The organism is Halorarum halophilum (assembly GCF_013401515.1).
Lineage (GTDB): Archaea > Halobacteriota > Halobacteria > Halobacteriales > Haloferacaceae > Halorarum > Halorarum halophilum.
The window spans coordinates 3,410,579-3,522,099 of record NZ_CP058529.1 but is presented as its reverse complement, the minus strand read 5'-3'; the positions used below and the strand labels follow the sequence as shown (position 1 = coordinate 3,522,099).

117 protein-coding genes, 3 tRNA genes and 1 pseudogene (2 of these 121 running past the window's edge) are annotated in these 111,521 nt (G+C 67.8%); 82 read left to right on the top strand and 39 right to left on the bottom strand.

From position 1 onward, the window contains the following. Positions 1-279 carry the start of an MmgE/PrpD family protein gene (locus tag HUG10_RS17540; RefSeq protein ID WP_179170795.1) on the bottom strand. It extends 1,074 nt beyond the left edge of the window, so the window shows 279 of its 1,353 coding nt (coding positions 1-279); it begins with the start codon at positions 277-279; its stop codon lies beyond the left edge, outside the window. A 118-nt stretch (positions 280-397) separates the two neighbouring features. Here HUG10_RS17540 and HUG10_RS17535 point away from each other — a divergent pair, with 118 nt between their 5' ends. From HUG10_RS17535 to HUG10_RS17525, 3 genes are all read left to right on the top strand, one after another. After that, on the top strand, positions 398-1,048 hold the full coding sequence (locus HUG10_RS17535; protein WP_179170794.1) for an HVO_0476 family zinc finger protein: 651 nt from the start codon (positions 398-400) through the stop codon (positions 1,046-1,048). Positions 1,049-1,170: 122 nt separating this feature from the next. After that, a complete protein-coding gene (locus HUG10_RS17530; RefSeq protein WP_179170793.1) occupies positions 1,171-1,800 on the top strand; it encodes a protein-L-isoaspartate(D-aspartate) O-methyltransferase in 630 nt (209 codons plus the stop codon). A 99-nt stretch (positions 1,801-1,899) separates the two neighbouring features. Beyond that, positions 1,900-3,204: an amidase gene (locus tag HUG10_RS17525; protein ID WP_179170792.1), complete on the top strand. Its 1,305-nt coding sequence runs from the start codon at positions 1,900-1,902 to the stop codon at positions 3,202-3,204. A gap of 193 nt (positions 3,205-3,397) precedes the next feature. Here HUG10_RS17525 and HUG10_RS17520 read toward each other — a convergent pair whose 3' ends face one another. After that, positions 3,398-3,574: a hypothetical protein gene (locus HUG10_RS17520; protein ID WP_179170791.1), complete on the bottom strand. Its 177-nt coding sequence runs from the start codon at positions 3,572-3,574 to the stop codon at positions 3,398-3,400. 185 nt (positions 3,575-3,759) lie between these two features. Here HUG10_RS17520 and HUG10_RS17515 point away from each other — a divergent pair, with 185 nt between their 5' ends. The 3 genes from HUG10_RS17515 (at position 3,760) to HUG10_RS17505 (ending at position 6,091) form a co-directional block, all read left to right on the top strand. Next, a complete protein-coding gene (locus HUG10_RS17515; protein ID WP_179170790.1) occupies positions 3,760-4,707 on the top strand; it encodes a class I SAM-dependent methyltransferase in 948 nt (315 codons plus the stop codon). A gap of 21 nt (positions 4,708-4,728) precedes the next feature. Continuing rightward, positions 4,729-5,502, top strand: coding sequence for a protein-L-isoaspartate O-methyltransferase family protein (locus tag HUG10_RS17510; RefSeq protein WP_246310183.1), 774 nt, complete (start codon positions 4,729-4,731; stop codon positions 5,500-5,502). 136 nt (positions 5,503-5,638) lie between these two features. Continuing rightward, a complete protein-coding gene (locus HUG10_RS17505; protein WP_179170789.1) occupies positions 5,639-6,091 on the top strand; it encodes a helix-turn-helix domain-containing protein in 453 nt (150 codons plus the stop codon). 899 nt (positions 6,092-6,990) lie between these two features. Here the strand turns inward: HUG10_RS17505 and HUG10_RS17500 are convergent. After that, entirely contained in the window at positions 6,991-8,334 is a 1,344-nt protein-coding gene (locus HUG10_RS17500; RefSeq protein ID WP_179170788.1) for a glycosyltransferase family 2 protein, read from the bottom strand. A gap of 619 nt (positions 8,335-8,953) precedes the next feature. Between HUG10_RS17500 and HUG10_RS17495 the strand changes: the two genes are divergently transcribed. Further along, on the top strand, positions 8,954-11,185 hold the full coding sequence (locus HUG10_RS17495; protein ID WP_179170787.1) for a DUF2206 domain-containing protein: 2,232 nt from the start codon (positions 8,954-8,956) through the stop codon (positions 11,183-11,185). Here the strand turns inward: HUG10_RS17495 and HUG10_RS17490 are convergent. Next, a complete protein-coding gene (locus HUG10_RS17490) occupies positions 11,084-12,499 on the bottom strand; it encodes a lipopolysaccharide biosynthesis protein (RefSeq protein WP_179170786.1) in 1,416 nt (471 codons plus the stop codon). The genes HUG10_RS17495 and HUG10_RS17490 overlap by 102 nt on opposite strands. Before the next feature lie 229 nt (positions 12,500-12,728). Between HUG10_RS17490 and HUG10_RS17485 the strand changes: the two genes are divergently transcribed. Together HUG10_RS17485 and HUG10_RS17480 are read left to right on the top strand one after the other, a co-directional pair. Continuing rightward, a complete protein-coding gene (locus HUG10_RS17485) occupies positions 12,729-13,868 on the top strand; it encodes a right-handed parallel beta-helix repeat-containing protein (RefSeq protein WP_179170785.1) in 1,140 nt (379 codons plus the stop codon). A gap of 303 nt (positions 13,869-14,171) precedes the next feature. After that, a complete protein-coding gene (locus HUG10_RS17480) occupies positions 14,172-14,453 on the top strand; it encodes a hypothetical protein (protein WP_179170784.1) in 282 nt (93 codons plus the stop codon). 192 nt (positions 14,454-14,645) lie between these two features. Here the strand turns inward: HUG10_RS17480 and HUG10_RS17475 are convergent, their stop codons facing one another. Together HUG10_RS17475 and HUG10_RS17470 are read right to left on the bottom strand one after the other, a co-directional pair. Continuing rightward, the gene (locus HUG10_RS17475; protein ID WP_179170783.1) at positions 14,646-15,842 is read right to left on the bottom strand and encodes a carboxylate--amine ligase; all 1,197 of its coding nucleotides are present in this window, start codon (positions 15,840-15,842) and stop codon (positions 14,646-14,648) included. Between the two features lie 165 nt (positions 15,843-16,007). Continuing rightward, positions 16,008-16,850, bottom strand: coding sequence for an FkbM family methyltransferase (locus tag HUG10_RS17470; RefSeq protein ID WP_246310182.1), 843 nt, complete (start codon positions 16,848-16,850; stop codon positions 16,008-16,010). 436 nt (positions 16,851-17,286) lie between these two features. Between HUG10_RS17470 and HUG10_RS17465 the strand changes: the two genes are divergently transcribed. Continuing rightward, positions 17,287-18,528 carry a sulfatase-like hydrolase/transferase gene (locus tag HUG10_RS17465; protein ID WP_179170782.1) on the top strand — a complete coding sequence of 414 codons (1,242 nt, stop codon included), beginning with the start codon at positions 17,287-17,289 and terminating at the stop codon, positions 18,526-18,528. Between the two features lie 135 nt (positions 18,529-18,663). Continuing rightward, the gene (locus HUG10_RS17460; RefSeq protein ID WP_179170781.1) at positions 18,664-19,224 is read left to right on the top strand and encodes a metal-dependent hydrolase; all 561 of its coding nucleotides are present in this window, start codon (positions 18,664-18,666) and stop codon (positions 19,222-19,224) included. A gap of 74 nt (positions 19,225-19,298) precedes the next feature. Here the strand turns inward: HUG10_RS17460 and HUG10_RS17455 are convergent, their stop codons facing one another. The 7 genes from HUG10_RS17455 to HUG10_RS17425 form a co-directional block, all read right to left on the bottom strand. Beyond that, on the bottom strand, positions 19,299-20,462 hold the full coding sequence (locus tag HUG10_RS17455) for a glycosyltransferase family 4 protein (RefSeq protein ID WP_179170780.1): 1,164 nt from the start codon (positions 20,460-20,462) through the stop codon (positions 19,299-19,301). A gap of 6 nt (positions 20,463-20,468) precedes the next feature. After that, positions 20,469-21,539 carry a GNAT family N-acetyltransferase gene (locus HUG10_RS17450; RefSeq protein ID WP_179170779.1) on the bottom strand — a complete coding sequence of 357 codons (1,071 nt, stop codon included), beginning with the start codon at positions 21,537-21,539 and terminating at the stop codon, positions 20,469-20,471. Further along, complete coding sequence (locus tag HUG10_RS17445; protein ID WP_246310181.1) at positions 21,536-22,474, bottom strand: polysaccharide deacetylase family protein; 939 nt, start codon at positions 22,472-22,474, stop codon at positions 21,536-21,538. Before HUG10_RS17445 ends, HUG10_RS17450 begins: the two co-directional genes overlap by 4 nt. Positions 22,475-22,841: 367 nt before the next feature. Continuing rightward, entirely contained in the window at positions 22,842-23,411 is a 570-nt protein-coding gene (locus HUG10_RS17440; protein ID WP_179170777.1) for a metal-dependent hydrolase, read from the bottom strand. Between the two features lie 1,068 nt (positions 23,412-24,479). Beyond that, on the bottom strand, positions 24,480-25,736 hold the full coding sequence (locus HUG10_RS17435; RefSeq protein WP_179170776.1) for an ABC transporter permease: 1,257 nt from the start codon (positions 25,734-25,736) through the stop codon (positions 24,480-24,482). Then, positions 25,733-26,488 carry an ABC transporter ATP-binding protein gene (locus HUG10_RS17430; RefSeq protein ID WP_179170775.1) on the bottom strand — a complete coding sequence of 252 codons (756 nt, stop codon included), beginning with the start codon at positions 26,486-26,488 and terminating at the stop codon, positions 25,733-25,735. The genes HUG10_RS17435 and HUG10_RS17430 overlap by 4 nt, the downstream gene beginning before the upstream one ends. Positions 26,489-26,702: 214 nt before the next feature. After that, entirely contained in the window at positions 26,703-27,155 is a 453-nt protein-coding gene (locus tag HUG10_RS17425; RefSeq protein WP_179170774.1) for a DUF7382 domain-containing protein, read from the bottom strand. Positions 27,156-27,230: 75 nt separating this feature from the next. Between HUG10_RS17425 and HUG10_RS17420 the strand changes: the two genes are divergently transcribed. From HUG10_RS17420 to HUG10_RS17400, 5 genes are all read left to right on the top strand, one after another. Beyond that, on the top strand, positions 27,231-28,316 hold the full coding sequence (locus HUG10_RS17420; RefSeq protein WP_179170773.1) for an ATP-binding protein: 1,086 nt from the start codon (positions 27,231-27,233) through the stop codon (positions 28,314-28,316). Between the two features lie 21 nt (positions 28,317-28,337). Then, positions 28,338-28,679: a fluoride efflux transporter FluC gene (locus HUG10_RS17415; RefSeq protein WP_179170772.1), complete on the top strand. Its 342-nt coding sequence runs from the start codon at positions 28,338-28,340 to the stop codon at positions 28,677-28,679. Then, complete coding sequence (locus tag HUG10_RS17410) at positions 28,676-29,041, top strand: fluoride efflux transporter FluC (RefSeq protein WP_246310180.1); 366 nt, start codon at positions 28,676-28,678, stop codon at positions 29,039-29,041. The genes HUG10_RS17415 and HUG10_RS17410 overlap by 4 nt, the downstream gene beginning before the upstream one ends. Before the next feature lie 115 nt (positions 29,042-29,156). Continuing rightward, positions 29,157-29,297, top strand: coding sequence for a hypothetical protein (locus HUG10_RS17405; RefSeq protein WP_179170771.1), 141 nt, complete (start codon positions 29,157-29,159; stop codon positions 29,295-29,297). A 98-nt stretch (positions 29,298-29,395) separates the two neighbouring features. Then, positions 29,396-29,662: a hypothetical protein gene (locus HUG10_RS17400; RefSeq protein WP_179170770.1), complete on the top strand. Its 267-nt coding sequence runs from the start codon at positions 29,396-29,398 to the stop codon at positions 29,660-29,662. A 38-nt stretch (positions 29,663-29,700) separates the two neighbouring features. Here the strand turns inward: HUG10_RS17400 and HUG10_RS17395 are convergent, their stop codons facing one another. After that, complete coding sequence (locus HUG10_RS17395; protein ID WP_179170769.1) at positions 29,701-31,194, bottom strand: RAD55 family ATPase; 1,494 nt, start codon at positions 31,192-31,194, stop codon at positions 29,701-29,703. 335 nt (positions 31,195-31,529) lie between these two features. On the opposite strand from HUG10_RS17395, the gene HUG10_RS17390 reads away from it, so the two are divergent. The 3 genes from HUG10_RS17390 to HUG10_RS17380 all read left to right on the top strand — a co-directional run bounded on the left by HUG10_RS17390 (position 31,530) and on the right by HUG10_RS17380 (position 33,028). Further along, complete coding sequence (locus HUG10_RS17390; protein WP_179170768.1) at positions 31,530-31,715, top strand: hypothetical protein; 186 nt, start codon at positions 31,530-31,532, stop codon at positions 31,713-31,715. A 545-nt stretch (positions 31,716-32,260) separates the two neighbouring features. Then, positions 32,261-32,482 (top strand): hypothetical protein, encoded by a 222-nt coding sequence (locus HUG10_RS17385; RefSeq protein ID WP_179170767.1) that lies wholly within the window; start codon positions 32,261-32,263, stop codon positions 32,480-32,482. A 189-nt stretch (positions 32,483-32,671) separates the two neighbouring features. Beyond that, complete coding sequence (locus HUG10_RS17380; protein WP_179170766.1) at positions 32,672-33,028, top strand: DUF7344 domain-containing protein; 357 nt, start codon at positions 32,672-32,674, stop codon at positions 33,026-33,028. A gap of 240 nt (positions 33,029-33,268) precedes the next feature. Here HUG10_RS17380 and HUG10_RS17375 read toward each other — a convergent pair. Continuing rightward, positions 33,269-33,341 (bottom strand) — tRNA-Asp (locus HUG10_RS17375). A gap of 261 nt (positions 33,342-33,602) precedes the next feature. Between HUG10_RS17375 and HUG10_RS17370 the strand changes: the two genes are divergently transcribed. The 8 genes from HUG10_RS17370 to HUG10_RS17335 all read left to right on the top strand — a co-directional run bounded on the left by HUG10_RS17370 (position 33,603) and on the right by HUG10_RS17335 (position 43,190). Next, a complete protein-coding gene (locus HUG10_RS17370) occupies positions 33,603-33,833 on the top strand; it encodes a DNA-directed RNA polymerase subunit H (protein ID WP_179170765.1) in 231 nt (76 codons plus the stop codon). Further along, entirely contained in the window at positions 33,830-35,395 is a 1,566-nt protein-coding gene (locus HUG10_RS17365; protein WP_179170764.1) for a DNA-directed RNA polymerase subunit B'', read from the top strand. The genes HUG10_RS17370 and HUG10_RS17365 overlap by 4 nt, the downstream gene beginning before the upstream one ends. 4 nt (positions 35,396-35,399) lie before the next feature. Beyond that, on the top strand, positions 35,400-37,226 hold the full coding sequence (rpoB, locus tag HUG10_RS17360; protein ID WP_179170763.1) for a DNA-directed RNA polymerase subunit B: 1,827 nt from the start codon (positions 35,400-35,402) through the stop codon (positions 37,224-37,226). Positions 37,227-37,228: 2 nt separating this feature from the next. Further along, on the top strand, positions 37,229-40,165 hold the full coding sequence (locus HUG10_RS17355; RefSeq protein ID WP_179170762.1) for a DNA-directed RNA polymerase subunit A': 2,937 nt from the start codon (positions 37,229-37,231) through the stop codon (positions 40,163-40,165). Further along, entirely contained in the window at positions 40,158-41,396 is a 1,239-nt protein-coding gene (rpoA2, locus tag HUG10_RS17350; protein ID WP_179170761.1) for a DNA-directed RNA polymerase subunit A'', read from the top strand. The genes HUG10_RS17355 and rpoA2 overlap by 8 nt, the downstream gene beginning before the upstream one ends. After that, a complete protein-coding gene (locus tag HUG10_RS17345) occupies positions 41,397-41,822 on the top strand; it encodes a NusA-like transcription termination signal-binding factor (protein ID WP_179170760.1) in 426 nt (141 codons plus the stop codon). It begins immediately after the preceding gene. Between the two features lie 102 nt (positions 41,823-41,924). Next, on the top strand, positions 41,925-42,803 hold the full coding sequence (locus HUG10_RS17340; RefSeq protein WP_179170759.1) for a mechanosensitive ion channel family protein: 879 nt from the start codon (positions 41,925-41,927) through the stop codon (positions 42,801-42,803). A gap of 123 nt (positions 42,804-42,926) precedes the next feature. Further along, entirely contained in the window at positions 42,927-43,190 is a 264-nt protein-coding gene (locus HUG10_RS17335; protein WP_179170758.1) for a hypothetical protein, read from the top strand. A 9-nt stretch (positions 43,191-43,199) separates the two neighbouring features. On the opposite strand, the gene HUG10_RS17330 is transcribed toward HUG10_RS17335, so the two are convergent. After that, positions 43,200-43,343: a hypothetical protein gene (locus tag HUG10_RS17330; RefSeq protein ID WP_179170757.1), complete on the bottom strand. Its 144-nt coding sequence runs from the start codon at positions 43,341-43,343 to the stop codon at positions 43,200-43,202. 251 nt (positions 43,344-43,594) lie between these two features. Here HUG10_RS17330 and HUG10_RS17325 point away from each other — a divergent pair, with 251 nt between their 5' ends. The 4 genes from HUG10_RS17325 (at position 43,595) to HUG10_RS21865 (ending at position 46,132) form a co-directional block, all read left to right on the top strand. Next, entirely contained in the window at positions 43,595-43,732 is a 138-nt protein-coding gene (locus tag HUG10_RS17325; RefSeq protein ID WP_179170756.1) for a hypothetical protein, read from the top strand. Positions 43,733-43,999: 267 nt separating this feature from the next. After that, positions 44,000-44,428 (top strand): 30S ribosomal protein S12, encoded by a 429-nt coding sequence (locus tag HUG10_RS17320; RefSeq protein ID WP_179170755.1) that lies wholly within the window; start codon positions 44,000-44,002, stop codon positions 44,426-44,428. 2 nt (positions 44,429-44,430) lie between these two features. After that, complete coding sequence (locus HUG10_RS17315; protein ID WP_179170754.1) at positions 44,431-45,042, top strand: 30S ribosomal protein S7; 612 nt, start codon at positions 44,431-44,433, stop codon at positions 45,040-45,042. Positions 45,043-45,232: 190 nt separating this feature from the next. Next, entirely contained in the window at positions 45,233-46,132 is a 900-nt protein-coding gene (locus HUG10_RS21865; protein WP_179170753.1) for a hypothetical protein, read from the top strand. A 19-nt stretch (positions 46,133-46,151) separates the two neighbouring features. Here the strand turns inward: HUG10_RS21865 and HUG10_RS17305 are convergent, their stop codons facing one another. The 4 genes from HUG10_RS17305 to HUG10_RS17290 form a co-directional block, all read right to left on the bottom strand. Next, a complete protein-coding gene (locus HUG10_RS17305) occupies positions 46,152-46,787 on the bottom strand; it encodes a class II aldolase/adducin family protein (RefSeq protein ID WP_179170752.1) in 636 nt (211 codons plus the stop codon). Beyond that, a complete protein-coding gene (locus HUG10_RS17300) occupies positions 46,784-47,488 on the bottom strand; it encodes an HAD family hydrolase (protein ID WP_179170751.1) in 705 nt (234 codons plus the stop codon). The genes HUG10_RS17305 and HUG10_RS17300 overlap by 4 nt, the downstream gene beginning before the upstream one ends. Before the next feature lie 53 nt (positions 47,489-47,541). Further along, positions 47,542-48,060 (bottom strand): hypothetical protein, encoded by a 519-nt coding sequence (locus HUG10_RS17295; protein ID WP_246310179.1) that lies wholly within the window; start codon positions 48,058-48,060, stop codon positions 47,542-47,544. A 72-nt stretch (positions 48,061-48,132) separates the two neighbouring features. After that, a complete protein-coding gene (locus HUG10_RS17290) occupies positions 48,133-48,906 on the bottom strand; it encodes a DUF5781 family protein (protein WP_179170750.1) in 774 nt (257 codons plus the stop codon). A gap of 123 nt (positions 48,907-49,029) precedes the next feature. Between HUG10_RS17290 and HUG10_RS17285 the strand changes: the two genes are divergently transcribed. The 17 genes from HUG10_RS17285 (at position 49,030) to HUG10_RS17205 (ending at position 61,513) form a co-directional block, all read left to right on the top strand. Continuing rightward, positions 49,030-49,506: an Lrp/AsnC family transcriptional regulator gene (locus HUG10_RS17285; RefSeq protein ID WP_179170749.1), complete on the top strand. Its 477-nt coding sequence runs from the start codon at positions 49,030-49,032 to the stop codon at positions 49,504-49,506. Positions 49,507-49,639: 133 nt separating this feature from the next. Next, positions 49,640-49,921: a HalOD1 output domain-containing protein gene (locus HUG10_RS17280; protein ID WP_246310178.1), complete on the top strand. Its 282-nt coding sequence runs from the start codon at positions 49,640-49,642 to the stop codon at positions 49,919-49,921. Between the two features lie 126 nt (positions 49,922-50,047). Then, entirely contained in the window at positions 50,048-52,240 is a 2,193-nt protein-coding gene (locus HUG10_RS17275) for an elongation factor EF-2 (protein ID WP_179170747.1), read from the top strand. Between the two features lie 237 nt (positions 52,241-52,477). After that, positions 52,478-52,852: an ArsR/SmtB family transcription factor gene (locus HUG10_RS17270; RefSeq protein ID WP_179170746.1), complete on the top strand. Its 375-nt coding sequence runs from the start codon at positions 52,478-52,480 to the stop codon at positions 52,850-52,852. Then, positions 52,845-53,678 (top strand): arsenite methyltransferase, encoded by an 834-nt coding sequence (locus HUG10_RS17265; RefSeq protein ID WP_179170745.1) that lies wholly within the window; start codon positions 52,845-52,847, stop codon positions 53,676-53,678. The genes HUG10_RS17270 and HUG10_RS17265 overlap by 8 nt, the downstream gene beginning before the upstream one ends. Before the next feature lie 188 nt (positions 53,679-53,866). After that, a complete protein-coding gene (locus HUG10_RS17260) occupies positions 53,867-54,088 on the top strand; it encodes a hypothetical protein (RefSeq protein ID WP_179170744.1) in 222 nt (73 codons plus the stop codon). A gap of 84 nt (positions 54,089-54,172) precedes the next feature. Further along, positions 54,173-54,619: an arsenic resistance N-acetyltransferase ArsN2 gene (gene arsN2 / locus HUG10_RS17255; RefSeq protein WP_179170743.1), complete on the top strand. Its 447-nt coding sequence runs from the start codon at positions 54,173-54,175 to the stop codon at positions 54,617-54,619. A 347-nt stretch (positions 54,620-54,966) separates the two neighbouring features. Then, complete coding sequence (locus HUG10_RS17250; RefSeq protein ID WP_179170742.1) at positions 54,967-55,617, top strand: amino acid-binding protein; 651 nt, start codon at positions 54,967-54,969, stop codon at positions 55,615-55,617. After that, positions 55,614-56,591 (top strand): homoserine dehydrogenase, encoded by a 978-nt coding sequence (locus tag HUG10_RS17245; protein ID WP_179170741.1) that lies wholly within the window; start codon positions 55,614-55,616, stop codon positions 56,589-56,591. Before HUG10_RS17250 ends, HUG10_RS17245 begins: the two co-directional genes overlap by 4 nt. A 301-nt stretch (positions 56,592-56,892) precedes the next feature. Continuing rightward, positions 56,893-58,161, top strand: a complete 1,269-nt coding sequence (gene tuf, locus HUG10_RS17240; protein ID WP_179170740.1) for a translation elongation factor EF-1 subunit alpha — start codon at positions 56,893-56,895, stop codon at positions 58,159-58,161. Beyond that, positions 58,162-58,476: a 30S ribosomal protein S10 gene (gene rpsJ / locus HUG10_RS17235; protein ID WP_179170739.1), complete on the top strand. Its 315-nt coding sequence runs from the start codon at positions 58,162-58,164 to the stop codon at positions 58,474-58,476. A 147-nt stretch (positions 58,477-58,623) separates the two neighbouring features. Further along, entirely contained in the window at positions 58,624-59,247 is a 624-nt protein-coding gene (locus HUG10_RS17230; protein WP_246310177.1) for a rhomboid family intramembrane serine protease, read from the top strand. A 64-nt stretch (positions 59,248-59,311) separates the two neighbouring features. Beyond that, positions 59,312-59,383 (top strand) — tRNA-Ala (locus HUG10_RS17225). 111 nt (positions 59,384-59,494) lie between these two features. After that, the gene (locus HUG10_RS17220; protein ID WP_179170738.1) at positions 59,495-60,166 is read left to right on the top strand and encodes a bacterio-opsin activator domain-containing protein; all 672 of its coding nucleotides are present in this window, start codon (positions 59,495-59,497) and stop codon (positions 60,164-60,166) included. Between the two features lie 75 nt (positions 60,167-60,241). Then, entirely contained in the window at positions 60,242-60,580 is a 339-nt protein-coding gene (locus tag HUG10_RS17215) for a HalOD1 output domain-containing protein (RefSeq protein WP_179170737.1), read from the top strand. A gap of 149 nt (positions 60,581-60,729) precedes the next feature. Beyond that, the gene (locus tag HUG10_RS17210) at positions 60,730-61,011 is read left to right on the top strand and encodes a HalOD1 output domain-containing protein (RefSeq protein WP_179170736.1); all 282 of its coding nucleotides are present in this window, start codon (positions 60,730-60,732) and stop codon (positions 61,009-61,011) included. Positions 61,012-61,333: 322 nt separating this feature from the next. Continuing rightward, on the top strand, positions 61,334-61,513 hold the full coding sequence (locus HUG10_RS17205) for a hypothetical protein (RefSeq protein WP_179170735.1): 180 nt from the start codon (positions 61,334-61,336) through the stop codon (positions 61,511-61,513). Positions 61,514-61,624: 111 nt separating this feature from the next. Here the strand turns inward: HUG10_RS17205 and HUG10_RS17200 are convergent, their stop codons facing one another. From HUG10_RS17200 to HUG10_RS17190, 3 genes are all read right to left on the bottom strand, one after another. Then, positions 61,625-62,101, bottom strand: a complete 477-nt coding sequence (locus HUG10_RS17200) for a hypothetical protein (RefSeq protein WP_179170734.1) — start codon at positions 62,099-62,101, stop codon at positions 61,625-61,627. A 71-nt stretch (positions 62,102-62,172) separates the two neighbouring features. After that, positions 62,173-63,507: a ribonuclease catalytic domain-containing protein gene (locus HUG10_RS17195; protein WP_179170733.1), complete on the bottom strand. Its 1,335-nt coding sequence runs from the start codon at positions 63,505-63,507 to the stop codon at positions 62,173-62,175. 192 nt (positions 63,508-63,699) lie between these two features. Next, positions 63,700-64,035, bottom strand: coding sequence for a DUF7562 family protein (locus HUG10_RS17190; protein WP_179170732.1), 336 nt, complete (start codon positions 64,033-64,035; stop codon positions 63,700-63,702). 145 nt (positions 64,036-64,180) lie between these two features. On the opposite strand from HUG10_RS17190, the gene HUG10_RS17185 reads away from it, so the two are divergent. Continuing rightward, on the top strand, positions 64,181-64,660 hold the full coding sequence (locus HUG10_RS17185; protein WP_179170731.1) for an RNA-binding protein: 480 nt from the start codon (positions 64,181-64,183) through the stop codon (positions 64,658-64,660). Between the two features lie 236 nt (positions 64,661-64,896). On the opposite strand, the gene HUG10_RS17180 is transcribed toward HUG10_RS17185, so the two are convergent. Continuing rightward, a complete protein-coding gene (locus tag HUG10_RS17180) occupies positions 64,897-65,598 on the bottom strand; it encodes a DUF1028 domain-containing protein (protein WP_179170730.1) in 702 nt (233 codons plus the stop codon). Between the two features lie 216 nt (positions 65,599-65,814). Here HUG10_RS17180 and HUG10_RS17175 point away from each other — a divergent pair, with 216 nt between their 5' ends. Further along, a complete protein-coding gene (locus tag HUG10_RS17175; RefSeq protein ID WP_179170729.1) occupies positions 65,815-66,171 on the top strand; it encodes a cell division protein SepF in 357 nt (118 codons plus the stop codon). A gap of 51 nt (positions 66,172-66,222) precedes the next feature. Here HUG10_RS17175 and HUG10_RS17170 read toward each other — a convergent pair whose 3' ends face one another. Next, the gene (locus HUG10_RS17170) at positions 66,223-67,257 is read right to left on the bottom strand and encodes a PrsW family intramembrane metalloprotease (protein WP_179170728.1); all 1,035 of its coding nucleotides are present in this window, start codon (positions 67,255-67,257) and stop codon (positions 66,223-66,225) included. A gap of 88 nt (positions 67,258-67,345) precedes the next feature. On the opposite strand from HUG10_RS17170, the gene HUG10_RS17165 reads away from it, so the two are divergent. Next, complete coding sequence (locus HUG10_RS17165) at positions 67,346-67,723, top strand: DUF7532 family protein (protein ID WP_179170727.1); 378 nt, start codon at positions 67,346-67,348, stop codon at positions 67,721-67,723. Continuing rightward, positions 67,720-69,135, top strand: a complete 1,416-nt coding sequence (locus tag HUG10_RS17160) for a DUF402 domain-containing protein (RefSeq protein ID WP_179170726.1) — start codon at positions 67,720-67,722, stop codon at positions 69,133-69,135. Before HUG10_RS17165 ends, HUG10_RS17160 begins: the two co-directional genes overlap by 4 nt. A gap of 247 nt (positions 69,136-69,382) precedes the next feature. Here HUG10_RS17160 and HUG10_RS17155 read toward each other — a convergent pair whose 3' ends face one another. After that, positions 69,383-69,661: an ArsR family transcriptional regulator gene (locus tag HUG10_RS17155; RefSeq protein WP_179170725.1), complete on the bottom strand. Its 279-nt coding sequence runs from the start codon at positions 69,659-69,661 to the stop codon at positions 69,383-69,385. Positions 69,662-69,873: 212 nt separating this feature from the next. On the opposite strand from HUG10_RS17155, the gene HUG10_RS17150 reads away from it, so the two are divergent. Next, entirely contained in the window at positions 69,874-70,194 is a 321-nt protein-coding gene (locus tag HUG10_RS17150) for an EMC6-like membrane protein (RefSeq protein ID WP_179170724.1), read from the top strand. 1 nt (position 70,195) lies between these two features. Further along, positions 70,196-72,025 carry a ribosome biogenesis/translation initiation ATPase RLI gene (locus HUG10_RS17145; RefSeq protein WP_179170723.1) on the top strand — a complete coding sequence of 610 codons (1,830 nt, stop codon included), beginning with the start codon at positions 70,196-70,198 and terminating at the stop codon, positions 72,023-72,025. A gap of 31 nt (positions 72,026-72,056) precedes the next feature. On the opposite strand, the gene HUG10_RS17140 is transcribed toward HUG10_RS17145, so the two are convergent. From HUG10_RS17140 to HUG10_RS17125, 4 genes are all read right to left on the bottom strand, one after another. After that, a complete protein-coding gene (locus tag HUG10_RS17140; protein ID WP_179170722.1) occupies positions 72,057-72,260 on the bottom strand; it encodes a dodecin family protein in 204 nt (67 codons plus the stop codon). A 269-nt stretch (positions 72,261-72,529) separates the two neighbouring features. Next, a complete protein-coding gene (locus HUG10_RS17135; protein ID WP_179170721.1) occupies positions 72,530-72,985 on the bottom strand; it encodes a ferritin-like domain-containing protein in 456 nt (151 codons plus the stop codon). Between the two features lie 69 nt (positions 72,986-73,054). Continuing rightward, positions 73,055-74,260 (bottom strand): GAF domain-containing sensor histidine kinase, encoded by a 1,206-nt coding sequence (locus tag HUG10_RS17130; protein ID WP_179170720.1) that lies wholly within the window; start codon positions 74,258-74,260, stop codon positions 73,055-73,057. 76 nt (positions 74,261-74,336) lie between these two features. Beyond that, positions 74,337-74,858, bottom strand: coding sequence for an archaemetzincin family Zn-dependent metalloprotease (locus HUG10_RS17125; protein WP_179170719.1), 522 nt, complete (start codon positions 74,856-74,858; stop codon positions 74,337-74,339). Between the two features lie 40 nt (positions 74,859-74,898). Here HUG10_RS17125 and HUG10_RS17120 point away from each other — a divergent pair, with 40 nt between their 5' ends. The 4 genes from HUG10_RS17120 to npdG all read left to right on the top strand — a co-directional run bounded on the left by HUG10_RS17120 (position 74,899) and on the right by npdG (position 77,275). After that, positions 74,899-75,459 carry a UPF0146 family protein gene (locus HUG10_RS17120; protein WP_218780618.1) on the top strand — a complete coding sequence of 187 codons (561 nt, stop codon included), beginning with the start codon at positions 74,899-74,901 and terminating at the stop codon, positions 75,457-75,459. A 23-nt stretch (positions 75,460-75,482) separates the two neighbouring features. Next, the gene (locus tag HUG10_RS17115; RefSeq protein ID WP_179170718.1) at positions 75,483-76,349 is read left to right on the top strand and encodes a TIGR01548 family HAD-type hydrolase; all 867 of its coding nucleotides are present in this window, start codon (positions 75,483-75,485) and stop codon (positions 76,347-76,349) included. Between the two features lie 2 nt (positions 76,350-76,351). Continuing rightward, positions 76,352-76,543: a DUF7534 family protein gene (locus tag HUG10_RS17110; RefSeq protein ID WP_179170717.1), complete on the top strand. Its 192-nt coding sequence runs from the start codon at positions 76,352-76,354 to the stop codon at positions 76,541-76,543. A gap of 63 nt (positions 76,544-76,606) precedes the next feature. Further along, on the top strand, positions 76,607-77,275 hold the full coding sequence (gene npdG / locus HUG10_RS17105; RefSeq protein WP_179170716.1) for an NADPH-dependent F420 reductase: 669 nt from the start codon (positions 76,607-76,609) through the stop codon (positions 77,273-77,275). A 541-nt stretch (positions 77,276-77,816) separates the two neighbouring features. Here npdG and HUG10_RS17100 read toward each other — a convergent pair. After that, positions 77,817-78,827, bottom strand: a complete 1,011-nt coding sequence (locus HUG10_RS17100; protein ID WP_179170715.1) for an NADP-dependent oxidoreductase — start codon at positions 78,825-78,827, stop codon at positions 77,817-77,819. Positions 78,828-79,017: 190 nt separating this feature from the next. Between HUG10_RS17100 and ubaA the strand changes: the two genes are divergently transcribed. The 7 genes from ubaA to ilvA all read left to right on the top strand — a co-directional run bounded on the left by ubaA (position 79,018) and on the right by ilvA (position 86,140). Continuing rightward, a complete protein-coding gene (gene ubaA / locus HUG10_RS17095) occupies positions 79,018-79,863 on the top strand; it encodes an SAMP-activating enzyme E1 (protein WP_179170714.1) in 846 nt (281 codons plus the stop codon). A 94-nt stretch (positions 79,864-79,957) separates the two neighbouring features. Next, a complete protein-coding gene (locus HUG10_RS17090) occupies positions 79,958-80,392 on the top strand; it encodes a PaaI family thioesterase (RefSeq protein ID WP_246310176.1) in 435 nt (144 codons plus the stop codon). 317 nt (positions 80,393-80,709) lie between these two features. Then, positions 80,710-81,720 carry a transcription initiation factor IIB gene (locus tag HUG10_RS17085; protein WP_179170713.1) on the top strand — a complete coding sequence of 337 codons (1,011 nt, stop codon included), beginning with the start codon at positions 80,710-80,712 and terminating at the stop codon, positions 81,718-81,720. A gap of 99 nt (positions 81,721-81,819) precedes the next feature. Continuing rightward, positions 81,820-82,956 carry a citrate synthase gene (gene citZ / locus HUG10_RS17080; protein WP_179170712.1) on the top strand — a complete coding sequence of 379 codons (1,137 nt, stop codon included), beginning with the start codon at positions 81,820-81,822 and terminating at the stop codon, positions 82,954-82,956. A 286-nt stretch (positions 82,957-83,242) separates the two neighbouring features. Next, entirely contained in the window at positions 83,243-83,476 is a 234-nt protein-coding gene (locus tag HUG10_RS17075; protein WP_179170711.1) for a hypothetical protein, read from the top strand. A 706-nt stretch (positions 83,477-84,182) separates the two neighbouring features. Next, positions 84,183-84,734 carry a gamma-glutamylcyclotransferase family protein gene (locus HUG10_RS17070; protein WP_179170710.1) on the top strand — a complete coding sequence of 184 codons (552 nt, stop codon included), beginning with the start codon at positions 84,183-84,185 and terminating at the stop codon, positions 84,732-84,734. 194 nt (positions 84,735-84,928) lie between these two features. Then, positions 84,929-86,140 (top strand): threonine ammonia-lyase, encoded by a 1,212-nt coding sequence (gene ilvA / locus HUG10_RS17065; RefSeq protein WP_179170709.1) that lies wholly within the window; start codon positions 84,929-84,931, stop codon positions 86,138-86,140. Between the two features lie 38 nt (positions 86,141-86,178). Here the strand turns inward: ilvA and HUG10_RS17060 are convergent, their stop codons facing one another. Then, the gene (locus HUG10_RS17060; RefSeq protein WP_179170708.1) at positions 86,179-87,117 is read right to left on the bottom strand and encodes a hypothetical protein; all 939 of its coding nucleotides are present in this window, start codon (positions 87,115-87,117) and stop codon (positions 86,179-86,181) included. A 52-nt stretch (positions 87,118-87,169) separates the two neighbouring features. Between HUG10_RS17060 and HUG10_RS17055 the strand changes: the two genes are divergently transcribed. The 4 genes from HUG10_RS17055 to HUG10_RS17040 all read left to right on the top strand — a co-directional run bounded on the left by HUG10_RS17055 (position 87,170) and on the right by HUG10_RS17040 (position 89,177). Further along, positions 87,170-87,550 carry a Rid family detoxifying hydrolase gene (locus HUG10_RS17055; protein ID WP_179170707.1) on the top strand — a complete coding sequence of 127 codons (381 nt, stop codon included), beginning with the start codon at positions 87,170-87,172 and terminating at the stop codon, positions 87,548-87,550. A 107-nt stretch (positions 87,551-87,657) separates the two neighbouring features. Next, positions 87,658-87,864, top strand: a complete 207-nt coding sequence (locus HUG10_RS17050) for a hypothetical protein (RefSeq protein WP_179170706.1) — start codon at positions 87,658-87,660, stop codon at positions 87,862-87,864. A 27-nt stretch (positions 87,865-87,891) separates the two neighbouring features. Next, positions 87,892-87,972, top strand: a tRNA-Ser gene (locus HUG10_RS17045). Between the two features lie 290 nt (positions 87,973-88,262). Then, the gene (locus HUG10_RS17040) at positions 88,263-89,177 is read left to right on the top strand and encodes a DMT family transporter (protein WP_179170705.1); all 915 of its coding nucleotides are present in this window, start codon (positions 88,263-88,265) and stop codon (positions 89,175-89,177) included. A 78-nt stretch (positions 89,178-89,255) separates the two neighbouring features. Here HUG10_RS17040 and HUG10_RS17035 read toward each other — a convergent pair whose 3' ends face one another. After that, positions 89,256-89,906, bottom strand: a complete 651-nt coding sequence (locus HUG10_RS17035; protein ID WP_179170704.1) for a riboflavin synthase — start codon at positions 89,904-89,906, stop codon at positions 89,256-89,258. Between the two features lie 86 nt (positions 89,907-89,992). Between HUG10_RS17035 and HUG10_RS17030 the strand changes: the two genes are divergently transcribed. Together HUG10_RS17030 and HUG10_RS22120 are read left to right on the top strand one after the other, a co-directional pair. Next, complete coding sequence (locus HUG10_RS17030) at positions 89,993-90,631, top strand: DUF502 domain-containing protein (RefSeq protein WP_179170703.1); 639 nt, start codon at positions 89,993-89,995, stop codon at positions 90,629-90,631. 147 nt (positions 90,632-90,778) lie between these two features. Next, entirely contained in the window at positions 90,779-91,177 is a 399-nt protein-coding gene (locus HUG10_RS22120) for a DUF7533 family protein (protein ID WP_321169540.1), read from the top strand. On the opposite strand, the gene HUG10_RS17020 is transcribed toward HUG10_RS22120, so the two are convergent. From HUG10_RS17020 to HUG10_RS17005, 4 genes are all read right to left on the bottom strand, one after another. Then, the gene (locus HUG10_RS17020) at positions 91,174-92,376 is read right to left on the bottom strand and encodes a M24 family metallopeptidase (RefSeq protein WP_179170702.1); all 1,203 of its coding nucleotides are present in this window, start codon (positions 92,374-92,376) and stop codon (positions 91,174-91,176) included. The genes HUG10_RS22120 and HUG10_RS17020 overlap by 4 nt on opposite strands. A 3-nt stretch (positions 92,377-92,379) precedes the next feature. Next, complete coding sequence (locus tag HUG10_RS17015; protein WP_179170701.1) at positions 92,380-94,236, bottom strand: UvrD-helicase domain-containing protein; 1,857 nt, start codon at positions 94,234-94,236, stop codon at positions 92,380-92,382. A gap of 88 nt (positions 94,237-94,324) precedes the next feature. Then, the gene (locus HUG10_RS17010) at positions 94,325-94,513 is read right to left on the bottom strand and encodes an HVO_0416 family zinc finger protein (RefSeq protein WP_179170700.1); all 189 of its coding nucleotides are present in this window, start codon (positions 94,511-94,513) and stop codon (positions 94,325-94,327) included. A gap of 231 nt (positions 94,514-94,744) precedes the next feature. Then, positions 94,745-96,277: a carboxypeptidase M32 gene (locus HUG10_RS17005; protein ID WP_179170699.1), complete on the bottom strand. Its 1,533-nt coding sequence runs from the start codon at positions 96,275-96,277 to the stop codon at positions 94,745-94,747. A 153-nt stretch (positions 96,278-96,430) separates the two neighbouring features. Here HUG10_RS17005 and HUG10_RS17000 point away from each other — a divergent pair, with 153 nt between their 5' ends. Beyond that, complete coding sequence (locus HUG10_RS17000; RefSeq protein WP_179170698.1) at positions 96,431-97,702, top strand: sensor histidine kinase; 1,272 nt, start codon at positions 96,431-96,433, stop codon at positions 97,700-97,702. A gap of 12 nt (positions 97,703-97,714) precedes the next feature. Here the strand turns inward: HUG10_RS17000 and HUG10_RS16995 are convergent, their stop codons facing one another. Together HUG10_RS16995 and HUG10_RS16990 are read right to left on the bottom strand one after the other, a co-directional pair. Next, positions 97,715-98,551, bottom strand: a complete 837-nt coding sequence (locus tag HUG10_RS16995) for a deoxyribonuclease IV (protein WP_179170697.1) — start codon at positions 98,549-98,551, stop codon at positions 97,715-97,717. An 88-nt stretch (positions 98,552-98,639) separates the two neighbouring features. Continuing rightward, on the bottom strand, positions 98,640-99,476 hold the full coding sequence (locus HUG10_RS16990) for a lipoate--protein ligase family protein (RefSeq protein WP_179170696.1): 837 nt from the start codon (positions 99,474-99,476) through the stop codon (positions 98,640-98,642). Between the two features lie 464 nt (positions 99,477-99,940). Here HUG10_RS16990 and HUG10_RS16985 point away from each other — a divergent pair, with 464 nt between their 5' ends. From HUG10_RS16985 to HUG10_RS16935, 10 genes and pseudogenes are all read left to right on the top strand, one after another. Then, positions 99,941-100,858 carry a serine/threonine-protein kinase RIO2 gene (locus HUG10_RS16985; RefSeq protein ID WP_179170695.1) on the top strand — a complete coding sequence of 306 codons (918 nt, stop codon included), beginning with the start codon at positions 99,941-99,943 and terminating at the stop codon, positions 100,856-100,858. Positions 100,859-101,080: 222 nt separating this feature from the next. Beyond that, complete coding sequence (locus HUG10_RS16980) at positions 101,081-103,078, top strand: glycoside hydrolase family 15 protein (RefSeq protein ID WP_179170694.1); 1,998 nt, start codon at positions 101,081-101,083, stop codon at positions 103,076-103,078. 52 nt (positions 103,079-103,130) lie between these two features. Continuing rightward, positions 103,131-104,984, top strand: a complete 1,854-nt coding sequence (locus tag HUG10_RS16975) for an ABC transporter substrate-binding protein (RefSeq protein WP_179170693.1) — start codon at positions 103,131-103,133, stop codon at positions 104,982-104,984. Positions 104,985-104,987: 3 nt separating this feature from the next. Continuing rightward, positions 104,988-105,992 carry an ABC transporter permease gene (locus tag HUG10_RS16970; RefSeq protein ID WP_179170692.1) on the top strand — a complete coding sequence of 335 codons (1,005 nt, stop codon included), beginning with the start codon at positions 104,988-104,990 and terminating at the stop codon, positions 105,990-105,992. Further along, complete coding sequence (locus tag HUG10_RS16965; protein WP_246310175.1) at positions 105,979-107,100, top strand: ABC transporter permease; 1,122 nt, start codon at positions 105,979-105,981, stop codon at positions 107,098-107,100. The genes HUG10_RS16970 and HUG10_RS16965 overlap by 14 nt, the downstream gene beginning before the upstream one ends. Beyond that, positions 107,097-109,123, top strand: a pseudogene (locus tag HUG10_RS22295) (dipeptide ABC transporter ATP-binding protein); the annotation flags it as partial. The gene HUG10_RS16965 and the pseudogene HUG10_RS22295, both read left to right, overlap by 4 nt. Before the next feature lie 409 nt (positions 109,124-109,532). Continuing rightward, positions 109,533-110,603, top strand: a complete 1,071-nt coding sequence (locus HUG10_RS16950) for a TrmB family transcriptional regulator (protein WP_179170688.1) — start codon at positions 109,533-109,535, stop codon at positions 110,601-110,603. A gap of 4 nt (positions 110,604-110,607) precedes the next feature. Then, positions 110,608-110,799: a hypothetical protein gene (locus tag HUG10_RS16945; protein WP_179170687.1), complete on the top strand. Its 192-nt coding sequence runs from the start codon at positions 110,608-110,610 to the stop codon at positions 110,797-110,799. Positions 110,800-110,840: 41 nt separating this feature from the next. Next, positions 110,841-111,155, top strand: a complete 315-nt coding sequence (locus HUG10_RS16940) for a hypothetical protein (RefSeq protein ID WP_179170686.1) — start codon at positions 110,841-110,843, stop codon at positions 111,153-111,155. A 163-nt stretch (positions 111,156-111,318) separates the two neighbouring features. Then, positions 111,319-111,521: the 5' end (the start) of a 50S ribosomal protein L15e gene (locus HUG10_RS16935; RefSeq protein ID WP_179170685.1), read on the top strand. It continues 388 nt past the right edge of the window; 203 of the gene's 591 nt are visible here — the first part of the coding sequence; its start codon is at positions 111,319-111,321; the stop codon falls past the right edge of the window.

Here is a 111,521-nt window from a genome sequence, read left to right as displayed (position 1 = left end):
CGAGTCCATGAAGTCGAGATATCGCGTGAGCGCCGTGTTGTACATCGCCGCGTCGGCCGGCGGGGCGGTCTCCTCGCGCCCCCAGAGGTGGCACGGGCCGTCGCCCCCGAACTCGGTGACGGTGGCCGCGACGGCGTCGACCGGTTCCGCGCCGATCGCCCCGATGCCGATGCCGACCGAATCGAGCACGCGCTTCTTGAGTTCCTCCCGGACGTCCGTCGACAACGACTCGTACGAGACGGAGTCGGCGAACTCGGCGAGTTCCGCTGTCGTCGTCATGCTCTCGTATGGGGCCGGAACGTCGATAGAGGTACTGGTGGGTGGTCCCCCGACTCCGGGCGGTCCACCGCGCGGGCAGAAACGAGACGTTATAGGCCGTGACCCGGTAGGCGACCACATGAGCGATTCCGACGCCGCCGAGCGCGTGCCGGCGGACTGCCCAGGCTGTGGCGCCCGGACGGCACACGAGGTGCTGAAACCGGGCGGTCACGCCACCGTCCGCTGTACGGAGTGCGGCCACACGCACAAGATCGAGATCGAGGCGCCGACCACGGTCGACGTCGACGTCGTCGTCTCCCAGGAGGGGGAGTCGTACCCGACGACGCTCCCGGGGAACCCCGAGGAGACGGTCGAACTCGGCGACGAGTTCGTCGTCGAGACGCCCGAGGCCATCCAGCAGGTCCGCGTCACCGCCGTCGAACTCGACGGCGAGCACCGCGTCGAGGAGGCCCAGCTGGAGGAGGTCGGGACCGTCTGGACCCGCGTCGTCGACAACGTCGGCGTCAACGTCACCGTCCACCCGAAGGACGGACGGCGCGAGGAGACGCGCAGCCTGAAGGTGCACGTCCCGGGTGACTTCGAGTTCACCGTCGGCGACGTCGAGCGTTTCGGCGACGACGAGTTCGAGATCGAGGGCGTGCAGGTCCGGGACGACGCGGAGGGGTACCGGCGCGAGAAGTTCGACCACGAGGGCGACGTAGTGTTCGCGAAGGACGTGAAGCGGGTGTACGCGCGCGACGAGACGACGACCGCCTGGTCCGCCTGGTAGTCACGGTCGTCCGCGGTCACGGCCGCCCGACGGTCACGGCCGCCGGCGATCCGCTCAGCATCGGCGCTGACCGGTCGCCGGCGGGACGGCTGTTTTTCTACCTCCACTCCGTACCCGCGCGCATGGACTTCGAGGTGGCACGGGAGCGGATGGTGGACCGACTCGTCTCCGCCGGGCGGATCCGGCGGGACGCGACGGCCGAGGCGCTCCGTGCGGTCCCGCGCCACGAGTTCGTCCCGCCGGACCGTCGGGGGGCGGCCTACGAGGACCGCCCGCTCCCAATCGGCGGGAACCAGACAGTGAGCGCGCCCCACATGGTCGCGGTCATGTCCGACCTGCTCGCGCCGGCCCCCGACGACGACGTGCTCGAGATCGGGACCGGCTGCGGTTACCACGCCGCCGTCACCGCCGAACTCCTCGATACGGGGAGCGTCTCGTCGGTGGAGTACGAGGGGTCGCTGGCCGCGGACGCGCGGGAGAGGCTCGACCGGCTGGGCTACGACGACGTCGACGTCCGGGTCGGCGACGGCCACGAGGGGTGGCCCGAGCACGCGCCCTACGACGCCGCTTACCTCACTTGCGCGGCCCCCTCGGTCCCCGACGCCGTCTTGGAACAGGTCCGTGAGGGCGGCGTCGTGATCGCCCCGGTCGGCAAGGTCCGCCAGGAGCTCGTCAGGCTGGAGGTGACGCCCGGCGGAGTCGAGCGCGAGGAGCACGGCGGCGTCCGGTTCGTCCCGATGGTCGGTGGATGAGCACGCCGACGCCGGGCGGATCACCACCTCGACCGAACGGACCGGAGCCGATTGGGGGCTAACACTAACACCCGGGGGGCGTCTATCGACGAGGAGAACATGTACGTCGACGAGGCCGAACTCGCGGACGTCGTCGCCTCCTTCCGAACTGGACGGTCGACGCCCGCGTCGTATCTCGACCGATGTCGCGACCGCGTCGAGCGCGTAGACGCGACGGTCCGAGCGTTCCTCCGGGAGGACGATCGCTGGACGCGGGTGACCGACCGTCTGGACGCGCTCGATGGGTCGGGCGAGTCGCTCGCCGAACGGCCGCCGCTGTACGGGGTCCCGGTCGGAGTGAAGGACATCTTCAACGTCGACGGGCTGTCGACGCGGGCGGGCACGGATCTCCCGCCGGAGCTGTTCGACGGCCCGGAGTCCGCCGCGTGGCGGCGGTTGGCGGACGCCGGCGCGGTCCCGCTCGGGAAGACGGTGACGACCGAGTTCGCCTACTTCGAGCCCGGCCCGACGCGGAACCCCCACGACACGACCCGGACCCCCGGCGGGTCGAGTTCCGGCTCTGCGGCGGCTGTCGCCGCCGGGCTCTGTCCCCTGGCGCTCGGTTCCCAGACGATCGGGTCGGTGATCCGACCCGCGGCGTTCTGCGGCGTCGTCGGCTTCAAGCCGACTCACGGCCGCGTCCCGACGGACGGCGTCGTTCCCGTCTCGCCGACGCTCGACCACGTGGGCACCTTCACGCAGGACCTGGAAGGCGCCGAACTCGCCGGCGCCGTGCTCTGTGACGACTGGAGAACCGTCCCGCGGCCGAGGGGGAAACCGACCCTCGGCGTCCCCGACGAGGCGTACCTCGACCAGGCCGAGCCCGTCGGCCGCGAGCGGTTCGAACGCCAGGTGGAGCGACTGGAGTCCGCCGGGTTCGACGTCCGCCGAACGGACGCCCTGCAAGACGTCGAGGAGTTAAACGGGAGCCACGAACGGTTGATGGCGGCGGAGATGGCCCTGGCACATCGCGACCACGGGTGGTACCCCGACCACGCCGACGAGTACGCCTCGGAGACCCGTCGACTCGTCGAGGGCGGGGACGGGACGACCGTGGCCGAACTCGGCGCCGCGAGAACCGTCCGCCGGGACAACCAGCGGCGGTTACGGACGCGCATGGAGGAGGCGGGCATCGACTGCTGGGTGACGCCCGCGGCACCGGGACCGGCACCCAAGGGGATCGACGACACCGGCGATCCCGCGATGAACCTCCCCTGGACGAACGCGGGCTTCCCGGCGGTCACGTTCCCCGTCGAATCGACCGAGGACGGACTCCCGCTCGGGTTGCAGTGCGTCGCCACGACGGGCGCGGACGAGGAACTTCTCAGGTGGGCCCGCCTCGTCGCCGACGAACTCGGTCGGTGATCGATCGCCGGACGTCCCACAGTTTCGAAGCGGGGTATCGGCGGGAGAGCGGGTCGAACAGTTCGTCCCCGTCGGCCCGACTAGGGGACGGATCACTCGCCATCCGCGGCGACGTCGGATCGGAGTCGAGCGCCGGCACCGAGATCCGTGAACCGTGATCGTCCGGATCCAGTTACTCGGTACGTCGGCCGAACTACGCCCGCTTCGCGTCGAGGTAGTTGTTGACGAGCAGCGGGGCGAGGACCCCGACGCTGATCAGGACGGCCCCACCTGCCCACATGGGCGGGTTCGTCACCTCGGCTAGTACGAACAGGAGGAGAACCGCCAACGCGATGAACGCGACGATGACCGTGTTCTCGCGGGAGATCACGTCCGTCGTGTAAGCGGGTTATCTGATAACCCTTCCGACGCGAAAGATAGCTCCGGGATGGGTCCGACGAAACGGCCCACTGCTCCGGAGCCGACGAGTCTGGGTTCGTCGGACTGGCGGATCGGCGGGTGCTCGCAGACCCCCGGACGGGTGGACTTTTCACTCCCGTTCGCTACGTCCGAGCCATGCCGACGCGCGACCGGACCGGACTAGGAACCGCGCCCCTGCTCGCCCTCCGAGCGGCCCGCGAAACCGGCGTCCTCGACGCGCTGATGGACCGCGCCGGGACGCCCGCGGAGGTGATGGCCGAGGCGGGCGTGACCGAGGCGGCAGCCGATCGGATGGTCGACGTGCTGGCGGACCTCGGTTTCCTCGAGGAGGTGGACGGGGAGTACGAGCCGACGAACCGGGCGCTCGGGCTCCTGGCGAAGCGCGACGTCCGCTCCATCGGGGCGGTGCCCCACGCGCTCGACACCGTCGACGCGCTCGTCGACCTCCCGAACACGATGGAGACGGGCGTGCCGCCCGAGGAACCGGACGACGCCACCCTGCACCGACTCGGGTCCCACGCGATGACGGGCGAGGCGGTCGTACGGGCCTGCGTCACGGCCGCGGTTCGCGCCGCCCCGGACGGCGATCGCGTGGTCGACCTCTGCGGCGGTTCGGGCGTCTACGCCGCCGAGTTCGCCGCGCGCGGCCGGGACGTCACCCTCGTCGACTCCGCCGACGCCGTCGTGGCCATCGAACCGATGTACCGCGACGCGACGATTTCCCTCCACGCGGGCACGCCGACGACGCTCGACGGCTCGTTCCACCTCGCGTTCGCCGCGGGGACGGCGAGCAGTATGGACCCTGCCGAGGTTCAGGCGCTTCTCGACGTGACCGCCGGTGTGCTCGACGAGGACGGGACGATCGTGCTCGCGGACGTCTTCTCCGACGGGACGGAGGCCGACGCGAGCGAGGCCGCGGTGACCGCGGACATCGCCGGACTGGCGACGGGCCACGGCGGCGCACACGACGTCGAAGCAGTGCGCGAGTGGCTCCGTGCGGCCGGCTTCGACGACGTCCGGGTCGAGCGGATTCCGGGCACCGACTTGCGGGCCGCGACCGGATGCAAGCGCACGCTTGATTAACGCGGGGGACTCAGTTCGGCCATGGATAGCCCCGACCCGGAACTGCTCCGGGAGGACATGCTGGACGGGCTCGAACACGCGCTCGGCGGGACCCCGAGCGACGCGGTTCGCCAGGCCATGCGCGAGGTTCCCCGCGAGGAGTTCGTCGCCGAGTCGCCCTACGCAAACCGGACGGGGGAGCAGGGCGGGACGGTCGTCCTCGCGCCTGCGACCGTCGCGCGCCTCATCGACACGCTCGACGTGGAGTCGGGCGACGACGTGCTCGTCGTCGGCGCCGGCGTCGGGTACACGCCGGCCGTGCTCGCCGAACTCGTCGGCGCGGACCGGGTCCACGCGATCGACATCGCGCGCGGGATGGTGTACGAGGCCCGGGCGAACCTCTCGGCCGCGGGCTACGACGCCGTCCTCGTCGACCGGGGCGACGGCGCACGCGGGCTCCCGGAGTACGCGCCGTTCGACCGGGTGCTCGTCGAGGCGGCGGCGGTCGAGCCGCCGCGCGCGCTCCTCGACCAGCTCGCGCCGACCGGCCGGCTGGTCATGCCGCTCGGACGCGGCGCCGCACAGACGCTCGCCGTCGTCGAGGCCGACGACGCCCGGGGGTACGAGGTGGTGGACGAGTGCGGCGAGATCTCCCTCCGTCCGCTGCTCGTGGAGGGCGAGCAGGCGGAGGCCCCGGTCCGGAACCGGACCGCGCGGGAGGACGCCGAGTTCGCCCAGCAGGGCTACTTCGCGAAGACCGGCTGGGAGCACGAGTGGATCGACTGGGACGATCGGTTGAGCGGAACGGATCGCTAGGCGTAACGATACCTTATTTGTCGGATCCGAATCGGTACACACTCCACTCAGCCGTCGGCTTCGACGGTCGAGTCGGAACCTTCTTCCGAACTTTCGGACAGAAGGATTCATAACTACGGCGTGCGTTCCCCGAACCATGACGGCAACAGGTGAGAAGCTACCGGACGTCAGCCCGGAGGAGGTCACGGACCTCCTCGCGACGACGCGTGACGGCAAGGCGGTGAAGCGCCTCGTCGTAGCCCGCGAGTATCTCGCGGGACGGTCCCCGGCCGCCATCGAGGCCAGGTGGGGGATCCCCGCACAGACGTGCTACGAATGGCTCGATCGGTTCGAGGAACGGGGACTCGAGGGCGCACTCGAGGACGATACCCCACCGGGGAGAACCCCCGACCTGAGCGAAGACGAGCGGGCGCGGTTCGAGGTGGCCGTCGAGCGCCCGCCGATCGAGTCCGGGTTCGACGCCCCGTTCTGGACGGCGCCACTCGCTCGGGAGTACATCCGCGAGGAGTTCGGCGTCGAGTACTCCCACCGTCACGTCCGGCGGTTGTTGACCGAAACCGACGCGGCGACGGAGTCGGACCGGCGGTGAACACATCGGCGACATTACCCCGGCCCAGGCCTCGTCGGAGACGGCGGACGAGCGAGTCGCCCTTCGGTAGAACGGCCCCAGGAACTATGAATCAATCCGTCCGGTGATGGCCTCGTAGCGGGACTACGGCAACCTCCGCTTCCCCGACAGTAGCAGATTGACTGACGGCCCCGTCCGTCGACGTCGGTCGTCGCTACCGACGCTCGGGGTCGAACTCGGGGGTGCGTTACGGACGTACAAGCGTAATGGAAGCCTCCTTGACGGGATGATGTCGTTCCGGTCGGCTCCGGGCGTCCGTTCCGGGGCAGTCGACCTCCTTCCGCGTCGATACGGGATCTCACACCGCGTTTCGACGTCGGTCTGCTGCGTGACCGTGCGCACGTTCACCTGCTCGGTTAGCGAATGCACCTCCGCTGTAAGTCGGCTCTACCGACCGGCGAGAATCGGTAAGACGGCCTGTCCTGTCCGGAGAGGGCCGTACATCCTCTCTAACCCTCGACCGATGAGGCGACGAAATGGGGGTTCCCTGGCGAGGTGGCTGTCGTTCGCAGGGTCGACCCGACGGACGATTCCGAGGCGTTACTGGACGCGACTCATCACCGACCCCCGGTCCCGGATTCGACATCGTGGTCGCCTTCGGACCACGAACGACTCGAGTACTTTGACCGGAAACCGCAACCGCGCACGTTGGAGGCAAGCCAGACGGAGGGGGACGCCTGCCGGCACGACCTACGGGCCGGGAACTCGACCGAAACGGCACGACCGTGGACTCCCGACCCGATGCTCTCCCGGGAGTATCCGGGAAATCGATACCAGCCAAGTTGGGCGGGGATATCGACTGCAGACGTCGGAGGTCCAGTCCAGCCCACCGCCGTGCGGCGGTACCCTCATCGGGTCAGTCAGATAAAATCGCGCAGTTGGTCGAAGTAGCCGTTCAGGCTGTGGAGGATGACGCCGGTGAAGACCGTGAGAAACCCGGTGAGGATGAAGAACAGGGCGATGAGAGCGATTTCGATCTCGAGGTTGCCGGATTCGACGTAGCTCGCGACGCCCCAGTAGCCGAACCCGAACCCCGTGAGGGTGACGAAAGACCCGGGGAGGGAGAGGACGACCAACGGCCGTTCTCGCTCGATCGTGTTGAGGAGGTTCATGACCAGTACGTACCCGTGCGAGAGCGGGTTGATGGTGCTGGCGTCGTCGACGTCGTAGTCGACGACGACGCCGACCTCCTCGACGTTGAACCCGAGCCGGTGTGCGTGATAGAGGATGTCGGTACTCGCGCTCATGTGGTCGCCGAGCGACTCGGTAGAGGCCAGTTCACGGATGGCCTCGCGGTCGTACGCGCGGAGGCCGCACTGCGTGTCCCTCACCCACGAGTCGGCGCGCAGGACCCCGAAACTGAGGTTCGTCAGCACGTTGACGACGCCGAGCCCGAACTTTCGGTACGGCGGAATCGTGCTCCGTACTCCGTCCGCGAACCGGCTACCGATGACGAGGTTGGCGCCCGTCTCGCGCTGCCTCTCGACGAGACGGCCGACGTCGGAGGGGTCGTGTTGCCCGTCACCGTCGAGCGTCACCAGGTGGTCGACGAGGCGCGTTTCCGCCTCCTCGAAGGCGGTTTGCAACGCAGCTCCATACCCCTTGTTCCCCTCGTGTTCGACGACGATGGCGCCCGCCTCGGCCGCCTCGATCGCCGTGTCGTCCTCGCTGCCATCGTCGATGACGAGCACCGCGTCCGCGTTGGCTCGCGCCGCCACCACCACCGCCCCGATCGTGTCCGCCTCGTTGAACGCCGGGATCGCGACGAGGACCCCGCCGATTTTACCTCTCCCGTCCCCTTCGAGAACCGGCGCGACGGTGAACGTTCCCTCCCGTTCCTCAAAGTGCACCAGCGTCGCGGAGTAGTCGACCCACTCGTCCAGCCGGTCGCAAAAAACGAGTCCCGGGTACCCCAGCGAGGATGCCGCGTCGGCGAGTCGGGCCCTCGAGTTCCCGCCGCCTCCGCCTTCGACCGGGACGATGTCCGCACCGAGCCTGCTCGCGAACCTCACGGCATCGGTCTCCGATTCCGGCCCGCAGGCGATCAGTACCCCGTGACCGAACTGGGTCCCGCGGAGGACGAACCGCACGATCTGATCGGCGTTGTCCGTCGTCGCCACGGCACCGATCGCGGGCTTCTCGAACCGCGTCGACTGTCCCGGCGTGGGCGCATCGACGCTATCGAACCCGTCTTCGCTAGCCATTTGTCCGTCGTAACATCTCTCACCTCCTTTGTTATTGAACCCGTGGATAGAGTAGGACCGAATAATCGAGCGACCGTTTGAAGCTAGTTCGAATATGGCCAAACCTATACAACGGAAGTGCCATTTCAGTGCGTTGTTTCGATATTTAATTCCGAGGAATAGTTCCAGAATCATCCCGTCGAAGTTTCGAAGCTCCCCATCGAATGAAGTGGACGGGACGGTCCCCCCGCATGCAGACCGGCTCGATGGCGTGGGCCGAGGGGAGGTTCACTCGGTCGTCGCGCCGTGACGGCTGCTCGCGGTCAGAAATCGGGAGGGTCGAGCAGGGCTGTTCGCGGCGATGCCCGCCGACCCCTGTCGTGGGGGAACCCCCGATTCCGGCTCGGCGGGAACGAGACTCCCTCGCGAGGCGAGACAGCACCCTACCCATACCTATTTCGGGCCACACGCTGAAACTGAACGATAATGGTCGTAACCCGTGGGGCGATAGTAGCCCCAGTATGTAGCAACGAGTCGGTTTCGCTCCCCATCGCATCCGTCCCTCCCCGCGGGGAACCCTCTTCGAGGGACGTCCCCCGCGGTCGAACGGCCATCCAGCGTCCAGCTCGACCGAGGTAGTATGGGAGGTAGCCTGGAGACCCTGAACACGGTCGAAGTCGACGAACGGATCGCGATCGTACTGGCGCTGGCACTGGCGATCGGCCTTGTCGCGTTCGAGGGAACGACGATAGGGGACGAGTACACTGTCGTCCAGGGGGTGACCGGAACGCTCGCATCGTTGTTCGTTCCGGGCTTCCTGCTGTTGCTCGTCGCTCGAATCAACCGCCCCGCCCCGCAGATGCTCGCATACGCTGTCGGAGTCAGCTGTGCGTTCCTCCTGCTGATCGGCGTCGTGACGAACTTCCTCCTCCCCGGTCTCGGCGTCGAGCGGCCGCTGAGACGGACGCCGCTTGTGCTCGCCCTCTCGCTCGTCGCTCTCTCGGTACTCGCGTACGCCCGCACGAACGTGACGGCAGTGAAACGTCGGACGGTCACCGTCTCGCTCCAGACTCTGCTAGCTGGGACGCTCCTGCTGCTCTTGCCCCTCCTGTCGTTCGCGGCGACCAGGTCGATGAACGTGGGGGGACACGACGCCCCCATGCTCGTCCTCATCGTGCTCCTTGCAAGCGTCCCTCCCCTCCTCATCACGGGGGTGATTCCGCGGAGGTTACGGCCCGTTGCCGTCTGGTCGGTCTCGCTCTCCGTGCTGTTGCAGATGACTCTCGTATCCTCGCACCTCTGGGGGTGGGACATTCACTTCGAGTACGCCACGGCGCGGACGATCTATCAGACGGGAGTGTGGGAGCTCGCCGACAGCTCCCTCCTCACGGTGACGTTCCTGGCCGCCGTCTTCGCGACGGTAACCGGAATCGATCTGGTGTCGGTCTACAAGCTGATTTACCCCGTAATCGCGTCACTGCTCCCCGTCGCCATCTACTATTTCGGCACGCTCGAATTCGACGGAGAGTGGGTCGCCACACTCGCGCCGTTCGGTCTCGTCTTCTACTACGGGTACTTCAAGATCATGCCCGACAAGCAGATCGTCGCACAGCTCTTCCTGGTGCTGGTACTCATCACACTCTTCAGCGAGTCGGCGAACGACGTTCGAAGTCGAACGCTGGCAGTGGCGTTCGGCACGATGCTGATCGTCTCCCACTACATCGTCAGCCTGTTCTTCATCGCGTTCCTCGCGACGACGGTCGTGACCGTCGCCGTCGCCCGTCGGGTCGACGTACTCGACATGGCCGGTTCCGGCTCCATCAGACCCTCGTTCGTCACCTTGCTCGGCGTCGAGTGGGCGGGGTGGTACCTGTTCAGCGCGTCCGGGGGGACCTTCGAACGTGTCGTCCTCAGGGGATACGAGGCGGTGATAGGGATCGGCGGTCCCACCTCGGGTCGCAGCGGCGCGGGCTACGCGACGAAGGCGTTCGGCTCGCCGCTCTGGTCCGTGTACAGGCTGCTGTACATCGCCCTCATCGGGCTCTTCACTCTGGGACTCGTTTGGACACTCTACTCCGCCGTGGTTGGAGAGACCGACGAGACTGACCCGGAGTACGCGGTCTTTTCGGCGTTCGTTCTCGCGTTACTCGTCTCGTCGGTGGTGACCACCTTCGGGATCGGCTTCGACCGGATACTCCTCTTCTCACTCGTCGCTCTCGCACCGTTCGCCCCCGTCGGAGCGGCGGTGGGGTTCTCATTGCTGTCGAGGGTGTCCCGCGGGGTGATCGACCTCTCGCCGAGCGGGAGCGCGAACGTGTTCGCGGCGTTCCTCGCCGTGTTGTTCCTGTTCAGCTCCGGGGGAGCGTTCGCCGTGACCGGTCACCAGGTCCCGACGTACAGTATCAACCTCGACCAGGACGCCGGGTGGCCGGTGTACACTCAGAGCGAAGTTGACGCGACCCGTTGGCTCGCCGACGAGATGGCTCCCGGGTCGAACGTCGCCGTCTACAACGAGTGGAGTACGATCAAGAGTCGGGACGCGATCCTCCTTCGCGAAGTCATTCCCCCTGATCGGATGGTTCTCGTCTCTCCCGCCATGACCGAGTTGGAGGGGGCGACGTACATATACGTCAGCGACAGGCCGATGGCAAGCGTCGGCAACAGGGAGGCGTACATCGACCCCGAACGAACGCGATTCTACGCACGGAACGTCGTCCCGGCGAACCTGGTCTACGCCGGGGATGGCGTCCGGATATACCGGGTTCGACCGTCAGATGAAGGGGGTGACCAGGCTCCGAACTCTCGTTCGAACTCTCCCGATGAACGCCAGTACCAGGATGCCGTACAGTGTGGCGCCCCCGCCGATTGTTAGAACCGTCCAGAGGGTACTCGTGGGGCCTCCTCTCGTAACCCACAGTAGGACTGCCCCCATCATCAGCGCGGCGAGCGTCTCGAGCAGGATCTCCCTGCGCGGAATCGTCAGGTCGATCAGCGACGTCAGATAACGGTACGCCATCAGCGTTCGCACGCTCATCGAGACGGCGGTCGCGACCGCGGCACCTATCCACCCGTACGTGGCGATGGCGACGACGTTCCCGACGACGTTGAGCAGGATGAACATCCCGTTCGCGCGGAACATGAGGTCGGGCCTGTCGAGCGCGTTCACCACCTTCGCGAAGACGTTCTCGTAGCAGTGTGAGAGGCGCGCCAGCAACAGTACGACGAACACGGGGTAGCCGATCGCGTACTCCGAACCGAACGCTGTCAGCAGCGGCCGGGCCATCACGATACCGCCCACTACGCCGGGGATGACCAGAATACCGGTGTAGACGAGTGATTCGCTGACGGCACGGCTGACGGCGTCCGGGCCCTTGCTCTCGAGAAGTTGGTCGACGTTCGCGAAGAGTACGGAGCTAACGGCCATGGAGATGAGGAAGAAGGCGGCCGAGAGGCGCCAACTCAGCTCGTAGACGCCGATGAGCCCAGAGGCGACGAAGAACCCCAGAACGAGCGTGTCGGTCCAGATCCAGGCTCGTTTCTTCATCGAACCCAACCAGCTGTACCGGCTAAACTGGAACAGCCGCTGGAAGTGCCGTCGGTTCGGCACGCGCGGCCGGATCGAGAGGAACTGGACGCCGACGATGACGTGCAGGAGCTTACTGGCCAACAGGCCGACCAGGAGACCGACGAGACCGTAGCCGAGCCAGAGGAGTGCCCCCCAGATCACCACCTTTCCGACGCTGCCGACGAGCGCTGAACTCCGGGAGCGAGCGACCATTTGCTCCCCGTGGAGCCCCGCGGAGACCGTCTCGACGAGCACGACCATTGACACCGTCGCGAGCAGGAACGGCGTCGCGACCGGGTCGCCGATGTAGTCGACGATGGAGTCCTGGAACACCACCAGGAAGAGGAGCACCGGCACGAGGAGCGCCCCCCTGGTCAGGAACGACGCCGCGAGGAACTCCCCACGCGAGTCACCTTCCGCGATGCGTTTGACCGTCGCTTCCCACACCCCCAGGTTGGAGAGCAGGGTGCCGACGTCGTACACCACCACGAACAGCACGTACGTGCCCAGCATCGACGGACCACCGATGGTCGCGACGAGCATGGTGCCGATGAACTCCACGAGCGAGAGTCCGGTCTGCGCGGCGAACGATCCGATGGATGACTTAACGAGCTTCGACATTACAGGAGGGGGATTCGAGTAGTACCAGTCGAACGTACTCCTCGCGCCGACTTAGTCCTGAGGGGCCATCCCCCGGGGAGACGGAATCGGTCGCCCGAGCGGCGACGTCGCACCGAGTCTGAAGGTATCCTGTCGGTTGGTGCCCGTCGTCGATGCGAAGCGGGCAGACGGGACGCGCTACGAGTAACGATTATATGGCTCGTCGTTGGTCTTCCACGGGAGAAGCCAAATGGTGAACCCTCAGCGGAGAACCGTCCTGGGAGCGGTCGCCGGTGCGATCGGGGCCGGTCTGGTGACGGAGGTGACGAACGACCGATCGGCAGTTGACCGCTCGGTTCGGCAGAGCCAGATAGACGGGATCGACGGCGCACACTACGCCGAACCGGTCGAGGGCGTCGCGGGCATCCAGCGCATCATCGACGAGCACGGACCGAACGTCGATATCAAACTCGGCGAGGGGGAGTACGTCGGCGCCGAACTCACGCTCGACCACGGCGTCCAGCTAACCGGTAGGGGACGAAACGCGACCGTCGTCAAACTCGACGACGGCGCAAACACGGATCTGGTCGTGACGCCGAGGCCGGACGAGGACGTGAGGATGCAGTGCCGGTTCCAGGACATCACGTTCGACGGGAACGAGGAGAACAACTCGACGGGTAACATCGTCTACGGTGCGTTCTGGAACGGCCGCTTCGTCGACTGCGACTTCGCCGCGGCGCCGGGCACCGGCTTCTGGCTCGCGGGCTCGACAGAGGGGTCCACGGACGACAACTTCTTCCGCGGCTGCCGGTTCCTCCGGTCCAACGGGGACGGCCTCCGGATGGGGATGAACCGGCAAGCTGGGCCGGCACTCGGCGTGGCCCGGGTCGACACCTGCTGGTTCGGCGGCAATGACGGCCACGCCGTTCGAATGCGCGGCAACGGGAACGTTGTCAGTAGCAGCAAGTTCTACGCCAACGAAGCCGCCGACGTAATAATCAACCGCGGGAAGCGGAACCTGATCCTGAACAACGACATTTCGAAGCAGACCCCCACCGGCCACTGCGTCGTAGTCAGGTCGGCCGACGGCGTGACGTCGTCGGAGAACCGTGTCAGCGGGAACAGTATCTGGGGGGACTTCCAGGACGGTGTGTACTGTCACGCCGATGGGAACGCCGTGGTCGCGCTCCAGGTCCACGACAACACGATTGCCGGGATGACCGACCAGCGCCAGGGGAACCGTAGCGGCATCCGCACTGTGGACGAGCCGTTCTACGCCTGCTCCGCCATGGACAACACGTTCGTCGGGGAGTTCGCCGACTCGGCCATGATACTCCCGTCGTCATGGGAGACGAGCGGAAACGTCAGAGAGAACACATCATCCGACTAGTGTTTTGGTCCTTCCCGTAGAACAAACGCACGAATGCCACCGAACCTCGTACGCGCCTGTCTCGACCCTGTTCGTACGGAGTACGTCAACTGGACGATCACTCGTACGGAGAGAGTCCGAACGAGTCGGTCGAATCAACGGAGTGGCTAGCCGTGTCTGTCGACGTGCCAACGTACCGGTACATCGTTAACAGGATGACCGACACGCTGGACGGTCTCCACCCGACGCAGTCGTGTCGGCTATCCTCGACTGACGGGGACGCCGGGACGAAGTGCCTGCCGGTCGAACCGAGGGATGTCTGAGATGAACCAGAGACGAACCCGCGCGTTCGGTGCCTGGCAGTTGGTCTGGGCAATCTCGTGTGCCGTGATCGCCGGGGTGATGGTGTCGACCCACCAGCGACCGCTCCCCACCCTCGAACGTGCGTTTTTCGTTTGGTTTCTCGGATTCCTCGTCAGCACCGAGTTGTTCTCTCCCCGCCACGCCTCCCCGGGTCTCTGGAGGAGGCTCCGGTGGATCGTGTTCGCCGGGGCCCTCGTGGTCGCGTTCATCACCGCCCAGGCGGTGGCCGAGGTCCTCGCCTGACCGGCAACCAGCGCCGAGTTTGTCCGTATCGGATTAGTCGTCGCGAGGACGGTCCACTCGGGAGGACCACTTCAGTCTTCGGAGCCGTCTCGGATCTCGAGGGAAACGTATTCGACGATCCGATAGCAGTCACGGGATAGTGCCACCACGGTCCCAGCCAGGACGATTAACGCAACTACTACTCGATCATAGTCAGTCGCCGAAGGGAAGGACGTTCAGCACGCCGCGACCGAAGGGGCGTGGGTCGTCCAGCTTGGGATAGTAGAAGTTCGGATGCTCGTAGATCGACGTGAGCGTCTCCCACAGGGCCGTTCTGAACGCCGGACGCGCCGCGTTGGGGTAGTCGTCTCGCACGACGCTGAGGAGGTACTGGAGTTCGCCGAAGAGGAGGTGGGCCGCGAACCCATCCCTGTAGTGCGGCGCGATCCGGTTCCGTTCCCCTCGCGCCAGGAGCCAGTAGAAGTACGGATAGTCGATACCTCCGCGTACGTCGAGAGGGATCGATGTCCAAGTTCTTGGATTGATCTCGGTCAGTTTGAACCCCCCCGTTCGGGCATCCTCGATGAACTGGACCGTTGCGAGCCCGTGCCAGTCGAGATGATCGAGCAACCTCCGACCCATCTCCTCCAGTTCCGGGTCGCGAACCAGCTTGCAGAAGACGCTCGCGCCGCCCGCGTACGTCTTCCCCCGGATCTGCCGTTTCAGGCTCGTCGCCACCGGTTCGCCGTGATCGTACAGTGCCCTGAACGAGTACTCGCGGGCGATCGGAACGTACTCCTGGACGATCGGGGGGTTCCCCCGTAGTTCCGCGGTGAGCGCCTCGCGATCCGGTTCGACGCCCGGTTCGGGGTGGACCGGATCCATCTTCCCCCTGCACTCCGACGGCGAGAGGGAGGGCTCGTACTCGCTCGTCAGGATCGCGTACCGCGGCTTGATGATCAACTCGCGCGACCAGTCGTCGACCTCGTCGAACGACATCGTCTCCGGCACCGGAAGGCCCGCTTCCGTTGCCACCTCGGCGAGGCGCTTCCCGTCGTGGGCCGTTCGGAGAGCCTCGAACGACGGCCAGAGGGGGGCGACGTGCTCGGCAAACTCGTCGTACTTCGAGAACAGGAACGTATTCTCCTCCAGCGAGGGGACGACCGCCTTCACGTCGGGCCGCGATGCGAGGTCCAGGAGCGCGTCCTTGTACGCGATCAAGTCGTCCCAGGGCGACGGGACCAGCACCTGCTCGTCGCAGTACCTGGACGCGAACGCCGGAACCGTCCGTTTCGGGGCTGCGACGACAGTGTGAACTCCACGAGCACCGAGCGATCGAACTGCGGTGAGGCTTTTCGGAGAGAAACCAGCCGGGATCAGGACGGACTCCTCCCCGCTCTGTCGAACCATGGTACTACCGTCCACAGGTGTCGTAATGAAGATACTCCCCAGGTACGTCCCGTCGCACGCATCGCCTCCAGGTGGCTTCGTTCCCGGTGACGGTCTCCACTCCCGACCGAACGCGCCGTTCCGCGAGCGCGCGACGACTCCGACGACTCACGTCTGCCTGGCTGTTCACCTGTACGCCCGGACGAAGTACACGCCCGGTCGTCCGGTCGTGGGCTCTCCGAGGTGTTCGACCGAGTAGCCCGCCTTGCGAAGGTACTCCTCGACCTCCTCGACAGTCGTCCCGTATCTCCCCGACTTCCTCGTGTGCAACTCGGCGTAAATCACGTCGACGCCATCGAGCGCGTCCCCCATCCCGTGTAACGCGTCCAGTTCGGCTCCCTGCACGTCGAGCTTCAACACGTCCGGAGAGGGGTACCCGCGAGACGCGATGCTCTCCCCGCGTCTGGCCTCGACGGGTCGTCCGGCGCCATCGGAGAGGTAGTGGTGGCCGCCGCCGGGCTCGACGAACTCGGACGCCAGCGTCGCCGTCCCATCACGGTCGGAGAGCGCCGCCGGGACGATCTGCCAGCGCTCCGGCGGGGCGTTCGCTCGCAGGTTCACCCGGAGCCGAACCCGGTTCGTCGGCTCCGGTTCGAAGGCGATGACACGACCCTCGGGAAGCTTCTGAGCCGCGAAGCACGCGTACGTCCCGACGCAGGCGCCGACGTCCCAGACGGTTTCGGTCCCGGTGAGGTCCTCAAGGAACGCCTCGAGGACGAACCGTTCCCCGCCGAGCCGCCGGACCCTCCGTCGCTCCGACCTGGTGGAGACGCCGAAGCGGGCAGTCGTGTCGCCGACCTGCACGGTCCCGTCCTCCTTGAGGACCGCGAGGCGCCACCGCCAGTAGGTCCGGTGGGCATCCCCCAGCGCACCGGAACAGTACGTGTTCACCAGCCGGAACGTGGCGCCCACGAGCCCACGACTCGCGGAGCCGCGCAACCTCCCCTCGCCGCGATCGTCGGACGTCACCCGTGACCGTTCGGTGCCGCTCGACATAGTTGTTCGACGGTTACCGGTCGATCGGCTCGGGTAGTCGGTGCGCCACGTCGCCCTCCGAAGGGGGACGCGAATCCGCCGGGTGTACCCCTGCAACGTTCGACAGTTGTGCACTCCGATCCGACGAGCGTACTCACCTCGGACGAGTACGCCATCGTCGGGGAGGAGGATTCCGGGGTTCGTCGACACCTCCGACGACCACGGGAGACGCGTTCGAGACCCGAATCCGGGAGCCATCGAGTTGATCCCCGGAGCCGGATAGCGACCGTGCGTGGACCACCTGCGAGCCGGCGTGTAGCGGTCGAATCGCTACCGGGACCTGCCCGACTCGGTAAGTTCGTTGTACTTCGGATAGGGAGTTTATTCTCTTGTGGCTCTGCATCGCCCCTACAGACGAGTGAGAGCACAGATGGACACGCCACTTTCGGAGTGGACCGACGTGAGCGATGTGGACAACGTCGTGATCTTCGTTTCCGACGCGCTTCGATTTGACTTCCTCCCCGAAGAGGTGCGGAACCTCGGAGTGACGGCCAGGGCCATCGCCCCGAGCACGTTCACGGCGTCGGCGCTGCCGTCGCTACTGACGGGGATGTATCCGGCCACGCACAAGGTGTGGATGTTCGACGACCGGCTGGCGGAGAGCGCCGAACTGCTGAGAGCCGACGGAGTCGACGTCGGGTTCAACGCGGAGAGCGTGTGGATCGGGCTGGAGTCGGACGAGAAACCGCCGTTGCAGATCCACCATCTCGAGACGGAATCGAAGCTCGGAGAGCTGGAACCGCCGTTCGTCCACGTCGTGCACGACGTCGGACCCCACGCACCGTACGGCTTCGGGAACGAGGCGTTCGAGTCGACGGAGGAGTTCTTCCGCGAATACGAGAGCAGGCGGAGCCGGTTGATCGATCTCTACAGGCAGGACTGCCACAACTCCGCCGAGCGGTTCCTCGACGTGTACGACCAGCTCGCCGAACGGGACCTCCTGGACGAGACGCTCGTCGTCTTCACCAGCGACCACGGCCAGTGCCTCGGTGAGCAGCGGAACGGGGGCCGATTCGGCCACGGACACCCGATGTGTCCGGAAACCGTTGAGATCCCGATCGTCTTCCTGGGGGCGGGACTTCCGAAAGACGAGACCTACCCGTCACTCCTCTCGGGCACGGACGTCGCCCCGACCGTTCTCTCGGCCCAACGGGGCGCGGCCCCGGACGGGGTCGACGGGGTCGACGTCTGGCGGGAGGGATCCGACCCGAGCAGGAAGCCCCGGTCCGACGTCTGGCAACACCTCGAAGTCGAGGCGCGAGGCCTGTCGACGGAGTTGTCGGTGTACGCGGCGAGCGGCGTCTGGAACGCGACCGGCGGACACGTTCTCCACCGGAAGTCGAGCGTCCAGCGATTGGGCGCGCTACTGTACGACAACCTGTTCAGAGGGTACTCCCCCGCGTGGCGGGACAACGCCTCCCCTCGAAAGGTGGCCAGCCTCGTCAGGCTCTCCCTGGCTCGCACGCTGACGTTCGGCGACCCCGACTTCACCACGGCGGACGCCAGCGCGCTGGTACCGGACGAGTTCGAGGAGGGAGCACACCAGTTCGCGGACACCACACTCAACGAGGACCAGGAGTCGCTGTTACGCGATCTCGGCTACCTCAAGTAGGCGCGAGATGGTATCCTCGAAACAAGACCGGGCAGGTGGCGGACCGTGGGTTCCGGGCGCATCAGCCGCCGAACCACGGCACCGTCGAACAGGGGTCCACCCCAGCGTCCGACATCCCATCACCCCCGCCCCCCCATGATCCCGTGGGCGCACGCCGCGATCGGCTACCTGCTGTGGTCCGCTTCGACCCACTACTGGAAGAAACGTCCACCAGGTGACCTCGAAGCATGGTGCCTCCTCCTCGGGACTCAGTTCCCCGACCTGGTCGACAAGCCGCTCGCGTGGACGTACAACGTGCTCCCCTCCGGGCGCTCGCTCGGTCACTCGCTCCTCACGGTCCTCGTCATCTTCGCGATCGGATACGCCCTGAGCAGGCGATGGAACCGCACAAATCTCGTCGTAGCGTTCAGTGTGGGCCACCTCAGCCATAGCCTCGCCGACACGTACCGACTGCTCTTGACCGGCCAGTACGAGGACCTCGGCTACCTGCTCTGGCCGCTTCTCCGGGCTCCGACCTCCGACAGTCAGAACACCTTCGGCGAGTACCTCCGGGAGTTGAGCGTGAGCAGCTTCATCGGTCCCAAGTCCCTGATCGGCGTCCTGATGCTCGTCCTCTGGGTGTACGACGGGATGCCCGGCGTCCCGTCGCTCCGGTCCCGGAACGCGTCGACCGAGGACGTGACGGATCGGGAGTGATCGTCGTCACGGACGTCGGGCGATTCCCGGTCTGAGACGCCCCTCAGCGCTCCGATTCGCGGACGCACCCGGTTTCACCGACCTGCGCCGTCGAGGACGCGTTCGTACACGTCCACGTACTGCTCCGCGACGTTGTCCCACGAGAGCCGATCCGCCATCCGACTGCTGCACGCACTCATCTCCCGTTTCGCGTCCTCGTCGGTCAGGAGCCGGATGATCGCCGACGCCAGCCGTTCGGGGTCCTCCGGGGGGACGACCAGTCCGGAGCCCGTGTCCCCGACCAGCGACGTGAACTCCCCCGCCGTCGAGGCGACGACCGGTTTCCCGAACGAGAACGCCGTCGCGAGCGCGCCGCTGTGGCCCTTCGTTCCGCCCTGGTTGCGGTACGGCAACGCCACGACTTCGGCGCGGCCGAAGATGTCCTTGACCTCCTCGTTCGGGACGAAGTAGTTGTGGACCTCGAAGTTCCCCTCGTGGGCCTCCATGATCGCCCGGGATCGTCGTGGGATCTTCCCCTCGCCGGCGATGATGAGCTTCACGTCCGGGATCTCCCGTTTGACCAGGGGGATCGCCTCGACCAGCGTGTCCAGCCCCTTCGGGGTGACGATGTGGCCGAAGAACAGCAGACAGTTCCGCTCGGGGTCGACATCGACGTCGGTATCGCTTCCGAACACCGAGTACGCGCCGTGGGGGATTATCGAGATCCGGTCCGCTGGGACCCCGCGGTTCGTCATCGCCCGTCTCTGCTTCTCGGTGTGGACGACCACCCGGTCGAGGTCGAGGTCGGGGATCGCGTAATCGAGCAGTTCCTCGACGAGCACCGGCGGGCGAGAGAACGACAGACGGCGCTTCGAGACCTCGTGGCGGGTCACGACGAGCGGGAAGCGGGCGTCGATCCCGTGGCGCTTCGCGAACAGTTTCACCTGCGGGAACAGGTCAGTGGTGTCGTGAACGACGTCCGCGTCCACGTCCTCGATCTCGCGTATCGCGTCGTACGAGAGGAACCCCCGGACGAAATCCAACGGATTGACGTCGAAGCTGTACAGCTCCGGCATCGAGACGCCGAGGTGGTCGAACGCCGTGAGCAGTTCGACCTCGTCGTCGAACAGTTCGTCCGCCGTCGTCTCCTTCGGCTTCATCACGGTCACGTCGGCGTGTTCCGCGACTGCGTTGGCGAGCTCAGCGGTGTAGTGTGGGAGACCACCCGTGCTCTGCCCGACGATGTAGAGGACCTTCATTCGCGATCAGAGGCTGATGCCCTTTCGAATCCTCGGACCGACGACGCGAGTGAGCGGGATGGGCAGTCGCTTCCACGCCCGTTTGATGGGGTCGTACGCCTCCCGTTCCGGGTGTGGGAGCTCGGTTTCCCCGCTCGGGAAGTAGTGGCTATCGTCGTACCAGGTCTTCTCGCCCCCGAAACTCTTCTTGAACAGGTACACGCCCGATCCCTCGCGGGTACGTCCCATATCGTACACCTCGCACCCCTCCTCGGCTGCCCGCTCGAGCGACTTCCAGAGGGCGAGGCTTCCGCCGTTCAGGTCCCGGTGCTCGTAGTCGGTGATCACGCCCCACTGGTGGACGCTCGACCCGAGCGAGAGGTCGATGATGCCGTTGATCAGCGCGCCGTCCTTCTCGACCATCCCGAGGTGGAGGTGACCGTCGTCGGCGAAACGGTCCCAGAGGATCCGGAGGAAGTCGAACGAGTGAGGCGGCGTCCCGTGTCCGCGCATCGACTTCAAGTACAGCCTGTAGTACTCCTTCAGGTCGGAGAGCCGCTCGCCGACGCGATACGTCAGCGTCGCGTCCTCGGCCTGTCGAACCTGTCGCTGGCGGCTCTCCTTCACACCCTCCCAGGTGGACTCCGCACCGTCGCTCAGCGGTATCCGGAAGGTCACGAACCGCGAGCTCCCCGTGAATCCATGCCGGTCTCCGATCTCGGCCCCCCGCAGGCTGACGAAATCTACGTCGAGGTCGTCGGCCAGCTCCCGGGTTCGTTCCAGGAGCAGTTCGGCCGCCTCCTCCGACCGTGAACTGCCCAGCACGAGCGACCCGCGTTCGCCGAACGGCGGCGACACCAGTTTCGAACCGAACAGCCTGCTCTCCATGTGGACCAGCGGGAGCACGCCGGCGATAGTCCCCCCGTCGCGGGCGACGAAGTACCATCGGTCGTGGCCGTACGACTCGACGGCGTCGCCCCACCCCCACAGGGCGAAGGGCGGGCCGTCGTTCCGCTCGACGAACGCGTCCCACTCGGCCGCGTCGTCGCACCGTTCGATCTCCAGTCGTGTCGTCTCCTGTGTTTCCCTCGTGTTCATCTGTCGTACTCCGTGTCGGTCGCGTCGTCCGTCCGCAGTTCTCTCCACTTGTCTCGTTTCGGGTTCCGCTCACGCCGGTCGACCATGGCTCGTATCGGCCCGAAGTCGAAGGCGGTGAGCAGTCGGTCGAGTTTCCGCGCCGTCTTCTCGATGCCGACGAAGCTGACGAACCGTTTCGGGACCGACGGCGAGTCGACCCTGACCGCCGGATTGAACTCCCATGGATGGAAGTACAGCGTGGCCGGAATCCCGCGCCGGTTGAGGCGACGAATCCCACGCTCCAGTAGCCAGACCGGCGTGACGCGCCCGTAGAACCCGCCCGCGATCGGCAGGCGGACGCGCGAACCGAGTACCGACAGGGGGACTTCGACGAGCCCGCACCCCGACTGCTCAGCCGAGGAGGCGTGAAACGGGTCGTCAAGCGCCACGTCGTACGGCCGAATCGGTGCCCCGGAGACCCCGTACATCGGAGTCGTGACCGGGAACACGCTCGAATCGTAGCGGTATCCGTTCGATTCGAGGATCGAGAGCGCCCAGTCGGTCCTCCCAGTCACCGAGAAGTTCGGCGCCCGAAAGCCGACCGGCTCGATCCCGCTTGCCCGTTCGATCGCCGTCGTGGACCGGTCGAGCTCCCGCTCGAACGCGTCGGGTGAGAGTTCGAAGAGGGGCGTGTGGGTGTGGCCGTGCGACGCGAGTTCGTGCTCCGCGTCGGCGATCTTCCGGACGACATCGGGGTATTCCGAGGCGACCTCGCCCACGACGAAGAACGTGGCCCGGACGTCGTGCCGGCGGAGCACGTCGAGCACGACGTCGACCGACTCCTCGATCCGGTCCTCCGGATCCTCGACCGCGTCGCTGAGGAGCGTCGCCGAATGCCAGTGCTCGACGTCGAAGCTTATCGCGTTGGTCGTAGACGCCGAATCCTCTGCTGACACGAGTCGTAGAGGGTGGGAGGACGCCATTGTAATACCCCACCAACGGCGAATTTGGTCCGTGTTACTCGACACATCGAACGGTCCCGGGACCGAGCGTCTCCCCTTCCAGTCGCTGGGATCGACACGGTTCCGCGAGCGGCTCCGTCCGCTCGTATCGATACGATCGAGGGCACCGCACAATCTGTTCGGACGGGCGAATACGACTGTCCTATCGATGACAGGTCGGGTGTGCCGGGGGCCCCTTCAGCGTCGACGTCTCCGACAAGCGCCTCCGGGAAGTAGACGTTCGATATCGGGACGCAGGCGGTCGTCCGCGCCGCAAGAAACCGACCGACGGGGAGCTGCGGGAAGGGCCGGCGAGCGGTGACTACCGAACCGCGCAGAGCGAACGGACTCCGTCGTAGGCCCGCACGAGCAGCGCGCCGAACTCCTCGGGCCCCGGCCGGCCGTCGAACACCCACACGAACAGCGAGAGCGCCACGATTCCACCCTCCGGGCCGAGAAGGTCGGACGGTTGCAGACGCGCGAAGTGGGCGAGAAGCCCGGTCTCGACGCCGTAGTCCGTCGAGGCGAGCGGCCACGCGAGGAAGCCGACACCCTCCCCGTCCCCCGCGAGTACCGGCCTGACTGAATCCCCGAGCAGGTGGGACACGTACCCGAGGGCGAACGGACCGACGTACTCACGTGCCGCTCGCCCCTCGAGTACGACGTACGCGATACTGACGACTGCCATCATCGTGAACACCGAGTGGGTGAGCGAGCGTCCGGAGGGGAGCACGCCGAACGTCCACGCGAACGGCTTGTCGACCAGGTCGGGGAACTGCGTCCCGATCGCCAGTGCGAGCGTCTCCAGTCCCGTCGGCGGACGACCTTCACGCCGGTGTTTCCACACTGATTCGAGCAGATACCCGAACGCGAGGTGTCCCCACGGCCACATATCCACTCGACCTCCGGGGAGGGATTAACTGTTGTGGCTCCCCGCGCCGGGGACCGCCGGAGTGGGACGTGGTTTGGCTCGGCGTACCCACCCCTTTTGCTCGAGGTCATCGATAGACTGGCGGGGTCGAACCCGACAACGAGGTGAGTGACTAGGCCGGGGTATCACCGCCTCGATCGCGAGAGCGGCGCGGCCGTCGAACCGGCCGGAACAGTTCCCCCCACCACCGAAGACGACATCCGCCAATCGATCCGGAGACCTATCATATTTGTATATTATTTGTACTTCAGATATTTCTCCCTGTCCACTATCCCAGTTCAACCGTGACCAGCGTCGACGACGGCGCTCCACCATCCGACGTCCGACGGATCGTGCTACCTCATGCCCGACGAGGATGCGTGACGGACCGACGAGCCGTTACGGGGGGACTTGGCAGTCAGTGTCGAAGTGTACCATTCGGTCGGTTCCCCGATCCCGGTTCCGTGGGATAGTCGTTTGGGGGTGCCAGTAGCTCATCCCGCTTCCAGGCGTTAGCGTCGGCGAGACGAGTTCGACACGGAGGCGACCGCGAGAGAACCGTCGTCCCTCCTGGCCAGACCATCGCAGGTGGCGCTGGTAGCCGGGTTCTGTCGAGTTGGAACCCTCGAACTCGTTCCACCGTCGCTCGACTCGAACTGAACGATTTCGGGGGAGCCCCACCGTCGTCGATGTGGCCCTGCGAGGCTCCCGACCCCCGTACGGACGCCGACGAAGGCTCGGCCGAGGTTATCACTGAATTCTTATGAATGCTACTAAAGTACATAAATCTGAGATTCTAAATGCGGTGGGAGAACTTCGGATCGAGGTGGGAACTCACCCTCGGGAGAGTGCCGGTCAAGTATGTCTCATTCGGGGGCGCAGGTGCTCCATCGACGAGTCGGACTGCGGGGATCCGAGGGCCGCGTGAACGTTGCGGACGAACGCCCCTGTCCGGAATCGGAGCGCCCAGGTACACCGGGGGTAGGGACGGCTGAATCCGCTGGGGAAGGGGAAGTAGCCTCCCTACCGTCGGGGCGACTGTCGACCGCACTACTCGTAGCGGAGGGCCTCGATCGGGTCGGTTCGAGCCCCCGTCCAGGCGGGGTAGAGGCCGGCGACGACGCCCACGAGGATGCCGACGACGACCGCGATCCCCGCCCACTCGAGCGGGAACATGAGCGGGAGGTCGAGGACGTCCGTCGCGACGTAGCCGCCGAGGATACCGACGACGATTCCGACGACCGACCCCAGCAGGCCGAGGATGACGGCCTCGACCAGGAACAACTGGAGGATATCGCGGTTCTGGAAGCCGACGGCCTTCATGATCCCGATCTCGCGGGTCCGTTCCGTGACGCTCACGAGCATGATGTTGGCGATACCGATGGCGCCGACGACGAGCGAGATGACCGCGATGCCGGTGATGAAGCCCGTGAATGTGTCCAGGATGTCCTGTATCTGCTCGACGAGTTCCTCGTTCGTCCGCACGGTGACCTCGTAGGACGACGGCAGGAGCGTGCGGGCGTCGGAGTCGGACTCCAGGTACGTCATCACGCGTCGTTCCACCTCGTCGACGTTCTCGTAGTCCTCGGCGACGACGGTCAACAGTGGATAGACGCGCTGGCGTTCGCCCGTCGACGGGCTCTCGAGCCTGCTCTGGTAGAACGGGTCCGTCGGACCGTACACTCGGGGCTGGCTGCCGGCCCCGTCGCCGAACCCGCCGACGTTCGACTCGGCAGCGAGGATGCCGACCACGGTCGCGTTCACCGTCTCGCCGCTGCTGTACGTGACGGTGATGGAGTCGCCCACCGAGACGTTCGTCTCGAAGAGCGTCGCCGCCCGCTCGTTCAGTACGACCTCGCGCGCGCCGAGGCTGAAGTTGCCGCCCGACGTGAAGTTCCCCTGACCGGGCTGGTCGAAGTACGCGGGCGACGTCGCGGTCATCGACGAGAGCGCCACCGACTGGTTTCGGTACGACACGCCCGACAGCGCGACGCTCCCCAGCGGGATCACCGTCACGACCCCGTCGACGGCCTCGATTCGCCGGACGTCGTGTTCCGTGAAGACTGCCCCGCCGCCGCCGAACCCCGGCCCACCTCCCTCGCCCTCCGGCTGGGTGGCCACGGTCATCGCCGGCGACTGGTCGGCGGCGACGTCGCCGATGATGGCGACCTGGAGGCTCGCCCCCAGCGTGACGAACGTGATGACGGCGCCGACGCCGATGACGACGCCGAGGGTCGTCAACGTCGAGCGAAGACGGTGACCCCGGATCGACCGCCAGGCCATCGGGACGCTCTCGAGGGGGTTCACGGCTCGTCGCCGCGGATGGTCGACCTGCGCGGCGAGTTCACGGACTCCTCGCGATCTACCGTCCCATCGAGGAGGTGGACGATCCGATCGCTCTGCTCGGCGATCCGACGCTCGTGGGTGACCATGAGGACCGTGTTGCCGGCCGCGTGGAGTTCCGCGAAGAGTTCCATGATCCGGTCCCCGGTGTCCGTGTCGAGGTTGCCCGTGGGTTCGTCCGCGAGGACGAGCGCCGGATCGTTGGCGAGCGCCCGGGCGACGCTGACGCGCTGTCGCTGTCCCCCCGAGAGTTCGTTGGGACGGTGCTCGGCCCGGTCCCCTAGACCGACCCGTTCGAGGAGCGTCAGCGAAAGCTCGGTCCGTTCGGCACGGGGTGTCCCCTGAGCGACCATCGGCAGGGCGACGTTCTCGACCGCGCTCAGCCGCGGCATCAGGTTGAACGTCTGGAAGACGAAGCCAATCTCCTGACCCCGCAGGCGCGTCCGTTCGCGACCTGACAGCTCCATCACGTTCCGGCCATCGACGACGACCGTTCCCTCCGTCGCGGTGTCGAGACAGCCGACAAGGTTCATCAGCGTACTCTTTCCCGACCCGCTCGGTCCCATCACCGCGGTGTAGGACCCGCGAGATAACTCGAGGGAGACGCCGTCCAGCGCACGAACCGGCTCACCGACGTGGTACGTCTTCCGAACGTCGCGGACCTCGACGGCGGAGTCGCGGTCGGCCGTCCCCGTCCATCGACGACCGTCAGTCATCCGTCCGCCCAATCGTTTTACTCGACAGGTTCGCCTCCACGGGACTGGTTGGTAGTGTGCACACTGTTGGGTGTTCGACCGAGGAGTATGTTCGATCCCGTTGCTCCGGCAAGCCGGGTAAACGAGTGCCACTACCGTAAGCGTACGGCGTAGTATCTCACCGCGACCGTCGTCGATGCCGATCCAGGCCGGGTCGATCGGCACCGTTCCGGTCTCACTCCGCGACCACGAGCACCCTCGTGTTCCCCCGATGGTCCGAGAAGGAACCACCTGCTGGCGGTTTGATGGCGATCTCGAGCGTGCCCTCAACCTGGTTCGGCCCGAGCGACGGCGTCACCGTCACGGTCACCGTTCCGTCGTCCTCCGTCCGTCCGGTCACCACGCCGTCCAGGTCGGCGGTCCCGCCGGACACGACGACCGTCGCGTCCGAGACCGCGTGGCCGTCGGGGTCGACGACCGCGATCGTGAGTTCCTGCTCGCCGGGGGTCGTCACCTCCGGGTCCGGCCGGGCGTCGAGTTCGGCGACGGCCAACCCCTCGATCCCGGACACCATGTTCAGTAACACGCTCAGGCAGGCGACGCCGACGACGAGCGCGATGACGAGTCGGACCGGCAGCCCCTCGATGGCGCGTTCGTCGCGGGCGAGTTCTCGGAGTCCGTCGAGCATACCCCGGGCTGGCCGCGTTCCGATACTTGAACTCTCGGCCGAGGGTTCTTGACCGATGACGGGGCCAGGCCCCCCGTGCACGTCATCGGCCGCACCGACGACCGGGGACCGACCGCCGAACTGGGACGCTACCTCGCCCGCGACGGGAGCACCGGCGACCCCGTCGAACTCGACCTCGATCGTCCGCACGCGGCGCTGGTCGTGGGGAAGCGCGGAACGGGCAAGTCGTACACGCTCGGGGTGCTCGCCGAAGGGGTCGCCACCGCCCCGGGGCTCTCCCCGGTCGTCGTGGACCCGATGGGCGCGTTCGGCGGACTCGTCGAAGCCGGGGGGACGGTGCACCGGCGGCCTCGGGTCCGCGCGGACGCGCTTCCGGCATCGGCGTGGCCGGAGCTGTTCGGGCTCGACCCCGCAAGCGCGGTCGGGGGCCTCGTCTGGCGAGCGTTCGTCGCGGAGGACACGCTCGCGGGCGCACGAACGTGGATCGACGACGCGAGCGCCGACGGGGCGACGAGACGGGCGGCCGGGAACCACCTCGCGCTCGCGGACACCTGGGACGCGTTCAGTCCGGACGGCCTCACTCCGGCCGACCTCGCGACCGCGGAGCCGACCGTGCTCGACTGCGCGGCGCTCCCGGCAGCCGGGTTCGCCGCAGTCTGTCGAGCTGCCGCCTCGGGGCTCTACCGCACTCGAGTCGAGAACGAACTCGATCGGCTCCCCTGGCTGTTCGTTGACGAGGCGCACGTCGCCTTCGACGGTATCGCGGCACCCGCGCTCCGGACGCTGCTCACCCGGGGGCGGGCCCCGGGCGTCTCGCTCGTGTGTGCTACCCAGCGGCCGGGAGCGCTCCCGTCCGTCGCGCGTTCCCAAGCCGACGTCGTCGTGGCCCACCACCTCGCGACGCGGGAGGACGTCGACGCCCTCGCCGAGGCACGCCCGTCATTGCTCGCCGGCGACCTCGCCGGGCGACTCCCGACCGGCGTTGGGGATGCACTCGTCGTCGACGACGCGACCGGGTCCGCACACTCGGTCCGCATCAGGACCAGACGGACCCGTCACGACGGTGACTCGCCGAGAGTCTCGACTTCCGGGGACGAGGAACACGAGCGCGTGGGACCGCCGGTGCGTGAACGACCGGATGGAACCGAAACGGGGGAGTAGCGGGGGGATGAGACGTGGATCATGCACGGACGCATCGCGGCGCTCGTCCTCGTCGCCGGCGGCGGGGCGCTCGGCTCCCTCCTCCGGTACGGTGTCGACCTCGCCGTCGGAGGGCCCGCCGGGACGCTGCTCGTCAACGTCGTCGGGAGCTTCGCGCTCGGCGTCCTCACCGTCGGGCTGCTCCCGGAGCGCGTCCGCCTGTTCGCCGCGACGGGGCTCTGCTCGTCGTTCACGACGTACAGCACGTTCGCAGTAGACGCCATCTCGCTCGACGGGGTTGCCGGCGTCGTCTACGTCGCTGCGACGTACGTGCTCGGCGTCGCCGCCGCCGCTGCCGGCGTCACGGTCGGGAGGAACCGATGATCACGGACGGCCTGCTCGCACCCATGCTGGTGGCGGTCGGCGGGTCTGCTGGCGCGGTCGGTCGTTACCTCGTCGGCCGCCGGATTCCGGGGCGGCGAGCCACTGCCCTCGTGAACGTCGTCGGGAGCGTCCTGCTCGGCGCGGTCGGCGGCGCGGTCTCGGCCGGCTACCCGCTGACGCTCGGGATGCTCGTCGGAACCGGGTTCTGCGGGGCGTTCACGACGTACTCGTCGTTTGCGGTCGAGTTCCATCGACTCCTCGACGAGGGCGAGTGGAGGTCGGTCGCCGTCTTCGGCCTCGGGACGCTGTTCGCGGCGCTCCTCGGTGCCGTCGTCGGTCGGTCGCTCGTGGGAATCACCTGATCGGAGTCGTCGGGGTTTATTCACCGGGGAGCCCTCCATCGATCATGGACGTGGGATTCGTGTTGCACCTCTCGCACCCCTCCCGGTTCGTGCTCAAGAGCGGAGGTGCCCGGCCGTGAGCGCGGACGGGGGCGGCTCCATCCTCGGGCGCCTCGCGGCCGGCGCGGCCGACGAGCCGGTGATGGCCCTGTTCGTCCTCCTGTTACTGGTCATGGCCGCGGGATTTCTCGTCGTCGGCCTCGTGACCTTCCTGTGAACGGGTCGTGCCCGGCCTACCTGACGGCACGCTCACAGTTCGCTCCGTGAGAATCGGTGGCAAACCCTTTTGTCCGGAGTCGTCCCGTCCACGCATCGATGAACGACGACGTCACCCGATGGCCGAACGAGTTGCTCGGCGAGGTGTACACCGAGCTGACCGGGACGACCGTCGTCGTCGACGAGGAGGAGACGACGGGCATCGTGCCGACCATCACCGGCGTCGACGACCGGGGTCGGTACGTGCTCGTGAAGTTCCGCGTCCCGCGATCGACGTCGCGCACCGAGACGAACTCCGCGATGGTGTCGCGCGAGGATCTGCTCGCCGAGACGCGCGACCGGGACCGGATCCGGATCGAGGAATAGCCCGGTCAGGCCCCCGGCGTTTCCGAAGATCGTTCAGGTTACTGCTGTTGGACCCGGAGGAACGGTCGGTCGTCCAGATACTCGACGAGGCGCGTGCTGCCGACGCTTCCGATCGGTGACTTCGCGAGTTCGAGGTACTGTAACCCCGACTCGCTCATCCACGTTCGGAGGACCTGTCCGGCGGCGTCGACGTAGAACGCCGCCAGTTTATCGGCCATCAGGTTGGGGTTGTGGATGTCGAGGTGCATATCCTCGGGGCTGATGTAGTTGGCCTCCAGCCAGTACCGGAACGATCGGGCCTCGTCCTGCCCGATGCCGTGTACTTTCGCTTCCGTGTTGAGCACGTAGAATTGGCCGTCGGTGGCCGAATTGTCGTCGATCGTCTGGAGGATGTACCGGAGCGACGCGTCCTCGCGCTGTACGTCGAACACGTTGTCGTGGTCCGCCTCCCACGCGCCGACCATGTCGATGACGCACAACTCGTCGTCGTCCAGCAGTTCGGGAACCGATTTCGAATAGTCGGACAGCAGTTCCTCGACGCGCTGGCGTTTCATCTCGACGGTCGGCACGAGCGTCAAGCCCAAGTTTTTGTCCAGGGCCTGCAGGAGGAGCCGAGAGAGCAACACGTCGAAGTTCGACTGACCGTCGTGTTCCAGCAGCGTGCCCGTGCCTTTGAGCAACCCGCCGCCGAGCAGTTCGTCCAGGCCCGGAACCCCGGTCTGGGCGTACGCGTGGTCGATGAACTTCGCGGAGTGGGACCGGCGGCGGGGAATGACGTTCGCGCCACCGTCGGCGAATTCGATCTCGTAGCGGCGTGTATCGTGGTCCACCCCGCGCATCTTCAGTACGTCGAGAAATCGGTGGTAGTCGCCCCTGACGAGTTCGCGCCAGAGCCTGATGACCCCGTTGACGTTGAACTGGACCGCGTTCGCCGCGCCGATGCCTTCGACCCCGTCCGCGGTCTGTGGCGTCCCCGTATGCTCGGCGGTGATCACCGTCGTCGCGCCGAACTCGTCGGTGAACAGCCGGATCAGGTCGAGGACGGCCCGACGGTACAGCACGTCGTCGTCGGTCATCATCTTGAGGCCCGATACGCTGTCGAGGACGACCCGGTCGCAGGGGGCGTACTCTTCGAGGTGCTTTTCGATGTGCCCAGCCGTAAACGGGATGCCGAACGTTTCACCCGGAATCTCCTCCCCACCGTCGAGCGCCTGAAGGGTCAGCTCCTGCTCGTCGCTTTCGAGCGTTTCGCCCGGCGTGGCGTGGAGTGTCGTGATCATGAGGTTCCGGTGGTAGAGGTCGAATTCGAAGGGCGCGAACCCCGAGCGCAGTTCGTCGAACGTCTGTTCCGTACTGATGTACAGACACCGTTCGTCGTTCGCCAGGCCCTCCTGGAGGAACTGCATGGCCAGCGTACTCTTTCCGGTGCCGGGTGTCCCGGTAAAGAGCACGCTGCGAGTACGCGGGAACCCACCTCGTAACGCGCGGTCGAGGACCGAGTTACCCGTCGAAACTGTCGGGTGGTGAGTCATAACGCAATCGTTTCTCGGTTCCGCCAATAAAGTTACCCTAGGTCGCTACTGATACATATTCGTTCTAACCCGACTTCTGGGTGTCGAGCTCGATGGGTACTGGGAGTTTTGACAGGGTCTCCGTTCTCGATACAGCCCCATCAAGAACCGAGCCAAGCAGAAAGTAGTCATCGCGATGTGAGATGACAAGAAACACTTGAAAACCTGCGAAATCCGGCCACTGATTCGCGACCCTATAAACGGAACAACCCCCACACGATCACACCGCTGAATAGAGGTGTGCCAAACAAAGAACCAGACCCAGGTTCATGTATCCGCCATATGTTACATCAATCATGGAACTATCCGCCCGTGACCTCGCCTTCCTCGAACATGAGCCGACGAAGATCAAGGAAGAGCGCGACCGAGACGGTAAAGATCGACAGCATGCCACCTCACTGCTTGGGCGCATCGAGGGGGAGATTGAATGGAAGAACGAGTTGAAGCAAAACGGCGAAACGAACGTCAACGCCGGTCCCTGAACGGGGAAAAACCCACCGGTTTCCGGGAAGGGGGAATCGCAACATTCACTGGTACTCTTTCCCCTAACGGAGATGTGGCAACGTGCGAATTTCAGGAGCGGTACGAGAACGACGAGACACTCTCACGCCTGCAAACCGCGCGTGACAACGCCTCGGGAAACGATCGGGTGAACATCCGACGGGCGATTGACAACCGGAAGCAGGAACTCCGGAACGACGTTCGGGAATCCTGAGTTTCGAACACAGGGAGATTACCGGTGCACATGAGGGCGTTCGAAGTGAGTGTCGATCGCTGAGCGAGCACGTTCTTGAAGCAGAATCATCTCTCAACACTTCTGTTCCCCGTATCTCTCGGCGTTGGCTGTGTCGATGATTCGGCACGGTCGGTCTCAACCGGCAGCCTTTCGTCTACCGGTGTAACTCATATTGTTCCTGATATGACGGACGGAAATATGACCGATGTGGGTATATACTCCTGAAGCTTCCGAGGGTCTGGAGACTGAAGAAAGCCAGATGAACTGACCGGTACAGTACTCCACACCACCATGGATTCACAAGATGGCCCGGATGAGGGAACTGACGTTACTACCGAGTTCCAGCATGAGCTGAAGTCCCTCATCCTGGACGCGTTTACAAACGGCGCCGAGCTTGAAGGCACGTGGGAGGTTACGGTTCCAGTTGAGGCCGCGCCCGACTGGACGATTGAGATCTCAAAAACTAGCGCCGCTGAAACCGCGAGTTACGATCCAGACTACATCACCGACTAACGGACGATGTGATCGCAATCTGATTTAGCATCGTATAACCCGGTTGTCATAATTTGCACTACACCAACCCGAGAACCACCCACTCCCGAACAGTTATGCTCCAGGGGCATGATTACTATGCAGCGCTCAACTCAAGGTAGCCACAGGGGAAGGGGTGGTTGCGGGTGGAAGTAGAGTGCGGGGAAGTCCATGAAAACGAAGCCTGACGACTCATCGAGCGGGACCAGTACTGGAGACCTCAACCCGACTACGATTTTCGACCTTCTTGCGCATGACCATCGTCGGTATACGCTCCACTATCTCTCACAGAAGGTTGGTGCCGTCTCGCTTGGCGACCTCGCTGAGCAGATCGCGATCTGGGAAGCAGATCCGACGTACGACTACTATGAACGGGTTCTGACTGGCCTTCACCACACTCACTTGCCGAAGCTGGCTGGCGCAGGTGTGGTGTGCTACGACGTAGAGCGGGAAACGGTCGAAGCGCTGGACGCCGTAGACTGTCTCACCCCGCACCTCACCCTCACAGCGGCTGCCGATCTTCAGTGAGCGAATCCGGCGTTTGATGGTGCCACAGTTTTGCTGTCCATTCTACCCGGTTTGCTGCTTGTAGATGCCGTTGACGCGAAAGCTGTAACAGGTGTAATCCGCGGACTGTTGTCCGGTGGGTATGTTCATTGGACATCACCCGAATGGTCGCTGTACGTTTCGTCACACGACCGAATGCGTAGGTGATCTCTGACCCGTAGTCAATCGTAAAGTACCGTTAGAAGGCGCGAATCGTCGGGACGCCCGGAGCGGGATTTGAACCCGCGTCACGACCGTGACAGGGTCGTATGATGGGCCACTACACCATCCGGGCTTCCTGCAATGCTGAGTATCGGAGGTACGTAATTAAGGCTTGTTATCCTTCGCCGCCGTGTCCCCCGATACCGTGCGTCGCAAGCTTGAAGGCGTCGCTCGTCGTTGTCGATGTTGTATTCATCTGCGGGTCGACTAGCGTCGCGTCCCGAGCGTACTTGGCAAGCCTTAAACCCCGTCGTCGTATAGAGCGCCGTAGTATCCTCGTGACAACTTCTCCCCAGCGGCACAGGCCGACGCCGAACGCGAACACCACCGAGACATGGTAAACGTAAGTGAACACGAACTGGTTCCGGACCACACAGTCCTCGACGACCCCGAGCGCGTCGAGGAGGTCCTCGAGGAGTACAACGTGAAGAAGACCGATCTGCCGAAGATCACGCGGACGGACCCCGCGCTCCCCGACGAGGCCGAGGTCGGGGACGTCATCCGCATCGAGCGTGACTCGCGCACCACCGACCAGGCTGTCGTCTATCGGCTGGTGGTAGAATGAATCGGGAGTCTCGACGCGAGGTCTCCCGGGAGTACTTCTCCCAGGAGCGACTGGCGGCCCACCACTTCCGGTCGTTCAACAACTTCCTCGCACGAGGCATGCAGCGCGTCGTCGACGAGAAGGAGACCATCGACACCGACATCGGCGACAAGGAGGGCCAGGAGCCCGTGTACGTCGAACTCGGCGACGTTCGGATCACGACGCCCCGCGTCCGCGAGGCCGACGGCTCCGAGGAACTGCTCTACCCGCAGGAGGCGCGCCTCCGAAACATCACCTACGCCGCCCCGGTGTTCATGGAGATGAAGGTCATCCGCGGCGGCGAGGAGGAGCCGGAGACGGTCGTCGACCAGACCGAGACGAAGGTCGGTCGGATGCCCATCATGGTCGGCTCCGAGAAGTGCAACATCGCCGGCTTCTCCGACGACGACCTCGTCGAGATCGGCGAGGACCCCGTCGACCCCGGCGGCTACTTCATCGTCAACGGCTCCGAGCGCGTGCTGATGACCTCGGAGGACCTGGCGCCCAACAAGATCCTCGCCGAGCACGACACGAAGTACGGCGACGACATCCAGGTCGCCAAGACGTTCTCCCAGCGCCGCGGCTACCGCGCGCTCGTGCTCTGCGAGCGCAACCGCGAGGGGCTGCTCGAGGTGTCCTTCCCCTCCGTGTCGGGCTCGGTGAACTTCGTCACCCTCGTCCGGGCGCTCGGGCTCGAATCTGACGAGGAGATCGTCCACCGCGTCTCCGACGACCCGGAGATCGTGAAGTACATGCTGGAGAACCTGGAGGAGGCCGAGGTCCAGACGACCGAGGAGGCCATCGAGACCCTCGGCGAGCGCGTCGCCTCCGGCCAGGGGAAGAACTACCAGCTGAAGCGGGCCAACTACGTCATCGACCGCTACCTCCTCCCCCACCTCCACGAGGAGGGCGTCGAGGACGAGGAGACCCGCTCGAACAAGGCGTTCTACCTCTGCCGGATGGCGGAAGCGTGCTTCGAACTCGCGCTCGATCGCCGCGAGGCCGACGACAAGGACCACTACGCCAACAAGCGCCTCAAGGTGTCCGGCGACCTGATGAAGGACCTCTTCCGGACGGCGCTGAACAAGCTCGCGCGCGACGTGAAGTACCAGCTCGAGCGGGCGAACATGCGGAACCGCCAGCTCACCGTCAACACGGTGGTCCGCTCCGACGTGCTCACCGAGCGGCTCGAACACCCCATCGCCACCGGTAACTGGGTCGGCGGTCGCTCGGGCGTCTCGCAGCTGGTCGACCGGACGGACTACATGGGCGTCCTGTCGCACCTGCGCCGCCTGCGCTCGCCGCTGTCGCGCTCGCAGCCGCACTTCGAGGCGCGCGACCTGCACGCGACCCAGTGGGGTCGGATCGGTCCGTCGGAGACCCCCGAGGGCCCGAACTGCGGGCTCGTGAAGAACTTCGCGCAGGCGATGGAACTCTCACAGGACATCGAGGACGAACAGGGACTGAAACGGGAACTCGCGTCCATGGGTGTCGAGGGCATGCCCGGCATCGAGGGCGTGGATCGAGCGTCCGCGGACGACTGATATCATGGCTCAGGCACGAGAAGCGAAAGTATACGTCAACGGAAGCCTGGTCGGGACCCACCCGGACCCGAACCAGCTAGCAGCACAGATCCGCGAGGCCCGCCGGCGCGGCGACGTCTCCGACATGGTGAACGTCTCGGTTCGGGACCGCACCGGCGAGGTCATCGTGAACGCCGACGCCGGGCGCGCTCGGCGACCGCTCATCGTCGTGGAGAACGGCGAGCCGATGCTCGACGACGAGCACATCGAGGCGATGCAGGACGGGGAGATCGAGTTCGAGGACCTCGTCGAGCACGGGCTCGTCGAGTTCATCGACGCCGAGGAGGAGGAGAACATCCTCGTCGCCGTCGACGAGGAGGACATCACCGAGAACACCACCCACCTCGAGATCGACCCGCAGCTCATCTTCGGCATCGGCGCGGGGATGATCCCCTACCCCGAACACAACGCCAGCCCGCGCATCACGATGGGCGCGGGGATGATGAAGCAGTCGCTCGGGCTGCCGTCGGCCAACTACCGCATCCGCCCCGACACGCGACAGCACCTGCTGCACTACCCGCAGCTGTCGATGGTGAAGACCCAGACGACCGAGCAGATCGGCTTCGACGAGCGCCCCGCGGCGCAGAACTTCGTCGTCGCCGTCATGTCCTACGAGGGGTTCAACATCGAGGACGCGCTCGTCATGAACAAGGGGTCCGTCGACCGCGCGCTGTCCCGATCGCACTTCTTCCGGACCTACGAGGGCGAGGAGCGCCGCTACCCCGGCGGCCAGGAGGACCGCTTCGAGATCCCCTCCCAGGACGTTCGGGGCGCCCGCGGCGAGGACGCCTACACCCACCTCGACGAGGACGGCCTCGTCAACCCCGAGACGACGGTCGACGAGAACTCGGTCCTGCTCGGGAAGACGAGCCCCCCGCGGTTCCTCGAGGAGCCGGACGACATGGGCGGGCTCTCCCCGCAGAAGCGCCGCGAGACGTCCGTCACGATGCGCTCTGGCGAGGACGGCGTCGTCGACACGGTGACGCTGATGGAGGGCGAGGACGGCTCGAAGCTCTCGAAGGTGTCCGTCCGCGACGAGCGCATCCCCGAACTCGGGGACAAGTTCGCGTCGCGACACGGCCAGAAGGGCGTCGTCGGCCACCTCGCGCCCCAGGAGGACATGCCGTTCACCGAGGACGGCGTCGTGCCCGACCTGGTGCTCAACCCGCACGCGCTGCCGTCGCGCATGACGGTCGGCCACGTGCTGGAGATGCTCGGCGGCAAGGTCGGCTCGCTCGAGGGACGGCGGGTCGACGGCACCGCCTTCCAGGGCGAGAACGAGGAGAAACTCCGTAGCTCCCTCGAGGAGCACGGCTACAAGTCGTCCGGGAAGGAGGTCATGTACTCGGGCGTCACCGGCGAGAAGATCGAGGCGGAGATCTTCGTCGGCACCATCCTCTACCACAAGCTGTACCACATGGTGTCGAACAAGCTGCACGCCCGCTCGCGCGGTCCCGTGCAGGTGCTCACCCGCCAGCCGACCGAGGGGCGCGCCCGCGAGGGCGGCCTCCGCGTCGGCGAGATGGAGCGCGAGGTGCTCATCGGTCACGGCGCCGCGATGGCGCTGAAGGAGCGCCTCCTCGACGCCTCCGACCGCGAGGAGGTGTACATCTCCGAGGAGACGGGGATGGTCGCCGTCGAAGACCGCGAGCAGCGCCGCATCTACGACCCGGTCACGGGTGACGAGGACAACATCCACAAGATCGAGGTCAGCTACGCCTTCAAACTCCTGCTCGACGAGATGAAGGCGCTCGGCATTCGACCGACGCTGGAACTGGAGGACGCAGTATAACAATGGCTGGTCAGACACCCAAGGAGATCGGGGCCATCAAGTTCGGCCTGATGGACCCGGAGACGTACCGCGACATGTCCGCCACGAAGGTAATCACGGCGGACACGTACGACGACGACGGCTACCCCATCGACATGGGGCTGATGGACCCGCGGCTCGGCGTCATCGACCCCGGGCTCGAGTGCCGCACCTGCGGCCAGCACTCCGGGTCGTGTAACGGCCACTTCGGCCACATCGAACTCGCCGCACCGGTCATCCACGTCGGCTTCACGAAGCTCATCCGCAGGCTGCTCCGGTCGACGTGCCGCGATTGTGGTCGCCTCGCGCTCACCGAGGACGAGAAGGAGGAGTTCAAGGCGAACCTCCAGCGGACGAAGGACCTCGGCGGCGACCCGACCGACGTGCTGAAGGCGGCCGTCCGGCAGGCCCGCAAGGCGTCCACGTGTCCGTACTGCAGCGCCCCGCAGGCCGACATCAAGCACGAGAAGCCGACCACCTACTACGAGGTGCAGGACGTGCTCTCGGGCGACTACTCCGAGCTCATCGCCCAGGCGATGCAGCCCGACGAGGACGACGAGGACGACGAGGGGATGGCGCCGCCGGAGCTCGCAGAGGAGACGGGCATCGACCTCTCGCGGGTGAACGACATCCTCTCGGGCGAGTTCCGCCCGCGCCAGGAGGACCGCAAGGCGCTGGAGAAGGCGCTCGACATCGACCTCACGGTCGAGGACATGAACAAGCTGATGCCCTCGGACATCCGCGACTGGTTCGAGGACATCCCGGACGAGGACCTCGAGGCGCTCGGAATCGACCCCGTCGGGTCGCGGCCGGAGTGGATGATCATGACCGTCCTCCCGGTCCCGCCGGTGACGGCGCGTCCCTCCATCACGCTGGACAACGGCCAGCGCTCGGAGGACGACCTCACGCACAAGCTGGTCGACATCATCCGCATCAACCAGCGGTTCATGGAGAACCGCGAGGCCGGCGCCCCGCAGCTCATCATCGAGGACCTGTGGGAGCTGCTCCAGTACCACGTCACGACGTTCGTGGACAACGAGATCTCGGGCACGCCGCCCGCGCGCCACCGCTCGGGCCGCCCGCTGAAGACGCTCTCCCAGCGCCTGAAGGGCAAGGAGGGTCGCTTCCGCGGCTCGCTGTCCGGGAAGCGCGTCAACTTCTCCGCCCGGACCGTCATTAGCCCGGACCCGACGCTGAGCCTCAACGAGGTCGGCGTCCCCGAGCGCGTCGCCAGCGAGATGACGCAGGTGATGAACGTCTCCGAGCGGAACCTCGACCGGGCGCGACGCTACGTCGCCAACGGACCCGAGGGCCACCCCGGAGCCAACTACGTGAAGCGGCCCGACGGCCGCCGGCTGAAGGTGACCGAGAAGAACTGCGAGGAGCTCGCCGAGAAGGTCGAGGCCGGCTGGGAGGTCAACCGCCACCTCGTCGACGGCGACATCGTGATCTTCAACCGGCAGCCGTCGCTCCACCGGATGTCCATCATGGCCCACGAGGTGGTCGTGATGCCGTACAAGACGTTCCGGCTCAACACCGTCGTCTGCCCGCCGTACAACGCGGACTTCGACGGGGACGAGATGAACATGCACGCGCTGCAGAACGAGGAGGCCCGCGCGGAGGCGCGCGTCCTCATGCGCGTGCAGGAACAGATCCTCAGCCCGCGCTTCGGCGAGAACATCATCGGGGCCATCCAGGACCACATCTCCGGGACGTACCTGCTCACCCACGAGAACCCCGAGTTCACGGAGACGCAGGCGCTCGACCTGCTACGCGCGACGTCGGTCGACGAGCTGCCAGAGGCCGACGGGGAGAACGAGGCGGGCGAACCCGTCTGGACCGGCCAGACAGTGTTCTCGGAGCTGCTGCCCGACGACCTGAACCTCGAGTTCACGTCCTCGGCGGGCGATACGGTGCTCATCGAGAACGGCCAGCTCGTCGAAGGGACCATCGACGAGGACGCCGTCGGCGCGTTCGGCGGCGAGGTCGTCGACACGCTCACGAAGATGTACTCCGAGACCCGCGCCCGCGTGTTCATCAACGAGGTCGCGTCGCTCGCGATGCGCGCCATCATGCACTTCGGCTTCTCGCTCGGCATCGACGACGAGTCCATCCCGCCGCAGGCGAACGAGCAGGTGGACGAGGCCATCGAGAACGCCTACGAGCGCGTCCAGGAGCTCATCGAGACGTACGAGGCCGGCGACCTCGAGTCGCTGCCGGGCCGGACGGTCGACGAGACCCTGGAGATGAAGATCATGCAGACGCTCGGGAAGGCCCGCGACTCGGCCGGCGAGATCGCGGAGGACCACTTCGCGGACGACAACCCGGCGGTCATCATGGCCCGCTCGGGCGCCCGCGGCTCGATGCTGAACCTCACCCAGATGGCCGGCTGTGTCGGCCAGCAGGCGGTTCGCGGCGAGCGAATCAACCGCGGTTACGAGGATCGCACGCTCGCCCACTACGAGCCGAACGACCTCTCGTCGGACGCTCACGGCTTCGTGGAGAACTCCTACCGCGGAGGGCTGACCCCGCGGGAGTTCTTCTTCCACGCGATGGGCGGCCGCGAGGGCCTGGTCGACACGGCGGTCCGGACGTCGAAGTCCGGGTACCTCCAGCGCCGCCTCATCAACGCGCTCTCCGAACTGGAGGCGCAGTACGACGGGACGGTCCGGGACACCTCGGACAACATCGTCCAGTTCGAGTACGGCGAGGACGGCACCTCGCCGGTGAAGGTGTCCTCGACCCAGGAGAACGCGATCGACGTCGAACAGATCACGGACCGCGTCGTCGACGCCGAGTTCGCCTCCGACGACGAGAAGGCACGGTTCCTCGGCCGCGAGGAGCCGCCGACGAACCTCTCGGAGTACGCCGGGCCGGGTCTCGACAAGGCCGGCGGCGTGGGGGTGGAATCCGATGACTGAGAGCGTCGACGCGCACGTGGACGCCCACGAGCACGTCACGGAGGACATCGCGCTCGTCGTCGAGGACACGGAGCTCCCGCGACGCCTGAAGGACCGGGTGTACGAGACGATCAACGCCCGCGACGGCGTGACGACCGAACAGGCGAACGAGATCGCCCAGGCGGTCGAGTCGCGCTACATCGACACCCGCGTCGACCCGCTGGAGCCGGTCGGGACCGTCTCGGCCCAGTCCATCGGGGAGCCGGGCACGCAGATGACGATGAACACGTTCCACTACGCGGGCGTCGCGGAGATGGACGTGACCCAGGGGCTCCCGCGCCTCATCGAACTGGTGGACGCGCGGAAGACGCCGGACACGCCGATCATGATCGTCCGGCTGGACGAGGAGCACGGGAACGACCGCGAGAGGGCCCACGAGGTCGTCTGGCAGATCGAGTCGACGAAGATCCTCGCGCTCGGGGACGTCTCCACGAACGTCGCGGACATGCTGGTGTCCGTCGACCTCAACGAGGAGACGCTGCTCGAGCGGTGGCCCACCTACGACGACGCGACGGAGGTCGCCGGCGAGGTCGCCGACACCATCGAGGACGCGCTCGGCGTGGAGACGCGCCACGCCGGCACCGACATCGAGTTCGGGCCGGACGAGCCGAGCTACCGCCGGCTGCTCCAGCTCGTCGAGGAGCTGCGCGACATCGTGTTCAAGGGCATCGAGGAGGTCACCCGCGTCGTCATCCGCAAGGAGGAGACCGACGACGGCGACGAGGAGTTCGTCCTCTACACCGAGGGGTCGGCGTTCGCGGACGCCCTCGAGATCGAGGGGGTCGACGCCTCCCGGACGACCTGTAACAACATCCACGAGATCTACCGGACGCTCGGCGTCGAGGCCGCCCGCGAGTCCATCATCAACGAGACGATGGAGACGCTCGAGGAGCAGGGGCTCGACGACGTGAACGTCCGGCACCTGATGCTCGTCTCGGACATCATGACCAACCGCGGCACCGTCGAGTCGATCGGTCGGCACGGCATCTCCGGCTCGAAGGAGTCGGTGCTCGCCCGCGCGGCGTTCGAGGTGACGGTGAACCACCTCCTCGACGCGGCCATCATGGGCGAGGAGGACGACCTCAACGGCGTCATCGAGAACGTCATCGTGGGCAAGCCGGTGTCCATCGGCACCGGCGACGTCGACCTGCGGATGGGCTCGAAGCCGAGTCCGTCATCCGCCGACGACTGAATGCGCGTCGAACTCTCCGACGAGGCCCGACAGTACATCGGGACCTTCGACGAACTGACCGACGTCGGCCCGCTCGACTGCCTCCTCGAGGACGACGGCGACCGGGTCGTCTTCCTCCTCCCCGCGGGGGAGATGGGCGACGCCATCGGCCCGGACGGACGGGTCGTCCGTCGGGTCGAGGACCGGCTCGGCGCCGACGTCGTCCTCGTCGAGAACGCGGACACGCCCGAGGCGTTCGTCGCGAACGCGCTCGCGCCCGCGGCCGTCCGCGGCGTCACGGTCTCCGAGCAGAACGACACGGTCGCCTACGTCGAGGTTCCAGAGCGCGACCGCGGCGTCGCCATCGGGGCCGACGGGCGAACCATCGAGACCGCGCGACGGCTGGCGAGCCGGCACTTCGACATCGACGACGTGCAACTCGCCTGAGCCGCGACGGCGGCCCGCCCCGACTCCGACGACCGTCTGTTCGATGACACCGACGAGGGAGGTTACGGCCGTTTTTCACGCTGGCCCACCATTTCGTAGCCGATGGCACCCCTTCAGGTCGACCCGACCGATCCGGTTCCCCCGCCCATCGACGCCACCGGCGACGCGCTCGTCGGGGCGCTCACGTCGGCCGGCTGGTTCCTCCTCGCCGCCGGGGTCGTCTACGTCGTCGGCCAGGTGCTCGTCGTCCCGGTGGCCGTCCGAGCGGTCCGCTCGCGGAACCGGAACAACCCGACAGTCGTCGACGCGACGGGAACGTACCTCCGCATCCTGCTGCTCGTCGTCGCCGCCCTGGTGGGCGTCGTTGCAGCGGGCTACGGCGGCATCCTCTCCAACTCGGCCGTGGTCGTCGCCGCGGCGACGCTCGTGCTCGGTATCGCCGGACAGGAGCTCATCGGCTCGCTCGTCAGCGGCCTGTTCCTCGTCACGGACCCGGAGTTCAACGTCGGCGACTGGGTCTCCTGGCCCGACGGCGAGGGACGGATCGAGCGCGTCGGGTTCCGCGTGACCCGCGTCCGAACGGCCGCCAACGAGATCATCACGGTGCCGAACACCGCGCTGACCACCGACTCCATCGTGCGACCGTACGGCCACGGACGGGTCCGCGCCAGCGAGGAGGTGTTTGTCGCGTACGACGACGACATCGCCGCGGCGCGCCGGACGCTCGCCGACGTCGCGGCGAGCGTCGACGGCGTGCTCTCGTCGCCGGCGCCGGAGACGCGCGTCGCCGAACTCGGGGACGACGCGGTGACGGTCGCGGTCGACTACTGGATCGAGGATCCCACCGCCAAGGGAGTCGTTACCGCCCGGTCGGCGGTTCGCGCCCGGGCGGTCAGCCGGCTCGAGGCCGAGGGTGTGACACTCGCGCCGCCGGCCGGCCGGGAACTGGACGGGCGACTCACCGTCGACCGCGAGGAGTGAGCCGACGCCCGGACGAGGTTCCAGTACGCCCCCCGAGCGGGGTCGGGAGATCTCCCGTATCAATCTTCTCGCCGTCCACTTATTCGTCCTCGACCGCACGTACCGCACGGAGGACGACAGTTCATGACCGATACCCTCACCGAGTACGGAGTCGAGGCGGACGAGCGCGACGCGCTGCTGACCGAACTGCGCGATTCCCACGGCGAGGTCGTCGGGGAGACCGACAAGTCGCTCGTGCTGGCACTCGAGGACGGCCACAAGCTCGACGAGTGGGCGGAGAAGCTGAACGTCGACCGCGACGAACTGGCCGCCCGGATGCGCGAACTCGCCGACGAGAAGGCCGACTACAACTGGGGCACGTACGAGCCGTTCGTCGTCAGGAAGTGAGGCGGACGGCTACCGGCGGACCACGAAGACCACGATTCCGAGCACCAGGAGCCCGATTCCCCACATCCACGACTCGCCCGGGAGGTACGCGAGGAGGAGCGTGACGAGACCCGAGGTGATGAGCGACCAGCCGACCGTGGTTCGATACGTCATACGAGCACGTCGCCCCCGAGTCGAATAGGCCCCTTGCTGGCATTTGCGTCAGTCCATCCGCCCCACTCCGCCTCCCGTAACGACTCGAGTGGTCGAGACGGCAACGAGCGGCCCGCAATGGGCGAACCCTCGCGTGGTTCCACGGGCGCTGGACGCGAACGGGCCCCGGTTCGCGTCGCCGGGACGAGTCGGCGCCCGGGCAGCGACCGATTGGAGAAACATGAACACTGAGGGATACGAACCATCGGTACATGGGAGAGACGGAGTACGCGACGCACTGCCCGCTCTGTGGGGAGGAGCTGGACGACGCGGCGGAGCCGTACCGGACGAGAGCCACCTGCTCCGAGCACGGCAGGATCCAGGTGGACGTGTACCGCATAGAGGAGTGACCGGACGAGGACTGAACCCGTCGTCCGCCGACTCGTTGTCGGGCGGGGAATCGTCGACGGGCGTGCTGGCGACCGTGCTCGCATTTCCGTCGACCGGAACGACGACCTCTCAGCGCCGCATTCGGACGGAAATCGGCTCTCGCGGCGTGAGGTCGGTCGAGTTACGCCCTCAGATCCGTCGAGAGGTACCGCTAACCCGCTCTCGCGGCGTCTCGTCGCTCGCGAAAGGGAACCCTTACGTATCTCGGCTAAGTACGTCGGTGTACTATGGCGAACGGCAAATACGCCGCGCGGATGCTCAAGAAGGACCGCCAGAAGCGACGGTGGTCCGACTCGGAGTACGCGCGCCGCGAGCGCGGTCTCGGCGAGAAGTCCGACCCCCTCGAGGGTGCCCCGCAGGGTCGGGGCATCGTCCTCGAGAAGGTGGGGATCGAAGCGAAGCAGCCCAACTCGGCCATCCGGAAGTGCGTCCGAGTGCAGCTCATCAAGAACGGGAAGCAGGTCACGGCGTTCTGCCCCGGCGACGGCGCCATCTCGTTCATCGACGAGCACGACGAGGTCACCATCGCCGGCATCGGCGGCGCGAAGGGTCGCGCCATGGGCGACCTCTCGGGCGTGAACTACAAGGTTGAGAAGGTGAACGGCGTCGCGATGCTCGAACTCGTGCGCGGTAACGCGGAGAAACCGGTCCGATAACGATGTCCGAGGAAGAAGCCCCCGAGCCCGAGGCACCCGCCGACTCGGACGACGCGACCGACAACGCGCTCCTGTTCGGCGTCTGGGACGTCTCCGAGATCGAGTACGGCGACCCCTCGACGCGGACGTACCTCAACGTCACCCCCATCGCGCACACGATGGGCCGACACGCGTCCAAGCAGTTCAACAAGTCCGAGATCTCCGTCGTCGAGCGGCTCATCAACCGCCTGATGCAGAGCGAGAACACGGGCAAGAAGCAGCAAGCGACCCGCATCGTCCGGGACGCCCTCGACATCGTCCACGAGCGCACCGAGGAGAACCCGGTGCAGGTGCTCGTCGAGGCCGTCGAGAACGCCGCCCCGCGGGAGGAGACGGTCCGCCTGAAGTACGGCGGTATCTCCGTCCCGAAGGCCGTCGACGTCGCGCCCCAGCGTCGCGTCGACCAGGCCCTGAAGTTCATCGGCGACGGCGTCGAGTCGGCCACGTACAAGTCGAAGACGACCGCCGCGGAGGCGCTCGCGGATCTCCTCGTCGGCGCGGCCCGCTACGACGTGCAGGCGTACCCCATCTCCCAGAAGGAGGAGAAGGAGCGCGTCGCGGCCGCGGCTCGCTGAACTCTGCGACTCTTCTCTTTCGGTCGTACTGCAGTCGCGAGCAGCGGGTTCGTGCGTGCGCTGAAATCGTCGGTGGTGGTGGAAGCTGTCGAGCCCGCCACGTAAGCGTCCGGAACCCCCACCGTCACGAACCGACCGGAAACGCCAACGAACCCACAAGACACTTCCCGGCCTCCGGCGACAACCCCCCATGCACCCCCGCGTCCCCCTCCTCCTGCTCGCGCTCGCCCTCCTCGTCCCGCTGGCCGGCTGTTCGGCCGCCGGGTCGCTCGACATGACCGCCGTGAACGATGTCGAACTCGCCGAGCACGCGAGCAGGTCGCTCCCCACCACGGAGGACCCCGAGGTCGCCGAGCGTCGCGCGCTCGTCCTTGGCGCCACCCGGAACGGCTCGGCGACGGGGAACGGCACGTCGCCGCCGGTCGACCCGGACGGGCTCCCGTTCGCAGTCGGCGGCGCGTACTACGACCTCTCGGCCGAGGCGGTCGGGAACCACACCGAGACCCGTGTGAACATCGAGGTCGACTACAACGGCACCGTCGAGGGCGATGCCGTCGCATACGAGGACCTCCCCCCGGCGGACCGCGAACTCGTCGACGCCGTCCTCCCTCCCCGGTACGACGGGCGAACCGAGGGGTACGATATGGGCGCCAGCGCGCGCTACACCGACGACGAGATCGCAGCGTCGGTGCTCCTCGAGGGCGACTACGACGCGATCATGTTCGATGGCGAGCGGTATCCCGTCAGCGTCCGAGACGACGGGCAAGTGACCGTCACCGAGTACCGGTACACTGCGACAGAGGTGGCCTCGAGCGCGAGCGCCTACGCGGCCGACCTCCGGGAGTCGAAGCTGTTCACCCTCTCCGGGCTCTCCGACGCCGAACGGGAGGTCGTCACCGGGGCGGTCGAGGAGACGTACTACGCCGAGTCGACCGACGACGAGGCGTTCCGGTCGGTCCTGGGCCGATTCTGGAGCCAGGAGGCGGTCCGGTCCGACGAGTACTCGGGTTCGTGGGTCGTGCGCTACGAGGGCACCGTCTACTGGGCGGACGTGCACTACGACGGCTTCGACCGGGAGGGGAACGCGTAGCGGCCGTGCGAGCGAGCGACTACTGCCCGTAGCCCTCGAACTGCTCGATGGCCGTGTCCAGTTCGGCCTCCAGGAGCTCAACTGGCTCGCCGATCGACCGGGCGCGGAGGTACAGCTCCGCCAGGCTCTCGACGTGGTGGGTGTTCTCGAGCGCGGTCTCGATGTCGTCCGCGACGACCACCAGTCCGTGGTTCTCGATGAAGCAGGCCGTCGATTCGGCGCCCTCCAGCGCGGCGACGACGTTCGCCGCGAGCTCCTCGGTGCCGTAGGGCGCGTACTCGGCGACGGGAACGCGCTTGCCGACCGCGACGATCATGTAGTGGATCGGGGGGAGCGGCTCCCGGAGGACGGCCATGGCCGTCGACATCGGCGAGTGAGTGTGGACGATTGCGCCCGGCTCGTCGGCGTGGCCCCGGTAGATGTGCCGGTGCATCGGCACCTCGCTGGAGGGCTTCATCGCGCCGGCGACCCGTTCGCCGTCGAGGTCCACGACCGGAACGTCATCGCAGTCGAATGCGTCGTAGGCGACGCCCGTCGGCGTGACGGCGAACCGGTCGCCGCGCCGGACGCTGAGGTTCCCGGTCCGGCCCGGCGTGAGGCGGGCGAGTTCGGGCGCGTGCTCCACCACGGCGTTCCGCTCTGCCTCGAGTGTCACAGTACCACCTCGGTCAGGTCGGTGAAATCGGTGATGGTGTGATCCGGTCGACACCGCTCCGGCAGGTCCGCGACGTCGTCGGGTCCGTTGAACGCGGCCGTCCCCAGCCCGACCGCGTTGGCACCTTCGAGGTCCGCCTCGACGTCGTCGCCGACCATCAGCACCTCCCCGGGCCGGCGGTCGAGCCGTGCCAGCGGGAGCGTGAACATCACCGACGACGGCTTCTCGCGCCCGGTCTCCTCGGAGGTGAGGAGCAGGTCGACGTGTCGGTCGAGGTCGAGGCGGTGGAGCTTCTTCAGCTGGATGCGGGTCGTGAGGTTCGTCACGACGGCCACGTCCACCCCCGCGTCCTGGAGCGTCGCCAGCGTCTCGGCGACGCCGTCGAAGAGCGTCATCTCGTCGACGTAGGCGTCCCAGTACGCCTCCCCGAGCCGCAGCGCGTGTTCGGACCGATGCGTGCCCGCGTGCAGGTCGATGGCCCGCTTGAAGTAGAGGAAGCGCTCGTGGGCCGACGCCGTCCCGGAGAGTTCGCGCTTCACGGCTCGTCGTCCCTCCTGGTAGAGCGCCTCGAACCCCTCGCGGTCGAGATCGTAGCCGAGTTCCAGGAACGTCTCGAACGCGGCCCGCTTTCCCGCCTCGTTGCACGGCGGGTACGGGTACAGGGTGTCGTCGAGGTCGAGGAACACCGCCTCGTAGGTCATACCGCGGCTTCCGCGGCGAGGGCTAAAAATCCCTGCCGCGGCCGGAACCCGGTTCAGGCCAGTTCCCGGGTGACCACGGTTCGGCCGAACGCCACCGCGGCGCCCCCGAGGAGCAGCCCGATCCCCGACCCCGTGATGATCAGCACCGGGACGACCTGCACGTTCCCGGACGGGAGGAGAAGCCCCGCGGCGACGACGAGCGCGAGGGCGCCGAGCACCGCGAGTGCGGAGCTCGCTCCAGCCCGCCAACCGCCGAGGGAGCCGTGCGTCCGCGCCCACGACGCCGTCAGCGCGGAGAGGAGCGCGAGGACGGCGAGGAAGGCCGCGAACGCCGCGTCGTAGGCGGTCGAACTCGGGAAGGACGGGAGGACGGCCTCCAGCGCGTCGAACGCGACGATCATGAGGTACCCCGGAATCGCGAACGGGGGGACGGGGACGGCGTACAGCAGGCCGTACAGGCCGGCGATGACGGCGCCGGCTACGACCGCGTCACGGAGGAGGGTGCGTGGCGCGTTCGGCGTCCCACCGCCGGCGCCCGACGGGGACGCTGACGCGGTGACTGTCGGGACCATACCGGACAGTTGTCACGCCGCGGATAAATACCTGGAGGCCGGTCGAACTCAATGGTCGGTCGAACTCCGTGATCAGTCCGCCGCGGCCGGCCCGTCGCTCGTGCCGCCCGCGTCCACCGCGTACAGTCGGGCGGCGTCGACCAGTTGCTTCCGGTACTCCGAGGCCGATGGGTCCGCCGCGAGCGAGCGGAACAGCCGCTTGAACGCCCCGAGGTCCACCGCCGGGGCGTCGTCCGCGGCCGCGTGGGCCAGGTCGTACAGCCGGTGCGACCGGCCGACGAGGTCGTGTCGCTCGCACATCGCCAATGCGAACGCGGCGTTGACGACGGTGATGTCGGGGTCGGTCGCGCCGGTGAGCAGCCGCGAGTCGGGGTGGTGGTGCTCGCGCGGGCGGTCGGCGACCGCCGCGGCGAGCTGGGACTCGAAGAAGGTGACGAGCTTCCCGGAGGGCCCCACCGTGAGCGTGATGTCGTCGGCGTAGATGTCCTTCATGTGGTTGGCGATCTGGTAGCAGTGGGAGAGCTTCCGGCGCTCGACCGACCGGCCGGAGAGCGCGAGGAACAGCGCCTCCTCGGTCGACTGGACGTGCGACGGGTGTTCCTCCTCGTACCGGGCCATGTGGGCGAACTCGTGGAGCGCGAGTTCGCGGGCCATCGCGCTCGTCGCGGCCTTCCGCGAGATGTTGAGCACGTGCCGGTCGTCGTAGTGGCCCGCCCAGGTCCGCTCCTCCGGGTCCTCGCGAACCCGGACCTCGACCGGGAGGTCGAGGTCGAGTTCCGTCTCGAAGAGCGACGCGGCCCCGAGAAACGGGTCGATCGGGCCGTCCCCCCGCAGTCGTACATCCATGTGAACGGATATCAAGCGCCGAGCCGAGTTGACTCTTGTGCCGGTCCGGAATCGCTCCCCGGGGCAGTCGTTTCGGCTCGACGCCCTGAAAGCGTCATATACGTCGGCCACGAACCTCTAGGGATGAGTTACGACCTCGACGGAGTCGACATGGGCATCCTCCAGTCCCTCCAGAGCGACGCTCGCAATGCCACCACGGAGTCGATCGGCGAGCGGGTCGGCCTCTCCGCGAGCGCCGTCGCGTCCCGGATAAAGAACCTCGAGGAGGAGGGCGTCATCGAGGGGTACGCGCCGCTCGTCGACTACGAGAAGGCCGGGTTCGACCGGCACCTCCTCATCGTCGGTACCATCACGTCGGATGACAGGGAGGCCACGCTCCAGAACGCGATCGGCGTGGAGAACGTCGTCTCGGTGACCGAACTGCTGACCGACGACGAGAACGTCACCGTCGAGGTGGTCTGTCCCTCTCAGGAGCACGCCGAGACCGCGTGTGACGAACTGAACGAGCTCGGGATCCAGATCGTCAACACGGAGATCGTGAAGAGTCGGTACGAGCGGGTGTTCAACCACTCCGGAACGGAGATCACGGTCGAGGCCTGATCGTTTCGCGTCGTCGGACTGGAATCATCCCTCCCGCCGGACAATCTTCGGGTGAACTTAAACTGCCGCCGCAAATTATCCATTCCACGACATATATTAGCGCGAGTCCCGTGAAGTACCGACGATGGTCCAGATGGCCGCAGACAGTGCCGATAATCGTGGTATCACCGGGACGGTCGTCGAGGCGGTCGCGGACGAAACCGACGTTTCGCCGACCGATATATCACCACAACTGTACGATACGGTCGACCCGGACGCCCTCGACTCGCTCGTTCGGTCCCGGACTGGCAACGGCCTCCGGGTGCGGTTCCGCTATCACGGCTGTACCGTAGTGGTCGACGGGACCGGCCGGGTGACAGCGTCCCGTCGTGAGAGCACGGGGGCGCTGGCCGAACACGTCCCCGACGACGGGTGACCGTCCACGCGGCGTCACCGGATACGTGCGGGAACAGTTGACACGCGGCGGGAGACGCCCGCAGACGGCGCTTTCGGCGGCGGCAAAGCACTACCCTTTTGACCGGGCGTCAAGTAGCGGCCTGTAATGGGCCGACGAAAGAAAATCGTACAGGAATGTGAGACCCTGATGGACGAGCCGGAGCACATCCGGAACATCGCCATCGCGGCTCACGTGGACCACGGTAAGACGACTCTCTCGGACAACCTTCTCGCCGGCGCCGGCATGATCTCGGACGAGACCGCGGGCGAACAGCTCGCGATGGACACCGAGGAGGACGAGCAGGAACGGGGCATCACCATCGACGCGGCGAACGTCTCGATGACCCACGAGTACGAGGGGCGGAACCACCTCATCAACCTCATCGACACACCCGGCCACGTCGACTTCGGCGGCGACGTGACGCGCGCGATGCGCGCCGTCGACGGCGCGCTCGTGGTCGTCGACGCCGTCGAGGGCGCGATGCCCCAGACAGAGACGGTGCTGCGCCAGGCGCTCCGCGAGGGCGTCAAGCCAGCGCTGTTCATCAACAAGGTCGACCGCCTCATCAACGAGCTCCAGGAGGGGCCCCAGGAGATGCAGCAGCGGCTCATGGACGTCATCGGCGACGTCAACGAGCTCATCCGCGGGATGACCGAGGAGATGGACGACATCACCGAGGACTGGTCCGTCTCCGTCGAGGAGGGGACCGTCGCGTTCGGCTCCGCGCTGTACAAGTGGGGTGTCTCCATGCCGTCGATGGAGGCGACGGGGATCTCCTTCGGCGACATCATCGACATGGAGCAGAACGACGAGCGCGACGAGCTCCACGAGCGCACCCCGCTCTCGAACGTCGTGCTCGACATGGTCGCCGAGCACTTCCCGAACCCGCTCACGGCCCAGCCGTTCCGCGTCCCGCGCATCTGGCGCGGCGACGACGAGTCCGAGATCGCCGAGGACATGCGGACGGTGAACCGCGAAGGCGACATCGTCTTCATGTGTACCGACATCGGGATGGACCCGCACGCCGGCGAGATCGCGACCGGCCGCGTCTTCTCCGGCACCCTGAAGAAGGGTCAGGAGCTGTTCGTCTCCGGGACGGCGGGCCGGAACCGCATCCAGTCGGTCGGGATCTACATGGGCGGCGAGCGCGAGGAGCTCGACCGCGGCGTCCCAGCGGGGAACATCGCGGCCGTCACCGGCCTGAAGGACGCCATCGCGGGCTCCACGGTCTCCGACGTGGAGATGACGCCGTTCGAGTCGATCGAGCACATCTCCGAGCCGGTCATCACGAAGTCCGTCGAGGCGCAGAACATGGACGACCTGCCGAAGCTCATCCAGACGCTCCAGCAGGTCGCCAAGGAGGACCCGACCATCCGCGTGGAGATCAACGAGGACACCGGCGAGCACCTCATCTCCGGGCAGGGCGAACTCCACCTCGAGGTCATCACCCAGCGCATCCAGAAGAACCAGGGCATCCCGGTCACGACCGGTGAGCCCATCGTCGTCTTCCGCGAGCAGCCGCAGGAGGCCTCCCGCGAGGTCGAGGGCGTCTCGCCGAACCGACACAACAAGTTCTACATCACGGTCGAGCCGATGGCCCAGGACATCGTCGACGACATCCAGCTCGGCGAGATCTCGATGGACATGCCCGAGCTCGAACGCCGCGAGGCGCTCCAGGCGGCCGGCATGGACAAGGACACGTCCCAGAACGTCGAGCACATCCACGGGACGAACATCCTCGTCGACGACACGAAGGGTATCCAGCACCTGAACGAGACGATGGAACTCGTCATCGAGGGCCTCGACGAGGCGCTCGACGACGGCCCGCTCGCCGCCGAGCCGGTCCAGGGGTCGCTGCTCCGACTCCACGACGCCCGGCTGCACGAGGACACCATCCACCGCGGCCCGGCGCAGGTCATCCCCGCGGTCCGCAACGCGGTCCACCGCGCGCTGATCGACGCCGAGGTGCGGCTCCTCGAACCCATCCAGAACGTCCGCATCGACGTTCCGAACCAGCACATGGGCGACGCCTCCGGCGAGATCCAGGGCCGCCGCGGCCGCGTCGACGACATGTACCAGGAGGGCGACCTCATGGTCATCGAGGGCATCGCGCCCGTCGAGGAGATGATCGGCTTCTCCAGCGACATCCGCAGCGCGACCGAGGGTCGCGCCTCGTGGAACACCGAGAACGCCGGCTTCCGCGTGCTGGTGGACAACCTCCAGCGCGAGAAGATCATGGAGATCCGCGAGCGGAAGGGCATGAAGCTGGAACTGCCCCAGGCGATCGACTACATCTAGGCCGTCGAGGCCCCACCGGTAGCGTTCTTCTTCCACTTCTCTCGTTTCGCCGGTTCCAACTCCACGGCTAGTTCTTCGCACATCACGGCTTTCCGCGTGTTACGTGCGGTCGGTAGGTCTGCCAGCGTACCCTCTCCTCTCGTCGGAGCACCTCGTCGAACAGTCGTGAGTACCTCTCGTCGGAGGAGACGTCCGAAACTGCTATATTAGCGGACGCTAATATTAGGATGTGCTAAAATGAGAGGGCAGAACTCGGGCGCCGAACCGGTCGACGCACAGGATCCGGAGGCGACCGCCTGCTGTTCCGGGAGCCACTCGCTAACCGAACGGGAGGTCGCCGCCGACGTCCGGACGCTCGCCACGCTCGGGAACGATACCCGGTACGAGGCGCTCCGGCTCATCGCTTCGAGCGACGAGGGCGTGTGCGTCTGCGAACTGGAACCGGCGCTCGGTGTGAGCCAGGGAGCGATCAGTCAGGCGCTCTCGCGGCTCTTCAGCGCCGGGCTGGTCGAACGGCGAAAGGAGGGCCGTTGGCGGTACTACACCGCGACGCCGCGCGCGGAACGGCTCCTCCGCGTCGTCGACGACACCAGGTCACTGGACGATGACTGAGAACACCCCCACTACGGACGCGGATGGGACGCCTCCCGACGCCACGGAACAGCGCACCGCCGTGCGCGAACGGTACGGTGGCATCGCTGCGGAGTCGTCGACCTGTTGTGGCGACTCCGGGTCCGGGAACGAGGCGGCCGCCGAGCAGTCGCGCGAACTCGGCTACTCGGACGACGACCTCGACGCCGTCGGCGCGGGCGCGAACTTGGGGCTCGGCTGCGGCAATCCGACCGCGATCGCCAGCCTCGAGGAGGGTGACACCGTCCTCGATCTGGGGTCCGGCGGCGGGTTCGACTGCTTCCTCGCGGCGCGGGAAGTCGGACCGGCCGGTCGTGTCGTCGGCGTCGATATGACACCGGAGATGGTCGAGAAGGCCCGCGCGAACGTCGAAACGAACGACGCGACGAACGTCGAGTTCCGCCTCGGCGAGATCGAACACCTTCCGGTCGCCGACGAGTCTGTGGACGTCATCATCTCGAACTGCGTGATCAACCTCTCCCCGGACAAACGACGGGTGTTCCGCGAGGCGTATCGCGTCCTTCGGCCGGGCGGACGCCTCGCCATCTCGGACGTCGTGTCGACCGCCGAGCTACCGGCCGAGGTGCGGGCGGACCCGTCGTCGGTGGCCGCCTGTATCGCCGGTGCATCGTCGATTCCCGCGCTCGAATCGATGCTGACCGACGCCGGGTTCGCGGACGCGTCCGTCGAACCGAACGCGGACAGCGAATCGTTTGTCAGTGAGTGGGACGACGAGCGCGATCTGAGCGACTACATCGTCGCGGCGACGATCGAGGGGGAGAAGCCAGCGACGGGGCAGCAACTGTAACAGGAGGACCAACGCGCATGACCCCATTCGACGAGAACACGCTGTTGCCGACCGCATCGAACGATTCAGCCACGATGGTCGCCGGCGGAGGTGGCGACTAACCCATGTACAGGCCGCCTGATTCGCCGGGAAGACTGACCCTCGACCGGGACACCTGGCACAGACGACCCACGTGGCGGAGCATCCTCGTGAGCTACGCCACGATAGCCGCGATTCCGATCCTGCTCTGGGTCGGAAGCCAGCCATTGGCCGGCGCCGCGATGCTCGCCGCCGTCGTCGGTCTACTCGTCGGCGTGCGACGGGCCCATCGACTCGTCCGCTGCGTCCACGAGTGCCGGGCGCTCACGTTCGACCTCGGAGGGGAGGTCCGGATCACCGTCGCTCAGCACCCCACCGATGACCCGAGCTAGCCGTCCGTTCGAGACGGCGAATCGACGCGGCGTTCGGCATGGGCACCGATACCGCCGGTCGATACGGGAGGTCGACGGGACAGCATGACCGACGAATCGATAACCCTCCGGAAGGCGGACGTGGCGAACCTCGACCGCGTCGAGGCCCTGCTGGAAGCCAACGACCTCCCGTCCGAGGACGTGCGGGCGAAGCCGGAGTGCTTCCTCCTCGCGTACGCCGACGCGGAGTGGATCGGCGTCGGAGGCGTCGAGATCTACGGTCCGAACGGACTCCTTCGGTCGGTCGTCGTCAGGGAATCGAACCGGGGGCAGGGCTACGGGAGGACGCTGTGTGACGCGCTGGAGGACCACGCACGAGCGAACGGGGTGGAGACGCTGTACCTGTTGACCACGACCGCGTCGGAGTTCTTCCGACAGCGTGGGTACGAGGAGGTCGATCGGGAGTGCGTCCCGGGGAGCGTTCGAGGGACGACCGAGTTTTCGGACCTCTGTCCGTCCTCGGCAACTTGTGCGAGAAGGGATCTCCGGTAGACGGCCGTTCCGTATCGAGCGAGTCGTCCCTCCCCGTGGGGAACGTCCACGACCCGGCCGGTACCGAGCGGTCGCTGTGAGGGACCGCGTTCGGCTGGTGAACGCGCTCCCATCCGGGTGTGAACGGTCCCAGGGCGCGACCGTCGTCGGACGCGACGGCAAACCTCGCCACCGTAGAAGACTTATCACCTCCCCATCCCCAGGGAGTGAGCATGCCAAGTGGCACGACCCACGGTCGGCGCGACGGCTGCGAACGATCCCACCAGCCCCGCACGTCGACAGGGATTATCGGGTCGTGCGCCGTCGCCGGAATCGGACGGTCGGACGCTTCCCGGGGGGCGAGGTAGATGCCCTCCGACCCGGCGTCCGCCCCCGACGAGCGCCCGCCGTCAGTGCCCGCGACCCGAACCGGCGGAGGGAACCCCGCCACCGACGAGAATTCCCGGACCGGCGTCGAGAGCCCGCGGACCGACGGCGGCGACACCCCGGTCGCGCACACCGTCCGCATCGAACTCGTCGACGAGCCCGGTCAGTTGCTCGCGGCGCTGAAGCCAATCGCGGAGAACGGCGGCAACCTCCTGTCGGTGTTCCACGAGCGGGGGAACATCACCCCCCGCGGTCGGATCCCCGTGGCCGTCGACGTCGAGTGCCCGCCGGACCGATTCGAGACCATCCTCGACGCGCTCAGGGAGAACGGCGTGAACGTCATCCGCGCGGGCGCCGAGGAGTTCGGCGCCGAGGTGACCGTCGTGCTCGTCGGGCACCTCATCGACACCGACCTCTCCGACACGCTCCGTCGACTCGCGGACTGCACGAACGCGACCGTCGCCGACCTGGAACTCTCCGCACCCGCCGGCGCCGGGAGCGACGAGCAGTCGAGCGCCCGCCTCCGCCTCCGGACGCGGCAGGGGGAGACGACCGACGTGCTGGAGACGGTCCGGTCGGTCGCCGACGACAAGGGGATCCACGTCATCGAGCCGATGGAGGGGAGCCAATGACGCGGCTCGCCGTCCTCGGCGCCGGCGCGGTCGGCCGTTCGGTGGCGGAGCTTGCGGCCGAATACGGCTACACCGTCACCGCGCTGGCCGACTCGACCTCGGCCGCCGTCGCCCCCGACGGCGTGGACGTTACCGCGGCGCTCGCGGACAAGGCGGAGGGCGGGGCGCTCGGCGACGCCGACCCGACCGACGCGCTGACCGCCGAGTACGACGTGCTCGTGGAGGCGACGCCGACGACGCTCGGCGACGCGGAGCCGGGGTTCTCGCACGTCCGGACCGCCCTCGAACGGGACAGGGACGTCGTGCTCGCGAACAAAGGCCCCGTCGCGGAGCGGTTCGCCGACGTGCGCGCGCTCGAAGCGGAGAGCGAGGGCGAGGTGCTGTTCGAGGCGACCGTCGGCGGGGCCATTCCGGCCCTCGCGACCATCGACGACCTCGGCCCCGAACGGGTGCGGGCCGTCCGCGGCGTCCTCAACGGGACGGCGAACTTCGTGCTCTCGCGGATGGCCGCCGAGGGGCTCGACTACGACCACGTCCTCGCGGAGGCCCAAGACCTCGGCGTCGCCGAGGCGGACCCGTCCTTCGACGTCGAGGGGACCGACGCGGCGCTGAAGTGCGTCATCCTCTCGAACGTCCTCCGGGAGGCCGACTGCGACTCCGTCGAGGAGCTCCGGGAGCGGGAACTCACCCTCGCCGACGCCGACGTGGACGGCATCCGGAACGTCACCGGTGGCGCGCTGGAACTCGCGGTCAACGACGGGCGGACGGTCAGGCTCATCGGCGAGGCGACCCGCGAAGGCGTTCGCGTCGGACCGCGGCTGGTTCCGGAGAACGGCACCCTCGCCGTGTCGGGCACGAGGAACATCGTCGAGATCGACGCGGAGTTCTCCGGCGGGCTGGCGATCTCCGGCGCGGGAGCCGGCGGCGAGGAGACCGCCAGCGCGGTGCTCTCGGACGTCGGACGGCTGGGATAGGCCTCACGAGTCATGTCCCGGAGGTCGCTCTCGGAACGGGGTACCAAGGCGGGTACCTTTGCGTCTCCCCGGCCCTCCCGGTCCAACTCGGTGTCGAGTCGATATCGATTCGTCCGGCCGACGAACGAACGTCGGGAACGGGACGGTAGTCGAACTGATTCCGTGGCAACCGAACACACGAGAAACAGACACACGAAAAACCGCCAGACGCGGCCGCGACGTGCCGTGTCGCGTATCGAAATCGTTTTACGGCGTTCAGACCAACGAATCCCCACAGAGCGCCTTAGCGCGTGATTCCACAATGAGCCAAGACAAACCCCACCAGAACCTGGCCATCATCGGCCACGTCGACCACGGGAAGTCCACGCTCGTGGGTCGCCTCCTCTTCGAGACAGGGAGCGTCCCCGAGCACGTAATCGAGCAGTACCGAGAGGAAGCCGAGGAGAAGGGCAAGGGCGGATTCGAGTTCGCCTACGTCATGGACAACCTGGCGGAGGAGCGAGAGCGCGGTGTCACCATCGACATCGCCCACCAGGAGTTCGACACCGACGACTACTACTTCACCATCGTCGACTGCCCGGGCCACCGTGACTTCGTGAAGAACATGATCACGGGCGCCTCGCAGGCCGACAACGCGGTGCTCGTCGTCGCGGCCGACGACGGCGTCGCGCCCCAGACCCGCGAGCACGTGTTCCTGGCCCGCACGCTGGGCATCAACGAGCTCATCGTCGCGGTCAACAAGATGGACGTCGTCGACTACTCCGAGGACACCTACACGGACGTCGTCGACGAGGTCAAGCAGCTCCTCAAGCAGGTCCGCTTCGGCACCGAGGACGCCTCGTTCATCCCGATCTCCGCCTTCGAGGGCGACAACATCGCCGAGCGCTCGGACAACACGTCCTGGTACGACGGCGAGATCCTCCTCGACGCCCTGAACAACCTGCCGGAGACGGAGCCGCCGACGGACGCGCCGCTCCGCCTGCCGATCCAGGACGTCTACACCATCTCGGGAATCGGTACCGTGCCGGTCGGCCGCCTCGAGACCGGCGAGATGCGCTCCGGCGACAACGTCTCCTTCCAGCCGTCCGACGTGGGCGGGGAAGTGAAGACGATCGAGATGCACCACGAGGAGGTCGACTACGCGGGCCCCGGCGACAACGTTGGGTTCAACGTCCGCGGCGTCGGCAAGGACGACATCCGCCGCGGCGACGTCTGCGGCCCGGCCGAGAACCCGCCGACGGTCGCCGAGACGTTCCAGGCCCAGGTCGTCGTGATGCAGCACCCGTCGGTCATCACAGCGGGCTACACGCCGGTCTTCCACGCCCACACGGCGCAGGTCGCGTGTACCATCGAGTCGCTCGACCAGAAGCTCGACCCGGCCTCGGGCGAGGTCGCCGAGGAGAACCCGGACTTCATCAAGTCCGGCGACGCCGCGGTCGTCACCGTGCGCCCGCAGAAGCCGCTCAGCATCGAGCCGTCGAGCGAGATTCCGGAGCTTGGTAGCTTCGCCATCCGCGACATGGGTCAGACCATCGCGGCCGGCAAGGTACTCAGCGTCAACGCACGATAGATGCCGGGCCAGCAGGCGCGCGTCCGACTCGCGGGTACGAGCCCCGAGGACCTGGACAACATCTGTGACGACGTCCGGGAGATCGCGGACAAGACCGGCGTCGCGCTGTCGGGGCCGATCCCGCTCCCGACGAAGACGCTGGAGGTTCCGTCCCGGAAGTCCCCCGACGGTGAGGGCACCGCCACGTGGGAGCACTGGGAGATGCGCGTCCACAAGCGCCTCATCGACATCGACGCCGACGAACGCGCGCTCCGACAGCTGATGCGGATTCAGGTGCCGAACGACGTCAGCATCGAGATCGTCCTCGAAGACTGACACGCTAAGGCGCACCCACGCCACCACGCTTCTCACTCTTTCGACCGCCGAGTCGCGACGCCGGCGAATCACGCGACTCCACGAGGGACGGGGCGCTCCCGGTCGCCGGGGGCGTGTTTTTTCGTCCCCGACGCGGAGGGTACACACGTGACCGCCGACTACGCGACCAAGGTCGCCGACGGCGGGACGGCCGATCGCCGGTCGGCCCGGCGTGGGAGCCCGGTCCTCGAGACGCTCGCGGCGATGCTCGTCGTCTCGGTGCTCACCTGGGCCGGAACGCTCGTCGGACTCGCCGGGTTGTTCGTCCTCGCGCCGCCGATCCTCTCCCCGCCGTGGGGCCTCCTGACGAGCGTGTACGCGCACGCCGGCCCCGGCCACCTGCTCGCGAACGCGGTCGTCGTCGCGGTCGCCGGGAGCCTCGTCGCTCGGCGAACCACCCGCTTTCGCTTCCACGGCTTCTTCCTCGTCACCGGGGTGCTCGCGGGCGTCGCGCAGGTGTGGGTCGGCGGACTCCTCGGCCGGTCGGTGGCGGTGCTCGGCGCCAGCGGGGCCGCCTTCGCGCTGGTCGGCTACGTCCTCGTCGCGAACCCCGCCTCCGCCGCGCTGCTCGAGCGGGTGTCCGTCCCACCGCGGGTCGCCGCGGCCGTCGTGGCGGTCGCCGCCGCCGGACTGACGCTCGCGTTCAGCCCAGCCGGGAGCGCGCTGGTCGCGCATTTCGTCGGGACGGTTCTCGGGCTAGTCGCGGGACGGCTCCGGCTGTTACGCGTGTGAACGACCCCCGACCCGGACGGTGAAACGGAACCCTCAAGTGAGCGCCGGCGGTTACTTCGGGTGCGGGCTCGTAGATCAGCGGTAGATCGCTTCCTTCGCAAGGAAGAGGCCCTGGGTTCAAATCCCAGCGAGTCCACTCCCGTTCCGTCTTCTCTCGAAGACACGTTCACCGCCGAGCGGGCGCTTCCTCCCGGTGCTCGGGGACCGCCGCCGAGAACGTTAATTCCGCCCGTACTCTGTTCACCCCATGAGCGTCGTCGTCGAGATGACTGTCCCTGCCGAGTCGTTCACCCTGTCGCACGCCCTGACAGCGAGACCCGACGTGACGGTCGAGGCCGAACGGGTGGCGTCGCACAGCCCCGAGTGGGCGCTCCCGTTCCTCTGGGCGTCGGGCAGCGAGTTGGATGCATTCTACGACGCGATGAAGGACGACCCGACCATCGATACCGTCGGTGTCATCGAAGAGGCGGGGGAGGAGGTGTTGTACAAGGTCGAGTGGTCCGACGAGGTCCTCGACCTGATCACGGTGATGATCGACCAGCACGCCATCATCCTGGAAGCCACCGCCCAGGCCGCTGACTGGAGACTCCGGATCCGGTTCGCGAAGCACGAGCAGGTCTCGTCGTTCCGGGACCACTTCGCGGAGCAGGGTCGCCAGTTCGAGGTCACGAACCTCCACCAGCCGACTACGCCTCGCCAACGCGAGTTCGGACTGACCCCCGAACAGCGCGACGCGCTGGTCACAGCACTCGAGACAGGCTACTTCGAGGTTCCGCGCGACAGCTCGATCAAGGAACTTGGTGACGAACTCGGCATCTCCTCGAACGCGGTGTCCCAGCGACTCCGGAGGGGTTCCACAAACCTCATCCGGAACTCGCTGGTGATCGACACGGACGAGGGCCCAGAAACTGAAGACTGATAGGTCGAGTCCGACACGGAAAACGACCGGCTACTCATAAACCCCGTTAATATCGAGCCCGACGAGTTTGGGTAGGTGACGCGTTACTCCCACGTGATGGAGGAGCCGACTTCCGAGATTGGTAGTGTACGGGAAACTTATGTGGCGGATCCGAACGCGCCCCTTACGGACGCGATACTCGACGCCATTCAGGACAGCATGGGGCAGGACCTCGAGCGATCCCACTTCGCCCTCTTCGACGACATCGACCACGAGGCGCTGAACGACCTCTTCCACAGAAACTCGACCCCGAGAACGACCGTAACCATTTCGGGGGACGGCGTGGCGGTCGAACTGTGGCGGGACGACGAGACCTACATCAGCGTCGTCGAGAGTCCCGACGAGTCGGAGGGTCGACGGGCGGACCCCGAATGAGCGTTCGAGTGCACTCGCCTCGTTCTCCCCCCGTGATGGGCTCTCGGTCTTCCCCGGATTCGTTTGAATGAACGTCCCTCCTGTCGCTCCAAAGAAGCACTCGTAATCGCTACGATAATGCTTACACTACTCTAACGCCTTATCCCGGTATGAGTCAGGGCATCCCGTTAAGCGCCGAAGTCGTCGAACGGGTCGCCGAACGGGAAGGCGTCCGACCGACGCATCTCGGCGAACCGCTGAACGACTACATCGATCCGGACGCGCTGGACGCGCTGTTCGACGACGCCGGCGATAGCGGGACCAGCCGTGAGGGGAGCGTTGAGTTCACATACTGCGGCTACAAGGTCGTCGCGAGGAGTTCCGGCGCCGTCGCCGTCGAGGAACTGCCGGAGGCGGGCGAGGCGTCACGGAATCACTCCACGATCGAGTGACGGCGCGGTTGAACGGACAGTTCTCGGTTCGAGACGTGGTGAGCCGTAGAACGTAGTCTTGCAGTTGGGGACGACACGGTCGCCGTCGCAGTACATCGGTAGTAACGGGATCGGGAGTTCTGGGAACGCCGTGTCGACGGGAACAATTAGGTCCAAACGGGTAGTCCGACCTCCGCTCGGTCGCCGAAGCGGAGTCCGCATCGGTGGGTCCGCGTTCTACGATGCCGCCACGGACTCGAAACCGGGACCCCGACGCTCTCCTTCACTTTCACTTTCACTCCGCTAGGCCGACTTACAAGTCCCGTCCCCTCCTGGGACGGGTATGAGCGCGACCGTCACCGCACCCGAGCGTATCGCCGTCGAGAGCCCGACGCGCGCGAGCATCGACGTGACCGAGGCCACCTCCTCGGAGGTCCAGGCCTTCGCCGACCGCAACGACTGCGACATCCACCTGGAACGCAGGGGCGGACGCACGTACCTCGTCGCGATAGCCACGGAGTAGTCAGGAACGGGGGAGAGGAGGCGAACGGTCCCCGAGCGCCCCGCCCTCGGTTCGGGTCCGGCGCCTGCGGGTTGCGCCCTCGTCCGATCGATGGACGACCGTCGGTCCCGGCTACTCCTCGTCCCGGAACTCGTACTCGTCCTCGCGTTCCTCGTCGGCGAAGAACCCCCACCTCTCGTCGTCTCGGGGGAGATATTCGTTCTCGAGCATCTCGGAGACGACCCGGCCGAGCGTGTCGAGTTCGTCCTCGACGAGATCCTCGTCGCGCTCGAACTCCCCGCGTTCCTCGTCGGAGAACTCCGGCGCACGGTAGCCGACCTCGTCCTCAGACGGGTCCCAGTAGAAGTCGAACCGATCGATCAGTTCGAGCCGAACGACCGTCCGGAACTCCCTCTCCGCGAGTCCCGTCCCGTCCGCCCACTCCCGGAATGCGTCCGTCCAGGCGCCGTTCCGGAGGATCGTCTCGAGTTCCCCCCGGCGGTAGTCGTCGCCCGGGTCGTCGTCGGGTTCCACGACGGCGTCGTAGTCCTCGCGCGACTGGGGGCCGCGTAACGACGGCGGGTCGGGCACCTCGACGTTCAGGGTCATGCCCGTACGTTCGTGCGCCTCGGTGATGTGTCTTCGCTCCGTCCCGACGACGGACGACCCGTCGGACCGCGTTACTTGGGTACCGTCTCGGGCGTCTCGTGGGTCGCGTCCTCGGGGTCCTCGACGACCTCGAGCCCGCGGTTGTTCACCGCGTAGGGGTCGAGTCCGACCTCCTGCATGAACTGCTTGTACAGCCGTTCGACCGTCTCGCCGTCCTTCTGCTTGTCCGACGCCCGGTCGCACAGTTCCACGAGGTCCTCCGGCACGTCGTTCGTGTGGACGATCCAGTGGTTGATGAGGTCCGACAGTCGACGGATGGGCGAGGTGAAGTGGCCGTAGATGTCGAAGTTGAGCGCGTGGTGGCCCCCGAACGGGTCGTTCATGTACTTCGCGCGGGGCATCACCTTCAGCACGGCCCGCTGGATCTTGTTGAGCGCGCGCCCCGGTGCCTCCTCCAGCGCGGCGTTGACGGCCTTCCGCGGGTCGTCCCACGAGTCGCCCGGGATGGAGACGCCCTCCGTCTCCTGGATCTCCCGGAGCGCCTCGTTCCACTGGTCGGGTGTCGGCTGGGGGTGGACGCGGTACATCGCCTCGACCCCGCGGTTCCACATCAGTTCGTGGGTGACCGCCTTGTTCGCCTTCAGCATGCACTCCTCGATGATGGTGTGCGCGCGGTCCCGGCTGGGGTTGAGGACGAGCGAGCCGTCGGCCTTCCGCTGCTCGTGCATCCGGTCGGCCACCTCGTAGGCGAGGACGTTCTCCTCGTGGAGCGGGAGGTCGGGGTCGTCCAGTCGCTCCTCGCACTGCGAGTAGGTGAGCCGCTCGTCGGAGTTGATGACCGACTTGTAGATGTCCAGCTCCTCGAACGAGAGCGTCTCCTTGTCGAGGCGCATCTCGACGGTGTGGGCGAGGCGGTCCTCGTTCGGGACGAGCGAGCAGACCGTCTCCGCGAGCACCGGCGGGAGCATGTGAATGGTGTAGGCGGGCAGGTACACCGTGTTACAGCGTTTGACCGCCTCCTCCCACATCGTCGACTCGGGGTGGACGTAGTGGGAGACGTCGGCGATGTGGACCCAGAGCCGGTACTCCTCGTCGTGCTCCTCGATGGAGATGGCGTCGTCGAAGTCCTGCGCGTCGATCGGATCGGTCGTCCAGGTCGTCAGGTCCCGGAGGTCCCGTCGCTCGTCGACCTCGGACCGGATCTCCTCGATCACGTCCTCCGTCCGGTCCTTCGCCTCCCGTTTCACCTCGGGCGGGAAGGCGTCGCGGATCTCGAACTCCTCGAACAGCTCCTCGCGCTTGTCCTGGAGGTGGCCGGCGAGGTCCTCGGTGATCCGGACGGGACCCTGTCCCTCGGCGGTGCCCGCGGCCGCCTGTTCGTCCTCGTCGCTAGAAGCGTCAGTCATGACGGCGGCTACGGGGGAGTGGTAGGTAGGCGTTTCGGGGACGGCGTGCTCGACGTCCGAACGGAGACCACGTACACCGTGGGCGAACCCGCGGACGAGTCGCCAGTGGCGTACGTGCTATCCCTCGAACGAACTGGCGCGGGCGATTCGGATTCGGAGGACGGTGGCGTAGTCGGTGGTCGGCGCGACTGTTCAGTCCCGCCCGGAGTCGGTGTCACGCTCGGCGTCGGGTTCCACCGTCCCGTATCGCTCGCGAACGGCGTCGCTGTACGCGCGGAGGAACCCCTCCGCGTCGAGGTGGCCGTCCCGCTCGGCCTCCAGGTCGAGCAGCAGCGATTCGAGGTCGCCCCGCGGCTGGTGGCACTGCTCCCGGTGACACGACTTGCAGAGGTACTCGAACTCCTTTCCCTGCCGGTCCCAGCGATCGCCCTCCTTGTCGTACTCGCGCGCCTGTCGACGCGAGAGGGAGTCGCCACAGGCGATACAGATCACCGACTGTCCGTCCCGGTTGGGCCGGGCGCCCCACATGGTCACACGTGCAACGTCGGAGGACTTAGCGGTTTTCGTGCGATCGAGTGACAGTCCGCGTGTCCGACGGGCGGACTGTCAGAGTGACCGGGTCCCGCCGGGCGGAGCGGGCGATTTATCCCCGACACGTGCGGACACCCAGCGTATGGACGTGAAATCCCGACACCACCTGCGGAGCGACGCCGTCTCGGAGATCGAGGACACGCTCGGGGACCAGCTGGGGATCGACCTCGATGCCGACGCGTTCGAGCTGGTCGAGCTGACCGACTCGCCGTTCGACCTCGTGCTGGTCGACGGCGATCCCGACGTCCTCTACTACGAGGACGAGCCGTTCGTCACGGTTCGCGGCGCGAACGAGCACCCGCCCGAGCGCGGCGTGGTGACCGTGGACGCGGGCGCCATCTCGTTCGTCTCGGACGGCGCCGACGTGATGCGCCCGGGCATCACCGAGGCCGACGAGAGCATCTCCGAGGGCGACCTCGTCGTCATCGCCGAGGAGACCCACGGGAAGGCGCTCGGGGTCGGGCGCGCGCTCGTGGACGGTTCGGAGATGGTCGGCGACTCGGGGAAGGTCGTGAAGTCGCTGCACCACGTCGGCGACGACCTGTACGAGTTCTCTATTTGAGTTCGACGGGCGTCCGGGTATCCTTCCCGTTCGTATTTCGTCGATAGGCCATCTATCCTGGGCTATCGAACTCCGTCCGTGTGGGAACGCAGACCGCTACTGCTGGGCGTGATGAAAGCCACAGTCCTCCCCAGCCGATTGCGATGCTCGCTCGCTGGCGCTCGCTGCGCTTCTCACCCCTCGCGCGCGTCGGTGCTCGCGCCGGAGGCGCTCGCGGTCACGCGTGCCACCGCATTTCACTCGTCCCCGTCGTCCCCGTCCTCCTCGTCGTACCGTGCCAGGACGAGTTCCTGGCCGCGCCTCGCCTCCTCGAACGTCTCACGAAGGTCGGCGATGGGCGTCTCCGATGCGTCCACGCGGAGGTCGTCGTGGTACGCCTCCCACTCCCGGTCCTCCGTGGTCGTGACCTTCAGCGCGGCCGACTGGACCGGGAGGTCCTCGCGCTTGTCGCCGCCCTCCTCCTGGCCCGCCTCCAGCGCGTCGACGAGGCGCTCGGCGAGCGGGGCCTCGCCGTACGCGTCCGACTCGTAGGCCGCGGCCACCGCGTCGACGACGGACTCGCCCGTGAGGAGGTTACCGGCGACGGTGAAGTTCTCTCCCTCGACGTGTCCGTACCAGTCGTTGCACTCCTCGCCCGAGAACGTGAACGTCCCCTCGGCGTCGACCCCGTGAAGCTGGCGCTGGCCCCGCCCCTCGTCCGCGTTCAGCAGCGATTCGAGCGCGTCCTCGACCGCCAGCCCGTCGTCGAGGTAGCTCACGCCCTTCCGGCCGAGTTCCACGTTCACGAGCGACTGGGTCGCGACCGCACCGCTCTCCGAGGCGAACGGGCACAGCGTGCCGACGCCCGGGAGCCGCGTCGTCACCGCCACCCCGAAGCGGACCTGCCGCTCCCCCTCCTCGTCCGTGTACTCCTCCCGCACGCAGATGCTGAACGTCATTGGTGGTGGTGACGCGTCGGGCCGCAAAAAGGCGCGGGACCCGGCACCCGAGGGCGTTCCTCGCCGCTTGGACGTCGGGAGGCGTCGTCCGGGCGTCGCCGGCTCCACCCACCTTGTCCGAGAGAGATGCCCCGAGGGCGACGTGTTCACGCTCCTCCACGCGTCACTCGCCCGTCTGACGCAAGGACTTAAACGTACAACCACAATTACTCGCCCATGGGCATCATGAGCAAGATCCTCGGCGGCGGGGGGACCCACAGCTCCGAGGACTACGTCGAACTCGACCTGAACGACTTCGAGAACGCCCGCGGCGGGGCCGGGATGCAGGTCCACATCGCCGAGATCGCCGACCAGAGCGACGTCATCGACATCAAGGACGCCGTCTACGACGGCGACTTCGTCATCGCGGACATCACCCGTCACTCGACCTCGGACCGCACGGTCGAGTCCATCATCGACGAACTCCGCCAGGTCGCGAGCGAGGTCGACGGCGACATCGTCCAGAAGGGCGACGACCAGCTCATCCTCACGCCGACCGGCGTGACCGTCTCCCGCGAGAAACTGAACGTCTGAACACGACGCCGGACGCCCGAATCCGACCCGAAATCGTTCGTTCCCGTCGAATCAGGAGTCGAACTCCGCCAGCTCGGAGGTAGTCGGCTCCCCCCTCCCCCCCTCGTGTGCACTGCGGTAGGCGACCCGGTACCGCCGGATCTTCCGGAACAGCAGTAGCCCGAAGAACCCGTCGTACAGGATGACGTACGCGAAGTAGGCGAGCAGCCCGCCGAACGTCGGGATGCCGAGCGTCTGGAACAGCAGTCCGAACAGCCCCGCGCCGATCCCCACCGTCGAGTTGTAGGTGGCGTGGATCGCCGTCGCGATGAGCAGCCCCTTGATGACGATCGGGCCGCGGTGTTCCGGGTTGAACTTCGCCAGTCCGAGGTAGTAACCCGCGAACGCCGAGTAGATGACGTGGCCCGGTCCCGCCAGCGCGCGGGTCGCCGTGATGCCGCCGCCGAGTCCGATGAGGCCGAGCCCCAGGTCGAGTTCGCCAGGCGCGACCCCGATCCCCTGTGTGATGTACAGCGCGTTCTCGATGAACGCGAAGCCGAGCCCCGCCATCGCGCCGTACACGGCGCCGTCGAGCACCGCGTCGAAGCTGTCGTCCGTGTACGCGTACAGTCGGACGGCGAGCAGCTTCACCGTCTCCTCGACGGGGCCGACGATGAGGAAGAAGAACAGCACGGTGCCGAGAAATCCAAGCGCCTCGAACGCCGGCCGGGCGAAGCTGTTGAGCACCGCCGCGAAGTTCGCGGTGAGCACCCCGAGCAGGAACGTCGCGACGAGTATCGTCACGGGCTCGTTCGTGGTGATATCGGACTTGTAGACGTACGCGGCCAGTCCGAGCGCCGGGACCGCAGAGAGCACGGTCAGGACGCCGATGGCGGGGTCGGTGAGCGCCGAGAACCCGCCGATCCCGACGAGCAACAGGAAGGCGAGGAGGATGAGTCCCCACCGAGCCGACGCCGAGAGGAGCCGATAGATCGCGACCGAGAGGCCGTCCAGGGAGCTCCGCTCCTGCCACGTGGCGATGTCGTACAGGTCCGCGGAGCCGTCGTCGGCCTCCTCGACCGGGTCCGTACGCTCCTTGATCGTCATGGGCGGGAAGTCGGCCTCGCCCCTCTAAGTTCTTGCCGCCAATAGTCGAGTCACACCGTTCAAATCCCCTGCCGTCGTTGAGTCGCGTATGCACTTCGACCCGCGCACGCAGGCCGCGCTCCGCGAGGTCGGCCTCGACACCGACGACCTCGAGGAGGCGTCGGACCTCGTCGCCGAGGCCGTCCGGGAGGACGCCGCGGCGCTCGAGGCGTTCTTCGCCGACGGCGGGACGTACTACTCCGACATGGACGTCGCCCACAGCGACGATTCGATCCAGGAGCACGGCGTCGAGTATCTGGACACGTACACACACGCCGCCGACCTCAGGGGGTACCTCCGGTTCGACTCGTGGGGCGTCTACGTCGAAGGGGGCCGCGTCCTGAACGACGACGTCGTGGAACTGACGCTCGGGGCGACCGTCCACGACCGGGTGCGGTTCGCCCGGACGACCGACGCGCTCGAATGAGGGCCCGCGTTCGCGGCATCTACGCGACCGCTCTGACGGGGCTACTGCTGGAGGCCGAACACGAGGTCGTCCAGGCGTCCCCGCCCATCCGCCGACGGTTCGACGAGGAGCTGCCGACGGCGGACCACGACGTCGCCGTCGAGACGACCGACGACAGGCAGGGCGTCGGCGTCGACGGCGACACGGACGCGGTGGAGTCCGCCACCCATCTCCTCCGTGACGTCGGCGTCGACGCGTTCGCGTGGCGCGACCCTGCACCGCGCGGCGCGGTGTTCGACGGCCGCGTGACCGAGACGTTCGGCGGCGGCGCCGTGCTCGACCTCGGCGAGGCCGAGGGATACCTCCCGTTCGACGACGCCGACGGCTACGTCGGCGAGGACGACGTCTTCCGGGTGCAGGTGGTCGAGCCGCGAGCGCCGTGGGCCGACGGCAGGCCGAAGCTGGCGACGCGAATCCGGGCGATGGCGGGGCTCGCGACGCTCGTACCCGGCCGCGACGGGACGCGGGTCGCCGGCGGCGACGACGCGGCCGCCCGCGAACTCGTCGGGATGACCGATCTCCTCGGGACCGACACGCCGGACGGCTGGGGAATCGAGTGGTCGCGCGACGCCCGCGACGCGGACATGGACGCGCTGGCCGACGCGCTCGAACGGGCGACCGAGCGCGCCCGGGCGCTGGACCCGGTGCTCGACGAACCCGAGGGCGAACCGGGACGGGTCGCCGCGCCGACCGACGGGGCGTGGGTCTGGTTCGGCCGCGAATCCAGGTTCGCCCTCGACGCGGAGCGGCGGGCCGTGACCGAGACGATGCCCGGCCACCACCGGACGAAGGCCGCCTCCGCGGCGGCCAGCGCGGGCGTCGACTTCGCGGAGGCGCTCTGCTCGTTCGACGGCGCGGACGCGGACGTCGACTCCGGGTTCCCGTTCTCGGTCGTGGCCGACCAGTTCGGACCCGTGGAGGGGGACTCGATCGGCATCGGCCACGGGAAGCCGGACGGCAGGCTCATCACCCTCGGCCGTGGCGAGGTGACCGAGCGATCGGCCGACGGAACCGTCTCGGTTCGACGGGAGATGAGCGCCGGCGGGACCTACGACGCGCTGGACGCCCGGCGCGAGGCAGGCGACGTCGCGCTCACGGCGTTCCGCGAGGGGCGGTGGTGGTACCCGACGGTGTACCGGGACGCCGACGGCGACCGGAAGGGAACCTACGTGAACGTCTGCACCCCAGTCGAGGTGTTCCCGGAGACCGTCCGCTACGTGGACCTCCACGTCGACGTTGTGAAGCACGGCGACGGGCGAGTCGAGCGCGTCGACGACGACGAACTCGACGCCGCCGTCGACGCCGGGCAGGTGTCGGAACCGCTGGCGGAGAAGGCACGGTCCGTGGCGACGTCGGTCGAGAACGCGCTCTGAGGCGCATCGACGACGGAGTGCGTCGCCGAGTCGGAGGGAGAGTGGAGACGGGACGGGAGGTCGAGAGGTGGAACGATGGCGAACACCCGGGAACCCGTCGCTCCGCGCGCCGCCGGTCCCGGGAGTTTCGCTGGGCGGCACGCGGTGTGGGTCAGCGCACGGAGGCGCTGGTCCCGGCTTCCCGTTTGAACCTTCGGCTCGAGATTCGGTGATGTCGGTGGCGGGTCGGCCGAAAGAACTCCGTCGGTTATTCGGCGGTGCAGGCTTCCTGACCGCAGTCGGCGTCAGCCGTCTTCGGGCCGTTGAGCTGGTAGAGGTTCTGTCGCGCGTCGGCGAAGTAGACGTCCTCGTCGACGATGCCGATGTTCTCCAGCCGTTCGAGCGCGTACCGGACCGTGCGGGCCGAGAGCATCGACTCCTGCACGATGCCCTTCTGCGTCTGGGGGCCGTTGTACTCCAGTACCTTGAACACGAGTTTGGCGCTGGGCGGCAGGTCGTCGAGACTCTCCTCTTCCGTAGCAACCATCGTTACGATTCGAAACAGTGCATCGGCATAAAGGTTGACGGATTGCGAATCGAAACACTACGGTTCCGGTCGAGTAGTGATCCGACGGTCCGCACGCCGAACCAGTGATCCACGACTCGAACGACGTTCGTGTCCGGAGTGACCCGGTCGAACCGTCCCTGTCGGACCCGACAAGCGAACCCCTTTTGTCGCCGGCTGTCGGAGTTCGGAGTATGAGTACGGAAACCGCCTCCGGGCTGTCGGACCACAGGCGTGGGGTGGCGGTCACCACCGTCGCGTGTCTGGCGGGGATCGCCGCGGCGTTCGTCTCCGCGTCCGTCTTCGGGCTCTCGCCTGAGACGGCGACGGAGACGATGCCGCTGCTCGTCCTCGCCGCGTTCCTGTTCGTCGAGTACCCGCTGTTGAAGGTTCTCGGCGTCGCCGTGGAGGATTTCGGCATGAAGGACAACCTCTACGTCGGGTTCATGACGTTCACCCTCTGGTTCATCTCGTACGGCGTACTGCTGTCGACCACCCTCGCCGAGTCGGCCTGACATGGCCGACGACAGCATCGCGGTCGTCGACCTCGACAGGTGCCAGCCCGACCGCTGCAACTACGAGTGCGCGAACTTCTGCCCGCCGAACCGCACGGGGAAGGACTGCATCGTCACCCGCGACGAGCACTACGAGGAGAACGAGCCCTACGACGGCGCGCCCGACCAGGTGTGGATCTCCGAGGAGATCTGCCTGGGCGAGACGTGCGGCATCTGCGTCGAGAAGTGCCCGTTCGACGCCATCGAGATCATCAACCTCCCCTCGGAACTGGAGAACGATCCGGTTCACCGCTACGGTGACAACGCGTTCGCGCTGTACGGCCTGCCGGTGCCGGAAGCCGGCTCGGTGACGGGCATCCTCGGCCCGAACGGCATCGGGAAGTCGACCGCCGTGAAGATGCTCTCCGGGGAGCTGACGCCGAACCTGGGCCGCCACGACGAGGAGGCGAACTGGGACGCCGTCCTCGACCGTTTCCGCGGGACGGAGCTCCAGAACTACGTCGAGAAGGTCATCGAGGGCGAGGTGACCGTCGCCCGCAAGCCCCAGTACGTCGACCAGATCCCGAAGCAGTTCGACGGCAACACCCGAGAGCTGCTGGAGGTGACCGACGAGCGGGGCGAACTGGACTACCTCATCGAGCGGCTGAACATCGCGCCGGTGATGGACCAGGACATCGACTCCATCTCCGGCGGGGAACTCCAGCGGGTCGCGCTCGCAGCGACGCTCGCGCGGGACGTGGACTTCTACTTCCTCGACGAGATCACGCCGTACCTCGACATCGGCCAGCGGATGACCGCCGCGCGCCTCATCCGGGAGCTGGCCGAGGACGGCGAGCGCTCGATGATGGTCGTCGAGCACGACCTGGCCATCCTCGACCTGCTGGCGGACACGCTCCACGTCACCTACGGTCAACCCGGGGCGTACGGCGTCGTCACCGACCCCAAGTCGGTCCGGAACGGCATCAACGAGTACCTCAAGGGGTACCTCGACAACGAGAACATGCGCATCCGGCCGAACGCCATCACGTTCGAGGAGCACGCGCCCCGCGAGTCCGTGTCGGGGCGGCCGCTCGTCGAGTACCCGGACCTCCGGAAGTCGTACGGCGAGGGCGAGTTCTCGCTCGAGGTGGACAGTGGGACGATCTTCGAGTCCGAGGTGCTGGGCATCGTCGGCCCCAACGGCATCGGGAAGTCGACGTTGGCGAAGATGTTTGCCGGGGGCCTCGAACCCGACGAGGGCGAACTGGACTTCCGGCTGGACATCGCCTACAAGCCCCAGTACATCGACATCGACCAGCCGATGCGCGTCGACGCGTTCCTCGCGTCCATCACCGACCAGTTCGGCTCCTCCTACTGGGACACCGAGGTCGCGCGCCCGCTCCAGCTCGACCCCATCATGGAGCAGAACCTGACTGACCTCTCCGGGGGCGAGCGCCAGCGCGTCGCCATCGCCGCCTGCCTCTCGGAGGACGCGGACCTCTACGTGCTCGACGAACCGTCGGCCCACCTCGACGTGGAACAGCGCGTGCAGGCCACGACGGCCATCCGGCGCTACGCCGAGAACCACGACGCGACGGTGATGGTCATCGACCACGACATCTACATGGTCGACCTCCTCGCGGACCGCCTGATAGTGTTCGACGGCGAGCCGGCCGAACACGGGCACGCCAGCCCGCCCCAGGAGATGCGCGAAGGGATGAACGACTTCCTCGCGGACCTGGACATCACGTTCCGGCGCGACGAGCGCACGGGCCGCCCCCGGATCAACAAGCCGGACTCGCAGCTCGATCGCGAACAGAAGCGCGAGGGCGAGTACTACTACTCGGTCTGAGTCCGAACGGGGAGTCCGAGATTCCCCGGCATCACTCCTCGACTTCGAACCCGATCTTCACCTTCGTCCTGAACTGCGGTTCCTCGGGCGACCCGAGCTGGATCGACTGATCCTGTACCACGGCCCACTGGATGTGTTCGACGCTCGACTCGGTTCGCTCGACGGCGCTCAGCGCCGCCTCCTCCCACGATTCGGGACTCGTCGCCGTGATGGTGACTTCCTTGTGGACGGTCATGGCCACGTGCATCTACGACACCGAGTGTGTTAACAACTAGCACAAATCTCGTTCGACAGTCGGCGTGAACGGAGGCGGGGCACCGCAGCCAGCCGGCAGGTTCCCCTCACGATGCGTCCGGCATCGGAGCTGCGACGTTCGGCCGACCGGCCGGTCGGGGGCAGGGGGAGGATCGAACGGGGAAACGACGTTCGCGGACGCGACTACCACTCCGTCTTTCCGACCCTACACCGGGAGTTCGGACGAGCTACTCGCCCGTTCGGATCCGGCTAATCGCTCCCGTACTCCTTCTTGAAGCCGCGGAACTCCGCCCGGTGGGCCTCCTCGTCGGCGAGCACCGTCACCGCGAGGTCCTCGCTCACGGGGTCGTTCGCCTCCTCGGCGGCGTCGATGAGCGACTTGTACGTCGAGATGGCGTCCTCCTCGGCGTCGAGCACGCCGTTGATGACCGACAGCACGTCCGTCGAGTCCGCGGGCGGCTGGAGGCTGTGCTGGTTCGCCGTGAACTCCGCCGACCCGGGCGGCCGGGCCTGCAACTGGCGCAAGCGCTGGCCGATCTGCTCGGCGTGCCCCAGTTCCTCCTGGATGTCCGCCGAGAGGCTCTCCTTGATCTCCTCGGCGCTCACGCCCTCGAGGACGATGGCGTTCGCCTGGTAGTTCATCACCGTCTCCATCTCGTCGCCGTACGCCTTCCGGAGCAGTTCGATGACGCGATCGTTGGACATGACGGTTGGGTGTTGGACCGCGAGCGACAAATAGCTACTCGCCAGCAACGGGCGATGCGCCGGCGGCGCTCACGCCTCGGGCGGCGCCTGTGCGTACGCAACCTCGATGCGGGCGCCGCCGTCTGCGGCGTCCGCGACGCCGACCTTCCAGCCGTGGGCCTCGACGATCCGACGGACGATGGCGAGCCCGAAGCCGGTCCCCGCGCGCTCGGAGGAGACGCCGTACTCGAACAGCGACTCTCGGCAGTCGGTCGGGATTCCGGGACCGTCGTCCGCGACGAAGAACCCCGGCGCCGCGTCCAGCGGCGAGACCCGAACCGAGACGTCGTCGCCCCCGTGCTCGACCGCGTTCCGGAACAGGTTCTCGAACGCCTCGCGGAGCCGCTCGGCGTCGGTCTCGACGGTGCCGAGCGACTCCCTCTCGATCTCGATCGTCGCGTCGACGGTCCTGACGGTGCTCCAGGCCCGCTCGGCGACGGTCGCGAGCGGAATCGACTCCGTCTCACCGATGTCCGCGCCCTGCCGGGCGAGCGTGAGCATCCGGTCGATGATGTCCTCCATCCTGCCCGCGGCCCGCTCCGCCCTGGCGAGGTGCTCCCCGTTCCCGTCGGCCGCATCGGTCGCGATGAGATCGAGCGAACCGGTGACGACGTTGAGCGGGTTCCGGAGGTCGTGCGAGACGACGCTCGCGAACGTCTCGAGCCGCTCGTTCTGCCGGCGGAGCGCGCTCTCCCGGTCCACCCGCGCGAACGAGTGGGCCACCACGTCGCCGACGGTTCGGAGGCGCGACAGCTCCTCCTCGGTCCAGCGCCGGGGCTCCTCGACCGTGTCGAACGCGAGGTACCCCTCGAACCGCCAGTCGGCGACGAGCGGGACCGCGACCATCGACTCGACCCCCGTCTCCCGGAACGTCCGCCGGGTGGCCTCTTCGTCGTCCCCCAGGTCGGCCGTCCGGACGGCGACGTTCTCGAACCGATCCAGCCGGTCGTGGAGCCACGCGAACTCCTCCGGGTGGAGTCGCTTGCGCCAGGGGGCGACCACGCCGTCCGCCCGCCAGCCGTGCGTGAGCGCGAAGCCGTCGCCCGTCCGCTGGAACACGTACGACCGGTCCGCCCCGAGCGCCTCGCTGAACACCGCGAGCGTCCAGTCGAGTTTCGCGTCGACCTCGTCCAGTTCGGCGCTCATCAACGAGGTGGACGCGTCGAGGACCAGTTCGTGGAGCGGCACGCTCCGCTCCGGAGACGCGATGGCGTCGTCCCCCGCCAACGAGTTCATACCCCCTGAATCGGGCAGGGTTACCTCAACGTTCCCGTCAGTTTATCAGAAACAGTAGCGACCTATCCAATCCGGCTCAGCGGACGCTCCGCGAGCAGGTACCACAGAGGTTCTCCTCCTTCACGTCGACCTCGCGGACCGTGGGGGAGAAGCTCATCACGCACTTGCTGTTGTCGCAGTGCTCGAGCCCGAGCGTGTGCCCGATCTCGTGGACGATCTCCTTGCGGACGCGGTCGGCGAACACCTCGCCGGAGGGCTTCGTCGAGATGCCGCCGTCAGAGGACGTCTGGAGGCGGTAGGTAGAGATGACGGAGCCGTTGCCGTTGAGGTAGGCCAACCCGAATACGTAGTTCCGCCGGCGGTAGTAGAGGTCCTCCGGCGTGATGCCGATGTTCTTCGCTCCGTCGCCGACGCGGGAGACGAGTTCGATGAACTGCTCCGCGCGGTACTGGTTCCGACTGCGGTCGTACGCACCCTCGGGAATCGCCTGCTCGTCGTGCACGGACACCTCGCAGTCGTACACGGAGCGGAGCGCCGCCGAGGCCTCCCGTTTCTCCTTCGCGGAGACGTCCCCGACGGGCACGATGTCGACGAGCATGAAGGCACTTATGAGTGGCCCCGGCATAAGTTTCCCGACCGTGTCGCAGAACCGCCGTGGTGCCGTCGTCGAATTACTCGCGCGTTACCACACCGTGTGCGAGGTGGGCGTCGGCCGTCGTCCCGAGGTCGCCGCCGCCCTCGCAGCGCGCGACCGGTCCGTGACGGCGACCGACGTTCACGACCGCGAGACCCCGGCTGGAGTTCGGTTCGTCCGCGACGACGTGGTCGAGGCGAGCCGCCGCGACGATCCCGGCGACCACTACCGCGCCGACGCGATCTACGGCCTGAACCTCCCGACGGAACTCCACCGACCCACCCTCGCGGTCGCGCGCCGCGTCGACGCCGACTGCCTCTTCACCACGCTCGGCGGCGACCCGCCGGCGGTGGCGACCCATCCGATAACGCTCGACGGCGGCGAGACGCTGTACGTCGCGCGCGGCCCCGAAACCGACGGAACCATCAGCACTGGCGACGCCGACGGCGTCACCGACACCGACGGCACTGACCAGGCTGACGACACCGACGACAGACAGGACCGCGAACCGGTCGAATCCCGGGCGCCGGTCGACGAGCACGACCCCGATTCGGAACGCACATAGGGAGCGGGTCCGCCCCTCCGGGTATGCGAGTGGACGCGGTCGTGCTCGACGTGGACGGCGTGCTCGTCGACGTCGCGGACTCCTACCGGCGAGCGGTCGTCGAGTCGGTCGAGCGAATCCACGGCGACACGCTCCCGAAGGCCGACCTCCAGCCGTTCAAGGACGCCGGCGGCTTCAACAACGACTGGGAACTCACCGACGCAGTCGCGCTGTTCGTCCTGGCCCGCGAGCGCGGGCTGGATGCCGACGTCGCGTCGTTCACCGACGAGATCGCGGATCGCAGCGGGGGGCTGGACGGGGCGCGGGCGGTCGTTCGGAGCGAGCTCGGCGACGAGGAGGCCGACGCCGTGGAGGGCGAGTGGGACTCGGACCGCCTCCGGGACACGTTCCAGGCGCTCTACCTCGGCGCCGACCTCTACCGCGACCTGGAGGGCGGGGAGCCGCCGTTCGAGGCGACCGGGTTCGTCAACGACGAGCCGGTCATCGTCACGCCCGAGACCATCGAGACGCTCCGCGACCGCTACGAGCTGGGCGTCGTCACCGGGCGCCCGAGCGACGAGGCCGACATCGCGCTCGACCGTGCCGGACTCGACCTCCCCGACGAGCACCGCTTCACCATGGACGACTGGGCCGAGGGGAAACCCCACCCGCGGGCGCTCGTCACCCTGGCCGAACGGCTGGGGGCCGGCAGGGTCGCGTTCGTCGGCGACACGCTGGACGACGTGCGGACGGCAGTTAACGCCGCTGTCGCCGACGAAGAACGGGCCTACTTCGGCGTCGGCGTCCTGACCGGGGGCCTGACGGGCGACGACGGTCGAGCGAAGTACGCTGAGGTGGGCGCGACCGCGGTGATCGACAGCGTGAACGATCTCCCCGACCTGCTGGACTGACGATGGAGCGGACCCGGCTGCTGCGCTTCCTGACGTTCGTCGCGCTGCTCGACATCCTGACGCTCGCGCTGGCCGCGCAGTTCGGCCCGCCGGACCCGTTCACGCAACTGCTCGCCGTCGGGCCGATGCTGGTCGTCGCGCCGGTGCTCGCCTACTGGCTCGTGTACGTTCACGGTCGCGACGACGGCGCGTGAGTCCGGCCGGCAGACGCGTCCGGTCACGCAACGCTTACCGCCCGGCCGTACGCACCACCTCCTATGCGAATCGCGTTACTCGGCGGCACCGGCGACATCGGCGAGGGGCTGGCCCTCCGGTGGGGCCGCGACACCGACCACGAACTGCTCGTCGGCTCGCGCGACCCGGAGAAGGCCCGCGCTGCCGCCGAATCGTACGTCGAGGCCGTCAAGGCCGCCGGCGGCGAGGCGACGGTGAAGGGGTTCGAGAACGGGATGGCGGCGGACCGCGCTGACGTGGTCGTGCTCTCGGTCCCGCCGTACCACGTCGCCGACACCGTCGAGGCGGTCGCCGACGTGCTGGACGGGGACGACGTGGTCGTCACCCCCGCCGCGGGCATGAAGCGCGACGACGACGGCCTCCACTACCACCCGCCGAGCGCAGGGAGCGTGACGGCGCTGGTCCGGGAGTCGGTCCCGGACGGGGTTCCGGTCGTCGGCGCGTTCCACAACCTCGCGGCCGGACGGCTGGCGAATCTCGATCTGGATCTCGGGATCGACACGCTCGTCATCGGCGACGACGCGGACGCGACGGCGACGGTGTCGCGGCTCGCCGAGGAGATCGAGGGGCTGCGAGCGCTCTCGGCCGGCGGGCTGGCGAACGCGCCGGAGGTGGAGTCGCTCACGCCGCTGCTGGTGAACGTGGCGATGAACAACGAGAGCATGCACGATCTGGGCGTCCGGTTTTCCTGAGTCGTTTACGAGTACAACTTCGTAGACTGTACCGCGTCGAACGCCTCGAAAGCCCCCGTCTTCTGCGCTCCCGCGCCTCGCTGCGCTCCTCGCGCTCCCTCCGGTCGCGCTGCGGTGCTTGCTTCGTCGGGGTTCGCGCAGAATCCGGCCCCTTTCAGTCCCGCCCCGTTGGACGGTCGGCGAGCGTCGAGGTCTGTCCCCACGCCTCCCCGGCGGGCGCGGCTCGCGGCTTCGGCGCTCGCGATGCGCCCGCACGCATCCCGCCGACCGTCGGCCTGCCAGCGAAACAGCGGACTACCGACGGCGTGCGCGTTCGGTAGTCGGGCCTGCCGCGCTCGGCTGGGAACACGGCAGGGTGGGAATGGAAGGGGCCGTGGCTGTCGGCGTTGGCGCGGACCGACAAGCACCGCAGTGCGAACGGGCAAGCGAGTGAGCACGAGGAGCGCAGCGGCCGCACCGAGCCGACAGCCGCGGGGGCTTCCGCGGTCGTGTTCCCCGTTCGCGCCCACGATGCATGGAGCACTCGCTGAGCGAATGACGCCTACCGCGACGAATCGCCGACGTTCACGACCTGCTTGCCGACGTTCTCGCCCTCGAACAGCCCGAGGAACGCGTCCGGAGCGTTCTCAAGTCCCTCGGTAACGGTCTCCCGGTACCCGATCTTCCCGCTTCCGACGAGTTCGCCCAGGTGTTCGGTCGCCTCGCGGAACCGCGGGGCGAAGTCGCCGACGAGCAGGCCCTCGACGCGGGCGCGGGTCTCGATGAGTTTGCCGAGCTTCCGCGGCCCCGTCGGCCGCTCCTCCTCGTTGTACAGCGCGATCTGTCCACAGATACCGACGCGGGCGTCGACGTTCAGGTGCGAGAAGGTCGCGTCCGTGACCGGGCCGCCGACGTTGTCGTAGTAGGCGTCCACGCCGTCCGTCAGTTCGCCGAGGCGCTCGCGGACGTCCTCCTCCTTGTAGTTGATGCCGGCGGAGAAACCCAGCTCCTCGGTGAGCCAGTCGATCTTCTCGTCGCTCCCGGCGACGCCGACGACGTTCGCGCCCTGGAGCTCGCCGAGCTGGCCCGCGACCGATCCCACGGCGCCCGCCGCGCCGGAGACGACCATCCAGTCGTCAGCCCGGGGTTCGACGACCTCGCGGACGCCGAAGTAGGCGGTCCGACCGGGCATCCCCAGCACGCCGAGGGCGGTCGAGACGGGGAGCTCGTCCGTGTCGACCGAGGTGAGCTCCGAGGCGGCCGCGGCCGCGTACTCGGCCCACGGGAGGTTACCGACGACCGTCTGGCCCTCCGAGAACTTCGTCCCGTTCGAGTCGACGACCTCCGCGACGGCGCCGCCGTACAGCGGCCCGCCCACCTCCCACGGCTGGGCGTACGATTCGCCGGCGCGCATCCGGTCGCGCATGTACGGGTCGACGGAGAGGTACAGCAGGCGGACGAGCGCCTGTCCCGGGTCCGGGTCGGGACGCTCGACCTCCCGGAGGTCGAAGGTGTCCTCGTCGGGCGTTCCCTCGGGCCGCTTCGCGAGGTGGTACCGTCGGTTGTCGGCCATGTTCGGGCGAACGGGCGCCGCGTCCATAAGCCCCCGAGAACGGCGAACGACGGGCCGGCGGTTTCCGTCGGAGCGCCGCCCGATTCCGAGAGGGTGGGCCGTCGCTCGATTCCGGTCGGCGCCGGTCGGTCGTCGAATTCCGGGGTAGGCCGGCAGGGCGCTTATGTCCCCCGGACGGGTAGGAGCGGCCATGAGCGGACTCGCACTCGACGCCACCCAGCTCGACCGCTACTCGCGGCACATCATCCTCGACGAGGTGGGTCCGGCGGGCCAGGCGGCGCTCCTCGACGGCTCGGTGCTGGTCGTCGGCGCGGGGGGACTGGGCTCGCCGGCCATCCAGTACCTCTCGGCCGCCGGCGTCGGACGGCTCGGCATCGCCGACGACGACGTCGTCGAACGGTCGAACCTCCAGCGCCAGATCGTCCACGCCGACGCCGACGTCGGCCGGCAGAAGGCCGAGTCGGCCGCCGAGTACGTCGCGGATCTGAACCCGGACGTCGACGTTGAGACGTACGAGGTCCGGGTCGAACCGGAGAACGCGGCCGACCTCGTCGCCGACTACGACGTGGTGCTCGACGCCTCGGACAACTTCCGGACGCGCTACCTCCTCAACGACGTGGCGCGGCTCGACGGGACGCCCGTCGCCCACGGCGCCATCTACAAGTTCGAGGGCCAGGTGACGACGCTCGTCCCGGACGGCCCCTGCTACCGCTGTCTGTTCCCCGAGGCGCCCGAACCGGGCGAGGTGCCCGACTGCGCGACGACGGGCGTGCTCGGCGTGCTCCCCGGCACCGTCGGCTGCATCCAGGCGACCGAGGCCCTGAAGCTCCTGCTCGCCGGGGACGGGACGGTCGACGTGGGCGACGCCATGGAGGTCCTTGAGGGTCGCCTCCTGTTCTACGACGCGATGGCCATGACGTTCGAGACGGTCCCCTACCGGCGGAACCCGGACTGCCCCGTGTGCGGCGAGGACCCCATCGACTCCATCGAGGGCGTCGAGTACGCCGGGGGCTGCGGGATCGGGGGCGAGGCGTGAACGACGTGCGGTCGATGGGACGCGTCGGAGGAGCGACGGCGACGGCGGCGACGAGTCCATCACCTCGAACCGCAGGCGCGGGGGAGATCCGGGCGTGACCGTCGCCGACCTGCTCAACGGGATGCCGTTCGCCGACCTCCTCGACATCGACGTGGTGGAGGCCGCCGACGGGCACGCCGTCGCGGAACTCCCGCTCCGGGAGGAGCACTCCTCGGTGCCCGGCCGGGAGATCGCCCACGGCGGCGTCACCTACGCGCTCGCCGACACCGTCGGCGGCGCTGCGGTCATCTCCCTGCACCACAAGCCCACGCCGACGGTGGACATGCGGATCGACTACCTCGCGCCAGCGACAACCGACCTTCGGGCCGAGGCAGAGGTCGTCCGCGACGGCCGGTCGGTCGCCACCGCAGACGTCCGGGTCGAGGGCGCGGACGGGACCCACGTCGCGGACGCCCGCGGGACGTTCAAGACCGGCGGCGGCGAGGACGGCGGCGCCTGGGGCGGGGACTCGCCCGAGGACGGAGTGTAAGCGAGGCGAATCCGATTCTCCGGCCGCTCCGGACAGCCCCAATCAGGACACTCCCCAGCCCGCGGTTCGTGTCGGCGAACGGGATCGGTCCGGACCGAAAGTGTCATTATTCGTCGACCGACGTTCCGACCGAGGAATCCCAGTCGAACGCCACTGCTTCAGTAAGGCCGGAGAGCTTCTGTACCTGCTGATATCTGGTTCCTGAGCGACCGCCCCCGACATTGATTTCTGCGACAGGTTTTTAAGTCCGAGTCCGTTAACTCAAAGTGAAGTAAGTACCCGGGCACGGGGGTTAGTGCCGGGTTATCCTCCCTCCAATGAGCAACGCACGACACTTCAAACGGGCCGAGACGGAGCACAGCGAGAACGAACGTGAACGAGAAACGGAAGCCGCGGCGGACGAGCAGGAGCGCTGTCCGGAGTGCGGCGGCCACCTCGAAGTCGACGACGCGCACGGCGAGACAGTGTGTCGCGACTGCGGCCTCGTCGTCGACGAGGACTCCGTGGACCGCGGGCCGGAGTGGCGCGCGTTCGACGCCGCCGAGAAGGACGAAAAGTCCCGCGTCGGCGCGCCGACGACGAACATGATGCACGACAAGGGGCTCTCGACCAACATCGGCTGGCAGGACAAGGACGCCTACGGCAACCAGCTGTCGGGCAGCCAGCGACGGCGCATGTCGCGGCTCCGCACCTGGAACGAGCGGCTCCGCACCACCGACCACCAGGACCGGAACCTGAAGCAGGCGCTCGGCGAGATCGAGCGGATGGCCTCGGCACTCGGCCTGCCGAAGAACGTCCGCGAGACCGCCTCGGTCATCTACCGCCGCGCGCTGGAGAAGGACATGCTGCCGGGGCGCTCCATCGAGGGCATCGCCACGGCCAGCCTCCACGCCGCCGCGCGGATGGCGAACGTCCCGCGCTCCATCGACGAGGTGGCACGGGTCTCCCGCGTCGACGAGGAGACGTTCGAGCGCGCCTACCGCTACCTGGTCCGCGAACTGAGCCTGGAGATCGAGCCGGCCGACCCGGCCGAGTACGTCCCTCGGTTCGCCTCGGACCTCGGCGTGAGCGACGAGACCGAGCGTCAGGCCCGCGACCTGCTGGAGACCGCCAAGCGGTCGAACGTCCACTCCGGCAAGTCGCCGGTCGGCCTCGCCGCGGCCGCCATCTACGCCGCCGGCATCCTCACGAACGAGGACCTCACCCAGAAGGAGGTCAGCGAGGTCACCGACATGAGCGAGGTCACCATCCGGAACCGGTACCAGGAGCTGCTCCAGGCCCGCGACGACGCCCGCGGCTTCGGCGACGGCGCGGGGTCGACGGCCTGAGCCGACCGCGAACGACGAGGACCGGCCACCCAAGGCGGGCGAGATGGCCGTTCTTCCCGAAAGATAACGCTTTTCGGCCGGCACTGGGAACCTCGAAGCATGTCCGACGAACTCAAGCGCGGGCTGGAGGGCGTGGTCGTCGCCGAATCCGGTCTGAGCTTCATCGACGGGGACGCGGGGAAGCTCGTCTACCGGGGGTACGCCATCGAGGACCTCGCCGAGCACGCGTCCTACGAGGAGACGCTCTACCTGCTCTGGTACGGCGAACTCCCGACCGAGTCGGAGCTCGCCGAGTTCTCCGACTCGATGGCCGCCGAGCGCCGGTTGTCGGACGACGTGCTGGAGACCGTCCGGCGGCTCGCCGAGGCCGACGAGGAGCCGATGGCGGCGCTCCGCACCGTCACGTCCTCCATGTCGGCTCACGACCCCGACACGGACGCGGACCCGACGGACCACGACGCGAACATCCGGAAGGGCCGACGCATCACCGCGAAGATGCCGACCGCCCTCGCCGCCTTCGCCCGCATCCGTGACGGCGACGAGCCGGTCGAGCCGCGCGAGGACCTCGACCACGCCGCGAACTTCCTCTACATGCTGAACGACGAGGAGCCCGATGACGTGCTCGCGGACGTGTTCGACCAGGCGCTCGTGCTCCACGCCGACCACGGCCTGAACGCCTCGACGTTCTCGGCGATGGTCACCGCCTCGACGCTCGCGGAGCTCCACTCCTCGGTCACCTCGGCGATCGGTACCCTCTCGGGGAGCCTCCACGGCGGCGCGAACGCCAACGTGATGCGGATGCTGAAGGAGGTCGACGACGCAAACCAGGAGCCCACTGAGTGGGTGAAGCAGGCGCTCGAGGAGGACCGCCGCGTCGCGGGCTTCGGCCACCGCGTGTACAACGTGAAGGACCCGCGCGCCAAGATCCTCGGCGAGCGCTCCGAGGAGCTCGGCGAGGCGGCAGGCGACACGAGGTGGTACGAGATGTCGGCCGCCATCGAGGCGTACATGCAGGAGGAGAAGGGTCTCGCGCCGAACGTCGACTTCTACTCGGCCTCGACGTACTACCAGATGGGCATCCCCATCGACGTGTACACCCCGATCTTCGCGATCAGCCGCGTCGGCGGCTGGATCGCCCACGTGCTGGAGCAGTTCGAGGACAATCGGCTCATCCGGCCGCGCTCCCGCTACGTCGGCGAGAAGGACGCGGAGTGGATCCCGATCGAGGAGCGGTAGAGCCAGCACTCGATTTTTTCTTTTCGGGCCTAGCGGCGAAGTCTGGACCGTGACCGAACGACCGCATCTCAGCCCGGCGGACCGTCGAGCACTGTGAGAACCCCCGTTTTGACGGCCTCTACGTCGACGTTAGCATCGTCGTTCCCCGTCCGTCACGGGCGATAAACGCCTACGTACGCGGTCTCCCGTTCGATAACCACACGTTAAGATGGGCTTCCCGACCACTGTACCGTTCGCTGACGCTACGGCAACAAAGGATATCCGTCCAGCGCACCAACTGGGAAGTATGGGTCTCAACATAACCCCTGAGCAGCGCCGCGAGGTTGCAGACCGTGTCCGTTCGGAAGCCGGACAGCGAAGCGAGATGCTCCGAGAGGAGATGGGCGACCGACTGTTCGACCTCCTGGAGGAGAACTTCCCCGAGGAGTACGCCGCACGTCGTCGCCGCGACGGGGCCCGCGCGTTCGTCGCGGGCGTCGCCGTCGGCCTGATCGGCCGCGAACTGCTCCGACGTCGATAGCAGTCCCCGGGCCACCGGCCGTCCGTTTTTTCGCCGCCCCATCCCGTCGAGCCGAGGCTCCGGCGAGCAGCCACCAACTCGGCGGTTCGTTCGTCCCGCTCCGTGTAGCGAATGCGAGCTGACGGTCCGTCGGGATGAGGGAGACGACGGCCACGGGAGCGAACTCGGCAGTGACGACATCGGCCGTCCGTGCCGCGGTGCGGACCGTCTTTTTCGCCAGATCCGGCCAGGCCAGTGAGAGCACTCACCTCCGGACGCCGCCCAGTCAGCTCAGTCCGCGCGTCACCGTGCGAGTGCGGCGGTTCGCGGGCGTCGAATCCGGAAACGCCCCCGCCGAACGTGACACGAATCGGTCGGCCGGCGTTGGGGCTACCCTAATTCTTTAGATGGTTGGCTTAAGCCGACGACGGACAGTCTCCCAGTAAGATTGAACATACGAACAGTCCGTTGTCAGTCGTGTGGAGAGACCCGGGTGGGACGGCTCGTCGACGGGGAGACGATAGCGTTCAGGCGGCGGTGCGGGAACTGCGACAGCCCCGAGTACGTGGACGTACTGACCGACGGACGGGACCGATCCTAGCGACCGCTTTCTCGCTCGCCGGGTCCGACCGATTCCGAGGGCAGGATCCCCGACAGTCGGCCAGTGCCGGGGAACACCGGGCCGTGCCGGCGAAAGCGCCTTCCCCCTCCGAGGGGTGGAACCGACATGGACGTGTTCGTGTACGGGACGCTGACGAACCCAGAGACGGTCCGGACGATCGTCGACTCGTTAGTGTTCGTCGGCCCCGCCGTTCTCGAGGGCCTCCGCGTCTTGGACGGGGAGTACCCGACGCTCGCTCCCCCCGACGGCGACGGCGACGAGCGGGGTAACATGGCCGGCCCCACGGTCGCCGGTCGCCTGCTCCGGACCGACGAGGTCGACGCGCTCGACGCCTACGAGGGGGTCGAGACCGGCCTCTACGTTCGGGTGACGGTTCCCGTCGTCGACGAGGGGAGCGTGGGAACCCGTCGACGTCCGACCGACGACACCAACGAGGTCGGCGGGCGTTCCACCGCCGGTCGTTCGGGGGACGCCGTAAACGACGGTTCGGGGACGAGCAGGGAGGCATCCCCGATCGAGGAGGCGGCGGTGTACGTCGGCGACCCGGGGCGGCTCGGTGCGAGCGCCGACTGGCCCGGCGAGGGAGCGTTCCGGGACCGAGTACGCACGGCCCTCGCAGAGCACTCCGTCCGGATCAGAACGCTGCCGTCAGGTTGAAGCGGGCGACGGGCGGCGTGCGGGCGTCATACGGCCAGTCTTTCACGCCGCAGTCTTGCGGTTTCACTTCCGCTCCGCGTGACTCATATTTTTATACCTGGGGGGCCTGCCATCACCTGCACGTCACACGCGTGCATTTCCCCACTTTCCCCTTCGGACGTAACGACTAACCAGCGACGCCCCCGACCCCTGGTATGCTCTCGCTGGAGGACGTTCTCGCCGCCCGCGACCGGGTGGACCAGGTCGCCCGTCGCACACCCCTCGAGTACTCGCACACCTTCTCGGAGGCGACCGGCGCGGCGGTCCACCTGAAACTGGAGACGTTCCAGCGCACCGGGTCGTTCAAGATCCGCGGCGCGACGAACCGCGTCGCGACCCTCTCGGCGGCGGAGACCGAGCGCGGCGTCGTCACCGCCTCGGCGGGCAACCACGCCCAGGGCGTCGCGCTCGCGGCGACGCGGGCGGGCGTCCCCTCGACCATCGTGATGCCGAAGTACGCGCCGATCTCGAAGGTGTCCGCGACGCGGCGCTACGGCGGCGACGTGGTGCTCCACGGCGTCGACTACAGCGAGGCCCAGGCCCGCGCCCACGAGATCGAGGTCGAGGAGGACCGCACGTACGTCCACGCGTTCGACGACGAGCTGGTGATGGCCGGGCAGGGGACGATCGGCCTCGAGATCGCCGAACAGTGCCCCGAGGTCGACACCGTCGTCGTCCCCATCGGCGGCGGCGGCCTCATCGCCGGCGTCGCCACGGCGCTGAAGGGGCGGCTGGACGACGTACGGGTGATTGGCGTGCAGGCAGAGGGCGCCTCCTCGGTCGCCGACTCGCTCTCCAAGGGGAGCCTGCAGGAACTGGAGAGCGTCGACACCATCGCGGACGGCATCGCAGTGCGCACGGCGGGGGAGCGGACGTTCCCGGTCATCCGTGAGCGCGTCGACGAGGTGGTGACCGTGAGCGACGAGGAGATCGCCGTGGCGGTCACGAAGCTCCTGGAGCGGTCGAAGACGCTCGTCGAGGGCGCCGGCGCCGTCCCGCTGGCGGCGACGCTCGGACGGGCGTTCGACTACGAGGAGGGGGAGACCGTCGTCCCGCTCCTCTCCGGCGGCAACATCGACATGAACACCATGACGACGGTTGTGATGCGCGGGCTCGTCGAGATGGGTCGCTACCTGAAGATCCGCACGGAGTTGAAGGACCGGCCGGGCGCCCTGGAGAAGCTCGTCGAGGTCATCGCGGGGGCGCAGGCGAACATCTTCGCCATCCGGCACGACCGCACCTCTCGGGACATCGCCGTCAACGCGGCGGAGGTCGAGATCGACCTCGAGACGCACGGCGACGAACACGCCGCGGAGATCGTCGCGTCCCTCGAGGCGCACGGCTACGAGGTCGACGTGCTCGCGTAGGGTCTCGGCGACCGCCCCCGACGTCTGTCCGTCGTTCGCTACGACCCCGACGCGTTCGCGAAGAGCCGGTAACGAACGGTGAGGAACTGCCGACCGAGAAGCCACATCTCGTGGGCGGCGAGGAGGTCGGCGCCCTCGTCCCCCGGGGCGACCCCAACCGTGAACGCCTGGTCCATCGGGAGTTCGAACGCCCCGACCGGCGTCCGGAGGTACAACCCCGGGTCGCCGGAGCCGTCGGTGTGGAGGCGGACGCCCGTTCCGCCGTCGCCGGGCGACCGACGGTCGGGGTCCTCGTGGTGGTCGATCCGGAGCACCGTGGAGAGGTTCCCGAACGGGAGCGGGACCGCGATGTTGACGAACCGCTCGCCGTCCCGGACGTGGCTCGCGTAGACGGCCACGAAGACGGCCCGCCCCTCGTCGTCGGTCCGGACCCAGGCCCGCGCGCCATCGCGCGGGTCGGTCTCCGGGCGTACCTCGACGAATCGACTGTGCAGGCGCCCGCCGGTCGTGGACCGCCCGGGGAGGTTCAGTTGCCGGAGTCGAGCCGTGAGAGGGGAGGCGAGCGCGGCGCCGAGGCGGAACGGGGCGTGCCAGCGGACGTCGTACTCCATGTCGAACTCGGCCGTCCGCTCGTAGAACTCGCGGACGAGGGGCGCGACGCGGGCCGGGTCGAAGCCGGGGCGCGCGTACGCGGCGAGGTCGTCCATCTCGCCGACGACCGAATGTCGGCTCGAGTCACCCGTCTCTCCAGCCGGCTCCGTGTCGGTGGTGACGCCGGCCCGTTCGGGCCAGTTGCGGCCGACGCGCCACCCCGCGGTCAGCGGCGAGAGCGGGACGTCCCGTGCGCCTCGCTTCGCACACCGAAGGCCGTCCCGAACACGGTCGAGCAGGGCGGCGGACGCGAACCCGAGGAGGGTGAACGCGACGCCGACGACTGTCGAGAGCGCGAGAAGCGCCGCGGCACGGCGGAGTCGCATACCCGACCCCAGGGCACGGCGATTTAAGGCCGGTCCGGTTCCACACACCGGTATGAAGCGCGTTGTGTCCACCGACGAAGCGCCGGCCGCGGTCGGCGCGTACAGCCAGGCGACGACAAACGGTGACGTCATGTTCACGGCGGGGCAGATCCCCCTCACGCCGGACGGCGACCTGCTGGACGACGCCCCTATCGCGGAGCAGACCGAACTGGCGCTGGACAACCTCCTCGCCATCCTCGCGGAGGAGGGAGCGGACGCCTCGGACGTGCTGAAGACGACGGTGTTCCTCGCGGACATCGACGACTTCGAGGAGATGAACGAGACGTACGCGACGTACTTCGAGGAGGAGCCCCCGGCCCGCTCGGCGGTCCAGGCCGGCGCCCTCCCGAAGGGCGTCGGCGTGGAGATCGAGGCGGTCGTCGCGCTGGAGTGATAGAAGCAGTTGCAAGTCCTCGTGACGCCCACCGCCACAGTTGGCCATCTCACGTCCTCGGCAGCAGAAGGAGTGATAGTGTTGAGTAGAAACTTGCAACTGCTACTATGAGCCCCCGGCGGAAGTCGGCGCTCCTCTGGGGTGTCGTCGGGGCGCTCGCCTTCCTCGTGCTCGCGCAGGGCGCGGTGGTGTTCCAGATCTCGCTGCCGGTCGGGTTCTTCGGGCTGGTGAGCGTGTCACTGCTGCTCGGCAGCGTCGTCGCCGGCGTGGCGTATGCGACCGAACACCGCCTGACGGGGAAGGGACAGGCTTAAAACTCGCACCGCGGTAGGTTCGACCGAGCCAGGATGGCCGAGTGGTAAGGCGCACGCCTGGAAAGCGTGTTCCCCTTGGGATCCAGGGTTCAAATCCCTGTCCTGGCGTTTCTCCGCGAACAACACTGTGAGCACCGCGTAGCGAGGCGAACGAGACGAACCGATCGAACAGGACCGACTCGACGAGCCTCGCGTCGACGGCGGAGGACGAGCAGTGAGAGAATGGAGACGAGTACTCCGACTCCTGAGACACCGTAATAGAGTTCGACACTGAATCGGGGCGATCGGGGAGTCCCGATTGCCGAGTCCGACGACGACAAGGTGCTGGCCCCGCCTGAGCGAGTGAGAACGGGAGGGCGAACCGGGCGGCGCAGTACGCGGCTGGTGCACGTGAAACAGTGATACCGATACAGGTTGGGGAGGTGCTCTCCCCGGGTGTGCTGCTCGCGGTCCTGGGAGCGGCGCTCCTGGCAGTACAGTCGCTGACGGTGCGGTACGGGACGGTCACGAGCCGGTCGGCGGATGCGTTGCTCGTCGTCCTGGCGGTCAACGTCGTGGTCCTCGTCCCCCTGACGTTGGTCCTGGAACGTCCCCTTCGGACGTTGACGCTCCGGTCGTTCGCGGCGTTCGCCGCCGCCGGGTTGGTCGGAACGATGGCGGCGCGGGCGTTCTACTACGAGTCCATCAAACGAATCGGCTCGAGCAGGGCCGAACCGATCAAAGCCTCCCAGCCGCTCCACGCCACGCTCGTCGCGGTGCTCGTCATCGGCGAGACGGTCGGCCCCCGCCACCTGCTCGCGATGGTGTGTATCGTCGTCGGCGTCGCATTGATCTCCTACGAACACGGCCGGTCGAACGACGGGGAGTCGGAGGGCGGGTACGCCGCGCTCGCGCTGCCGCTCGCCGCGGCGTTCCTCTTCGGCATCGAGCCGACGTTCGCCAAACTGGGGTTCGCGGAGGGGACGTCCATCCTGTCGGGGTTGCTCGTCAAGACGGTCAGCGCGGCGCTCGCGTTCGCCCTGTACCTCGCGTGGAAACGCGGGCTGCCGCGGCCGAGCGACTTCCGACGAACCGAGCTCCCGTGGATGGTCGGCGCCGGACTCGCCAACACCTCGTTCCTGCTCGTCTACTACGGCGCGCTGACGCTCGAACCCGTCTCGGTAGTCGTCCCGTTGGTGCAGGCGAGCCCGCTGCTCGTCATCCTCCTCTCCATGTTGTTCGTCAGCGACGACCTGGAGCGCGTCACCTGGCGACTGGCGGCGGGTGCGAGCGTCGTCGTCGTCGGTGCGATCGGCGTGACGCTGGCGAGTTGAGGGCGGTCGGGACGACCGAACCCCCGAACCGCGTCGTCGCGGTTTCGACGCGCCGCCGCGTCCTACGACGCCGTCGCGCTACTCGGCGGTCAGGTCGTCGATTCCGGGCGAGGTCGACTCCGCGTACCCCTCCAGCATGTTCTCCACGTACTTCGCCACCACGTCGACCTCCAGGTGCACCGGGTCGCCGGGATCCTTCCCCGAGAGGTTCGTCAGGTCGTAGGTCGCCGGGATGACGGCGACGTCGAACTCGTCCGGCCGGCGGTCCGCGACCGTCAGCGAGATGCCGTCGAGCGTCACCGAGCCCTTGTCGACGACGTACTTCGCGTACTCGGGCGGCAGCGCGAACGAGAAGCGCCAGTCCTCGCCGACCTCCTCGACGGCCGTCACCCGGGTCGTCGTGTCGACGTGGCCCTGGACGACGTGGCCGTCGAACCTGCCGTCCGCGGCGAGCGCGCGTTCCAGGTTCACCGCGTCGCCCTCGCGCAGTTCCCCGAGGTACGTCTTCGCGACCGTCTCGGCCGCGAGGAACGTCTCGAACCAGCCCCCGCCCCCGTCCGCGCCGTCCTCGCCGAACGCCTCGACCGTGAGACAGACGCCGCTCACGCTGATCGACTGCCCGTGGTGGAGATCGTCGAAGCCGTCGACGCCGACCCGGAGACGCACGCCGTCCTCCGTCTCCTCCCGGGCGAGGACCTCGCCCGTCGTCTCCACGATGCCGGTGAACATGCTCGGGAGTTGCCTCCCGGAAGTGGAAAGCGTTCCGGACCCGTTAGGACGCGTGGTTTTTGGTCCCCGGTTCCCCACCCGGGTGCATGAACCCTCTCGACCGCCTCCGGGCGAGTTTCGTCACCGGGCTCCTGCTCGTCGCGCCGCTCGCGGTCACGTTGTTCGTGCTCGACGTCGCGGTCGACTGGCTCACGGGCGTCCTCACCGGGCCGATCCGGGCGACGCGGCTCGCCGAGTACGTCGGAAGCGAGCCGCTCGCACAGGCGCTCGCCGCCGTGACGCTGGCGCTCTCGATCACGGCCGTCGGCTTCGTCGCCTCCAACGAGGCCGGGCGGCGGCTGTTCGGCGGCTTCGAGCGCGGCGTCGGCCTGCTCCCGGTCGTCCGGACCGTCTACTTCGGCGTCCGCCAGGTGAGCGAGTCGCTGTCGACGTCCGGCGACAGCTACGACCGGGTCGTCGTCGCGGAGTACCCCCGCCGTGGGGTGTACGCCCTCGGGTTCGTGACGAACCGCGCCCCGCGGCGGGTCAGCGAGCGGACCGACGAGGACCTGTCCGTCGTGTTCTTCCCGCACAGCCCGAACCCGACCGCCGGGAAACTGGCGATGCTCCCCGACGAGGAGCTCGTCGAACTCGACATGAGCGTCTCTCGCGGCCTCCGGCTCATCGTCACCACCGGCCTCTCCATCGAGAACCCGGAGGAGCTTCCCGAGCCGATGGCGCAGTAGCTCGGGAAGCGGGCCGGACGCCCGTGAAGTAAGCCGGACGCCCGTGAGGCGAACCGAGTTTTCGGCGGAAAGTCGTGGCACGACGGGGAAAAACCGACCGCCGACGCGAGACGAACTCGTTTTGTCGTCGCCGTCCGTAGCCCGCCCGTGGCACTCGGCATCCTCGACCAGCTCGGGCTCGCCGCGAGCCTGGTGTTCGCCATCCCGGTCGCCCTCTACGGCCTCCAGCAGGCCGCCGGCGGGCAGGCGCTCGTCGGCGCGGCGTTCCTCGTCGTCGCCGCGCTGATGGTGTACCTCCCGCAGCGGCTCACGACTCCCGGCGACATCCCCGGAAAGGCGGCTGAGAAGGCAGTCAGCACCGCCGTCGGGACGGAGGGCGGGAAGGAGTCGAACGGGGGCGCCCCCAAGGTCGACGACGAGTCGGGCGACGGCGAAGCGATCGACCTGGACGCGGGCAACGTGGACGCTGACGACGTGACGACCGTCGAGCGAACGACGGAGTCCGAACGCGAGCCCGACGCGCCCCGGACCGAGTCGGAGAACTAGCGCTCGCGCGGCACCAGCCCGAACGGGTACTCGCCCAGCAGTTCGTAGCCGTCCTCGGTCACCAGCGCGAGGTCCTCCAGCCTGACGCCCCCGTGCTCGGGGTCGTACACGCCCGGCTCGATCGTGACGACGTTCCCGGCCTCCAGCTCCTCGTCGGCCGTCAGCGACGGCCCCTCGTGGAGCGAGACGCCGACGCCGTGGCCGACCGAGTGGGTGAAGCCCACCTCGTCGGAGTCGACCCGGAACCCGTACGCCGCGAGCTCCGCGGACGCCTCCTCGTTGACCGTGGAGGCCGGCACGCCGGCGCCCAGTTCCGCGAGCGCGGCCTCGCGTGCCGCCTCGACGGCGACGTACGCGCGCCGCTCCCAGCCGCCGTCGGGGTCGACCGCGAACGTCCGCGTGATGTCGCCGTAGTAGCCGTCGGGACCGCGGGGCGAGATGTCGAGCAGGACCGTCTCGCCCGGGCGGATCGCGTCGAGGCCGGTGAAGTGGAGGTCGGCCGCGGTGGGTCCACAGCCGACGACGGTGTTGCCAGCGTCGCGGACGCCGTGGGCCGCGAGGACCCCGTTCACCTGTCGACGCAGTCGCTCGGTCGAGAGCGGCCCGCCGTTCCAGACCACCTCGTCGCCGTCGACCTCGGCCTCGTACAGCACCGCTTCCGCGCGAGCCATCCCGCGGACGGCGGCGCGCTGGACCCGACGGAGCCGGTCCACCTCGGCGTCGGTCTTGACCTGTCTGGCCCCTGCGACGGCGTCGGTGGATTCGAGTTCGTAGCCGGCCCGTTCGAGGTACACCGCGGCGTCGTGCGGGACGTGCTGGGGGACGAGGACGGTTCCTCCCTCCTCCGCGCCCGCAGCGTCGAGGACGGCCGCGGCACGCAGTCCGGCCGGGTCGGCCCGGTTCGCGGTCACGACGTCGGCACCCGGGAACTCGCGCTCGGCCTGCTCGTCGAACAGCGCCGGCGCGCAGAGCGTCGCTGTCCCCCGCCGATAGACGAACGCGTAGGCGCGATCGGGGCCGGAAAAGCGCGTCAAGTAGCGCAGGTCGTCGTCGAAGCGGTCGCCGACGTGGACGAACGCGGCCGCGTTGCGCCGGCGGAGTTCCGCGTCGAGGAAGCCGTAGTCGGTGTCGAGCGGGTCGTCGACGTCGAGCGAGCCCTCGTGACGGTCGTGCCCGCCGGAGTCGTCGGCGTCGCGCACGGCTCAGGCTTCGGGCTCGGGGGCGTCGAGTTCCGCGACGACCTCCTCGACGAGTTCCTGTGGCGGTTCGTCCCGGAGCTCGTTGTGGAGTATCACGCTGACGGGGAGCGTCGGCGCGCCGCCGACGAGGTTCTCCATCAGGACGAGTCGCTCCCGGGCGCGGGACATGCCGACGTAGAACACGCGGCGCTCGTTGTCGGTGAGGATGGGCACCGGGTTCGTCGTCTTGGTGAACTCCTCGCCCGGGGCCAGCCCGTCGACCTCGATCTCCTGCTGGCGGACCTGGGCGGCCATCTGCTCGACGACCTTCTCGGTCAGATCGGTGTTGACGAACACGTGGTCGGCCTCGCGACCCTTCGCGGAGTGGATAGTGCCGAGGCGGACGCGGGACGGGTCCATCTTCGCGTAGTCGCCGCGGAAGTACGCCTTCACCGACTTGCGCTGGAAGGAGGTGATCTTCCGGGCCATGTCGCCCGCGCTCACGCCGTCGGGCATGAACGGGACGAAGTCGGTCACGTCGTCGGGCGAGAGGGGGATCTCCGCGAGGTCGTCCTCGTCGGCGGTCTCCTCCACGTCGTCGAGGAAGTCGTACAGGTCGTCGCGCTCGTTCGAGCCGAACGCGGAGTCCTGGAGGATGTCGGCGAGCCGCCGGGCCTGCAGCACCGTGAGCGCCTCGTCGTTCTCGATCGCCTCGATCGCGCGGACGTAGTCGGTGAGCCGGTCGGTCCACATCCGCTGGTCGGTGAGACACGAGAAGGGGATGCCCTCGGTGATGAACTCGTCGATGAACTGGAACATCTGGTAGCGCGCCCGGAACAGCACCATGATCGTCTCGTCGGTCTGCTGGACGGTGTGGCGGACGTTCCGGACGAGATCGAGCATCGAGGGCGACTCGATCGCCTCGACGGCGCCGCCCTCCTTCCGGGGCCTCAGGTCCTTCTCCTGGCGCTTCTCGATGTGACGGATCTCGCGGTTGACTACGGTGAGAATCTCGGAGGGGAGCCGGTAGGAGTTCGGCAGCACCTCGTCCTCGTCGACGTGGGTGTCGAGCAGCAGGTCGGGGTCGGCGCCCTGCCAGGCGTACACGACCTGGTCGTCGTCGCCGGCGATCAGCACCTTCTCGACGTGCGGGCGCCACTCCTCGTACACCTCGTACTGGAGGGTCGTGATGTCCTGGAACTCGTCGATGATCAGGTAGTCGACGCTCGGGATGAGCGAACGCTGCTTCACGCGCTCGAGCATGTCCGCGAACCCGACGAGGTCGTTGTCGCCCTTGTACGTCCGCCACGCCCGGATGGCGTTGGGGACGTCCAGCCGGTCGTCGTCGCCCGGCCACGTCGGCGTGTACTTGTTCCCCTCCTGGGCGTTCGGGTCGATCTCCGGCGGGAGGCGGACCTCCTCGACGTCCCACTGGAACGGGACGTCGTACCAGTCGGCAACGTCGCGGTGGGTCCGCTGGAGCCACTGGGAGGTGGCGATGACCTTGTTGCCGAGCGTCGTCGAGCGGGCGGTCCGTCGCCCGGCGCCGGAGTACTCGTCCTCGAACTCGACGCCGTAGTCCTCGCAGAACTCCTCCTTGTCCGACTCCGAGACCACGTCGCCCCGCGAGAGGTTCAGCAGTTCGTACGCCTTCGCGTGCATGGTCGACACGTTGCCCTGGAGGTGTCGAGGCGTCGTGTCCAGCCGCTCTGCGAGGCGTTCGCGGATCTCCGCGGCGGCCGCCCGAGTGTACGAGACCACGAGGATGTCGCGGACCTCCGCGCCCTCCTCCTCGATGAGGGTCTCGACGCGGTCGAGCAGCGCCGTCGTCTTCCCGCTGCCCGGACCGCCGAACAGTCGGGTAACCGTGGGGTCGCTCATCGTCCACGTACTGGCCCCCGCACCTCATAAGCGACGTGGCTTTCGCTCGGCGCGAAATCGGGCGAAAAAGCGGTTCGAACCGGGCGTGCTACCGGTCGGGGTCGGGTCGCCAGCCGCAGACCGAGCACGACGTTGCGGCCTCCTCGTGAAGGCCGCCGCAGTCCGGACACTGTTTCTTGTTATACGACTCCTCCCACTCTGTCGGGCCGGTGTCGTGGCCGCGGGTGGTCAGGAACTGGTCGAACAGATCGTCGTCGGTGCTCGGTGCCGACGCCATACATGGTACGCTATGACATGGCAGTATATAGTCCTTCGGGCGGCGTGCGAGGGTGTGAAATCGCAAGAAAGCGGTGGGCTCCCCGCCGTCCTCGTTCGGTTTTCGATGGACGGGCGGTACGGTTCGGTTTCGGAACGTCACCGGCCGAAACGATTCGAGACGCGTTTCGGTACGGAACCGAGCAGGAAGGACGGTCGAGCCCCTCCGCGAGCGGTCGGGTCCAGCCCCGGCTCAGAGACCGTACAGGTCGCCGAACTTCCCCTCGACGTAGTCGACGAAGTACTCGGCCGTCAGGGGTTCACCGGTCGCCTCCTCGACGAGTTCGTCGGTCGGGTACCGCCGGCCGTGGCGGTGGACGTGCTCGGTCATCCAGTCCCAGAGGGGCTCGAGGTCGCCCTCGCGGATCTTCGCGTCCACGTCGTCGATGTCCTGCCGCATCGCGTGGTCCAGCTGTGCGGCGAGGACGGAGCCGATGGTGTACCCCTGGAAGGCCGCGAACCGGCTCGACCAGTGGATGTCCTGGAGGACGCCCTCCGCGTCGGAGTCCGGCGTGACGCCGAGGTACTCCTCCATCTTCCGGTTCCACGCCGCCGGCAGTTCGTCCACCGAGAGGTCCCCCTCGACGAACGCCCGGTCGAGTTCGCAGCGGAGGATGATGTGCAGGTGGTAGGTTAGTTCGTCCGCCTCCACGCGAATGCGGTTGTCCGGGTAGATGGCGTTCACCGCCGCGTACGCCTCGTCGACGGTCACGTCGTCGACGCCGTCGAGGTGCTCCTTCGCGGTCGGGAGGAAGCCCTCCCAGAACGGCCGCGTCCGGCCGACGTGGTTCTCCCAGAAGCGCGACTGGCTCTCGTGGACGCCGCTGGAGAGCGAGGCGCCGAGCGGTTCGCCGAACCGGTCTCGCGGGAGGCCAAGTTCGTAGCTCGCGTGTCCGAACTCGTGGATCGTGGCCGTGAACGCGTCCATCGGGTCCTCCGGCTTGAACCGCGTCGTGACCCGCGCGTCGTACTGGTTCCCGGAGGTGAACGGGTGCGCCGACTCGTCGAGCCGACCGTGCTCGTCCGGGTAGCCGAGGACCTCCAGAACGGCGTCCGAGAGCGCCCGCTGGTTCCCGTCGGGGTGCGGGCCGGCCGCCACGAACGGCGACGGGAGGTCGTCGCCCTCGGCCTCGATCCACTCGATGAGCGGGACGAGCGCGTCCTTCAGCTCCTCGAAGATCTCCGCCATCCGCTCGAGCGGGAGGTACGGCTCGCCGTCCTCGTACATCACCTCGTAGGCGGGGCGGTCGGGGTCGATCGCCTCCGCACGCTCGACCTGCAGGTCGCGGAGCCGTTCGAGTGCGGGCGCGAAGCGGTCGAAGTCGTCCTCGGCCTTCGCCTCCTGCCAGGTCCGCTGGCTGTTGGAGGTGTGCTCGGTCAGCTCCTCGACGAGCGACTCGGGAACGCTCCGGTTCCGGTCGTGTCGTCGGCGGATCTCGCGGACGTTCGCGGCCTGCTCGGCCGTGAGGTCCGCGTCCTGGGCGGCGTCGAGGGCGTCGGCCATCGCGTCGTCCGTGAGCTTCTCGTGGGTGGTCGCCGAGAGCGCGGCGAGCTGTTTGCCGCGGGCCGGCGTGCCGCCTTCGGGCATGACGACCTGCTGGTCCCAGTAGAGGACGCCGGCGCCGCTCTCGAGGTGTGCGATCCGTCGATAGCGGTCGAGGAGGTTCTCGTACGGTTCGGGCGCGTCGGACTCCGATGAGTCTGATTCCGGGGACTGGTTCGACATCTCGTGTTACTGTCCGTGGTTAACGGTATCAAGGTCCGGATGACCTGTGTCCGTGGCCGGTTCCGCCTGCATCGGCTCCCGGGGCCCGAGGGTTCGAGCGCTGATAACCGGGCGAGAAGGTATATGCCGATACGACCCCGTGTCCCGACACTAATGGACTCGACCCAGGGGGCGGGGAGTCCGTCCCGGACGGACGGGGACGGGACCGGCGCCCGTCCCGCTCTCAGCGACACCGGTTCCGCTCGATCCGCGCTCTGGGACCGCCTCCCGATGCTCCTCGGGGGACTCGCGCTCGTACTGTTCGTGAGCCTCGCCGACAGGTGGTTCATCGAGGGGGAGAGCGCGCCGCCGCTGTTCTCCGTCGACACCCTCACTGCGGTCGTCTTCGTGGTGCCGCTCGCCATCGGGTTCGGCTACGGAGGGTACTGGCTCCAGCGCAGTTCGATATCGAGGCAGCGATTCCGTCGCATCGGCTACTGGTGCGGGGGCGGAATCGTGGTGTTCCTCGGCGTCAACCTCGCGATAATGGCCACCTGGCCGCCGGAGAGCCCCGCCTTCGCGTTCGGATGGGGCAGGTTCTCGTTCGCCGTCGGCGGGGTGGGCGGACTCCTCATGGGCATCATCGAGGCCCGGTCCATCGAGCGCGGACGCGCCGCCGAGCGGGCGGTCACCCGCGCGGAGATGGCCGAGGACCAGCAGAAGTGGTTCGACTACCTGAACGGCCTCCTCAGACACGAGATCCTGAACACGGTGAACGTCCTCTCGGGCAACGTCACGCTGCTCGTCGAGGAGAACGACCTGGACGACGAGACGCTGGACCGGCTCGAGACGGTCCAGCGCCAGTGTCGGAACATGGAACTCGTCATCCGCGACGTGCGGGTGCTCATCGAGGCCACCACCGGGGACGCCGAACTGGGTCCGGTCGACCTCGCTGACGTCGTCGCCGACGAGGTGCAGGACCTCCGGGACGCCCACGGATCGGCGACCGTCGAGGTCGACGTCCCCGAGACGCTCCCCGTGGTCGCCGACGAACTGGCGGGCCGCGTGTTCTCGAACCTCCTGACCAACGCGGTCAAGCACAACGACGGCGAGAACCCGGTCGTCCGCGTCACCGCGCGCGAGTCGGACGACTGGGTCGTCTGCCGCGTCGAGGACGACGGGCCGGGCGTCCCCGACTGGAAGCGTGAGAACCTGTTCGAACGGTCGAACGACGGCGGGACGGACCACGGGCTCGGGCTCTACCTCGTCCGGACGCTGATCGAACGGTACCGCGGCACCGTCGAACTGACGGAGACCGGGCCCGCCGGCAGCGTGTTCACCGTCGTCCTGCCGCGGGCCGCCGGGCGGACGACCGTGGCCGGGGAACCCGACGGGCCGGCCGACGTCGGGGATGGCGACCGCGACGTGGTCGACCCCCCGACGTAGGCTTCGAGCGGTCTACTCTCGTAGTTCCTTCACGCGCTGGATGTTCCAGGCGAACGACTTCCCGTCCTCCGTGGGCGTCTCCAGCACCAGGGGCACGTCGAGCAGGTCCTCGTGGTTGATGAACGCGCGCATTCCCTCCTCGCCGATGAGCCCCTCGCCGATGTGGGCGTGCTCGTCCTTGTTCGTCCCGCACTCGTGTTTCGAGTCGTTCAGGTGGACGTACTTCAGGTGCTCCAGCCCGACGACCTCGTCCAGTTCGGCGATCGTCTCCTCGACCCCCTCCTCGGTCGAGAGGTCGTAGCCGGCCGCGAACGCGTGGGCCGTGTCGAGGCAGATGTCGAGGTCGAGGTCGCAGCGATCGAGGACGCCGGCGAGGTGCTCGAAGTCGCCGCCGAGCTTCGTGCCCGACCCGGCGTCCGACTCGATGAGCACGGTCACGCCGTCCGGCACGTCGAGTTCCTCCAGCGCGGACGCTGCGTTGTCCAGCCCGCCCTCGACGCCGGCGCCGGTGTGGGCCCCGAGGTGGACGTTCACGTACGGGACGCCGAGTTCGGCGGCCGCGTCGACCTCCTTCTGCATGGAGTCGACCGACTTCTCGCGGAGGTCGTCCTTCGGCGTGCAGAGGTTCACGAGGTACGACGAGTGGATGACCCACGGGCCGACGTCGTTCTCGTCCGCGGTCGACCGGAAGCGCTCGGCCTCCTCCTCGTCGATCTCGCCGTGCTTCCAGACCTGCGGCGAGTGGGTGAAGATCTGTCCGCAGTTGCCGCCGTCCTCGATGACGTCGTCGACGGCGTTGTACACGCCGCCGGCGATCGATTCGTGTGCGCCGACGCGAAGTTCCGTCATACCAGCGCGTGGTCGGTCGGCCCTCAAAGCCGCTTCGAAAACGGCGGGACGGGGCGGACGGGCCGTCTCCCGACGCGATGCCGGGCGGTCAGCGGCCGCCGGGGACGCGCCGAACCCAGTCGTCGCTCCGGTACTTCTCGTCGGCGATCTCCTCGGCGCGGGCGAGTTCCGCGTCGGTCCACTCGCCCGCTTCGGCGTCGGCCCACTCGGAGAGGGCGTCCTCGAACGCCCCGACCGCCTCGGCGCGGGTGGCGTCCGTCAGCTCCGCGATGCCCGCCACGCGGTCGCGGAACTCGGATTCGGACACGCCCGGGTCGACGAAGCACGCGAGGTGCTCGGCCGCCTTCGCTTCGTACGTGACGGAGCCGTGCTGGATGACCGCGTCCTCGCGGCGGTACTGGGCGTTCCCGGAGAGCTTCCGACCGTCGCCGCCGTCCGAGAGCACGTCGTGGGCGGGGTGGAGGCCCCGGAGGTAGCACGCCGGGTGGTAGATCGCCTCGCGCTCCTCGCTCGCGTAGTCGGCGTCGACTCCGAGCCGGCGGAAGGCGTCGAGCACCGGTTCGCAGAGCAGGTGGTAGGCGTCCAGGAGCGCCCCCGGGAGTTCGGCGGCCGGGGCGGTGATGGAGTAGGAGATGTCGCCGTCGTAGTCGTGGTAGATGCCGCCGCCGCCAGTCTGCCGGCGGGTCACGTCCACGCCCGCGTCGGCGCAGCCGTCCCAGTCGACGGTCTCCGGGTCCTGGTTGTAGCCGAGCGAGAGGCAGGACGGCTCCCACCGGTACACCCGGACGGTTCGCGGGCCGTCCCCGGCGGCCGACTCGGCGGCCACCTCGTCGAGCGCCATGTTCAGCGGGCCGGGGCGGGCCTCCTCCCGGATCAGGCGCCAGTCGCGGTCCGCGAGCGGGCCGGGTTCGATGCCGTCGGTCATGTCCAGAGATGGACCGCCACTGGGCAAAGACTCCTCGGTGTTGCTGTGGTAGTGGGAATCAATCGGGTGGCGCGCGGCGGCCGCGCCTCGTGCGCGGCCCACGTCGCGCGAGGGATGAGCACCGTAGGCGAGCGGAGCGAGCCGAGGAGCGCAATCGGCTGGGGAGGGTGTGGCTGCGGTGCAGTTGGGTGGGACTGAAAGGGGCCGCGGTCTCGGCGAAGCACGGGGCCGCAAGCACCGCAGGGTGCGAGCAAAGCGAGCGCCCGAGGGTCACGTGAGTGCCAGCGAATGTGACGTCCGAGGAGCGTGCTCCGAGGTAAAGCACAGCGTGTACCGCGCGAGCCGAGACCCGCGGGGGATTTCCGGAGAATCATCCCGGCACCCACCAAATGTCGCACTGCCCGCAACATCACTGACGACCCTCGACCGACCGCTTTTACCGCCTCCCACACCACCTACGAGACATGGTCGGGAACGTCGCCGGGGTGATGGCGGAGCTCGAACCCGAGGACTTCTACCTCCTCTCGGGCGTCGAGCAGGGGATGCGCTTCTCCGAGTGGGTGAACCGCGAGAAGCTCCCCGGCTACGCCGATATCACCGAGGAGGAGGTCGACTACCGCATCGACCGCTGTGCCGACCGCGGGCTGATCCGGCGCAAGACCATCCAGTACGAGGGGTACCAGCTCACCTTCGAGGGGTACGACGCGCTGGCGCTCCGGACGTTCGCCGAGCGCGACACCGTGCTTGGGATGGGGGCCCCCCTCGGCGTCGGCAAGGAGTCGGACGTGTACGAGGTCGAGTCGTACCGCCCGTTCGCGCTGAAGTTCCACCGCGAGGGGTACACGAACTTCCGGGAGGTCCGCAAGGGGCGCGACTACACCGCGGACCACCACCACGTCTCCTGGCAGTACACCGCCCGGAAGGCCGCCGAGCGCGAGTACGGCGCGCTGGAGGACCTCTACCCGACGGTGTCCGTCCCCCGCCCGGTGGACCACAACCGCCACGCCATCGTGATGGAGAAGCTCCCCGGACCTGAGCTCGCCGACGCGAAACTCCGGTCCGAGCAGGTCGTCGGCGTCCTGGACCTGGTCCTCCGGGAGATGGCCACGGCCTACCGGGTCGGCTACGTCCACGCCGACATGAGCGAGTACAACGTCGCCGTCAGCGAGGACGGCGTCGTCGTGTTCGACTGGCCACAGTCGGTCGAGACGGACCACGAGAACGCCGACGAACTGCTGGCTCGCGACGTGGCGAACCTCGTCGGCTACTTCCGGCGGAAGTACCCACGGGAAACGCCCGACGTCGACACGGACGCGGTCGCCGACGCCATCGCCGACGGGGAGTTCGAGTCGGTGCGGACGTTCACCGAGGCCGAGCGGTAGCGAAGCTGCGGACGACGTACGGCGAGGTCCGCGGCTGATCGGAGGGAAGCCTCGAAAACGGCGGCGAAGTCCGCTTGCCGAACTGCCCGACGACCGGGAGCCGAGCCGCCCCGGAACCTGAGGGAACGGGATGGAGCAGTCGTCCCGGACCGACAGCTGCGGAAAAAGAACGAATGACTATTACAGCTCGGTTTTATCACCCAGGCTCTCGCGACACCGGCCATGCATCTCCGATTCGCCCTGGAGGACGCGCGTCGTCACGAGGGGGATTCGACACGGTTCCCCGGCGAACGGCGCACCGTCGCGGGGCGATTCACCGGCGACCCGGACGGGGACAGGCTCCTCCACGTCGAACCCGACGGCACCATCGCGGACTTCGGCTACCCGTTCTCGCGGCGGGCCGGTATCGCCGCCGCCCGGTTCGGCATCGAGACGAATGACGGGGTGGCATGGTTCGACGACGATAGGTGTGAACCGGTCGGCCAGCGGTACCACGAGGACACCGCGCTCGTCGTCACCGAGGTCGCCACGCCGAACGGGCGGGTCGAACTGTTCGACCTCGCGCTCGGGGACGGCGACGCGCACGTCCGGCACGTTCGGGGACTGGCGGCGCCGCTCGTCGCCGCCGTCGCGTTCGCGCCCGACGGGCGGACGGGTCGCGTCGCACAGCTCCACCACAGCGACGCCGTGGAGGCGTACCACGCCCACGAGCACGACTACATCGCCGCGGCGGACGGCTTCCGTGAGGTTCGCGGCGAGGCCGTCCCGAACTTCGACGCCCTCCGTAATGGGGGCGCTTCCCTCGGCGAGTCCGGCGAGGAGGCGGTGTTGAGCGGCGCGGTCGTCGCGGTTGCGGAGCCGACCGAGGGCGCGGTTACGCTCTCGACGCTCCCGGCCGGACGTGACCGGGAGGCGGGGCTCGCTCGCGTCCGCGAGGCGGCGCGCGAGCATGACGGGCCGACCGCCCTCCGGAGTGTCGCGACCGAGCACACACTGGCCGACACGACCCCGACCCCGGCCGTGGCGTCGGACCTGCGCGTGCTGTCGCTCCTCCGGGGTACGGCCGGCCGACGGATCGCCGGGCCGGAGTTCGATCGGTTCTACGCCAACTCGGGCGGCTACGGCTACACCTGGTTCCGCGACGACGCCGAGATCGCCGGGTTCCTGCTGGAGGCCGACCGGGAGTTCGACCTCGGGTTGACCGACTGGCACGCGAAGAGCGCCCGGGCGTACTGCGACGCCCAGGGCGAGGATGGGACTTGGCCCCACCGCGTCTGGCCGGGCGACGGCGCGCTCGCTCCCGGCTGGGCGAACGACCGGCTCACCGACGGCGGCGGCGACGCCTACCAGGCCGACCAGACCGCGAGCGTCCTGTCGTTCCTGGCGGCGTACCGGGAACACGGGCCGGCGTCCGGGGTCGCCGACGACGTGGACGAGGCCATCGCCGACGGCGTCGACGCGATGCTCGCGGACACGGCCGATGACGGCCGCCCCGTCCGCTGTCAGAACGCGTGGGAGGACATGCACGGCCGGTTCACCCACACCGCCGCGACGTTCCTCGAGGGGTACGCCGCCGTCGCCGCGACGGACCACCCCGACGCCCACCGCGCCCGCGACGCGGCCGGGCGTGTGTCGGAAGCGATAGAGGACCTCTGGGTGCCGGAACGGGGTGCGTACGCACTCAGAACCGACCGCGACGAGGTCGACGACAGGCTCGACTCCGCGACCCTCGCGCTCGCGGACGCCTACCGTGAGTACGCCCGCATCGCCGCCGTGGACGACGTGCACGTCGAGCGGCTCCTGATACATCTCGAGGCCACGCTCGGGGGGCTCCGCCGGACGACCGACGCCGTCGACGGTCTGGTCCGCTACGAGGGCGACCCGTGGCGTCGGCAGGAGCAGGCTCGAGAGAAGGTTTGGACCGTCTCGACGGCCTGGGGCGCCCGGGCGGCCGCATCGGTCGGGACGCTCCTCAGGGAACGGGGCGACGACCGGGCGAACGATTGGTTCGGCCGTTCCCACCGGCTGCTGGCGCTGGTCGCTCCAGACGGGCCGCTCTCGACCGACGCTGACTACCTCCCGGAGCAACGCTTCGACGACGGAACGCCCGACAGCGCGACCCCGCTGGGGTGGCCCCATGCCATTCGGAGCGCGACGCTCGCGACGCTGACGGCGGCAGGAGCGTCGACGCCGGCAGGGCTCCCCGAGAAAAGGATGTAGTAATTATTCACCCATAATTTTTATTGTACATGGTAGTAACATCGGGACGACCATGTCATCGGATGGCAATCAGGCCGACGTGGACGCCGGCCGACGGCGGCTGCTGAGCGCCGTCGGTGCGGCAGGTATCGCCGGGCTCGCCGGGTGTGGTGGACGGCAGTCCGCGAACACCGGGGAACAGACGCCCGAACCCACAGCGACCGAACAGTCGACCGACGGCGAGGTGAACCAGGAGGGGAAGCCGCTCGACTCGGCGCTGACGGTCGCCCAGTGGGCGGTCCCGAGCGAGTCCCAGTACAACGTCTACAACTCGAAGAACGACGCGGAGGCGCGCCGCGTCATGTTCGACCGCCTGCTGTACTACAACCTCTCCTCACAGGAGTACGAAGGGTACGCGGTCTCCGACTGGGAGTTCTCGGGAGACGCCATCGACCTGACGGTGCGGGACGACTACACGTGGCACGACGGCGACGAGGTCACCGCACGCGACCTCGAGATCCAGCTGAAACTGGACATGTACACTGGCGGGTCGCTGGCCGACTACGTGAGCGACATTTCGGAGGCAGTCTCGACGTCCGGCGACAAGACGGCCCGGATGGAGTTCGAGAGCGAGGTGAACCGGGACGTCGTGCTCGCGTTCATCCAGCCCAAGCGCTTCCGCACGAAGGAGAGCGTGTACGGCGAGTACCTCGACGCCATCGAGTCCGCCTCCTCGGAGGACGCGAGGAGCGAGGCCATCGCGGACCTCCAGGAGTTCTCGGACACCGAACCGATCGGGAACGGCCCGTTCCAGTGGGAGGACGCCGACTCCCAGCGGACCCTCGTGACGAAGTACGAGGACCACCCGGACGCCGACAGCATCAACTTCCCCGAGATGGAGTATCGCTACCTGGAGTCGAACCAGAAGCGCTGGAGCGCGCTCCAGAACGGTCAGACGGACGGCTCGGCGACCCTGTTCATGCCGGAGAACCAGCTGAACCAACTCCCGGACTCCGTGCGCGTCGGGCTCATCCCGCGACACTGGGGGATGGGGCTCGTCTTCGACCTCGAGCACGACGACTTCGGCCAGCGTGCGGTCCGGCAGGCGGTGGCCCACGTCGTCAACCGCGAGGACGTCGCGGCGAACGCTGCCGCCGGCACCGAATCCAAGCTCGGCGTGGAGATCCCCTCGGGGCTCACCGGCGCCTTCTCGGGGAACGTGAAGGACGTCTGGCTCGACGGGGTGGCAGACGACTTCGACGATTACAGCTTCGGGGAGTCGGGGACGGACGCCGCGGCGACGCTGCTCGAGGACGCGGGCTACGAGAAGCAGGACGGAACCTGGACGAACACGGAGACCGGCGAACCACTCGAGGCACCGATCAAGGGACCGGCCGGCTTCACCGACTGGGTCGCGGGCGCCGAGACGATCGTCGCACAACTCAAGGAGTTCGGCATCGAGTCCGAGCTGATCGCCAAGGAGTCGTCGACCTACTGGGGCCAGGACTACGCGAACGGGAACTTCGTCATCGGGCTCCAGGGGTGGGCCAACTACGACCAGAGCTACCCGTACTTCCACTTCGACTGGATGTACCGGAGTTCCGACGCGACGGAGTACTGGAACGTCCCGGAGACGTTCGAGGAGGTGCCGAGTCGCGACGGAAACGGGGCCAGCACCGTCACGCCGAGCGAACAGATCTCCGCGCTCTCTCGAGCCGACGAGGCGGAAGCGGCCGAACTCATCCAGGAACTCGCGTGGGTGACGAACCAGACGCTCCCGACGGTCCCGGTGATGGAGAAGTTGGCACAGACGTTCCTCACCTCGGACGAATGGAACGTCCCGCCGCGCAACAGCGAGAAGTTACAGACGTACTGGCCGACCGAGTGGCTCCCCCGTCGCGGTGACTGGACGGCGAAACGCGAGTGAGCGATGCGCTACATCGTCCGCCGCGTCGCCCAATCCGTGTTCACCGTCTTCGCGGTCGTCTCGCTGTCGTTCGGTATCGTCCGGCTCCTACCGGGCGGGCCGGCCGACTACCTTCGGGCACAGCTCCTCCAGCAGGGCGGTTCGCTCACCCAGTCGCAGATCAACCAGCGGATCGCCGCCCAGACGAACGTGAACGTCGGCGAACCGCTGTACGTCCAGTACGTCGACTACATGGTGAACGTCCTCCAGGGCGACTTCGGCCGCTCCATCTGGTACGACGACTCGGTCGCCTCCATCCTCGGGAAAGCGATCCCGTGGACGGTGTTCATCATGGCCTGTGCGCTGCTGCTCGCGTTCGTCGTCGGGATCACCCTCGGCGCGTTCATGGCGTATCGCGAGGGCTCGTCGACCGACTACGTCGGGACGGCCGTCTCGCTCGTCACCAACTCGACGCCAGACTTCATCGTAGGGCTCGTCGCGCTGACGTTCCTCGGCTACCGGTTCGGGCTGTTCCCGACGACCGGTCACTACGCCTCCGAGGTGACGCCGGGGCTGAACCTCCCGTTCGTCGTCAGCGTCGTTCACCACGGTACACTCCCGATCCTCGCCATCTCGCTGTACAGCTTCGGTGGCTGGGCGATGGACATGCGCGCGAACAGCATCCGCGTGCTCGGGGAGGACTACCTCCGCGTGGCCCGCCTGCGAGGGCTCCCGGAGCGCCGCATCGCGTTGCGGTACGTCGCCCGGAACGCCATCCTGCCCATGTACACCGGCCTGCTCATCGCCATCGGCTTCGTGTTCGGCGGCGCCATCATCATCGAGCGCATCTTCGGCTACCCGGGGCTCGGCTACTACCTGATCGGCGCCATCGACGCCCGCGACTACCCGCTGATGATGGGCGGGTTCATCGTCATCTGCGTCGCCGTCACCATCGGCGTGCTGATCGCCGACCTGACGTACGGTATCGTCGACCCGCGTGCGGGGGGAGGTGACCGTGAGTCGTACTGACGACTCCCCGCGAACGGACGGGGGTACCGTCTCGGACTTCGACGCGGTCGCGAACGAACAGGTCGGGGCGGCCGACCGCCGACGCGAGTGGGTCGAGGAGCACTTGCTCGCGCCGGGGCGGGTCCTCTGGAGCGACTGGCGCGCCCGCATCGCCGTCACGGTCCTGACGGGCTACCTCCTGATGGGCACCGTCGCGTGGGTCTCCGCCGCCGAGTGGGGACCGACGATCGTTCCCAGGCCGTCCCCGAACCAGGGCCCCGCACTCGTCGGCGCGTTCCGGACGCTCGAGTTCCCACTGGGCACGACGTTTTCGGGCCACAGCATCCTCTCGCAGGTCGTCCACGCGACGCCCGCCATGCTGAAGATGATCGGCGCCGGCGCCGTGTTCACCGTCGTCGTCGGGGCAACGCTCGGTACCGTTGCCGGCTACAAGGGCGGGCGCGTCGACGACGTCGTGATGACGCTGGTCGACGTGGCGCTCACCATCCCCGGCCTCCCGCTCATCATCGTCCTCGCCGGCGCGCTCACCGACTCGCTCCAGGGGAACCCGTACGTCATCGGGGTGTTGTTGTCGATCAACGCCTGGGCGGGGCTGTCCCGCGCCGTCCGCTCGCAGGTGCTCACGCTCAGGGGGGCCGAGTACGTCGAGGCCTCGCGCGTGATGGGGCTCGGGACGGGGACCGTCCTCCGCCGTGACGTGCTCCCGAACCTGATGCCGTACGTCACGATGAACTTCGTCAAGCAGGCTCGCGCAGTCATCTACGGTTCCGTCGGGCTGTACTTCCTCGGCGTCCTCCCGTACAACGCCGTCAACTGGGGCGTCATGATGAACAACGCGAACTCGCAGGCCGGGGCGGTGTCCTCGCCCGCAGCGTTCCACTGGCTCGCGGTGCCGATGGTGACCGTCATCCTGCTGTCGCTGTCGCTGACGCTGCTCGCACAGTCGGGCGACCGGCTGTTCAACCCGCGCGTCAGGGCCAGACACGTGTCCCACACCAGCGACGCGCCGGCCGGCGTGAACGTCGATCGGGACGGGACCGACCGGACGGACGACGAGCCACCGGGGGCCGACCCGGAACCCGATCCCGCCAGGAGGGAAGAGCCATGACCCACGACAACGTCCTCGAAATCAGAAACGCGTCCGTCTCCTTCGAGATGGACAGGGGTACCGCGACCGTACTGAACGGCGTCGACCTCGACGTCGGCCGCGAGGAGATCGTGGGCATCGTCGGGGAGTCCGGCTCCGGTAAGTCGATGCTCGCGTCCGCGATGCTCGACGCCGTCGAGGAGCCGGGCGAACTCGCCGGCGAGGTGACCTACTACCCGCGCGATGGCGACCCCGTCGACGTGCTATCGCTGTCCGAGGAGGGGCTGCGCACGCTCCGCTGGGAGGAGATCGCGATGGTGTTCCAGGGTGCGATGTCATCGTTCAACCCGACGATGAAGATCGGGGGCCACTTCCGCGAGACGCTCGAGGCCCACGACTACGACGTCGGCGTCGGGATGGATCGGGCGCGCGACCTGCTCTCCGACCTGTATCTCGACCCCGAGCGCGTGCTCTCGGCACACCCGCACGAGCTGTCGGGTGGGATGAGCCAGCGGGCGCTCATCGCGCTCTCGCTCGTGCTCGAACCCGACGTGCTCGTGATGGACGAGCCGACGGCGGCGCTGGACCTGCTGATGCAGCGCTCCATCCTCGCGCTACTGTCGGACATCCAGGAGAAACACGACCTCAGCGTCGTGTTCATCACGCACGACCTTCCGCTGGTCGCGGGGCTCGCCGACAGGCTCGCCGTCCTGTACGCGTTCGAGATCGTCGAGCGCGGTCCCGCGGGGTCGGTGCTGCGCGACGCGAGCCACCCGTACACGCGGGCGCTCCTCTCGGCCGTGCCGAACCTCGACGCGCCGCTCGACTCGATGCGCGCCATCGACGGCTCCGCGCCCGACCCGGTGCACACGCCGGCCGGCTGCTCGTACGCGCCGCGGTGCCCGCTCTCGACCGAGGAGTGTCTGAACGTCGACCCCGACCCGCGATCGGTCGGCGAGAACCACACCGCCCGGTGTCACCACTGGGAGGACGCCGCCGAGGCGGTCCCGTTCGCGCTGGCCGATGATGCGGCCGAGTCGAGTGACGCGCCGGGGTCGTCCGGATCGACCGACGCCGCCACCGACGGCGGTCCGGGGGTGGGCCGATGAGCGGGGACCCCGTGATTACGCTGGAGGACGTCGCCGTCGAGTTCGAGAAGGACCAGGGGTTCCTCGAGTCGCTGTTCGACGACCCCGAGACGGTCGGAGCCGTCGACGACGTCTCGCTGGAGATTCCCGAGAACGACGTCGTCGCGCTGGTCGGTGAGTCCGGGTGCGGGAAGACGACGCTCGGGAAGACCGCGATCGGCGTTCAGCGGCCCACCGGCGGCACCGTCGCTTACCGGGGTCAGGACCTCTGGGGGACCCGCGACGGCGACGTCTCGGGTGAGTACGAGTTCGCCGAGATGCGTCGGTCGCTCCAGGTCGTCCACCAGGACCCCGGCGCCGCGCTGAACCCGAACCAGACCGTCCTCGACAGCCTCGTCGCGCCGCTCAAGCGGTGGGAGACGGAACTGTCGGTCGCGGACCGCCGCGCCAGGGTCCACTCCCTCCTCGAACGGGTCGGGATGGAACCCGCGGACGACTACGCACACCGCTACCCCCACCAGCTCTCGGGCGGGGAGAAACAGCGGGTCGCGCTGGTCCGGGCGCTGCTGTTGAACCCCGACCTCATCCTCGCGGACGAAGCGGTGAGCGCGCTCGACGTGAGCCTCCGCGTGGAGATGATGGACCTCATGCTCGATCTCCAGGACGAGTTCGGGACCTCCTACCTGTTCATCAGCCACAACCTCTCGAACGCGCGCTACCTCGCGGAGAAGGCCGACGGGCGCGTCGGCATCATGTACCTCGGGGAGCTGGTCGAGCTGGGACCGGCGGACGAGGTGCTTCGGGACCCGAAACACCCCTACACGGAGGTGCTGAAGTGGGCAACCGCCGATCTCGACCCGGACCCGATCGTTCGGAACCCGCCGGTGCGCTCCATCGACATCCCGGACCCGGTCGACCCGCCCTCGGGCTGTCGCTTCCACACGCGCTGTCCGAAGGTCGTCCCGCCCACCGACACGGATATCGGTCAGGAAACCTACAACCGGGTCATGGACCTGCGAGGAGCCGTGGACGCGCGAACCCTCGACCGGGAGGCGCTCGCGGCCACCGGGGACGCGGACGCCCGTCTCGCTGCCGCCGGCCTGGCCGACCTCCCCGCACCCCACGGGGACCGCATCGACGATGCCCTCTCCCACGTCGCCTCCGGGGAGTGGGACGCCGCCGCCGAAGCACTCTCCGAATCCTACGAGAGCCCCTGCGAGACGACCCCGCCGGCGGTCGACGGTCGGTCGCGCGAGCACACCGTCGCCTGTCACCTGTATCACGACCACGCGGACGCCCCCGGCGCCGGCACGGACCTCGGCGTCGAAACCGGCGGGACTGGCGACCGTCCCGAGGGGGAGAGCCATGGCGACTGACCCGGACGCGTCCGAGGAGGGAGGGACGGACGAGGTCGGCGAGAACGCCCTGCGAGAGCGTCTTCAGCTGTTCGGCCTCTCCGACAAGGAGGTGGACGCGTACCTCGCCGTGCTCGCGGAAGGGGAGGCGACCGTTCGGACCGTCGCGGAGGCCGCGGGGGTCACCCAGCGGTACGTGTACGACATCGCAGAGGATCTCGAGGCCCGCGGGCTCGTGCGCGTCCACGACCACGTGACTCCGACGCTCCTGCGGGCGGAGCCGCCCGCGGAGGCCATCCCGGCGCTCACCGACCGGCTCGGCGCGGTCACGCCGGCGCTCGAAGCGCGGTACCAGCAACCCGGTCCGGCGACCGCCGAGTTCGAGACCGTGAAGTCCCGGCCGACGGCGATCAAGCGGCTCCGGACGCTCGTCGAGGACGCCACCGAGGAGGTGTTCCTCTCGGCGCCCGGCAACGTCGTGCCCGAGATCAGGAGCGCGCTCGCGGACGCCCACGACCGCGGCGTGTTCGTGCTCCTGCTCGTCAGCGACAGCGGCCACCGCACGGACTTCGACGGGGTCGCGTCGGTGGTCCGCGAGTGGGACGCGGAGGGGCCGCTGAACACGGCCGTCGACAACGAGGCGGCGATGGTCGGCGACGCCGGCCTGTTTTCGGGACGGCACGCCGACGAGGTGGCCGTCGTCGTCCGGCAGGGTCACCTCGCCGGCTCGGTGTTGAGCGCCTCGATCAGCTCCTTCTGGCCCGCCGCGACGGAGATCCACGTGACCGACCCCGTCGAACTGCCCCGGACGTTCGAGTCGTTCCGGCACGCCATCTTCCAGGCCCGACTCCACCGGATGGCCGGCGTCGAGGTCGAAGCGATCGTCGAGACCCAGCGGCACGGCGAAGTCGCCGGCCGCGTCACGGCGGTCCGACAGGGGTTCCTCGAACCGGCGACGAACGACTTCCCCGTCGAGAACGGACTCGTACTCGAGACGCCGGACGGCACCGTCAGCGTCGGCGGCGTCGGTGCGTTCATCGAGGACTACCGCGCGGTCCGGGTAACCCTCCAGGAGACGTGAACCGGTGACTGCAACGGCGTGGCAGGTACTGTTCGGGATGAACGTCGTCCTGCTCGTACTGCTCGGGATCTCGTGGCCGTTCCAGGCGCCGGGGTCGCCCGCACGCGTCGTCACCCTGTTCGCGCTCGCGGTCATCGCCGTCTCGCTCGTCGGCCTGGGCGTCGTCATCCGCGTCGACTGGAACCCGTTCGGGTGAACCCCGAACCGTTTTTACCCCGATTACGTGTCCGCGGACGCATGAACGAGTTCCACGCCGCCCTGCTACTCCTCGCCGCGCTCCTCTCGCCCGCCCTGATCGGGCGCCGTCCCGACATCTTCGGTCACGCCGGCGCCGCGACCGCCGGGACGCTCTCGCTCGCGTACGGCGGCCGCGAGGTGCTCCGCGCGCTCGGCGGCGGCTACTACTGCTGTTCACACGGCTACTACGCGGTCGCCGGCGGGGTGCTCGTCTTCGCGGGTTGGATCGCGCTCCTGCCGACGCTGGGGATCGTCGAGCCGCCGCGTCCCCCGAACGAGTCGGCGGAGCGCCCGAACGTCCCTGAGAAGCCCTGACGCGGCGACGCCGCTTCGAAGTCCTTAACAGCGCCCCCGCGGTACTCCCGATAACTCGCTGGCAGGTGGGCCGCCAGTGGGCACCCGGTACGCCGGGACGAAATGTGGGTGCCGCGGCCGTCGGTCGCGCGCACCTGAATCGCAAGCGCCCGCAGGAACACCCATGGCACGAAGTTTCTACTCCCACATCAAGGAAGCCTGGCGGAACCAGGACGACGGGAAGCTGGCGGAGCTGCAGTGGCAGCGAAAACAGGAGTGGCGCCGCGAGGGCGCCATCGTCCGCATCGACCGCCCGACGCGCCTCGACAAGGCGCGCGAACTCGGCTACAAGGCCAAGCAGGGCGTCGTCATGACCCGCGTCTCGGT

Bases quoted from the DNA above. Each gene is read 5' to 3' on its own strand.
- HUG10_RS17535 (WP_179170794.1), top strand. From the start codon at position 398: ATGAGCGATTCCGACGCCGCCGAGCGCGTGCCGGCGGACTGCCCAGGC.
- HUG10_RS17530 (WP_179170793.1), top strand. From the start codon at position 1,171: ATGGACTTCGAGGTGGCACGGGAGCGGATGGTGGACCGACTCGTCTCC.
- HUG10_RS17525 (WP_179170792.1), top strand. From the start codon at position 1,900: ATGTACGTCGACGAGGCCGAACTCGCGGACGTCGTCGCCTCCTTCCGA.
- HUG10_RS17515 (WP_179170790.1), top strand. From the start codon at position 3,760: ATGCCGACGCGCGACCGGACCGGACTAGGAACCGCGCCCCTGCTCGCC.
- HUG10_RS17510 (WP_246310183.1), top strand. From the start codon at position 4,729: ATGGATAGCCCCGACCCGGAACTGCTCCGGGAGGACATGCTGGACGGG.
- HUG10_RS17505 (WP_179170789.1), top strand. From the start codon at position 5,639: ATGACGGCAACAGGTGAGAAGCTACCGGACGTCAGCCCGGAGGAGGTC.
- HUG10_RS17500 (WP_179170788.1), bottom strand. From the start codon at position 8,334: ATGGCTAGCGAAGACGGGTTCGATAGCGTCGATGCGCCCACGCCGGGA.
- HUG10_RS17495 (WP_179170787.1), top strand. From the start codon at position 8,954: ATGGGAGGTAGCCTGGAGACCCTGAACACGGTCGAAGTCGACGAACGG.
- HUG10_RS17490 (WP_179170786.1), bottom strand. From the start codon at position 12,499: ATGTCGAAGCTCGTTAAGTCATCCATCGGATCGTTCGCCGCGCAGACC.
- HUG10_RS17485 (WP_179170785.1), top strand. From the start codon at position 12,729: ATGGTGAACCCTCAGCGGAGAACCGTCCTGGGAGCGGTCGCCGGTGCG.
- HUG10_RS17480 (WP_179170784.1), top strand. From the start codon at position 14,172: ATGAACCAGAGACGAACCCGCGCGTTCGGTGCCTGGCAGTTGGTCTGG.
- HUG10_RS17475 (WP_179170783.1), bottom strand. From the start codon at position 15,842: ATGGTTCGACAGAGCGGGGAGGAGTCCGTCCTGATCCCGGCTGGTTTC.
- HUG10_RS17465 (WP_179170782.1), top strand. From the start codon at position 17,287: ATGGACACGCCACTTTCGGAGTGGACCGACGTGAGCGATGTGGACAAC.
- HUG10_RS17460 (WP_179170781.1), top strand. From the start codon at position 18,664: ATGATCCCGTGGGCGCACGCCGCGATCGGCTACCTGCTGTGGTCCGCT.
- HUG10_RS17455 (WP_179170780.1), bottom strand. From the start codon at position 20,462: ATGAAGGTCCTCTACATCGTCGGGCAGAGCACGGGTGGTCTCCCACAC.
- HUG10_RS17450 (WP_179170779.1), bottom strand. From the start codon at position 21,539: ATGAACACGAGGGAAACACAGGAGACGACACGACTGGAGATCGAACGG.
- HUG10_RS17440 (WP_179170777.1), bottom strand. From the start codon at position 23,411: ATGTGGCCGTGGGGACACCTCGCGTTCGGGTATCTGCTCGAATCAGTG.
- HUG10_RS17430 (WP_179170775.1), bottom strand. From the start codon at position 26,488: ATGACTGACGGTCGTCGATGGACGGGGACGGCCGACCGCGACTCCGCC.
- HUG10_RS17425 (WP_179170774.1), bottom strand. From the start codon at position 27,155: ATGCTCGACGGACTCCGAGAACTCGCCCGCGACGAACGCGCCATCGAG.
- HUG10_RS17415 (WP_179170772.1), top strand. From the start codon at position 28,338: ATGCACGGACGCATCGCGGCGCTCGTCCTCGTCGCCGGCGGCGGGGCG.
- HUG10_RS17410 (WP_246310180.1), top strand. From the start codon at position 28,676: ATGATCACGGACGGCCTGCTCGCACCCATGCTGGTGGCGGTCGGCGGG.
- HUG10_RS17400 (WP_179170770.1), top strand. From the start codon at position 29,396: ATGAACGACGACGTCACCCGATGGCCGAACGAGTTGCTCGGCGAGGTG.
- HUG10_RS17395 (WP_179170769.1), bottom strand. From the start codon at position 31,194: ATGACTCACCACCCGACAGTTTCGACGGGTAACTCGGTCCTCGACCGC.
- HUG10_RS17390 (WP_179170768.1), top strand. From the start codon at position 31,530: ATGGAACTATCCGCCCGTGACCTCGCCTTCCTCGAACATGAGCCGACG.
- HUG10_RS17385 (WP_179170767.1), top strand. From the start codon at position 32,261: ATGGATTCACAAGATGGCCCGGATGAGGGAACTGACGTTACTACCGAG.
- HUG10_RS17380 (WP_179170766.1), top strand. From the start codon at position 32,672: ATGAAAACGAAGCCTGACGACTCATCGAGCGGGACCAGTACTGGAGAC.
- HUG10_RS17370 (WP_179170765.1), top strand. From the start codon at position 33,603: ATGGTAAACGTAAGTGAACACGAACTGGTTCCGGACCACACAGTCCTC.
- HUG10_RS17365 (WP_179170764.1), top strand. From the start codon at position 33,830: ATGAATCGGGAGTCTCGACGCGAGGTCTCCCGGGAGTACTTCTCCCAG.
- rpoB (WP_179170763.1), top strand. From the start codon at position 35,400: ATGGCTCAGGCACGAGAAGCGAAAGTATACGTCAACGGAAGCCTGGTC.
- HUG10_RS17355 (WP_179170762.1), top strand. From the start codon at position 37,229: ATGGCTGGTCAGACACCCAAGGAGATCGGGGCCATCAAGTTCGGCCTG.
- rpoA2 (WP_179170761.1), top strand. From the start codon at position 40,158: ATGACTGAGAGCGTCGACGCGCACGTGGACGCCCACGAGCACGTCACG.
- HUG10_RS17345 (WP_179170760.1), top strand. From the start codon at position 41,397: ATGCGCGTCGAACTCTCCGACGAGGCCCGACAGTACATCGGGACCTTC.
- HUG10_RS17340 (WP_179170759.1), top strand. From the start codon at position 41,925: ATGGCACCCCTTCAGGTCGACCCGACCGATCCGGTTCCCCCGCCCATC.
- HUG10_RS17335 (WP_179170758.1), top strand. From the start codon at position 42,927: ATGACCGATACCCTCACCGAGTACGGAGTCGAGGCGGACGAGCGCGAC.
- HUG10_RS17330 (WP_179170757.1), bottom strand. From the start codon at position 43,343: ATGACGTATCGAACCACGGTCGGCTGGTCGCTCATCACCTCGGGTCTC.
- HUG10_RS17325 (WP_179170756.1), top strand. From the start codon at position 43,595: ATGGGAGAGACGGAGTACGCGACGCACTGCCCGCTCTGTGGGGAGGAG.
- HUG10_RS17320 (WP_179170755.1), top strand. From the start codon at position 44,000: ATGGCGAACGGCAAATACGCCGCGCGGATGCTCAAGAAGGACCGCCAG.
- HUG10_RS17315 (WP_179170754.1), top strand. From the start codon at position 44,431: ATGTCCGAGGAAGAAGCCCCCGAGCCCGAGGCACCCGCCGACTCGGAC.
- HUG10_RS21865 (WP_179170753.1), top strand. From the start codon at position 45,233: ATGCACCCCCGCGTCCCCCTCCTCCTGCTCGCGCTCGCCCTCCTCGTC.
- HUG10_RS17300 (WP_179170751.1), bottom strand. From the start codon at position 47,488: ATGACCTACGAGGCGGTGTTCCTCGACCTCGACGACACCCTGTACCCG.
- HUG10_RS17295 (WP_246310179.1), bottom strand. From the start codon at position 48,060: ATGGTCCCGACAGTCACCGCGTCAGCGTCCCCGTCGGGCGCCGGCGGT.
- HUG10_RS17290 (WP_179170750.1), bottom strand. From the start codon at position 48,906: ATGGATGTACGACTGCGGGGGGACGGCCCGATCGACCCGTTTCTCGGG.
- HUG10_RS17285 (WP_179170749.1), top strand. From the start codon at position 49,030: ATGAGTTACGACCTCGACGGAGTCGACATGGGCATCCTCCAGTCCCTC.
- HUG10_RS17280 (WP_246310178.1), top strand. From the start codon at position 49,640: ATGGCCGCAGACAGTGCCGATAATCGTGGTATCACCGGGACGGTCGTC.
- HUG10_RS17275 (WP_179170747.1), top strand. From the start codon at position 50,048: ATGGGCCGACGAAAGAAAATCGTACAGGAATGTGAGACCCTGATGGAC.
- HUG10_RS17270 (WP_179170746.1), top strand. From the start codon at position 52,478: ATGAGAGGGCAGAACTCGGGCGCCGAACCGGTCGACGCACAGGATCCG.
- HUG10_RS17265 (WP_179170745.1), top strand. From the start codon at position 52,845: ATGACTGAGAACACCCCCACTACGGACGCGGATGGGACGCCTCCCGAC.
- arsN2 (WP_179170743.1), top strand. From the start codon at position 54,173: ATGACCGACGAATCGATAACCCTCCGGAAGGCGGACGTGGCGAACCTC.
- HUG10_RS17250 (WP_179170742.1), top strand. From the start codon at position 54,967: ATGCCCTCCGACCCGGCGTCCGCCCCCGACGAGCGCCCGCCGTCAGTG.
- HUG10_RS17245 (WP_179170741.1), top strand. From the start codon at position 55,614: ATGACGCGGCTCGCCGTCCTCGGCGCCGGCGCGGTCGGCCGTTCGGTG.
- tuf (WP_179170740.1), top strand. From the start codon at position 56,893: ATGAGCCAAGACAAACCCCACCAGAACCTGGCCATCATCGGCCACGTC.
- rpsJ (WP_179170739.1), top strand. From the start codon at position 58,162: ATGCCGGGCCAGCAGGCGCGCGTCCGACTCGCGGGTACGAGCCCCGAG.
- HUG10_RS17220 (WP_179170738.1), top strand. From the start codon at position 59,495: ATGAGCGTCGTCGTCGAGATGACTGTCCCTGCCGAGTCGTTCACCCTG.
- HUG10_RS17210 (WP_179170736.1), top strand. From the start codon at position 60,730: ATGAGTCAGGGCATCCCGTTAAGCGCCGAAGTCGTCGAACGGGTCGCC.
- HUG10_RS17205 (WP_179170735.1), top strand. From the start codon at position 61,334: ATGAGCGCGACCGTCACCGCACCCGAGCGTATCGCCGTCGAGAGCCCG.
- HUG10_RS17200 (WP_179170734.1), bottom strand. From the start codon at position 62,101: ATGACCCTGAACGTCGAGGTGCCCGACCCGCCGTCGTTACGCGGCCCC.
- HUG10_RS17195 (WP_179170733.1), bottom strand. From the start codon at position 63,507: ATGACTGACGCTTCTAGCGACGAGGACGAACAGGCGGCCGCGGGCACC.
- HUG10_RS17190 (WP_179170732.1), bottom strand. From the start codon at position 64,035: ATGTGGGGCGCCCGGCCCAACCGGGACGGACAGTCGGTGATCTGTATC.
- HUG10_RS17185 (WP_179170731.1), top strand. From the start codon at position 64,181: ATGGACGTGAAATCCCGACACCACCTGCGGAGCGACGCCGTCTCGGAG.
- HUG10_RS17180 (WP_179170730.1), bottom strand. From the start codon at position 65,598: ATGACGTTCAGCATCTGCGTGCGGGAGGAGTACACGGACGAGGAGGGG.
- HUG10_RS17175 (WP_179170729.1), top strand. From the start codon at position 65,815: ATGGGCATCATGAGCAAGATCCTCGGCGGCGGGGGGACCCACAGCTCC.
- HUG10_RS17170 (WP_179170728.1), bottom strand. From the start codon at position 67,257: ATGACGATCAAGGAGCGTACGGACCCGGTCGAGGAGGCCGACGACGGC.
- HUG10_RS17165 (WP_179170727.1), top strand. From the start codon at position 67,346: ATGCACTTCGACCCGCGCACGCAGGCCGCGCTCCGCGAGGTCGGCCTC.
- HUG10_RS17160 (WP_179170726.1), top strand. From the start codon at position 67,720: ATGAGGGCCCGCGTTCGCGGCATCTACGCGACCGCTCTGACGGGGCTA.
- HUG10_RS17155 (WP_179170725.1), bottom strand. From the start codon at position 69,661: ATGGTTGCTACGGAAGAGGAGAGTCTCGACGACCTGCCGCCCAGCGCC.
- HUG10_RS17150 (WP_179170724.1), top strand. From the start codon at position 69,874: ATGAGTACGGAAACCGCCTCCGGGCTGTCGGACCACAGGCGTGGGGTG.
- HUG10_RS17145 (WP_179170723.1), top strand. From the start codon at position 70,196: ATGGCCGACGACAGCATCGCGGTCGTCGACCTCGACAGGTGCCAGCCC.
- HUG10_RS17140 (WP_179170722.1), bottom strand. From the start codon at position 72,260: ATGACCGTCCACAAGGAAGTCACCATCACGGCGACGAGTCCCGAATCG.
- HUG10_RS17135 (WP_179170721.1), bottom strand. From the start codon at position 72,985: ATGTCCAACGATCGCGTCATCGAACTGCTCCGGAAGGCGTACGGCGAC.
- HUG10_RS17130 (WP_179170720.1), bottom strand. From the start codon at position 74,260: ATGAACTCGTTGGCGGGGGACGACGCCATCGCGTCTCCGGAGCGGAGC.
- HUG10_RS17125 (WP_179170719.1), bottom strand. From the start codon at position 74,858: ATGCTCGTCGACATCGTGCCCGTCGGGGACGTCTCCGCGAAGGAGAAA.
- HUG10_RS17115 (WP_179170718.1), top strand. From the start codon at position 75,483: ATGCGAGTGGACGCGGTCGTGCTCGACGTGGACGGCGTGCTCGTCGAC.
- HUG10_RS17110 (WP_179170717.1), top strand. From the start codon at position 76,352: ATGGAGCGGACCCGGCTGCTGCGCTTCCTGACGTTCGTCGCGCTGCTC.
- npdG (WP_179170716.1), top strand. From the start codon at position 76,607: ATGCGAATCGCGTTACTCGGCGGCACCGGCGACATCGGCGAGGGGCTG.
- HUG10_RS17100 (WP_179170715.1), bottom strand. From the start codon at position 78,827: ATGGCCGACAACCGACGGTACCACCTCGCGAAGCGGCCCGAGGGAACG.
- ubaA (WP_179170714.1), top strand. From the start codon at position 79,018: ATGAGCGGACTCGCACTCGACGCCACCCAGCTCGACCGCTACTCGCGG.
- HUG10_RS17085 (WP_179170713.1), top strand. From the start codon at position 80,710: ATGAGCAACGCACGACACTTCAAACGGGCCGAGACGGAGCACAGCGAG.
- citZ (WP_179170712.1), top strand. From the start codon at position 81,820: ATGTCCGACGAACTCAAGCGCGGGCTGGAGGGCGTGGTCGTCGCCGAA.
- HUG10_RS17075 (WP_179170711.1), top strand. From the start codon at position 83,243: ATGGGTCTCAACATAACCCCTGAGCAGCGCCGCGAGGTTGCAGACCGT.
- HUG10_RS17070 (WP_179170710.1), top strand. From the start codon at position 84,183: ATGGACGTGTTCGTGTACGGGACGCTGACGAACCCAGAGACGGTCCGG.
- ilvA (WP_179170709.1), top strand. From the start codon at position 84,929: ATGCTCTCGCTGGAGGACGTTCTCGCCGCCCGCGACCGGGTGGACCAG.
- HUG10_RS17060 (WP_179170708.1), bottom strand. From the start codon at position 87,117: ATGCGACTCCGCCGTGCCGCGGCGCTTCTCGCGCTCTCGACAGTCGTC.
- HUG10_RS17055 (WP_179170707.1), top strand. From the start codon at position 87,170: ATGAAGCGCGTTGTGTCCACCGACGAAGCGCCGGCCGCGGTCGGCGCG.
- HUG10_RS17050 (WP_179170706.1), top strand. From the start codon at position 87,658: ATGAGCCCCCGGCGGAAGTCGGCGCTCCTCTGGGGTGTCGTCGGGGCG.
- HUG10_RS17035 (WP_179170704.1), bottom strand. From the start codon at position 89,906: ATGTTCACCGGCATCGTGGAGACGACGGGCGAGGTCCTCGCCCGGGAG.
- HUG10_RS17030 (WP_179170703.1), top strand. From the start codon at position 89,993: ATGAACCCTCTCGACCGCCTCCGGGCGAGTTTCGTCACCGGGCTCCTG.
- HUG10_RS17015 (WP_179170701.1), bottom strand. From the start codon at position 94,236: ATGAGCGACCCCACGGTTACCCGACTGTTCGGCGGTCCGGGCAGCGGG.
- HUG10_RS17010 (WP_179170700.1), bottom strand. From the start codon at position 94,513: ATGGCGTCGGCACCGAGCACCGACGACGATCTGTTCGACCAGTTCCTG.
- HUG10_RS17005 (WP_179170699.1), bottom strand. From the start codon at position 96,277: ATGTCGAACCAGTCCCCGGAATCAGACTCATCGGAGTCCGACGCGCCC.
- HUG10_RS17000 (WP_179170698.1), top strand. From the start codon at position 96,431: ATGGACTCGACCCAGGGGGCGGGGAGTCCGTCCCGGACGGACGGGGAC.
- HUG10_RS16995 (WP_179170697.1), bottom strand. From the start codon at position 98,551: ATGACGGAACTTCGCGTCGGCGCACACGAATCGATCGCCGGCGGCGTG.
- HUG10_RS16990 (WP_179170696.1), bottom strand. From the start codon at position 99,476: ATGACCGACGGCATCGAACCCGGCCCGCTCGCGGACCGCGACTGGCGC.
- HUG10_RS16985 (WP_179170695.1), top strand. From the start codon at position 99,941: ATGGTCGGGAACGTCGCCGGGGTGATGGCGGAGCTCGAACCCGAGGAC.
- HUG10_RS16980 (WP_179170694.1), top strand. From the start codon at position 101,081: ATGCATCTCCGATTCGCCCTGGAGGACGCGCGTCGTCACGAGGGGGAT.
- HUG10_RS16975 (WP_179170693.1), top strand. From the start codon at position 103,131: ATGTCATCGGATGGCAATCAGGCCGACGTGGACGCCGGCCGACGGCGG.
- HUG10_RS16970 (WP_179170692.1), top strand. From the start codon at position 104,988: ATGCGCTACATCGTCCGCCGCGTCGCCCAATCCGTGTTCACCGTCTTC.
- HUG10_RS16950 (WP_179170688.1), top strand. From the start codon at position 109,533: ATGGCGACTGACCCGGACGCGTCCGAGGAGGGAGGGACGGACGAGGTC.
- HUG10_RS16940 (WP_179170686.1), top strand. From the start codon at position 110,841: ATGAACGAGTTCCACGCCGCCCTGCTACTCCTCGCCGCGCTCCTCTCG.